Origin of the sequence: Mesorhizobium sp. L2C066B000 (assembly GCF_000502335.1) — a bacterium.
Classification (GTDB): Bacteria; Pseudomonadota; Alphaproteobacteria; order Rhizobiales; family Rhizobiaceae; genus Mesorhizobium.
The window spans coordinates 1,705,984-1,819,081 of the sequence record NZ_AYWZ01000001.1; the positions used below are offsets into that span (position 1 = coordinate 1,705,984).

Genomic DNA, 113,098 nt, shown 5'->3' on the forward strand with positions numbered 1-113,098 from the left:
CCGGATAAGCGCGTCGGCACCGACGAGGCCTGGGATCATGCCGAGGCGATCATGGGCAACGTGCTGGATACAATCAGGACGCGCTCGGGAAACGGCATCAAGACCTCGATCAATCCGGGCGAGGGCGCTTTCTACGGGCCGAAATTCGAATATGTGCTGAAGGACGCCATCGGCCGCGAATGGCAGTGCGGCACCACGCAGGTCGACTTCAATCTGCCGGAACGCTTTGGCGCCTTCTACATCGGTTCGGATTCGGAAAAGAAGCAGCCGGTGATGGTGCATCGCGCCATCTGCGGTTCGATGGAACGCTTTCTCGGCATCCTGATCGAGCATTATTCCGGCCATTTCCCGCTGTGGTTCGCGCCGCTGCAGGTGGTTGTGGCCACGATCACCTCGGATGCTGACGATTATGCGCGAAAGGTCGTCGCACAGTTGAAGGCGGCAGGACTTTTGGCCGAACCGGATCTGCGCAACGAGAAGATCAACTACAAGGTGCGTGAGCATTCGCTGGCCAAGGTTCCTGTGATCCTCGTATGCGGCAAGCGCGAGGCGGAAGAGGAGACGGTCAACATCCGCCGGCTCGGCTCGCGCGATCAGGAATCGCTCAAGCTGGCGGAGGCGCTGAAGCTGCTTTCCGACGAGGCTGTTTCGCCCGACCGCAGGCGAAGCGCGGCCTGAGCAAACAATGTTTCGTAGAAATGGCGGTGGAGCGATCCACCGCCATTTTCACATGCCTGTCACGCGAACCTTGTAACGAGCCCCCATGCTCAAGCTGAAGATACGGGAAAGACCGTTTCCCGAACTCTCCTACGCCAATGCGAGCCAGCCGGCGCTGACGCGCTGGTTCATCCATTCCATTGAAGGCCTCTCGGGGCGCGACCGGTATGCCGCGCTCTACGATTTCTGGCGCCGCCAGGTGGCGCCGACGGGCGAGCGGGTGTTCAGCCGCATGCTGGAGCTGATCGACGTCAAGGTGCGCAGCACCGATCGGTGGCCGCCGGCGGGGCTGCCGGACACGCCGCTGGTGATCGTCGCCAACCACCCGTTCGGCATTGGCGACGGCATTGCCGTGCTGTCGCTGGTCGAGCAGCTCGGGCGTCCGTTCCGCGTCATGATCCACAAGGATCTGCTGAAGGTCCGCGAAATGGAACCGTACTCGCTGCCGATCGACTTTTCCGAGACCAAGGACGCGGTGAAGAACAACATGGCGGTGCGCCACGAGGCAGTGCGGCTGTTGAAAGAGGGCGTCACCATCGTGGTATTTCCGGCCGGCGGCGTCGCCACCGCGCCGAGAGGCTTTGGCCGGGCGCGCGACCTGCCGTGGAAGATGTTTCCGGCGCGCCTCGTGCAGGACGCCAAGGCGTCGGTGGTGCCGATGCATTTTTCCGGGCAGAACGGCCGGCTGTTCCATCTGGTCAGCGGCCCGATGAACATGGGGGAGCGCGAAGGAAGGCTGGCGAAATTCGTCGGCAAGGCGTCGCTGACGTTGCGCCTTTCAATGCTCATCCGCGAATTCGCGCGGCTGTCCGGCAAAGCGATCGACGTTCGCGTCGGCAACGTACTGCGCTGGGATGAGCTGGAGCCGCTGCGCGACCGCAAGACCTTGCTTGATCGCCTTCATCGCGGCGTCTTCGATCTGGCGCCCGACGCACCGCGCAGCCGCGTCCACTTCCTGCCGCGCCGTATGCGCAAGGCAGCCTGAGAGACGCTAACTAGGGCGTGTACTCATAAACGACGTTCAGTCGGTCAACTTTTCGACAACCTCGGCCCTTTTGCTCAATAGCTCCTAGGGCAGTGGGAGCGGTTTGTCGCTGAGTGTACGCAAGTAGGCGATCAGGTTGACCCGTTCGGTCTCGTCCGGGACGCCAGGCACCTCCATGTAAACACCCGGCGTGGTGAGCATGGGCTCAAGCAGATATTTGTTCAGGTCCTCGTACGTCCATACACCCTCTAAGGCCAGCAAGGTGTCGGAGTAACGCATATTTGCCATGGATGCCTTGTCGCGGCCGACGACGCCCCATAAGTTCGGTCCCGTTTTGATCCCTCCCTGTGGCTCGGCATTGTGGCAACCGTGGCACACGTGTGTGAAGTAGGTTCGGCCTTTCTCGACATCGGCAGCAGCCAACTTCATCGAGATCGGAGCTGGCGTTGGCAACACGACGCCGTGCGACATGAGATAGTCAGCAACTTCGCGTTGCCCCTTGAATTTTGCCAGATGGAGCGGTGTCTTGCCGTCCTTTGTCTTCGCATTCACGTCCGCGCCGGCCTCAACCAGTGCTTTCACGCAATCGAGGCAACCGAGATTGACCGCGATGTGGATAGCGTTTTCGCGGCTGCGCTTCGAATTTGGATTTGCGCCCCCGTCCAGCAACAGATTGATCAAATCGGTCCTGCGTTTTGCCAAAGCCAGAATAAGGGCAGGACCCAAACGCGGGTCCGGGACGGCGTTGACGTCGGCACCGCGTTCAATGAGCAGTTTTGCCGCTGCAAAATGACCGCCTTTGACCGCAAGATAGAGTGGTGTCGTGCGCCCGTCGCTCTCATCGACGCCGGCACCAGCGTCGAGCGCTGCCGTGATCGCCGCGACATCGCCCTTCATGGCGGCGTCGTGAATGCCGGCGGCATGCGATACAATCGGTGCAAGCAGTAGTGGAATGAAAAGCAAGGACATGCGCATTTGGCATCTCCCAAGGCAAACTGCGGTACGGGTCATGCTTTCAAGGCCGCAAAAACATACCACGAATGCCGGATCGTAGCCACTCCAACCGGTGCCTAGAAACGAATCGCAAGGTCGATCCGTCCGGCTGTGGCTTCGGGCTTATGAGTCCACAACCTAGTCGGCGCCTTCCTCGGGATCGATGGCCGAGGCTTCGGTGGCCAGGACCTCGATCTCCTGGTTCTGTCCGGCAACGACGGTGAAATCCTTCTGGTAGATGCGGTCGCGGTTCTTGGCGATGATGGTGTATTGGCCTTCGGCCAGCACCATCGAGGCGAAGGCGCCGACGGCCTCCTTGATCGGATCGCCGGATTCGTTGAGCAGCGACCAGGATGTATCGGCGATGGCCTCGCCGCCGGTCTCGCGCACCAGCTTCATGGTCTCCTCCGCCGCGCGATGCTCGACGGTGGCTTCGGTCAGCTTGCCGGCTTCGACACGGATGTCGGAGCGAATAACGGCATTGACCGCGCCATAGGTGGAGACGACATGATAAACGCCGGCGTTGAGCCGCACGACGCTGTTCGGCTCGACATCGGGAATGATCAAAGCGCGGTCGCCATTGGCCTCGGCGGTGCCCTCATAAATGGAGAAGCGCAGTTTTTTCGGCGGAATACGCACGCCGCCCGACAGCACCGCGTCGAGCTTGAGGCCGCCGGCATCGAGCACCAGGCTTTCGCGCCTGGCGTCCTTGCCGACGGTGATGCGCTTGGTGGCGCCGGCGCGTCCGTATGAGGCGTGGACCAGATAGCTGCCGGGTTCGAGCTGGAACACGGCGCTGCCGCCATGCGCGGAAGCCACCATCGGCAGCTTGCCGTCGCCGGCGGCCTCGGGCTTGAAGACGCGCCAGACGATGCCGCGCGTGATGTCGGCGCCCTTGTCGGTCAACTGGGCCGACAGCGTTATGGCGCCGCCGCCACCTAGTGCCAGCGGCGTCTCGCCCTTGGGCGGTGCATAGCTCGAAATATCGGGGAGTTTCAGATTGCCGATGCCGTCGGCATTCTGCGCCATGGCCATCGAGGCCGGCGCAAACAGCGCTACGGCGAGCCAAATCAGGAAAAGGCGCGATGTCCCCTCAAACATGCCTTGCGTTGAAGCCCAAGGCGGTGGCAATTTCAAGGCTTAAGAGTCCGATCCGCCTTGGCAACGGCTCTTTCGTCCGGCGCGTCCGCGCCAATGCACGAGCCGCCCCACCCGCAATGGCGCGCTTCAGCTCAAAATCGAGTGCTTTAGGAGACCTGGCCCCATGGCGTCGCCGATCATCGACTTCCTGCTGACCCGAAACTCCGCACCGATTCCTGAATTGAAGGAACCGGCGCCCAGCGATNCGCCGATCATCGACTTCCTGCTGACCCGAAACTCCGCACCGATTCCTGAATTGAAGGAACCGGCGCCCAGCGATGGCGATATCGCGACCATGATCGCGGCTGCAAGCCGTGTGCCCGATCACGGCCGACTGGAGCCGTGGCGCTTCATCCTCTATCGCGGCGAGGCGCGACTCGAGATCGGCAGGAAGCTGGCGGCGCTCGCCGAACAGCGCGAAGGGCCGCTGCCGGAAAACCGCCGCAACCAGGAGCTGGCGCGGTTTTCCCGCGCGCCGCTGGTGATCGGCGTGGTGTCGGTTCCGAAGGACAATCCAAAAATCCCGCAATGGGAAATGTTCCTGTCCGGCGGCATGGCGGCGATGAACCTGATGATCGCAGCCAATGCGCTGGGCTATGGCACCAACATGATCAGCAACTGGTATTCCGACGTGGCGGAGGGCCGGGCGCTGCTGGGACTGGCGCCACAGGAACGTGTTGTCGGGTTTATCCATATTGGCTCCTATCAGGGACCGGCGCCGGAACGGCCGCGGCCCGATCCGGCAAAGCTCTATGCCGATTATGCGGGGCCGTGGAACGACTGACACCCGAAAGCGATTCCCCTTTATTTAAACACCGGCTAAGACAGCGGCTTCGGCGATGCGTTGGGGTCGGCGCATCGACCATGGGGAATATTGGGGGTTGCCGGCGACATGAAGAAACGAGACTCGCTGGGAACCCGGCTGCGCTACGGGTTTGACAAGAGCATGGCCGCCGGCCCGATCGCGCTGATCGGCTGGCTCGCAGTTGCTTCGCTGCTGATCATCATTGCCGCCGCGGCTTTCCTTGCGGTGACCCGCATTGCGCCGGAGGGCGGCGAGCTGTTGAACTTCTTCGAAGCATTCTGGGAATCGCTGATGCGCACGCTCGATTCCGGCACGATGGGCGGCGACACCGGCTGGGCCTTTCGTCTCGTCATGCTCTTTGTCACGCTCGCCGGCATCTTCGTCGTGTCGGCCCTCATCGGCGTGCTCAGCGCCGGCGTCGACAGCAAGCTCGATGAATTGCGCAAGGGCCGTTCGCGGGTGCTGGAGAGCGACCACACCATCATCCTCAACTGGTCGCCGTCGATCTTCGACGTCATCTCCGAACTCGTCATTGCCAATGCCAGCCGCCGCCATCCGCGCATTGTCGTCATGGCCAATATGGACAAGGTGGTGATGGAGGACGAGATCGCCGCCAAAGTCGGCAGACTGGGCAATACACGCATCATCTGCCGCAGCGGCGACCCGACCGACCTCTACGATCTGGCCATCGTCAACCCGCAGACCTCGCGCTCGATCATCGTGCTGTCGCCGGACGGCGACGACCCGGATTCGCAGGTGATCAAGACGGTGCTGGCGCTGGCCAACGACCCGAACCGGCGCACGGCGCCCTATAACATCGCCGCCGAGATCCGCGACGGAAAGAACGCCGAGGTCGCCCGCGTCGTCGGCGGGGCCGAGGTACAGCTTGTCCTGGCCGACCAGCTGATCTCGCGCATCGTCGTGCATTCGAGCCGGCAGTCGGGTCTCAGCGGCGTCTATTCGGAGCTGCTCGATTTCGACGGCTGCGAAATCTACACGACCGAGCAGCCTGATCTCACCGGCAAGACCTTCGGCGAGGCAGTGATGGCGTATGAGCATTGCGCGCTGATCGGGCTCTGCGACCAGCAGGGGCGCGTCAATCTCAACCCGCCGTCGGAGCTGGTAATCGGCAAGGACATGCGCGCCATCATCATTGCCGAGGACGATGCCGCCATCAAGCTGGGAAGCGCCGGAGCCAAGATCGATGCCGCGGCGATTCTTCGCCATCAGCCCATCGAGGCGAAGCCGGAGCGCACGCTGATCCTTGGCTGGAACCGGCGCGGTCCGATCATAACCTATGAACTGTCGCGCTACGTCGCACCTGGGTCAATCCTGACCATCGCCGCCGATACGCCTGGCCTCGAGCAGGAACTTGCCGGACTGCCGGTCGTCGGCGACAATCTGGCGGTTTCCTGCCGCATCACCGACACGTCGAGCAGAACAGCACTGGCAAGTCTGGACGTGCCTTCTTACGACCACGTGCTCGTCCTCGGCTACAGCGAGACCATGGCAGCGCAGCCCGCCGATACGCGCACGCTGGTGACGCTGCTGCATTTGCGCAAAATCGCAGACGATGCCGGCACGCATATCTCGATCGTCAGCGAAATGATCGACGTGCGCAACCGCGAGTTGGCGGCGGTGACCAAGGCCGATGACTTCGTCGTCAGCAACCGGCTGGTCAGCCTGATGCTGGCGCAGGCATCGGAGAACCAGCATCTCGCCGCGATCTTCGATGACCTGCTCGACGAGGAGGGCTCCGAAATCTACATGCGTCCGGTCGGCGACTATGTCGCCATCGACCAGCCGGTGACGTTCTGGACGATCGCGGAATCGGCGCGGTTGCGCGGAGAGATCGCCATCGGGCACCGGCGCGTTCGCGCCGCGCAGAATGATGAGCGGGCTCTGGGCGGCGTCACCGTCAACCCGTTGAAGTCGCAAGCGCTGGCCTACCTGCCGGAGGACCGGGTCATCGTGCTGGCGCGGGACTAAACCCCGGCTGCCTTGGCGCGAGCCAGAAGCCGCTCGGCGAGCCTGAGATGCGGCCGGTCATACATCTTGCCGTCAATGCCGACCACGCCAGGATTTCCGGCCGCCTCGAAGGCCGCGACGATGGCCTGCGAGCGTTGCACTGCCTCCGCCGACGGTGTGAAGGCGGCGTTGATGACCGGCACTTGCGCCGGATGGATCGCCATCTTGCCGGTAAAGCCGTCACGCTCGGCCTCCGTGCATTCGGCTTCGAAGACGGCCATGTCGCGAAAGGCGGGGAAGACCGTGTCGATCGCCGCGACTTCGGCCGCGCCGGCGGCGAGGATGGTCATGGTGCGGGCATGGCGGAAGACATCGGTGTAGCGGCCGTTGTCGTCGCGCGCAGCCCGCGCACCGATCGCCGCGGACAGATCTTCGGCACCCCAGGTGAGGCCGGCAAGCCGGGCGCTTGCCCCGGCGTAGGTCGCGGCGGCCAGCAAACTGGCAGCCGTCTCGGTGATGATCGGCAGGATCTTGATCGCGCCATCCGGCAATCCGTTTTCGGCCTCATGCACGCGGAGCTTTACGGACAGCTGCTGAACATCCTGGCCGCTGTTCGACTTCGGCAGCATGATGCCGTCGGGCTTTGCAGGAACCAGCGCGGCCAGATCATCGTCGGTCAATCTGGTCGAGAGATCGTTGACGCGGACATAGATGGCGGAGCTTGTCTGCTGCCTGTTGCCGGCGATAAAGCGTGCCGCGATGTCGCGTGCCGCCGCCTTGTTTTGTGGCGCCACGGAATCCTCGAGATCGACGATGACCACGTCGGCGCCGGCGCCAAAGCCTTTGTCCAGCTTCTTTTCGGAATCACCGGGAACAAACAGCAGCGAGCGCATCAGGCCGCCTTTTTCATCATCATCGCCTGGCGCGTGCATTTGGCAACGAGCACATCGTTCTGATTGTAGGCGTGATGCTCGAACTCGACGATGCCGCGGTCCGGCTTCGATTTCGAGTCCCTGACTGAGATCACCGTCGTTTCGACACGGATGGTGTCGCCGTGGAAGACCGGGTGCGGAAACACCGTCTCCTTCATGCCGAGATTGGCAATTGTGGTGCCGACGGTGATGTCATTGACGGAAATGCCGATCATCAGGCCGAGCGTGAACAGCGAATTGACCAGCGGTCTGCCCCATTCGCTCTTGGCGGCGAAGTCGAAGTCGATGTGCAGCGGCTGCGGGTTCAGCGTCATCACCGAGAACAGCATGTTATCGCTTTCGGTGACGGTCTTGCGCAGCGTGTGCCGAAAGACATGTCCGACGACGAACTCTTCGAGATAAAGCCCGGGCATCGTTTTTCTCCTCCGCTGCCTGACGGTTGATAGGCGCTGCCCATGCCACCCGCAAGCCAGTTAATAAACATGGTGAACCGTTCGTAAACCATTTCTGCCTAGGGTCATTCCTGGGGCCGGAAGCTTTCCGGCAAGGGGCGTAGCAGGCAGTATGGTTGTCTCGCATTTTCTCAAATGGATCTACACCGCGAGAGTTTCGGAGCGCGCCGCGGCGGCAAGCGCGCTGGCCCGCGCCTACGTCAATTCCGACCTGCCTTTCGAAGACCGTTGCGCGGCCGAAGCGGCGCTGACGCTGCTGCTCGACGACGCCTCGTCGAAGGTGCGGCTGGCTATGGCCGAAGCGCTGTCGATGAGCCATCACGCGCCGCTGCAGATCATCAGCGCGCTTGCCTCCGATCAGCCGGAAGTGGCAGCCCTGGTGCTGGCGCGCTCCCCGCTGCTGACGGACGCCGACCTGATCGACCGCGTCGCGGCCGGGCACAAGGCGACGCAAAAACTGATCGCCGACCGGCCGGTCGTTTCGATGGCGGTTGCCGCGGCGATCGCCGAGATCGGCGAACCGGAAGCGTGTGCGGCGCTGCTCGCCAATGACGGCGCCGACATAGCCTCGCTCTCCTTCCGCCGCATCGCCGAGCGGCATGGCCATATCGCTCATTTGCGCGAGGCAATGGTCACGGATGTGCGGCTGCCGGCCGACTGCCGGCACATGCTGCTGGTCAAGCTCGGCGAAACGCTGAAGGCTTCGCCGCTGGTGATGGCGCTGATGGGGGCGGCCAGAGCCGAGCGCGTCACGCGCGATGCTTGCGTCAAGGCTTCGGTGCGGCTGGTCGAAGGCACGCGCGCGGAGGAACATGCGGCACTCATCGAACATCTGCGCCTGCGCGGCGACCTGACCGCAAGTTTCATCATCCGCACCATTGCCCACGGCAAGGTCGACTTTTTCGGCTCGGCCCTGGTCGCGCTCAGCCAGCAGTCGGAGCAGCGGGTGCGGGCCTTGCTCGCCGGCGGCCAGGACCTTGCGTTGCAGGCGCTGTTCCGCAGCGCCGGCCTTGCCGCTTCCACCCATGCCATCATCCTGCGCGCGCTCAAGATCTGGCGCGAAGTCGCCAACGGCAAGCGCCTCGCCGGCGTGCAGGAAGTCAGCTGGCTGATGCTGAAGGAACTCGGAGGTCAATCCACTGAGGGCGATCTCGCCGGCCTGGTCAAGTCGATCCATCTCGACGCGCTGCGGGAAAACGCGCGCGGGCATGCGCTGGCGATAGCCGCGGCCTGACGCCCTAGCCACGGCCCCTGGTGAAGAAATCCGGGAAATCCTCGATCGCGGCGGCGATGATGCGCAGCGAGGCTGCGATCTGCAGCATATCCGCACCGCCGCTGCGCTCTGAAAGGCTGGCTGCATATTGCCGGGCCACAGTGACAGTTGCTGTCTGTGGATCGCCGGTTGCGCGAAAGAGCAGTTCACGCGCGAGGCCGCGCAGGAAATTGGCGATCGAGAGCGCGGTGTCGGTAGGAGTGGACGGGCTCTGCTGCGCCGCGCGCAGACGCAGGATTTCAAGGCCGACGGTAACGGCGGCGACCCCGCCGCCCAGAATCGCATCGCCTTTCCTGCCGGCATTTTGCAAGAGCGGCATCAGCTGGTTGATGCGGTCATAGGCCAGGCTCTCGAAGGCCGAACGCCGCGGCACCCGCTCATGCAGGCACAGCCGCGCCAGATCCTCGCGCATGGCCCGCACGATGCGGTTGGCCGCGCGCCATGGATCCACCGGCAGCACCACGATGAAGACGCCGATCGCCAGCAGGATGCCGACCAGCACCGACGCCGAGCCGGCGAAAAACGGGCCTGGGGCATAGGTCATCGCCTGATGCGGGCTGAGGAAGGCGAGGAAATTGATGGCAAAGGCCGTCGCCACGCCGACGGTGCGCGGATTGGCCATGCCCAGCGCCGTCGGTACCAGGATCGGCACGACAAACAGCGTGAACCAGCCGAAGCCGGGCAAAGCAGGCAGCGCGACCTGGCCGACAAGGAAGGCAAAGGGCAAAGCCAGCAGCGTTCCCTTGAAGAAGCCCCAGGACACCCGCACCGGGTCAGGCCGCGCGGCGAAAAGACTGGAGACGACGGCAACGAGGATGACGGTGCCGGCCGCGTCGGACCATTTCGTCGTCAGCCAGAAGGCGGCGACCGCCAACGTGGCAAGGCCGGCGCGTATGGCATTGCGCGAAGCCCCGGGATAATCGCGGTGCACCACCAGCGCAGGCGGCTGCCTGTTGCTCCGGCTGGGGCCCGTCACCGGTGCGCGCAGGGCGTCGAGGCCGCGCAGCACCTGCTTGAAGGCTTCGGCGAAATCGGCGGCGATGGTGAGGCGGGTTATGGTGCCGACCCTGTCGTCGCCCTGATCGGTCGAGGCGTCGGGCATTTGCCGGGCCTTGCCGGCAATCGCGTCGAGCCGCGTCACCCAGGGCGACGTGTCGTCCAGCGCCTCGGGCGTCGCTGCCAGCTCGCTGACCAACGACTGCAGTTCGGAGCGTACCGGAATGAGCGCTGCGTTTTTCGGCGCGGCATGCGAATGCAGCGCGCGCGCCGCCGACAGCGCCGAGAGAAGCTGACCGATGGTTAGGCGGACCGGATGGGCGCGGGTGGCGAAGCTCGGTGCTTCGAGCCGGGCATAGGCGCGCATCTCGGCCAGCATCTGGGCGTCGGTGATCAGCTTGCGGTGCAGGCCGGCCAGCGTCGCCGGGTCGCCACCGGAAAAAGCGCCGCCTGCATAGGTTGCAAGGTCGAGGATGCTGCGCTTCAGCCTGGAGATAATGGCGTCAGCGGCCAGCTTGGGCAGGATCAGCCGGCTGGTCAGGCCGGCGCAGACGATGCCGAGCACGATCTCGGCGCAGCGCGCGACAGCGAGATCGACGACCACGTGCGGCTGGCCGAAAGCCGGCAGCCCAATGATCATCGCGGTATAGCCGGCAAGTGCGGCGCCATAGGCTTCCGGATTGCGCAGCAGCGACGAAACCAGCGTGCACAGCCCAATCCAGACGGATAGCGCCGTGACCAGCAGCCAGGGATTGGTGCCGAAAACCGAGGTGATGCCGATCGCCGCAAGTCCACCGGCCAGCGTGCCGAGCAGCCGGTAAAAACCTTTCGCCAGCACCATGCCGGCGACCGGCTGGGCGACGATGAAGACCGTCATCATCGCCCATTGCGGGTGGTCGAGTTTCAACGCGTAAGCAGCGAGAAGCGCGATCAGACCGGCCGAAACCGTGCGCAGGGCGAAAATCCAATCCGAGCGCGTCGGCTGCGTCAGGCCCGCCAAACTGGTTTCGAAGTAGCTCTTCAGCCGCGCCCGGATCACAAGCTGGTCTCCGTATCGGAAGTGCAGGCTAGAGCAATTCCAGGAAAAGTTTGAAACGGTTTTCCGCCCGGAACTGCGTCAAAACGAAGAGTCGGCCGGCGCTCAGATATCCAGCACTTCCGTCGCGGCGAATTCGGCGCGTTCCTGGATGAAGCGGAAGCGGGCTTCCGGCTTGGTGCCCATCAGCGCGTCGACAGCATCCTTGGTCGCCGCCACGGCGTCGATGACATCGACCCGGAGCAGCGTGCGCTTCCTCGGGTCCATGGTGGTTTCCTTGAGCTGCGCGGCCATCATCTCGCCCAAGCCCTTGAAACGGCCGATCTCGACTTTGGCGCGGCCGGTGAATTCGGTGCGCAACAGCTCGTCCTTGTGCGCATCGTCCCTGGCATAGGCAACCTTGCCGCCTTGCCGGATCGAATAGAGCGGCGGCACCGCCAGATAGAGATGGCCGCCATTCACCAGGTTCGGCATTTCCTGGTAGAAGAAGGTGATCAGCAGCGAGGCTATGTGAGCGCCGTCGACGTCGGCGTCGGTCATGATGATCACGCGGTCGTAGCGCAAATCCTCGTCGCGGTATTTCGAGCGCGTGCCGCAACCGAGCGCCTGAATCAGGTCCGAAATCTGCTGGTTGGCGGCTAGCTTGTCGTTGCCGGCGCTGGCGACGTTGAGGATTTTTCCGCGCAGCGGCAGCACCGCCTGGCTGGCGCGGTCGCGCGCCTGCTTGGCCGAGCCGCCGGCCGAGTCGCCTTCGACGATGAACAGTTCGGCGCCCGCGGCGGCATTCTGCGTGCAGTCGGCGAGCTTGCCGGGAAGGCGCAGCTTGCGCACCGCGCTCTTGCGCGACACTTCCTTTTCCTGGCGCCGGCGCACCCGCTCGTCGGCGCGCGCAATCACCCATTCCAGCAGCTTGGAGGCTTCCTGCGGATTGTCGGCCAGCCAGTGGTCGAAGGGATCGCGGATGGCGGTCTCGACAATGCGAATGGCTTCGATCGTTGCCAGCCTGTCCTTGGTCTGGCCGACGAATTCCGGCTCGCGAATAAACACCGACAGCATGCCTGCCGCCGAGATCATCACGTCTTCGGAGGTGACGATCGAGGCGCGCTTGTTGCCGACCAGGTCGGCATAGGCGCGAAGCCCGCGCGTCAGCACATTGCGAAAGCCGGCCTCATGCGTGCCGCCCTCGCCAGTCGGGATGGTGTTGCAGTAGGAGTTGACGAAGCCGTCACCGCCGAACCAGGTCACCGCCCATTCCAGCGAGCCGTGGCCGCCCTGCTTCTCGCTCTTGCCGGCGAAGATTTCGCGGGTCACCTGGAAATCATCGCCGAGCGATGCCTTGAGATAGTCCTTCAAGCCGCCGGGGAAATGGAACTCCGCCTTGGCCGGCGTCTGGTCCTTTTCCTTGATCAGCGATGGGTCGCAGCTCCAGCGGATCTCGACGCCGCCGAACAGATAGGCTTTCGAGCGGGTCATGCGATAGAGCCGTGCCGGCTCGAAGGCGGCGCCCTTGCCGAAAATCTGCTCGTCGGGATGGAAGCGGATTTTGGTGCCGCGCCGGTTGTGCACTTCGCCGAGCTGCTCCAGCCCGCTCACCGGAACGCCGCGCGAGAACCTTTGGCGGTAAAGCTGGCGACCGCGCGCGACCTCGACTTCGAGATGGTCCGACAGCGCATTGACGACCGAGACGCCGACACCGTGCAGACCGCCGGAGGTCTCATAAACCTTGCTATCGAACTTGCCGCCCGAATGCAGCGTCGTCATAATGACTTCGAGCGCCGGCTTCTTGAATTTCGGATGCGGATCGACCGGAATGCCGCGGCCATTGTCGGTGACGGTCAGAAACCCGTCGGCCGACAGCTCGACATCGATGAAAGTGGCATGGCCGGCGACCGCCTCGTCCATCGAATTATCGATGACCTCGGCAAACAGATGGTGCATCGCCTTGTCGTCGGTGCCGCCAATATACATGCCGGGACGGCGCCGCACCGGCTCCAGCCCCTCCAGCACCTCGATGTCGGCGGCGCTATAGCCCTCGCTGCCGTCCTTGGTCGCGGCAGGACGCTTCGTGGCCTGCACCAGCGGGTCGGCCGGGCGCGAAGGTGTCCGAGCCGGTTGGGGCTGCTTTTCCAGATTGCCGAAAAGATCGTTGTTGTCGTCCATGCCTGCCATAGAATCCGGTGCCGCGAATCACCCGTCGATACTGCCACGCTTTTCGGCGCCAAGCGACGGAAGTTCCTGTTACGTTCGGGGATTTAACCCCTTCTTATCCTAAAACCTTTCGATAACCAAGCCGGCGGAAATAGGTCCGTGCGGAGCCGCTGGGATTCCTGAATCTTTAACAAAGCGGCCTAGCGTCGCCCCAACAAAACAAAAGACCACGAGAGTCAGGGGTTGGTTGTGAGGGGCAAGGCCATAACGATGATTGGCATCGCTGCCGTCTTCGGCGCGATTTCAATCTTTGCCGCGGATTTCTGGGTGAAAAGCCAGGCCAAGGCCGATGCCGAAGAGAAAACGGCGTCGATCCCGGCGCCCGCCGTCCCCAAGGTTGTCTTCAAGACCATCGTGGTGGCCAACGCGCCGCTGCGTTACGGCATGGAGCTTGACCGGGCGCAGCTCAGCGAAATCCCATGGTCCGAGGATTCGGTGCCGCAGGGCGCGTTCACCACAGTCAATGCATTGCTCGCCGAAGGCAGCCGCGTGGTATTGTCGCCGATCGAGATCAACGAGCCGGTGCTGATCAGCAAATTGTCGGGGCCGAACGGCCGCGCGACGCTGTCCAACATGATGACGCCCGGCATGCGGGCGGTGACAATCCGCACCGACGAGATCGCCGGTGTCGGCGGCTTCGTCATGCCGGGCGACCGGGTCGACGTGGTGCTGACACGCGATGCGGGCGAAATCCAGGAAGTGGCCAAGAACGCGCAGGGCGCTGCCGGATCGACCGTTACCTCCGAGATCGTCGTCTCCGACGCCAAGGTGCTGACCGTGGGGCAGGGCGCCGACGAGCGCCAGACCACACCGCAGATCGCCAATTCCGTGACCATCGAGGTGACGACCGAAGGCGCGCAGAAAGTGGCGCTTGCCCGCACCGTCGGCACCTTGTCGCTGTCGCTCCGCTCGGCCGCCGACGGTGGTGCCGCCAAGGACGGTGTCACCACCATCTCGTCCTTCGGCGGATCGGTCGCCTCCGGCGTCCAGGCCGCTGCCGGCGCGCTGTTCACTGCCGCGACCAAGGAGCCTGAGAAGCCGAAATTCAAGACGATCATCGTGACGCGCGGCACGCAGGTCGAAGAATACCAGGTTCCTGCGCGGGACCAGCAATAACTGCCGGTGGGAACCGGGCGAAGGACGGGACAGATGTCGGGACTTCATGCATTTCAGACGACGAAAGGGCTGCGCCCAATGCGGGCGCTTGCGGTGGGGGCTTGCCTTGCCGCGGCCGTAATGCTCGGCCTCAGCGCGCCAGCCAAGGCCGACAACGATATAGTCCATGTCTCGTCGACAACGAATGCGTCGATCAAGGTGGCCAAGGGCAAGCCGAAGACGGTCATGACCAATGCCGCCTTCTACCAGATCGTCATCGGCGATCCGGAGATCGCCAACGTCAATCCGCTGACCGACAAATCCTTCTATGTGCTGGGCAACAATCTCGGCACCACCGGCATCGCGCTGTTCGACGAGAACAAGCAGCTGGTCGGCACCGTAGACATCGAGGTGACGCTGGACACCGACCAGCTGGCCAGCACCATTCGCGCCAGCGTGCCGGACGCCAAGATCAAGGTCGGCTCGGCCAATGGCCGCGTCGTGCTGTCGGGCGAGGCCGATGACGCGGTCGCCGCCGAGAAGGCAAGCAAGATCGCCAGCCGCTTCTCCGGCAATGAGGAAGTGATCAATTCGGTCAACATCTCGTCCTCGCAGCAGGTTCAGCTCAACGTCCGCTTCGTCGAGATCAATCGCCAGGCCGGACAGGATCTCGGCGCCAAATACAGCGCCAATTTTGCTTACGGCATTGGCGGGCGCGACGTCACCATCGAGCCGGGCTCGGTGCCGGGAGCCGGCAATGGCGAGATCATCGGCCGGCTGCTGTCCAACGGCCTGTCGATCGACGTCGCCATCAAGGCGCTGGAAGAACGTGGCCTTGCCCGGCGGCTGGCAGAGCCGAACCTGATCGCCCGCTCGGGCCAGACGGCAAGCTTCCTCGCCGGCGGCGAGTTCCCGATCCCGGTCTCCGAGGACAATGGCAAGATTTCCGTCAGCTACAAGAAATACGGCGTCAGCCTCGACTTCACGCCGACGGTTCTCAAGGACGGGCTGGTCAGCCTTGACATCGCGCCGGAAGTGTCCTCGATCGATGCTTCGGCCTCCTACAATATCGGCAATATCTCGGTGCCGGGCTTTATCGTGCGCCGCGCCAGGACATCGGTCGACCTGAAGAACGGCCAGAGCTTCATGATCGCCGGCCTGCTGCAGTCACAGAACGACATCACCACGTCGCGTCTTCCCGGCCTCGGCAAGCTGCCGGTGCTCGGCTCGCTGTTCTCCTCCAAATCATATCAGCGGCGCGAGACCGATCTGGTGATCATCGTCACCCCCTATCTGGTCAAGCCGGTCGATCCGTCGAAGAAGCTGCTCGAGCCGACCGACGGCACGCAGCCGGCCAGCAATGTCGACTATTTCCTAAACAACACCGAGGAAGTGAAATCGTCCGACGCCAATCGTGCAGTGGCAATGGCCAGCGGCAGTACGGCACAGCCGGCCGCGGTCACCACCGTCGGGCATTTCCTCGACCTGCCGAAGGATTGAAGCCATGCGCGTGGAACCATGCATCGCCCTGCTGCTCGCCGGCCTCGCCAGCGGCTGCACCAGCGACGACTATATCCGCTCCGAGGGACCGACGATGGCGGCCGGCAACGCACAGGCCGCCAATACGGCCATGCAGATGGTCGATCCCTGGAAATACGGCGTCCAGAACACCAGGCTGCTGGTGCCGGCGCAGCGCAGTGAGGCGGCGGTCAACGCCGCCGACCAGGCTGCTGCCGCCAAGGCAGTGCAACCGACAGCGACAACCGATTGATTTGCCCGGTGATTTGACCGGGAATGACCTGACAGGCTGACAAAATGGCAAGCGGCATAAAGACCAAGAAAATCCTGCTGGTGTCCAGCGACCGGACCTTTGTGCAGGATACGCGCACCGCGTTCGCGGCTTCGGAGGTGATCCAGCTTTCTACCGTTGAGAAGAACATTACCGAACTGCGCGGCGAGGTCCAGGAAGCCGATTTCGGCGCGCTCATCGTCGACATGGATGCGGCAAAGCTGGAAGAGATCGAGTCGCTGCAGCGCATCATGCGCCGGCTTGAAGGCCGCGTTCCGGTGGTCGTCGTCACCCAGGAATTCAACGCAGCCGCGGTGCGTATCCTGGTGCAGCTCCAGGTCGCCGATTTCCTGGTCAAGCCGATCACCACCGCCGATCTGGTGCGGTCGGTCGTGCGCGCGCTGCAAGGGCCGGGGCGCGAGGAAAACACCGAGTCGCAGATCTATACCTTCATGCCGGCCGCCGGCGGCGTCGGCACCACGACGCTGGCGCTGCAGACCGCCTTCCAGCTGCATCATTCGGTGACGCGCGGCGCGTCGACCTGCGTGGTCGACCTCAACTTCCAGCAAGGCGCCTGCGCCGAATATCTCGACCTTGAGCCGCGCTTCGACATCACCGAAATCGAGAACCAGCCCGAGCGCCTCGACCGTCAGCTGCTGGACGTGATGCTGTCCAAGCATGCGAGCGGGCTCTGCGTGCTGGCGGCGCCAACGCATCCGTCGGAAATGCGCTCGTTCAAGACCGATGTCGTGGTGCGAATGCTCGATCTCGTCTCGGCCTATTTCGACAACGTCGTCATCGACATGCCGCGCACCTGGTTTCCGTGGACGGAGACGGTGCTGCTCGGCTCCAACAAGCTCTACATCGTCGCTGAAATGACGGTGCCATGCCTGCGCCATACGCAGCGGCTGATCCAGGCGGTCTACGAGACGGCAGGCAAGGAAGTGAAGCCGAACGTGATCGTCAACCGTTTCGAGCAGAAGATGTTCGACAACGGCATCAAGCAGGCGGATGTCCAGGAAATCCTGGGCGAGCATTTCGTCGGCGGCATCTCCAACAATTACCGGCTTGTGCGTGAAGCGGTCGACCGCGGCGTGCCGCTGCATGAGATCGACCCGAACGCCAATGTCGTCAACGATCTGAAGAGGATCATCCTGCCGGAAGAAGCCGTGGTGACGCCGGAGAAATCGCGCTCGCTGTTCGGCATCGGCAGGGGCCTCCTGAAGAGGAAAGCCGGATGACCAGCCGCTTCTCGACCCTGCAGAACCGTGACGTCCGCGCGCTGAAACCGGCCGAGGCGGCGCCGGTCGCGCATCACGCCGTGGTCATCCCGACGAACCGCAAGGCCTTGCCGCCGAAGCCGGAGACAACACCGGGAAAAAGCGCCAACAAGGTGCTCGATGCCCGCGTGCGCATCCACCGGCTGCTGCTCGAGGAAATCAACCTGGTCGCGCTGGAGCGCCTGCCCAAGGATGAGATGCGCCGGCAGGTGCAGGAGTTCGTGTCGGAAAAGACCCGCCAGGAGCGTATGGCGATCAACACCGTCGAACTTGAAGCGCTGGTCGATGACATCGTCGATGAGATGGTCGGCCTCGGCCCGCTGGAACCGCTGCTCAAGGACCCCGACATCAACGACATCCTGATCAACGGCCACCAGAACTGCTTCGTCGAAAAACGGGGCAAGCTGCAGCAGGTCCATATCCCGTTCAAGGACGAGGCGCATCTGTTGCGCATCGTCAACAAGATCGTCGCCGCCGTCGGCCGCCGGGTCGACGAATCGCAACCGATGGTCGATGCCCGCATGCTCGACGGCTCGCGCTTCAACGCCGCCATTCGCCCGGTCGCCGTCGACGGGCCGCTGGTGTCGATCCGCAAGTTTTCAAAGAACAAGCTCGGCCTGCACAAGCTGGTCGAGTTCGGCGCCATCACCCAGAATATGGCCGAGGTGCTGGCGGCGGCAGTCCACGCCCGCAAGACGACCATCATCTCGGGCGGCACCGGCACCGGCAAGACGACGATGCTCAACGCATTGTCAGCCTTCATTCCGGAAGACGAACGGTTGATCACCATCGAGGACGCGGCCGAACTGCAGCTGCAGCAGCCGCATGTCGCGCGCATGGAAACGCGCCCCGCCAACATCGAAGGTCATGGCGAGCTGAAGCAGCGCGACCTGGTCAAGAACGCGCTGCGCATGCGCCCTGACCGCGTCATCCTCGGCGAGTGCCGCGGCGAGGAGGCCTTCGACATGCTGCAGGCGATGAACACCGGCCATGAAGGCTCGATGGCGACCATCCACGCCAACACGCCGCGCGACGCCATTTCGCGCCTCGAGCAGATGCTGGGCATGACCGGCATGCCGATGACGGTGCAGTCGATCCGCAGCCAGATCGCCAGCGCGCTCGACCTTATCGTCCAGCTGACGCGACTGTCGGACGGCAAGCGCAAGGTGACCAGCGTCGCCGAGGTGACCGGCATGGAAGGGGACGTCATCCAGATGCAGGAGATATTCCGCTTCGTGCGCACTGGCATGGAGGCCGACGGCAAGATCCTCGGTCACTACGAGGCGACCGGCATTCGCCCGCGTTTCCTCGAGGACCTGCGCAATATGGGCATTGAATTCCCCGGCAAATATTTCGAACCCGGCCGGCCGCAGGAGTAGCCGGGTGTTCGAGAATTTCAGCCCGATCTATGTCGTTTATGCCGCGGCAGCGCTGACCGGCATCATGATCGCCGAAGGCTGCTATCTGCTCTATGCCGGCCGCAGCGACAAGCGCCTGGCCATCAACCGGCGCATGAAGCTGCAGGAAAACAAGATCAGCCAGGAACAGGTGCTGATTCAGCTGCGCAAGGAACGCGGCCTCGATTCCGGCACGTCATTCTTCTCGCCCGACCGTTTTCGCGCGCTGCGCACGCAGTCTGGCATGGTGATGCCGTTGCCGAAATTCCTGACGATGACGACGGGCGTCGCGCTCGCGATGATGCTCGTCGCGCTCTGGTACGGGCTGCCGCTGTTGCTCGCCATTTTGCTGTTTGTGGTGCTGACAGCGCTGCTGCCGGTGATTGTGCTGCGTTCCAAGCGTGCCCGGCGGGTGAAGCGTTTCGGCGTGCAGTTGCCGGAGGCGCTGGAATTGATCACGCGCGGCTTGAAGGCCGGGCATCCGGTTCCGGTGGCGATCTCGATGGTGTCGCGCGAGATGTCCGATCCGATCGGCACCGAATTCGGCGTTATCTCCGACGAGGTGACTTATGGTTCCGACCTGGTTTCTGCGCTGAATTCACTGTTCGACCGCGTCGGCCAAGAGGATCTGCCGCTGTTCGTCACCGCGGTTTCCATCCAGACGAGTTCGGGCGGCAATCTGCGCGAGATCCTCGACGGGCTGTCGACGACGATCCGCGAACGCGGCAAGCTGCGCCGCAAGGTGCGCGCCATTTCGACTGAGGGTCGTATGTCGGCCTATATCCTGACGGCGGTGCCGGCACTGCTGTTCGCCACCATCATGGTGATGATGCCGCAATTCTATCAGAGCGTCTGGGATGTACCGAAGACGTGGTATCTGCTGGGCGGTTCCGTGACATGGCTGATGCTGGGCAACATCATCATGTTCAAGATGTCGAACTTCCGGTTCTGAGATGGAGCAGATGATCCAGTTTCTTGCATCGCTGGCGCCGACGTCGCTGATGCCGGTAGCCGCGCTGCTGCTGGTGTTGGGTGGCAGCGCGGTGGCATGGCCGCTCGTGGTAGCCAAAGGCGACCGCAACGATCTCAAGCGCCGGCTCAAGATCGACGACAGCAAGACTCCCCAACAGGCCGAGGCGGCGCCGAAGAAGAACCAGAGCGTCGTGCGCGAGAAGGCGGTGAAGCGGGCGCAGGAATTCTACGCCAAGAGCGATCCGGAAAATGTCGCCCGGTTGCGTATGAAGCTGATCCAGGCGGGCTATATGGAGCCGCGCGCGATCGGCACATTCTTCCTGATCCGCTTCGCCTGCCTGGTGGGCGCAACGATCGGCGCGTTCCTGGTCAACCATTGGATGGGCAGCGCCGATTCCACCGCGACCAGCCGCTGGACCTTCATCATCCTGTCGGGAGCCGCCGGCTATTTCGTGCCCGGCCTGGTGCTCAGCCAGAAGGTGCGGGAAAAGATGCGCGAATACCGCAACGGCTTTCCCGACTTCATGGATTTGATGATCGTCTGCTCCGATGCGGGCATGAGCATGGAGGCAGGCATCGAGCGGGTCTCGAAGGAACTGGCCAAGACCTATCCGTCGCTGAGCCAAAACCTGCAGCTGGTGTCGCTGGAACTCAGGGCCGGCCGCAGCCTCGACGATGCCTTGAAGGCGCTCGCCGACCGCCTCAGCTTGGACGAGGTGCGCTCCTTCGCCACGCTTTTGCAGCAGTCGAAGGAACTCGGCACCAGCCTTGCCGGGGCGCTGCGCGTGTTCTCCGACGAAATGCGCCACAAGCGCATGTCGCTGGCCGAGGAGAAGGCACATGCCTTGCCGGCCAAGATGTCGGTGCCGGTGGTGGTGTGCATCCTGCCGGTGGTGCTGATGATCGCCGTCATCCCGATCATCGTCAAAATGACGGCGGTTCAGTAGATACCTAGGGGATTGCCCGGCGGCTTCTTGCGGTTACTCACTCCAACTACGCTTCATCTGGATGTCGAAACCCGGCCGGTTCGGTCGCTCTCCTTCGGCAAAATCCGCAAAGCAAAATGAGTGAGCCGTCCATGCGAATAGTCTTGTGCACCGCTTTCCTCGGCCTGGCCGCCACCAGTCTGTCGCCGGCCTCGGCCGCGGCCGACGATTGCGGCGATGCTGCCGCCCTGGTGCAACAGGCCTATCCCAGGGCCCAAAAGAGCGCAGACGGCGCCTCGTTCACGCTCGAACCCCATACCAGCATCGCCGTGACGCTCCCGGATACGCCGTTTGGCCTCGTCTGCAAGATATGGCCTGCCCATGACGATCTGTTGCTGGTCGCGGTGCCGCTCATCGACAGCAGCCAATCCAGCGACGACGGGCATGTCGGCGATGTCGACCTTCTGGTCGTCGACAGGAAGACCAGGCAGGTGCGCCAGCGCCTGCTCCAGCCCGGGCTGATGACCGATGATGCCATCGCCATCAACAAGGTCGAATTCGATACCGGCCGCTATGGCCTGGCGCCCGGTGTCACCGGCTTTGGCCTGCGCATCCAAATGGCGAGCCATTCGCGGCCCAATCCCTTCAGCGAAACCGACCTGCGGCTCTATGCCCTTGACGGCGGTGATCTGCGCCTGGTGCTCGACGGCATCATCGTGGCCGGTTTTGGCGGCGAAGGCGACACCAATTGCGCAGGATCCTTTCAATCCAGCCGGGTCAGCCTGGCGATGAGCCCGGCGAGACATCACGGCTATCACGACATCACAGTGTTCGAGCGGTTGGACACCGACAATCCGTCTGTCGACAAGAACGGCGAGTGCCAGTCCCATCCCGGAAGGTCCATGAAACGAACCTACCGGCTGCGCTATGACGGCAGCCGCTATCAGTTTCCGGCGGGGCTCAAGTCCATGGAGCCGGACTAGCCCTCGGCTGGTTAATGGCTGGTGTGCCCGAAACCAAATTTTAGGGGCGTTTCAGCACTGAAGTTTAATTGCCCTGTTGTAGTCTGCCTCCTGAAGAACGACCCGGTAAATCGGGCGATTGGGGCCAGGGGCATGCGTCACAGAATTTTCACGGCAATGGCCGCGCTAGCGGCCGTCTTGATGGTCAGCGGCTGTACGACTGAGAACGTCGATAAGACCAAGACCACGTCGATCCAACCGGTGGCAAAAGACGTCAGCACCTCCGACCTTGCGCAAGGCAAGGCGCAGTTCCGCGAGGCCAATTACGGCCTTGCCGAACAGCATTTCCGCAAGGCCGTGGAACTGAAGGCCGACAGTGCCGAGGGATGGATGGGGCTTGCCGCCTCCTATGACGAACTCGGCCGCTTCGACTTCGCCGACCGCGCCTACGACCAGCTTTTGAAGGTTGCCGGGCGCAAGCCGCAGATTGTCAACAATATGGGCTATTCGCAGCTGCTGCGCGGCAACAAGAAGAAGGCGAGGGCGCTGCTCATGGAAGCAAGGGCCGGAATGGCCGACCCGAGCGTGATCAACGCCAATCTGGCGCTGCTCAACAAGGGCTGAGACTCTTCGCGGGGACGGCAGTCGACGCTTTGTAAACCCTGTCGGCAGGTTGCTTTGAAAACCGGCCGAAAACGGTATCTCCGGCCGGTTGCATGCCTATGATGCGCCACAAATCGAGGATCCCAAAGGTTGCCGCTCATCCATGCTGGATTTCAGTTCGCTATTGCTGGCGGCTGCGCTGTCGGGCACATGCCTGAGCGTCACCATGTTTGTGATCTGGTTCACGGCGCCGCGTGCACGCTTCGTGCTGACGGTGGCGTGCGGCATTCTCGTCCTTGTCGCCCACGTCATCGTCTTCTGGCGCTACACGAGGGAGCCCACTCCGTTGCTTTGTCAGGCAGCGTTGGCGCTGCTCAGCCTCGGTTTCCTGGCGCTTTCACTTTCGGCCATGCAATATCTCGGTGTGCGCAACTACAGTCGCGCTGTCCTGCCGGCCCTGCTTGCGATGGCTGTCTGCGCCGGCGTGACCTATCTCGGTTTCGATGGTGTCGGCTTCATCCTCACCTATACGACGGTAACAGTGCTGCTCGCCTCGATCGGGGTGATGTTCTGGATCAAGGGCGGTCAGGATCGCGGCATTCTGCTGGTCGTTTCGGCGCTAAGCGGCGTCTGCGGCGTATCCTTCGGGCTCTGCGGCGCCGTGCTTCTGGTTAAGGGCCAGTGGGTGCTCGGCGTCGCACCCGACAATTGGGCCGAGCGGTTGAATTCGGTCGTGGCGGTCGCCTGCATGACGGCTCTCGGCGCGCTGACGCTGTCGCTGCATCATCTTCAGGCACAGATCGAACTGAAGGCCGAGACTCTGACCGACCCGTTGACCGGGCTGATGAACCGGCGTGCCTTGAACTCGCTCTATGGCGAGCGCGTCTTCGGTCCGTTCATGTCGATCGCCATGTTCGACCTCGATCATTTCAAACGGACCAACGATGTCTACGGCCATCCGGTCGGCGACCGGGTCCTGTGCCGCTTCGCGGCAATCATCAAGAAATATGATCGGGTTGGCGTCGACGCCTTTCGGCTGGGCGGCGAGGAGTTCGCGCTGGTCATGTCGCGGATGCCGCAAGACAAGGCCCATGACCTCGCCAGCAAGATCGGCGTCGCTTTCGGCACGGAAGTGGTGCCGACGCCGCGCGGGCCGTTGCGCAGCAGCGTCAGCGGCGGCATCGGCTTTGGCAAGGAAGACGGCAGCAGCCTCGAGGACGTCCTGGCCGAGGCCGACAAAGCGCTTTACGCGGCCAAGCACGCGGGGCGGAACCGCGTGCTTGTGCTGAACCGGGTAAGCAAGGCCGATGGGCCGGCCTTGCGTTCAGCCTGACAGGCCAGAGTGTCATTCGGCGGCGCCGAGATATTCCGACAGCGGCGGGCAGGAGCAGACGAGGTTGCGGTCGCCGGCGACATTGTCGATGCGCGAGACCGGCGGCCAGTATTTGGCCGCTTTGTCGACATCGCCGGCGGGGTAGGCCGCTTCCAGCCGCGAATAGGGGTGAGTCCACTGGCCGGCAAGGGTTTCGGCCGCCGTGTGCGGGGCATTGACCAGCGGGTTGTCCTCGAGCGGCCATTCGCCCTTCGCCACTTTCGCTGCCTCGCCGGCGATAGCGATCATCGCCTCGCAGAACCGGTCGAGTTCGCGCTTGGGCTCGGATTCGGTCGGCTCGACCATCAGCGTGCCGGCGACAGGGAACGACATGGTCGGCGCGTGAAAACCGTAGTCGATCAGCCGCTTGGCGATATCGTCGACGCTGATGCCGGCGCTCTCCTTGAGCACGCGCGTGTCGAGGATGCATTCATGCGCGATGCGATCGTGCCTGCCCTTGTAGAGAAGCGGGAAGTGCGGCGCGAGCCGCGTCGCCACATAATTGGCCGAGATGATCGCCGTCTCCGTCGCCTGCTTCAGGCCGGCGGCGCCCATCATGCGGATGTACATCCAGGTGATCGGCAGGATGGAAGCGCTGCCGAACGGTGCGGCCGACACGGCATGCGCCGAACCTTCGGTGACATGACCCGGCAGATAGGGTTTCAGATGCGCCCTGACGCCGATCGGACCGACGCCCGGACCGCCGCCGCCATGCGGGATGCAGAAGGTCTTGTGCAGGTTCATGTGGCAGACATCGGCGCCGATATCGGCGGGCCGCGCCAGCGCGACCAGCGCGTTAAGGTTGGCGCCGTCGAAATAGACCTGGCCGCCATGCTCGTGGATGAGAGCGCACAGGTGGCGCGCGCCTTCCTCGTAGACGCCGTGCGTCGAGGGATAGGTGAACATCAGAGCTGCGAGATTCTTGGAATGCTCGTTGGCCTTGGCTCGCATATCGTCCATGTCGATATTGCCGTCCTCCAGACAGCGCACGACGACGACGCTCATGCCGGCCATCGCCGCACTCGCGGGATTGGTGCCATGCGCGGACTGGGGGATCAGGCAGATGGTGCGATGGCCTTCGCCACGCGAACGGTGATAGGCGCGGATGGCGAGCAGGCCGGCATATTCGCCTTGGCTGCCGGCATTGGGCTGCAGGCTGACGGCGTCGAAGCCGGTGATCTGCGCCAGCCAGCCTTCCAGCTCGCCGACCATGGCGCGATAGCCGGCCGAATGGCTGGCCGGCGCGAAGGGATGGAGGTTGGCGACAACAGGCCAGCTGACCGGCATCATTTCGGCCGCCGCGTTCAGCTTCATGGTGCAGGAGCCCAGCGGGATCATGGTGCGGTCGAGCGCCAAATCCTTGTCGGCTAGCCTGCGCAGCAGGCGCATCATGTCGGTCTCGGAGTGGTTTTCGCGGAAAACCGGCTGGGTCAGAAACTCCTTGCCGCGCGGCTTGCCGGGCATCGCGCCGGCCTCAGTAGCGCCGGACTTGGCGCCGAACAGGGCGGCGATAGCCTCGAGATCCGCCTCGGTCGAGGTTTCGTCGAAGGCGATGCTGATGCGGTCGGCATCGATGACGCGCAGCAGCCGGCCACCTTTTTCAGCGGCAGCGGCGATCGAAGCTGCCTTGCCCTTCACTTCGGCCGTCACCGTGTCGAAACGGCTTGAGCCGAGCACGGAAACACCAGCGGTTTTCAGGCCTGCTGCGAGGCCGTTGGCGAGCTCATGAATTCGGGCTGCGATCGCCTGCAAACCAGTAGGCCCGTGCCAGATCGCGTATGCGGTCGCCATGTTGGCAAGCAGCGCCTGCGCGGTGCAGATGTTGGAGGTCGCCTTGTCGCGGCGGATATGCTGTTCGCGCGTCTGCAGGGCGAGGCGATAGCCGGGACGGCCCTTGCTGTCGATCGACTGGCCGACGAGGCGGCCGGGCATCAGCCGGGTCAGCTTGTCGGAGACGGCGCAATAGGCGGCGTGCGGGCCGCCAAAGCCCATCGGCACGCCAAAGCGCTGCATCGGGCCGACGGCGATGTCGGCGCCAAGCCTGGCCGGCGCTTCGGTCAGCGTGAGCGCAAGCGGATCGGCGATGAAGACGACCACGGCGCCGGTGGCGCGAGCCTTCTCGATCGCCGCCTTGTGATCGCCGTAGACGCCAAACGTGTCCGGCCAGGAGACCAGCAGGGCGGCGGTGTTGTCGTCGATGGTCTCGCCATCGATCTCGATGCCGAGCGGCTCGGCGCGGGTGCGCACGACGTCCAGCGTCTGCGGATGCGGCGTGCCGGCCAGCGCCACCTTGGTGCGCTTGTCGCGGTGATGGCGCAGCGCGATGCCGACCGCTTCGGCCACCGCCGTCGCTTCGTCGAGCAGGGAGGCCGAAGCCACCGGCAGGCCGGTCAATTCGGTGACCAAGGTCTGGAAGTTGAACAGCATTTCCAGGCGGCCCTGGCTGATCTCGGCCTGGTAGGGCGTATAGGCGGTGTACCAGGCCGGGTTCTCGAACAGGTTGCGCTGGATGACCGGCGGCACATGGACGCCGTGATAGCCGGCGCCGATGAAGCTCTTCAGCACCCTGTTTTTTGCCATGGTCGCAGCCAATTCGGCCAGCGCTTCGGCTTCGCTCGCCGGCGCGGGAAGGGCTAGCGGCAGATCGAGGCGGATCGACTGCGGCACGGCCTGGCTGATCAGCGTCTCGACGGAGGGAACGCCGATCACGGCAAGCATGGCTCTGACGTCGTTTACATCAGGACCGATGTGGCGGGCCGAGAAGGGGGTAAGTGCTGCGCTCATGGCAATAGGTCCTGATGTCAACCGATATGGGCTTTGTAGGCGGCCTCATTCATGAGGCCTGCGAGTTGGCCTTCGTCGGCGAGCTTCATCTTCCACAGCCAGCCGTCGCCGGTCGCAGCGGAGTTGACCAGCGACGGGTCCGAGGACAGCGCGCCGTTGGCGTCGGTGATCTCGCCATCAACCGGCGCATAAACATCGGATGCCGCCTTGACGGATTCGACGACCACGGCGGTGTCGCCCTTACTGAGTTTGGTGCCGATTTGAGGCAGTTCGACGAAGACGAGATCGCCAAGCTGTTCCTGCGCATAGTCGGTTATCCCGACGGTGGCGATGCCTCCCTCGACGCTCAGCCATTCGTGATCTTGTGTGAAATAGGTTTTTGCCATCGGAATTATCCTTTGCGGTAGCGATGAGGAGTGAAGGGCAAGGAACTGATATCGACCGGGATTTTCGTCCCGCGAACGTCGGCGAACAGTTTCGTGCCCGGCTTGGCCAAGGCCGTTGACACATAGCCCATGGCGACGGGATGGCCGGCCGACGGGCCGAAGCCGCCTGATGTCACGTAGCCGGCCGGATCGCCGTCGGCATCGAACAAAGCAGCGCCGGCGCGCACCGGCTGGCGGCCGTCCGGCTTCAGGCCGACGCGCTTTTGCGACGGCCCGCGCTCCAGGATGGACCGCAGCGCATCGGCGCCGATGAAGGACCCGCCGGCGCGGAGATCTTTGGGGATCGCCCACATCAGGCCGGCACTCGCCGGATCGATCTCCGGCGTGATGTCCTGGCCGTGCAGGCACAGGCCGGCCTCCAACCGCAGCGAGTCGCGGGCAGCAAGGCCGATCCACAACACACGCTCGTCCTCGAGCAGTTTCGTGACCAGAGCGCGCGCATCCGCCTCCGGCAGGCCGATCTCGAAGCCGTCCTCGCCGGTGTAGCCGGAGCGGCTCATGAACCAGTTTTGCTTCGGCTCGATGCCATGCATGAACAAGAGCGAGCCGGTCTCGATGCCGGCGCGGGACAAGGCAGCCCAGGCTTCCGGCCCCTGGATCGCCAGGAAGACGCGGTCGAGCGCATCGACTTTGACGTCGAAGTCCGCGGCCAGCGCACGCAAATGCTTCTCGTCCTCGACCGCATTCCCGGCGTTGGCGACCACCATGAAGCGCTCGGCGCCGAGCCGGGTGACGATCAGATCGTCGATGATCCCGGCGGCCTCGTTGAGGAAGAAACTATATTTGGACTGTGAAATCTCAAGCGCGCCGGCATCGAGCGGACTGGCGCGGTTGAGCAGTGCCGCAGCGCCCGGTCCGCTGACAGCGAACAGCTTCATATGCGAAATGTCGAACAGGCCGGCATGTTCGCGGGTGTGAAGGTGCTCCTTCATCACGCCGGCCGGATAGGTCAGCGGCATCGACCAGCCCGCAAAGGCGCCAAAGCGTGCGCCGGCGTGCAGATCTTCGAGAGGAAGGTGTTTGGTGTCGTCGCCCGTCATGTCATCTCCAGAGTCGCACGCAATCGGCCGCTGCTGGCGACCAGTCCGTGCCCCTCTGTCTGAAGCCTGAGAGACTCGCGCAACCGGAACTCTGTCGGCGACGCTTACACCTTCGGCGCGGGGGCAAGCCCCGACTTTCCAGAGTGTCTTTCCCGTCTACGGTTCTTTTGCCTGAGAGATTTCGGGCGATTTCCCCTTCGGCGGCAGCTCGCGCTGCTCTCTCCCGCAAACAGGTAGGACTCAAAACTTAAGCCCTCGACGCGCCATCCATAGCTTGTCGGCGACACCTTGTCACCTGCCAGCGACACGTAAAGCGCGTCGTCTTTACAGTCTTCGCTAACCACGCCGTTTGCCGGTTTTTCAAGACAATGGCGATATTCTGGGCTGACGGTTTGGCCGGCAATTGCGTTGGGCACGGCGGATGGGGATTGACAGATGGGGGAACGGATCGGGAGCGCGCCGGTGGTGGGGCTGGCCTCGAAGGACCGCATCACGGCGGAAGATGTGGTCATGCTGCGTCGCGAAGTGTTCGCTGACGGCGTGGTGACGCGCGGCGAGGCTGAAGCACTGTTCGCGCTCGATGCGACAGCGACGGACAAATGCCCGCAATGGCCTGAATTCTTCGTCGAGGCCGTTACCGACTACATCGTCTACCAGGAAAAGCCGGCAGGCTATATCTCTGAAGACAATGCCGGTTGGCTGATCCAGACCATCTCGCGCAACGGAATGGTCGACAGTGTGACCGAACTGGAGCTGCTGGTGCATGTGCTGGAAAGGGCGAAATCATCGCCCGGCCGGCTCTCCGCCTATGCGCTCGAGCAGGTCGCCAACGCGGTGGTCGACGGCAAGGGACCACTGATGCTCGGCGGCGCGCTGGTCCCCGGGCTGGTCGCCAAGGCAGAGGTCGATCTGTTGCGCCGCATTCTCCATGCCTATGGCGGCGACGGTAACATTGCCATCACACGGGTTGAGGCCGAGGTGCTGTTCCAGATCAACGAGCAGACCGCAGCGGCCCACAACGACCCGTCCTGGAACGACCTGTTCGTCAAGGCGCTCGCCAATTTCGTCATGTGTTCGGCCGGCTACGAAGCGCCGACGCGCGATGTGGCGCTGCGTCGTGACAGTTTCTTGGACCAGGCCGAGCCCGAAATTGGTGGCTTCTTCAGCCGCATGGTGTCGGGCGGACTGGCCGGCATCATGGAAGCCTATCGTTCGCCCGGCGATATCGAGGCCGAATGGGAGTCGAAGAACCGTGCCGCCGAGGCACTCGCGCGCCGCGCCGAGACGATCGACGCCAGCGAGGCGAAATGGCTGGCCGATCGCATCGGCACCGACCGCCCGCTGCGTGACAATGAACGCGCGCTGCTGACGCTGATCAAACTCGCCTCGCCCGAGATACATCCGGCGCTCAAGCCGCTGCTCGACAAGGTTGCTTAAGCCGCGCCGTTTTCTGCGACCGTTTTGCAGAGGACGATATTGGAGTGTCTTCAGGCCAATCGCCAAGTTCGGCCACGCGCTCGAAACCGGCTTCCTCAGGCAAGCTCGGTTCGGTCGGAGTCAGATCGTGCTCGGTCAGAATGCGAGGCCTATCAAATCCCGCCATACCAGTCATAGCCATTGTCTTCCCAATAGCCGCCGCGGCCGCCGCCGGTATTGCCAAAACTGTCGACGAGCTCGATCTTGTAGAGATACTTCGGCATCTTGTAGCCGAGCTGTCGTTCGACGCGCACGCGCAGCGGCGCGCCGTTTTCGACCGGCAGCGGCTTGCCGTTGAGGCCGTAGGCGAGGATCGTCTGCGGGTGGCGGGCATCGATCAGGTCGATGGTGCCATAATATTTGATTTCCCCGGAGAGGCCACGATCGATCGTGTCGAGGCAGTGGAACATGACATAGCGGGCCTGCGGCTTGACCACAGCCTGGTCGAGCACCAGCGACAGCGGGGTGCCGGTCCATTTGGCGATGCAGCTCCAGCCTTCGACACAGTCGTGGCGGGTGATCTGCGTGCGGCTCGGCATGTTCTCCAACTGCTCGCGGCTGAGCGACAGCGGCTTTTCGACCAGGCCCGTTACCTCCAGCCGCCAGTCGGCGAAATTGTTGGCGAGCAGGCCCTTGTAGGTGTCATCCTCGGGCGCGGTGACGCCGTTCGGCCGCTGCGGCTGGCGGATGTCGGCCTCGGTGAATTCCGGCGCCAGAGCATCGCGGCCGGCAAGCCAGCGTTGCGCGCGGTAGGTCAGGCCATTGGCGTTTTCGAGGAAACTGCGCAGGCCATCGCCCATGCCGAGCTGGCTGTCGAAGGCATCGCAGCCCGACAACATGATGCCGGAAACGCCGAGGCCGGCGCCCGTCAGGAACTTTCGGCGGCTGATCTGGAATTTGGCCATCTCACGCACTCCTCTCGGTGTCGCCATGCCTTGGCGGATCGGTGCGGTACCAGCCGGTGATGATCGAGCGCAGTTCGTTGATCGGGCCGGCGGCGAGGATCATCATTATATGGACGATGAAAAAGCCGACCAGCAGCACCATCACCGTGAAATGGATGGTGCGCGCCGTCTGCCTTCCGCCGAGCAGTTCGTTGAGCCAGGGCAGCACCGAGTTCATGCTCGGCGACATGGCAAGGCCGGTGATGATCATGAGTGGCAACAGCACGAACAGTACGCCGCCATAGGCCATTTTCTGCAGCGTGTTGTATTCGCGTGTGTGGTGGAACCTGAGCTTGGCGTGCTCGATGATGTCCTGCGGCAGCCGCTTGAGATCGTCAAGGCGCGGCGCCAGATCGCGGCGCAGATGGCCGTTGACCAGGCTGGCGACCAGCCAGACGACCAAGGTGGTTGTCAGTATCCAGGCGAAGAAGAAATGCACGACGCGGGCGGTGCCGAGATCGTAATAGGACGGGATTGTCGCCCAGGACGGGAAGGCACGCGACGTTTGCTGCCCGGCCGGGCCCGACCAGCCGAGCACGCCTGTGGTGTCGAAGCGATGGCCGAAGATTTCGGTATAGCCGCGCGGGCCGGTGGCGGTGTTTTCGGCGCCGATGGCAAAGACGGTGTTGTTGTACTCGAAGCCGGATTGCTTGCCGATGTAGAGCTGCGGCCGGGCATTGAAGATCTGCAGGCCGGACAAAAGCATGAAGAACAGCGAGATCGCCCACAGCCAGTGCGTCAGGCGGGTCCAGCGCGATTGCCGGTAGATCAGCGTCGCATCCTTCGTTGAGGCGGCATCGACGCCTGCGCCGGGCTGACTCACGGTAATGGTTTCCATCTTTTCCTCGCCTCCGGCTGCGCGATCCTGGGATGGCCGCGCTCGTCCTTGTCCTCCCAATACGTCGCTATCGAAAGCGATGTTTCATGCGGTCACGTTTTTATTACGGGCACGGGTTTATCGCGGGCACGGATACTCAATTGCCGAGGCTCACCGCGAGATTGACGACGGCGGCGACGATGACGGCGTTGAAGAAGAACGACAGGATCGAATGGACAAGCACCACGCGGCGCATATGCGAGGTCGTGATCGCGGTGTCGGCGGTCTGCGCGGTCATGCCGATCACCGTCGCGAAATAGAGAAAGTCCCAACCGTCCGGCCGTTTGCTGCCGGGAAAATCGAGGCCGCCGACCGGTATCTTCTTCTTGGTTTCGGCATCGATCGCGTCGCCGTCCATCCAGTAGACATGCGCATAGTGGAGGGCGGCCATGGCATGGATGGTGAACCAGCCAAGCGGGATCGACAGCATGGCGAAGCCGAGTTCGATGGGGTCGCGATCCTTGTGATTGATCAAAAGGAACAGCAGGACAATGGCCATGGCGACGATGCCGAGCGTGATGGCAAAGATGCCCAGCACTGGGAGGTCCAGTTCGCGCGCGTTCTTGCTGAGATAGCGGCCGGACAGCAGCGGCATCTTGGCGATGACGAGCGCGATGAAGACGACGAAGAAGGAATCGGCGGCAATCGAGATCGAATAGGCAAGCCGCGTGGAGACGGGGAGCGATCCAATCAAAGGCAATACCGCGGCAAATACGACCAGACCGACGGCTAGCGACACAAAGAACTGCTTGTGCCGCTGCAAGGGGTTATTCGGCGATGTGTCGGCCATAGCCCGACCTCGGATGATGCTTCACGTCTGGTCGGGTGTGACGGATTTCAGAGCCCGCCGCAAGATACGGTCGAGCTCACCCAGGAAACGCGAGCGATCCTGTGGCGCAAAGCTGGCATTGTAGCCCTTGCTCTCGCCGGTTTCGCGCAGATGCTGCTTCAAATCGCGCATTGCAACCGCCATGCCGATGGTCTCCGGCGTGAACGGCCGGCCGGTTGGCCCAAGCACATGCGCGCCGAGCGCCACGGTGCGAGCGGCAAGCGGGATGTCGGCGGTGATCACGATGTCGTTGGGTTTTGCGTTCCCGACGATCCAATCGTCAGCGGCATCGGCGCTTTTAGAGACGACGACGTTGCGGATCATAGGATCGCGCGACGGACGCAGCCCGCCATTGGAGACGTAGGTGACGACCACGCCATGGCGCTCCGCGACCTTCTCGACCTCGGCTTTCACCGGGCAGGCGTCGGCGTCGACGTAGATGGCGGGTGCGGGCATTATCTCTCCAAAACGGACATGGGGCCGGCATGTTACCCGGCCCCATGCCAGAAATCTCGTACTGTCAGGCCGGCAGCGCGCCCGACTTCTTCGCCGTCCAGGTGGCTATGTAATCCATCAGGCCGGGGTTGAGACAGTCATAGGGTTCGAGGCCGATCGATTTCAACTGGCCGCGAATGCCGCCCATGCGCTTGGGGTCGACACCGGATTCGATGATCGACGAGACGAAAGCGGTGAAGCCCGGCGGTGACCAGCCGTCTTCCTCGAAGCGCTCGGGATGGATGAAGGACAGACCCTTGAACGGATGATCGCGCTCGACCGGGCCGTGCATGTGGACGCCGCAACCGGTGCAGGCATGGCGCTGGATAAGTGCCGAGGGGTCGACCACTTTCAGCTTGTCGCCGTTTTCGGTGACTGTGACATCGCCGGTGCCGGCTACGGCCACGACCGAGAACACCGCGCCGTCTGGCTTCCAGCATTTGGTGCAGCCACAGGCATGGTTGTGGGCGATCTGGCCCTTGACCTTCACCTTCACCGGCTTGCTGGTGCAGGCACAGACCAGCGTGCCGCCGGCAAAGCTTGCGCTTTCCTTCGGCAGGCCATTGTCGATTTTCGGATGCAGTTTCTCAGGCATTATCTTCCTCCCTTGTTGAACCCATGCAACTACAGTCGCTGGCCCTTCGGTCGGCGGCTTCTTCTCCTCAATAAACGACGACGCTCCTGATCGACTTGCCCTCATGCATAAGGTCGAAGCCCTTGTTGATGTCTTCCAGCTTCAGCAAATGGGTGATCATCGGGTCGATCTGGATCTTGCCGTCCATGTACCAGTCGACGATTTTTGGCACGTCGGTGCGGCCGCGTGCGCCGCCGAAGGCGGTGCCCATCCAGGTGCGGCCGGTGACCAGCTGGAACGGCCGGGTCGAAATCTCCTGGCCGGCGCCGGCCACGCCGATGACGACCGACTTGCCCCAGCCGCGATGCGAGGCTTCCAGCGCCTGGCGCATCACCTTGGTGTTGCCGGTGCAGTCGAATGTGTAGTCGGCGCCGCCGATCTGGTCGGCGCCGCGCTTGGTCAAGTTGACGAGGTGAGGAACGATGTCGCCGTCGATCTCCTTCGGATTGACGAAATGCGTCATGCCGAAGCGCTCGCCCCATGCCTTCTTGTCGTTGTTGAGGTCGACACCGATGATCATGTCAGCGCCGGCGAGCTTCAGGCCCTGGATGACGTTGAGGCCGATGCCACCGAGACCAAAGACGACAGCAGTCGCGCCTTGCTCGACCTTCGCGGTGTTGATGACCGCGCCGATGCCGGTGGTGACGCCGCAACCAATGTAGCAGATTTTGTCGAAGGGCGCGTCCGGGTTGACCTTGGCGACGGCGATCTCGGGCAAAACGGTGAAATTGGAGAAGGTCGAGCAGCCCATATAGTGGAAGATCTTGTCCTTGCCGATCGAGAAGCGCGAGGAGCCATCGGGCATCAAGCCTTGGCCCTGCGTGGCGCGGATGGCGGTGCACAAATTGGTCTTGCGCGACAGGCAGGATGGGCACTGCCGGCATTCCGGCGTGTAGAGCGGGATGACGTGGTCGCCCTTCTTGACCGAGGTGACGCCCTTGCCGACATCGACGACAACGCCAGCGCCTTCATGGCCGAGGATTGCCGGAAACAGGCCTTCGGGATCGGCGCCCGACAGGGTGAACTCGTCGGTGTGGCAGATGCCGGTCGCCTTGATCTCGACCAGCACCTCGCCTTCGCGCGGTCCGTCGAGGTCGACCTCCATGATTTCCAACGGCTTTCCGGCGGCGACAGCGATAGCGGCGCGGGTTTTCATTAGGCAATTCCTCCCAAGGCGATTGGTCTTCAGGCTTTCAGGGTTTTTATACTGTTTCAACCCGATTTGGCGACCAAATATGGCGCAAATCTTGGCCCAGTCGTCGGCGAGCCCAACCTTCGCCCCTCGGCACGGCCCTGGCGGGCAGGGAGTGTCTTGATGGGTGCGCTGCCGGCGGTGCTTGAGCCAGGCTGCCGAAGCCCATAAGAAGGACGAAAGACCGAGGAAACGCCTTCGATGTTCACGAAAATCCTGATCGCCAATCGCGGCGAGATTGCTTGCCGCGTCATCAAGACGGCGCGCAGGATGGGGATTGCCACCGTAGCGGTCTATTCCGACGCCGATCGCGACGCCGTGCACGTCGAAATGGCCGACGAAGCCGTGCATATCGGGCCATCGCCTGCCGCGCAAAGCTATCTTCTGCCTGAAAAGATCATCGCTGCCTGCAAGGAGACGGGCGCGCAGGCCGTGCATCCCGGCTACGGTTTTCTGTCGGAGCGGGCCGCCTTCTGCGAAGCGCTTGAGGCTGAGGGCATTGTCTTCATCGGTCCGAAACCCAAGGCTATCAAGGCGATGGGCGACAAGATCGAATCGAAGAAGTTCGCCAAGGCCGCTGAGGTGTCGACGGTTCCCGGCTGGCTTGGTGTCATCGAAAATGCCGACCATGCCGAAAAGATCGCCGGCGAGATCGGTTATCCCGTGATGATCAAGGCCTCGGCCGGCGGCGGCGGTAAAGGCATGCGCATTGCCTGGAGCCAGTCGGAAGTGCGCGACGGCTTCGACCGGGCGCGCTCGGAGGCGAAAAGCTCGTTCGGCGACGACCGAGTCTTCATCGAAAAGTTCGTCGTCGATCCGCGTCATATCGAAATCCAGGTGCTGGCCGACGCGCATGGCACCGCCCTCTATCTCGGCGAGCGCGAATGCTCGATCCAGCGCCGGAACCAGAAGGTTGCGGAAGAGGCGCCGTCGCCATTCCTCGATGCCAGGACGCGCAAGGCCATGGGCGAGCAGGCCGTGGCGCTGGCCAAGGCGGTCGACTACCAGAGCGCCGGCACCGTCGAGTTCATCGTCGATGCTGAAAAGAACTTCTATTTCCTTGAAATGAATACACGATTGCAGGTCGAGCATCCGGTGACGGAGCTTGTTACCGGCATCGACCTGGTCGAGCAGATGATCCGTGTCGCCGCCGGCGAGAAGCTGGCGATCGAGCAGAGCGATGTCAAGCTGAACGGCTGGGCGGTGGAAAGCCGGCTCTATGCCGAGGATCCCTATCGCAATTTCCTGCCCTCGATCGGCCGGTTGACGCGCTACCGGCCGCCGGAGGAGGGCAAGTTCGGCGATGTCTTCATCCGCAACGACACCGGCGTCACCGAAGGCTCCGAGATTTCGATGTTCTATGATCCGATGGTGGCAAAACTCTGCACCTGGGCGCCCACGCGTATCGAGGCCATCGATGCCATGTCGGAAGCGCTGGACAGTTTCGTCGTCGACGGCATCGAGCACAACATCCCGTTCCTGGCGGCGCTGATGCAGCATCCGCGCTGGCGCGAGGGGCGGATATCGACGGGCTTCATCGCCGAGGAATATCCTGACGGCTTCGCGCCGATCGTGCCCAATGGCGATGAAAAGGCAGTGCTGGCGGCGATCGCCACCGCGGTCGAGCTTCTGCGCCGCGATCGGCTTGACCGGCTGGGCGGGCGGCTGGCGCCGCATTCGGGCGCACTCAAGCGCGATTGGGTGGTGAAGCTCGGCGACGACTATCTCCAGGCTTCGATCATCGAGGGCATGATCTCCATTCCGATGGAAATCGATCTGTCGGTCGATGGCGGCAAAGCGCTGACCGTGGCGTCCGACTGGCGGTCGGGCGACCTCATCTGGCGCGGCACTGTCGGTGCCCGCAAGGTCACGGCGCAGATCAGGCCGGCGCCGAACGGCCTGCGCATTGCCTGGAAAGGCATGTCGGTGACGGCGCGCGCCATGCTGCCGCGCACGGCGGAGCTGGAAAGGCTGATGCCGGAGAAGGTGGCGCCGGACACGTCCAAGATGCTGCTTTGCCCGATGCCGGGCCTGGTCGTGTCGATCGCGGTTGCCGAGGGGCAGGAGGTCAAGGCCGGCGAGACGCTGGCCGTGGTCGAGGCGATGAAGATGGAAAACGTGCTGCGCGCCGACCGCGATCTTGTCGTGTCGAAGCTCAACGCCAAGCCGGGTGACAGCCTGGCTGTCGATGCGGTGATCATGGAGTTCGCCTAGAGATTGTTTGGAAATTCTACTCCGGCGGCCATCTGAAGGTGGTTTCTGCGCTTCCCGTGCTCACGGACCAATGGCCGCTGCGCTCCGGTTCTCGAAACCACCATCATATGACTCGCCAGAGCGAATTTCGAACAATCTCTGAGCCGTGCGGCTGGGTACGGAAGCCTGTGGTCGGTGGTCATTTGTGCTGGACTGGCATCGCCCGGTCCGGGACAATACATCTCCATCGACTCAAAGCCCTTCGAGCAATTTGAAACATCATGGCGGATGACAAACTTCCACGCGATCCCCTGAGGCGCGAAGCAGCGCTCGCTGCTGCGCGCCCGGAGGCGCCGGCGCGGCCGTTCATCCATCTGCGCGTGCATTCGGCGTATTCGCTGCTCGAGGGCGCCTTGCAGGTCGCCGCCGTTGTCGGTCATGCAGTCAAGGACGAGTGCCCGGCAATCGCAGTCACCGACACAAACAATCTGTTCGGCGCGCTGGAATTTGCCCAGAAGGCGGTGAAGGAAGGCATCCAGCCGATTATCGGTTGCCAGATCGATCTCGCCTTTTCCGGCGAGACCAGCGACGCGCAGCGCGACCGCCGCCGCCATGGTCCGGAGATGCACGCCGTGGTGCTGCTCGCCGCCACCGAGGCCGGCTACAGCAACCTCGTCAGGCTGGTCAGCCAGGTCTATCTGGAGACGCCGCCGGGCGAGCCCGTGCATCTGACGTCAGCAATGCTGGAAGGCCATAGCGATGGCCTGATCTGCCTCAGCGGCGGGCCGCGCGGCCCGATCGGCCGGGCGCTGAAGGAGGATCGCCGAGATCTTGCCGAGACGCGGCTTCTGGCACTCAAGGCGCTGTTCGGCGACCGGCTCTATGTCGAGCTGGACCGTGTTTCCGGTTATGACCGCGCTATCGAGAAATCATCGGTCGACCTTGCCTATATCCATGATCTGCCGCTGGTCGCCACGAATGAGGCGTTCTTCGCCGCCCGCGACGACTATGACGCGCATGATGCGCTGATCGCCATTGCCGAAGGGTCGGTCGTTGCCGCCGACAACCGCCGCCGCCTGACATCGGACAATTTCCTGCGCAGTCAGGCCGATATGGCAAGGCTGTTTGCCGACCTGCCTGAGGCGATCGACAACACCGTCGAGATCGCCCTACGCTGCTCCTATTATCCCAAGACCCGCAACCCGATCCTGCCGCGCTTTACCGGCGGCGATGTGGCCGACAATGAGGTGGCGCTGAAGGCCGAGGCCGATGAACTGCGCCGGCAGGCCCATGAAGGTCTCGACGCCCGGCTGGCGGCGCATGGACCCACCGCCGGCTACACGGTTGAACAATACCGCGAGCGGCTCGATTTCGAACTCTCCATCATCGAGAAGATGAAATTTCCCGGTTACTTCCTGATCGTGGCCGACTTCATCAAATGGGCGAAGGCGCAAGGCATTCCGGTCGGGCCGGGCCGTGGTTCGGGCGCCGGATCGCTGGTCGCTTATTCCACCACCATCACCGATATCGATCCGCTGCGCTTCTCGCTGCTGTTCGAGCGCTTCCTCAATCCGGACCGCGTGTCGATGCCCGACTTCGACATCGACTTCTGCCAGGATCGGCGCGAAGAGGTCATCCGCTACGTCCAGCAGAAATATGGCCGCGACCAGGTGGGACAAATCATCACCTTCGGTACGCTGCAGGCGCGCGCGGTGCTGCGCGACGTCGGCCGCGTGCTGCAAATGCCTTACGGCCAAGTCGACAAGCTCTCCAAGATGGTGCCGCAGAACCCGGCCAACCCGGTCAAGCTGGCGGATGCCATCGCCAACGAGCCGCGCTTTGCCGAGGAGGCCGAGAAGGAGCCGATCGTGCAGACGCTGCTCGATATGGCGCAAAAGCTGGAAGGGCTCTACCGCCACGCTTCGACGCACGCCGCCGGCATCGTCATCGGCGACCGGCCCTTGTCGGAACTGGTGCCGATGTACCGCGATCCGCGCTCCGACATGCCGGTCACCCAGTTCAACATGAAATATGTCGAGCAGGCCGGGCTGGTAAAATTCGACTTCCTCGGCCTGAAGACGCTGACGGTGCTGGAGACGGCGGTGAAGCTGATCCGCCGGCGCGGCATCGAGATCGACCTGGCGACGATCCCGCTCGACGATCCTGAAACCTACGCCATGCTGTCGCGCGGCGAAGTGGTCGGTGTGTTCCAGGTGGAAAGTGCCGGCATGCGCAAGGCGCTGATCGGCATGCGGCCCGACTGCATCGAGGACATCATCGCGCTGGTGGCGCTCTACCGTCCCGGCCCGATGGAGAACATCCCGACCTACAACGCCAGAAAGCATGGCGAAGAGGAGATGGCATCGATCCATCCCAAGATCGACCATCTGGTGAAGGAGACGCAAGGCGTCATCGTCTACCAGGAACAGGTGATGCAGATCGCGCAGGAACTGTCAGGCTATTCGCTCGGCGAAGCCGATCTGCTGCGTCGCGCGATGGGCAAGAAGATCCGCGCCGAAATGGACAAGCAGCGCGAGCGCTTCGTCACCGGTGCGGTCGAACGCGGCGTCGGCAAGCCGCAGGCCGACTTCATCTTCGACCTTCTGGCCAAGTTCGCCGACTACGGCTTCAACAAATCGCACGCGGCCGCCTACGCCGTCGTGTCCTACCAGACCGCCTATCTCAAGGCGCATTACCCCGTCGAGTTCCTGGCGGCGTCGATGACGCTCGACATGGGCAATACCGACAAACTCGCCGATTTCCGCCAGGATGCGCTGCGTCTCGGCATCGAGGTGGTGCCGCCGTCAGTGATGACCAGCTTCCGCAATTTCGAGGTCGGCGAGAACCGCATTTACTATTCGCTGGCGGCCCTCAAGGGCGTCGGCGACGCTGCGGTCGAGCACATCGTCGCCATGCGCGGCGAAAAGCCGTTCAAGAATCTCGCCGATTTCTGTGAAAGGGTCGATCCCAAGATCGTCGGCAAGCGCGTCTTCGAAAGCCTGATCATGGCCGGCGCGCTCGACTGCTTCGGCCACGACCGCGCCCAGATGATGGCCGGCGTCGAACGGATGATGGGGCTGGCTTCTCTGGCGCAGCAGAATGCCATTTCGGGCCAGCACGACATTTTCGGCGCGTCGCTCGGCGCGCAGCAGCAGGCGCTCAATTTGCCGCAGACCGATCCGTGGCTTGCCGCCGACCGGCTGCACCGCGAATTCCAGGTCGTCGGCTTCTATCTTTCGGCGCATCCGCTCGACGAGTACAAGGCGGCCCTGCAGAAGATGCGCGTGCAAAACTGGGGCGAGTTCTCGGCTGCGGTCAAACGCGGTGCCGCCGCGGGCCGGCTCGCCGGCACCGTCACCACCAAGCAGGAGCGCAAGACCCGAACCGGCAACAAGATGGGCGTCATCGCCTTTTCCGACACATCTGGCCAATATGAAGCCGTGCTGTTTTCGGAAGGGTTGGCGCAGTATCGCGATCTGCTCGAGCCCGGACGTTCGGTGGTGATCACCGTTTCGGCCGAGGATAGGCCCGAAGGGGTCAATCTGCGCATCCAGACGGTGCAGTCGCTGGAGGATGAGGCCAGCCGTATCCAGAAGGCGCTGCGCATCTTCGTGCGCGATGCGGCTCCGATCGGCATGCTGGCCGGCCAACTGGCGGTGAAGGGCGAGGGCCAGGTCAGCTTCGTGCTGATCAAGGAAGCCGGGCAAGGTGAGATCGAGATCGAATTGCCCAATCGCTACCGCATCTCGCCGCAGATCGCGTCGGCCATGCGCGCGGTGCCGGGTGTGGTCGAAGTCGAGCTCGTCTAGGCTGCGCTGATATACACGGCAATCGCATCGACGTTGGCCAGTGCATCACGGCCTAAAGATTCTCTGGGCCTGACATTGCAGCCGATAGGGCCAGCGTGCGGGGCGTGGTTGAACTGACCTTCCTTTGAACCACATGCGTTGAGCAGAAACTTCACAGGAACGCACAATCATGCCCAGCCGCGAACGCGTCGAAGCCTTCCTCAAGGCGGTGGTCGAAGGCAGCCATGTCAAGGCGATCGCCGACTTCTACCATGACGATGCCACCATGCAGGAAAATCTTGGCGTCCTGCGGCGCGGCAAGGAAACACTGATGGCGCATAAACAGGCAGCACTCGACCGGATCGAGAAGATGCACACCCATCCTGTCCAGACATTCCTGGTCGATGGCGACAATGTCGCCATCCGCTGGACCTTCGACCGTGTCGACAAGGTCGGCACCGTGCGCCGGCTGGAAGAGGTGGCCCTGCAGCGCTGGCGTGGTGACGGATTGCGGAGGAGCGGTTCGTCTACGACACCGCCTCGGCCTGGCGCCTCGTCGGGCCGGACGGCAAGGTGGTGGAGGGCTGACGATCACCGGGGCCACTAGATCATGATGAGATTAGGTTGAAATCTCATCATGATCTAACCCTTTGTTGGAGCATGATCTTTTTCGAAAACCGGCACCCACTTTTTGGGATCATGCTCTAGACGGCCCCGGCTGGGACAGTTAGGCACTTGGTGATGAAAGCAGCCGAGAAGGACGGATCGCAGCAAAGCTCAGCGATGGCGCGGCTGCGTGACAGGCTGCGCAAGCTCTATCACGGACGCACGCCGGCGGCGTTCCGGTTTCAACTGGTGGCGGTCATCATCGACCTCGCCATCATCGCCTTCTTCGTTGCCACGCCGGTGCTCCAGGACAAGCCGTCATTCCTGGGGCTCGACTATACCGTCGCGGCGCTGGTCGCCGCCGACCTGATTGCCCGACTGTTAGCCTCCAACGACATGTTGCGGCTGATGAAACAGCCGACATCCTGGGTCGATGTCTTCATCCTTTTGACGCTGCTGATGCCGACGGCGCTGGCAAATCTGGCGTTCCTGCGCATCCTGCGGCTGTGGTCGCTGTCGCGCAGCGGGTCGCTTTGGCGGCATTTCGAAATGCGTGGCTTGAGGCCCTGGCGCGAGGCGAGCCACGCGGTCATCAACCTGTTGACGTTCCTGTTCGTCATCACCGGCTTCGTCTACACCTTCTTCTTCCGCACCGGCGCCGGCCTCGAAAACTACATTGATGCGCTGTATTTCACCGTTGCCACGGTGACGACGACCGGTTTCGGCGACATCGTGCTGCCGGGGATCGCCGGCAAGCTGACCGCGATCGCCACCATGATCATCGGCATCTCGCTGTTCGTCAGACTGGCGACGGCGATTTTTCGACCCGCCAAGGTGTTCTTTCCCTGTCCGCAGTGCGGACTGCAACGGCATGAGCCGGACGCCGTGCACTGCAAGGCCTGCGGGCATCTTCTCAACATACCGGATGAGGGGAATTGACCGACCGCTACGAGGCCGCGACCTCGGCCGGCTTTGGCGCCTTGCGCTGCAGGTTGAGCAGGTTGCCCATCAGGATCAGCAGGGCGCCGCCGGCTGTAAAGATGTCGATCTGTTCGCTGTAGAGCAGCCAGCCGATCAGCGCCGACAGTGGCACGCGCAGGAAATCCATCGGTGAAATCACCGTAGCGTCGGCATAGGTGAGGGCACGCGCCATGCAGAAATGCGACGACATGCCGGTGAAGGCAATCAGCAGGATCCATGGCCAGAGTTCGAGCGGTGGGTTGCGCCATTCATAAAGCGCCGGGATCAGGCCGACCACTGACTGGATGATCAGCATCCAGAAGATGATGCGCACGACGCTGTCCGTGCGGGTCAGCGACTTGACCAACACCACCGATACGCCAAAGCACACGGCCGCGCCGAGAACGACGAGGTGACCCGGATCCATGGAGCCGACGCCGGGGCGAACGATGACCACCACGCCGATCAGGCCAAGCACGACCGCCGCAATTTTCGGGCGGGAGAGCCTTTCGCCAAGAAACGCCACCGCCAGGATCGCGGTCCAGATCGGCGTGGTGAATTCGACCGATATGAGGACCGCAAGCGGGATCAGCGTCAGCGCATAGAGCCATGCGGCCTGGCCCGTATAGTGGATGACATTGCGAGCGATATGGGCCAACGGGCGCTGCGTGCGCATTGCAGCGAATCCGCCGCTCATCATCACCAGCGGCAGCAGGATGAAAAAGCCGATCACCGAGCGCAGTTCCAGCACCTGGAACACGTTGAGCTCCGCGGTCGTGGCGCGGCCGGCGACCGACATCGCCAGGAACGAGGCGATCGACAGCGCCATCCAGAACGCGGCTTTGGGGATCGATGGGGAAGGTGCCATAGGCGCTATGTCGCAAGCCGGGGCTTCCATCGCAACCGCTAGGCGACGCATTCGACTGGGCCAGACCCGTTGCAAAACAGCCATGCTGGAAGTGGAACCTGACGCAACGGCAGGCGTTGGTTCCCGGTATTGGCCAATTGCTGGACGCATCGTTTCTTAAACATCAACGGGGGAGAGATTCCGATGAAATCATTCGCGCGGTTTCTGCTAGCCGGCTGCCTGCTAACTGCAAGCGCCGCGGCCCATGCCGACGAGGCGAATTTTCTCAGCTCCTTGCAAGGGAATTTCTCCGGCAAGGGGACAGTCAAGGTCACCACCGACGCACCGACGGTGAATGTGTCCTGCACCTTCAATTCCGACGCGACCTCGAGCTCATTGTCGCTTGACGGCAATTGCCGTGGTCTTGTCGTGGTGACGCGCGCCATCAGCGCCAATCTGAAGGCCCGCGGGGCGAAGTATACAGGCGTCTATGTCGGGTCGCGCACCGGGCCGGCACAGCTCGCCGGCAGCCGTTCCGGCAACGCGATCAGTCTCGGCATTCGCTGGGCGGCGGAGGTCAATGGCGATCGCAAGGCGCGGTTGACGGTCGAGAAAACCAGCGGCGACGGAATGCGGTTGACCGTTACCGACGTCGATCCGAAAACCGGCAAGAACGTGGTGACCAGCCGCATCGATCTCAAGCGTATCTAAGCCGTCTCACTCCTCGATCGGCTCTGGCGGATTGGCGTTGCGGCCTTTGCCGAAGGTGTAGCCGGTTTCCACCGCCTTCTTGCCGAACTTGTCGCGCAGCGTATCGATGGCGCTTTCGGCCATGGCGCGCTTGCGCGAGCCGACGTCGACGAGATCGGGCGGATCGGCCTTCTCGTCATCCGAGAGATCGCTGACACCGATGCCGAGCAGCCGGTACTTTGTCCCGTCCGCCTCCTTGCGCAACAGCTCGAGCCCGGTCTGGAAAATGCGGTCGGCCAGCCTTGTCGGGTCGCCGAGCTGGCGGTTGCGGGTACGCAGCTTGAAATCCTGCGTCTTCAGCTTCAGCACCACGGTGCGCCCGGCAATGCCTGACTTCTTCAGCCGCGCCGAGACCTTTTCCGACAATCCCCTCAGCACTGGAACCAGTTCGCCCATTTCAGCTATGTCGGTGTCGAAAGTGGTTTCGGCCGACACACTTTTCGCATCCTGGTCGGGATCGACACGGCGGTCGTCCTGGCCGCGTGAGAGATGGTAGAGCCGGGTGCCCATCACGCCATAGCGGCGCATAAGATCGGCGCGCTCCATGCGCTGCAACTGGGCGATGCTGCGGATGCCGTCGCGTTCGAGCGTTGCGGCAAAAGCCTTGCCTACGCCCCAGATCAGCGTCACTGGCTGTTCGGCCAGGAAACCCAGCGCCTCGGCTTCGCCGATCACCGAAAAGCCGCGCGGCTTGCGGAAATCGGAGGCAACCTTGGCCAGGAACTTGCAGTAGGAAAGGCCGGCCGAAACGGTGATGCCGATTTCCTTTTCGACGGTCTGCGCAAAGCGCGCCAGCACCACCGCCGGCGGCATGCCGTGCAGGCGCTCGGTGCCGGCAAGGTCGAGAAACGCCTCATCGATGGAGAGCGGTTCGACCAGCGGCGTGAGCGCCTGCATCAAGGCGCGGACATCGCGGCCGACGCGGACGTATTTCTCCATATTGGGCGGGATGACGACCGCTTCCGGACAGGCTTCGAGCGCCTTGAACATCGGCATTGCCGAGCGCACCCCCTTGATGCGGGCGATGTAGCAGGCGGTGGAGACGACGCCGCGCTTGCCGCCGCCGATGATCAGCGGCTTGTCCTTCAGCGCCGGATTGTCGCGCTTTTCGATCGCCGCATAGAAGGCGTCGCAATCGATATGCGCCAGATGCAGCTGGTAGAGCTCGGGATGGCGGGTGAGTCGAGGGCTGCCGCAACGCTCACAGCGCCTGGTATCGCTGCGCTGAAAGGTCAGGCAGTCGCGGCAAAAACCGTGCTCGGGATTGTTGACAGGGGCCGCCATCGCTGCGAACATAAAGAGAACAGATGCAATGGTACGTCAGGACGGAAGCCGCCACAAGCGGTTAGCCGGGAGAGAACTCATGAGCACCACCATAGCGCCGCTGGCGCCTGACCTGTGGGCGGATTTCGAGGATCTTTTCGGCAAGCAGGGCGCCTGTTACGGCTGCTGGTGCACGCATTTCCGGATGGCGCCGGCGGTCCGACGGGCCAGCGACAAGCAGCGCAACAAGGATCATATCAAGGCGCGTATCGAGGCCGGGCCGCCGCCGGGGCTTTTGGCCTTCGAGGACGGCCAGGCGGTCGGCTGGATGCAGATCGGTCCACGCGCCGACGTGCCCGAATGGAACAATCGGGGCCGGGGCTCGGCGCCGGTCGATCCAACCGACGCCGTAGATCCCGGCGTCTGGGCCATCTCCTGCTTCTTCATCCGCGCCAGCGCGCGCGGCCGGGGCGTCAGCCACCGCCTGGTCGAGGGCGGCATCGCTTTTGCCCGCCAGAACAAGGCGCGGCTGGTCGAGGCGTGTCCGATCGACGTGTCGCGCGATTCGCGTTCGATCGGGCTGTTCGTCGGCTCGTCGCGTGTGTTTGAAAAGGCCGGCTTCGAGCGGCTTGTCGAACGCAAGGCCGGACGGCCGCTGATGCGGCTGGTGTTGTAGGCGGCAGCAATCCATAGGTCTTGTCTTGCGGCTGTGATGGTATTTTCCTACCAGTGGTAGAAGCGGTTTTGACGACTGCAATAAAGTGGAGGATCGATATGAAGCGCGTTTTGCCATTCGCTTTGCTTCTAGCCTGCAGTGCGCCGGCGCTTGGGCAGACGGTCGACAGCGAGGGCGCCAAGCAGCTTACCGACAATCTGGCGCGCTATTTCAGCAAGAAGCCGTTCGAGATCGGATTTCTGAAGGTCTCGGTCGAAGGCGACGCCTACAAGCTCGCATTCGATTTCAAGCCCGTCGTGGAACTCTTGGCAAAACAGGATGGCCTGAAGCTCGATCTCACCCCTTATACGCTGTTGACCAAACCACGCAGCGATGGCGCGTGGGATGTCTCAGGCAATCTGGCGCCGGAAGGGTCGATGGAGTTCAACGGCCCTCAGGGGCCGCAAAGCATGAAGATGTCTATCAAGGGCGGGAAGTTCGTTGGTGTCTACCATCCCGAGTTGGCGGCTTTCAGCAGCGCCACGTCGTCACTTGAAGGCATGAATATGACGTCGCAGGACGCCAGGCAGCGCACGGAGATGAGTTCTGGTGCTGGAACCGCCACAATGAGCGCTACCAAGGGCGCAAATGGCGGTGTCGATTTTAGCATGGTTCAGACGATTGCCGATTTTGCAGAGGTCATCACGATCGACAACCCCAACAGCGGGCAGAAGATCCCGCTGACGGTCAAGTCGCCCGAATTTTCGGTCGACGCGAAAGGCAAGGGGCTGCGCACGAAGCCTATTCTGGACCTGTTGGCTTTCGCCGTGGCCAATGAGGACGAGGCGAAACTGAAAGCCAATCAGGCGGAGCTCAAGTCGCATCTTCTGACCGCGCTGCCGATATGGGAGCGGATTGATGGGGCTTACAGTCTCAAGGATTTCAGCGTCGGCAGCCCGATCGGCAGTTTCGGCGCAGCAACACTCGGCATCGCCTTCGGCATGGACGGTGTCTCGCGCAACGGAACGATCAGCTACGGGATCAAAGCGTCTGGGCTCTCGATACCGCAAAATCTTGTTCCAGCCTGGAGCGTCGCGCTGTTGCCCACCGACATCGACCTCAATTTCGGTGGGGCCAACATCGATCTCGACACAATGGCCAAGAAGGCTATTGAGGCCTTCGATCTCAACAACAACCCGCCGCTTTCGGCGGATTTCGGCGACGGCCTGAAGAAAGATTTTCTGGCGAACGGCCCCAAGATCCTCATCGGCCACAGCACGGTCCAGGGCGGCGGTGCCGAAATCGGGCTGGAGGGCGATATGACGTTTCCCGATGGCGAGAAGCCCGATGCCAACGTGACAATCGACGTGACCGGCTACGACAAGATCGTGGCAAGCCTGCAGGAGGCGGCGAAGACCGACCCGCAGGCCTCACAGGCTTTTACCGGCGCCTTGGCCATCAAGGGATTTGCCAAGACGCTGCCGGACGGCCGTATCGAATGGGTGATCAACGCCAGGCACGATGGGTCGGTGACGGTCAACGGCGCCATGCTGAAGGGGCCGGATCCGGTCGTGGAAGACAACACCGATCAGGATGCGATCCCTGGCGAGGGCAACAATGGCGGAGCAGGGGCGAAGCTGCAGCCTTGATCGCCAAGCTTGGAGGCGCTTGGGCTTAAAGCCCGAGCGCGCTCGCGATCTTCGGCGCGGCCTCGTGCCAGTCCTCGACGGAGATGATGTCGTCGGGCACCGGCGGCATGAAGGCGCGCAGCGAATTGTCGGCCATCAGGTGGAAGAGATGCGCGTCGGCGACGGAATTGCGCGCCGAGATAAGATTGGCGGGCTGGTCGTCGACAAAGGCCACCGGCCGTCCGTTCTTGCCGCGCAGTTTCGCCACCGCCGGTCCCTTGGCCATCTCGGTGGTCAACAGCGGATAGGGCAGCCCGAGCGCATCGAGATGGGCGCGGCGCGCAGCGCGATGCCGGTGCGGCATGGCGGTCAAAAGGACGATCTCGGCGCGGTCGCCAAGGCTGGCAAGCGCTTGTTCGGCACCATCGGTGACGCTCTGCCAGTCGGCCTGCGTATCGAAGAAATCTCCGAGAAGTGCCGTCACCTCCGGCTGTTCGATCAGCCGGCCGCTCGCCGTTTCGGCAATGTTGCCGGTGAGACGGAACGAGGCCAGCGTCAGGCCGAAGCCGCGCGATTTCAGGAAATGCGGAAACGGCCGGATGAATTCGAGCACGACATCGTCGACATCGAGGATCAGCAGAGGCCGGTCGTCGGCTGCAAGTTCGGCGATCTGGCGTGCCGTCTCGGGATCGTCGCTCATATCGAATGCTCATGGTCGTCGCCGCCAAGAGGCAGCGCGCGCAACGCCTTGCCGACTGAGGCCGGCGGAGTGTCGGTTTCCTCGGCAAAGCGCAGCAAGGTCGGCTCGTGGGCGAGGATGAACTGCAGCACGCCGGCAAGGAATCCCGGTTCGGCCGCGGCGCGGCGGATGGCGGACGCCTCGATGCCGGTGATGGCCAGGAAGCGCGGCAGGAGTTCGGGGTCGGCGGCGACGAAGCCCAGTGCCTTCACGGCAATGGTTTCCGCTTCCTCGCGCATTGACGCTGCGTTTGCCATCACTACTTTCTCGTTGCGGAAATGAGTCTCTTTTCCGCAGTAATCGCAAGCGTCGCCTGCGGCAAGCCACAGCCCCGATCCAATGTGGTTTTCGAGGTGGAATCCGAATGGCTTTTGCCGCTTCGGGTTTCCATTTCGTCAATCATATTGCCTTAAGAGTGGGCGAGGGTTTGGTGTGCTTCGACAAGGGCGCATAGCGGCAGGGCTTCGGGCAGAAGCCTGGCCGGGACGGGAAATCGATGCCTAAGAAGGTCATGATCGTCGAGGACAACGAGCTCAATATGAAGCTCTTTCGCGACCTCATCGAAGCCAGCGGTTATGAAACGGTGCGCACGCGCAACGGGCTCGAGGCGCTCGATCTGGCGCGCCAGCACAGGCCCGACCTGATCCTGATGGACATCCAGCTGCCCGAAGTGTCGGGGCTGGAAGTGACGAAATGGCTGAAGGAGGACGACGACCTCCATTCCATTCCGGTCATCGCCGTCACCGCCTTCGCCATGAAGGGCGACGAGGAACGCATTCGCCAGGGCGGTTGCGAGGCCTACATCTCCAAGCCGATCTCGGTGCCGCGTTTCATCGAGACCATCAAATCCTATCTCGGTGATGCCTGATGCCTTCAGCCGGAGCCTTGTGACATGACCGCGCGGATCCTCGTCGTCGACGACATCCCTGCCAATGTCAAACTTCTCGAGGTTCGGCTGCTGGCCGAATATTTCGAGGTGTTGACGGCCTCCAACGGGCCGGACGCGATCGAGACCTGCGAAAACGGCAAGGTCGATGTCGTGCTGCTCGACGTGATGATGCCCGGCATGGACGGGTTCGAGGTCTGCAAGCGGCTGAAAAGCGATCCGGCGACCGCGCATATACCGGTGGTCATGGTGACCGCGCTGGGCCATGTTGCCGACCGGGTGCGCGGCCTCGAGGCAGGCGCCGACGACTTTCTCACCAAGCCGGTCAACGATCTGCAACTGATGACGCGGGTGAAGAGCCTGGTCAGGCTGAAGGCGCTGACCGACGAGCTGCGGCTGCGCGCATCGACCACCCGCAACATCGGCATCGAGGCGCTGTTGAGCCGCAGCTTCGCGTCGGAGGACGCCACGCCGAAGGTGCTGTTGATCGACGAGCGCAAATCGTCGGTTGAGCGCATCCAGAACATGCTGCGCGGCAGCGCCAAGCTCGACATTGCCACCGATCCGCATGCCGGCTTCTTCCAGGCCGCCGAGGCGCCCTATGAGTGCGTGCTGATCTCGACCGGTTTTACCGATTTCGATCCGCTGCGGTTGTGTTCGCAATTGCGTTCGCTCGACCGCACCCGCTTCCTGTCGATCATCCTGATTGCCGACGAAGGCGAGGAGGGCCGCATCATCAGAGGCCTCGAACTCGGCATCAACGACTATCTGATGCGGCCGATCGACCAGCAGGAGCTGACGGCGCGGCTGCGCACGCAGGTGCGCCGCAAGCGCTACAATGACCAGCTGCGCGCCAGCGTCACCCAGACCATAGAGATGGCGGTGACCGACGCATTGACCGGGCTGCACAACCGCCGCTACCTCGACAGCCATTTGCAGACGCTGTTCGACCGCGCCGTGGCGCGGCGGCGGCCTCTGTCTGTGATGATCACCGATCTCGACCGCTTCAAGACCGTCAATGACTCGCATGGCCATGACGGCGGCGACGATGTGCTGCGCGAGTTCGCAAGGCGGCTGCGCAAGAACGTCAGGGGCATCGACCTTGCCTGCCGCTTCGGCGGCGAGGAATTCGTCGTTGTGATGCCGGACACGGACGGCGCGGTGGCGGAGAAGGTTGCCGAGCGCATTCGCGCCGAAATCGCCCAGCTGCCGTTTGCCATCGGCCCTGAAGGCAAGGCGATCGAAGTCACGGTCAGCGTCGGCGTGTCATCGGTTCTGAAGGGCGCGGACACGGTCGCGGCGTTGATGAAACGTGCCGACGTGGCGCTCTACGAAGCCAAAAGTGGCGGCCGCAACCGGGTCGTCGCCAAGGCAGCGTAGGCTAGACCACCGATTATGCAGTCAATCGGACAGGGTTAGGAATTTACCTTAATCCAAGCGATTCGGCAGGCTTGGTTAAGAAACTATTGATTTTCAAACATTGTTGCGCAAATGTGCGGTGCAAGAACAAGGGCGATGCGGGCACGAGGGTAGACAGCCGCATCGCTTCGCCGAATACCCCATGATGCTCAGGTCCGCCGCATCTCCTGGGTCCGTGGGGTCGGCCGGCCGGCGCTGGCACATAGTGGCCTCCTCGTACCGCTGCCATACGCCGACCGGCCCCCTTTTTTGCCAAAAAATGAGATGAGCACTTCGCGCCAAACAGCGGAGGGTTCTGGCTTTCGGGGCCTTGAATCAAAAACGCCGCCCGGAGGGCGGCGCTTTTGACAGAGCGTATGAAAACCAGATTACTTGATCTTGGTTTCCTTGAACTCGACATGCTTCTTGGCGACCGGGTCGTATTTGCGGAACGACAGCTTGTCGGTCTTGGTACGGCTGTTCTTGCTGGTCACGTAGAAGAAACCGGTGTCGGCGGTCGACAGAAGCTTGATCTTGATGTTTGCGGCTTTGGCCATTGTATCAGTCCGTTATGTTCGTGGGGTTTTGGCCGCTGGAGCGGGGGAAAACACCCGGACGCGGGAAACTTGGCGCGACACATAAAGAACGTGCCCGGAAAGTCAAGCCCGACGCCTTGCCTGTGTCGTAAGCACATGAGTTGTCCGGATTAGGTAGCACATGAGTTGTCCGGTTTTATCATCGGCCCGATGGAGGCTGAGGATGAGACGGACAGCATGGCTATAGGCCGGCGAATGCCGGGACGCTGCGAAGCGGCGGGGTTCGGCAGGGTGGATTGGTCACCCCGAACAACCCTTCGCAGGCTCAGGGCGTTCGAATCTCGAAAAAGCAAGCAATTGGCTTTTCGTCCGCTACGGACCGCTTCTCACCTCACAACGGGAGAAGGTAAGGTCGCTGCTTCCCCTCAGCGGGCCGGATTTCTAGGCTTCTTCCTTAACTGGAAGCGCTTTCTTCCAGTCCCCGGTGGTGTTCCACCAGCGATTCGGATTGGCGCGGTCGTCCAGGCCCTTGGAGCGGCTGGCGAGGATCGGCTGGATGCGGATCACCGGCTCCTGGTAGGAATGCGCCTGGAAAATCGCCTCGACGACGCGGGCGGCGAGCACCTGGTCGTCGGGCAACTCGAACGAGACCTCGACGGTGCCGGGGCGGCGGCGCAGTTCGGTTTCGACGCCGGCGGCTGCACCTTCCAGCGGTCGGTAGCGTTCGATGCCGTGCGCCGTTTGATAGGCGTTGCGGTCGTATTTGCCCATTGCCAGCGGCGCGATCGCGACCACGGCGTCCATGATGCGGTCGACATCGGCTGCCGGGGCCTGGAAGCTGACAAGCAGCAGAAGCGTCATGCGCAGAGATGTGGTTTCAAAGCCGCTGTCGATCATCGCCGTATCCTCAAACTCGGGTTTTTTGGGACACCCTTTTAGCTGAGGTCTCCTGACACGGTTCTGTCAGCAGCGGCGACATCCCGTCAGGATTGCGCAGGCTGGCGACGGACAGGCTACCAGATCTTGCGGACCAGCCTGGCGCTGACCAAGGCGATATAGGCGGCAAAGAACAGGCCGAGCGACCAGCCGAAGCCGGAGGGCCCGAAGGCATCCATGCCGATGCCGATCGCCTGCGGGCCAAGCACCATGCCGACGCCGTAGCAGAGCACGAAGGCGGCGTTGGCCGAGGCCAGTTCATGGCCGGAGAGCTGCGAGCCCAGATGGGCAAGGCCGATCGTGTACATGGCGGCCACCACGCCGCCCCAGACGAACAGAAGCGCCGCCATCAGGTGCCAATTGCCGGCGAAGAACGGCATGAAGATGGTGCCGGCAAGTCCGACCGTGGCGCAGGCCAAAAGCAGATAGCGGCGGTCTGAGACGCGGTCGCTGATCATACCGATAGGGATCTGCAACAGCACGTTGCCGAGGCCGATCATGGTGAGCAGGAGGGCTGCATCCGCCTCGGAATAGCCGATGCGGTTGCCATAGACGGGGAACAGCGCAAAGCCGCCGGTCTCGACAGCGCCGAACACCAGCACGGCGGCGGTAGCTGTCGGCACCAGCCAGATATAGCGCAGGAAGTTGCTGGTTTCGCCGTCAACCACGATTGTGGGACTTTCATTCCGTGCGGCCAGCACCGGGATTGCGGCCAGCGCGACCAGGACGATGATGACGCCGAACGGCAAGAAGCCGGTGCTGCCGATATGGGCGAAGATCCATGGCCCGGCGGCGAAGCCGAGCGACAGCACGGTGGCGTAGATGCCGAGCACCAGGCCGCGCCGGCGCGGCGGCGCCGAGGTGCTGATCCAGAATTCCGACAGGATGAACAGCACCGTCAGCGCGATGTGCAGCACGACGCGTAGTGGGAACCACATCCAGAAGTCCGGCGCGAAGTGGAAGCCGACAAAGGCGAGCGCGCCGGCGGCGATCATGGCGATCATCGTCCAGGCGACGCCGAAGCGCATCGCCAGCGGCGTGGCCAGCGGGGCGCCGGCGATCGAGGCGAGGCCGGCGACCGCGGTGTTGAGGCCGATCATCGATGCCGAGTGGCCGCGGCTCTCGAGAATAACGCTGAGCAGCGGCATGCCGAGGCCTATGGCGATGCCGACGACGCTGATCGACGAGATCGCGGCGATCATCGGTAGCCAATGTACGCGCTCGTCGCCCTCTTGCTGGGTATCGACCGTCATGTGATGCCTGAATACTCTGTCTGTTTGATATTGCGTAATTCCGGACGGAAAACCGCGTCACACTTTTCCTGGAATTGCTCTAAAGAATTTCGCGAACGAAGCGGTTGCGGACAAGCCGGTAGAACGGCACGGACCCACCGGGTCGCAGGCGCGGATCGCCGGCAAGCCGCGTCTCCAGCTCCTGCAAGATCGTTCGGGTGATGTCGGGGATATCGGCCTCTCTGGCCTTGGCGAGCGGCAGCCAGACCAGTTCTTCCAGCTCATTGGTCGGGCCGCCACCCGGCAGTTCCACGGCGACATCGCTGCGCCAGGCGCTGAAGAAGCGGGTGTCGAAACGACGCACGCGATTGGGCGGGGTGATGGCGCGGGCAATGAAGCGCAGCGGCGCCAGCGAAGGCTGGACGCCGTGCTCGACAAAGCCCTGCCAGTCGCGTTTGTCGGTTGCGAACGAGCCTTTGCGGCCGATGAGCAGGCCGGCTTCCTCATAAGTCTCGCGGATGGCCGAGAGCGCGATGGCACGGGCCCGCGACGGGCTGATGCGGCCGACGCCGGCGGTCAGCCTGGCTTCTTCCTCCGGAAGCAATGGGGTGGCAACGGCAATGCGGCTGTCGGCCGAATCGGTGCGGCCGCCGGGAAAGACGAACTTGCCGGGCATGAAGGCGTGGCCTGCATGGCGCCGGCCCATCAGCACCAGAATCTCGTCGCCCTCGCGGTCGAGCAGGATCAGGGTGGCGGCATCGCGCGGGCGTATGGGCAGGCCGCTATGGGCGGCTGCGCCACGGTCCATCCTGCTGACTTCCGCCTTGGTCATACCTTCCATGCGCAGGACCTAGCGGAAACTTCTGGCAAACGAAAGTGGCCTTTCACGGTCGGCATGTTGCGCCAGGCGACATTGCCCTGACGCAAACTAGGTTCCGGGATGCGGCTCGGTGCCGTCTTTTTCGCCGCCGAAGCCGTGCATATAGAGCGCCCATTGCAGTCCGATGACGGCGCCCTTGACCGGTTGCAGCAGAGCGACCGACAGCACGATGGTCAACGGCACCCAAATGGCGATGTGCTGCCACATGGAGAGCGTCGACGTCGCCTCGACGCCCATGAAGGCGCCGAGAACGATGTGGCCGACGATGACGATGACGAGATAAGCGGGCAGGTCGTCGGCGCGGTGGTGGTGGAACTCCTCACCGCACGCGGCGCATTTGTCGACGCTTTTGGTGAACCCGGCGAACAACCTGCCTTCGCCGCAATGCGGGCAGCGGCCAAGGGCGCCGCGCTTCATCGCCGTCCACAGCGGGCGGGCGACTCGGCCCGAATGATGTTCGCCGCCGAAAACCTGCTTCTGGATTCCCATTTCGCTTGCCATTATCGTCTCCTGCCGCGCGACCCCGGGCGCGATTGCGACGCGCGGGCGCGGCCTTTTGCCTTGTGAAACGACCGTTTGGAGCCGGGCAGGGGCTTCGGGTCGGTCAGCATCTCGAAACGCATCGCGCCGGCCATAGGCGCCACCTCGATCAGGCGAACCTCGACGCGGTCGGCAAGCTGATAGCCCTTGCCGGTGCGTTCTCCGAACAGCGATCGCGCGGTTTCGTCATATATATAGTAATCGCCATCCAGACTTGACACCGGGATGAAGCCATCTGCGCCAAACTGCGGCAATTGGACAAATAGTCCCGATTTGGTGACGCCCGAAATGCGGGCGTCGAAGCGGTCGTCGATGCGCTCGGCGAGGTAGGCGGCGATCAGCCGGTCGACGGTGTCGCGCTCGGCCGCCATGGCGCGGCGCTCGGTGCCCGAGATCAGCACCGCGACGTCTTCCAGCCGCGTCGCTTCGTCCTGCGTCAGCCCGCCGGGGCCGAGNAGATCAGCACCGCGACGTCTTCCAGCCGCGTCGCTTCGTCCTGCGTCAGCCCGCCGGGGCCGAGCTCAAGTGCGGCAATCAGCCCGCGATGCACGATCAGATCGGCATAGCGACGGATCGGGGAGGTGAAATGCGCGTAGCGCTTCAGGTTGAGGCCGAAATGGCCGATGTTCTTGGGCGAATATTCGGCCTGACTCTGCGAGCGCAGCACCACTTCGTTGACTAGCCCCTCATTGTCGGCGCCACGCACGCGCTCGAGAATGCCGTTGAACTGGGCGGGCCGCATCTGCGCGCCACGCGCCAGCGACAGGCCGAGCGTCTGCAGGAACTCGCGCAGCGATTCCTGCTTGGCCAGCGACGGCGCATCGTGGACGCGGTAGACCAGCGCCTGCTTCTTCGCTTCCAGCGTTTCGGCGGCGGCGACATTGGCCTGGATCATGAATTCTTCGATCAGCTTGTGGGCGTCGAGCCGCTCCGGGACGACGACGCGGTCGACGGTGCCGTCCGGCTTGAGCAGGATCTTGCGCTCGGGCAGATCAAGCTCGAGCGGCTGGCGGCCATCGCGGCCGCGCTTGAGGATGGCGTAGGCGTCCCACAGCGGCTTCAGCACCGTATCGAGGATCGGGCCGGTCTTGTCGTCAGGAAGGCCGTCTATCGCGGCCTGGGCCTGCGGATAGGCGAGCTTTGCCGCCGATTTCATCATGACGCGGTGGAAGGTGTGACGCAGCTTGCGGCCATCGGCGGCAAAAATCATGCGCACGGCAAGCGCGGGACGGTCCTGGCCTTCGCGCAGCGAGCACAAGTCGTTGGAGATGCGCTCTGGCAGCATCGGCACGACGCGGTCGGGGAAATAGACAGAATTGCCGCGTTTCAGCGCCTCGCGATCGAGTGCGGTGCCATAGCGGACATAGGCTGCAACATCGGCGATCGCCACCGTGGCGATCACGCCGCCGGGGTTCTTCTCGTCGAGGTCGGGCGTGGCGAAGACGGCGTCGTCATGGTCCTTGGCGTCGGCCGGGTCGATGGTCACCAGCGGCAGGTCGCGCCAGTCCTCGCGGTGAGCAAGCGTCGCCGGTTTTACCGCCTCGGATTCGGCGATGACGTCGGCCGGGAAGATATGCGGAATGTCGTGCGCGTGGATGGCGATCATCGAGACCGCCTTTTCGCTGGTCAGCGAGCCCAGCACCGCCAGCACTTTTGCGCGCGGCAAACCATACCGGGAGGCCCGCGCGGGCTCGACCTCGACAAGGTCGCCGTTCCTGGCGCCGTTCTGGAATTCCTTGTCGACGATCAGTTCGGGCTGGCGACGTTCGACCGGCTCGATGCGGAAGGTGCCGTCCCTCAGGATCCGGAAGACGCCCAGCACGGCATCTGTCCGCTTCTCGAAAATCTTCATTACGCGGCCCGTATAGGCAGGCCCGGTCGCCTCGTCGGTCGGGAAGGTCTTGGCCAGCACACGGTCGCCAATGCCAGGCTGCGGGCCATTGCCGCCGCGGGAGACGCGGATCGAGATCACCGGCGGTTCGCCGGTGCCGACGGCCTCCGCCGGATGCGCCAGCAGAATACCGTCGCCGTCGCGGCCGAAAATGTCGAGCACGGCGACATGGGGCAGGGCGCCGACACGGGCCAGCCGCTTGCGCTCCTTGGTCAGGATGCCTTCGTCCTGCAGGTCGCGCAGAATGTCCTTCAGCCAGATGCGGTCGTCGCCGCGCAAGGCAAACGCCTTTGCGATGTCGCGTTTTCCCGCGCGGTCGGGGTTCTCGGCGATGTAGCGCAGGATTTCGTCACGCGAGGGCCTGTAGTCGTCCTTGACTTTGGCCCTCGTGTCGGCGGTGCGCGGATCGCCGTGGCTTCTACCGGTGATCCTGCGCGCCACGCTGCTATCCCTTTTTCTTCGCCGCCGGCTTCTTGGTCGCCGACTTCTTGGCTGTGGTTTTCTTGCCAGTGGTTGTTTTGGCAGTGGTTTTCTTGGCTGTGGGGGCCCTGGCGGCTGCCGCCTTGCGGAACGGCTTCTTGCCGCCGCCTTTGGCTTCCTTCTCGGCAATCAGCGCCACCGCGTCCTCGACGGTCACCGACTGCGGATCCTTGCCCTTGGGCAGTGTCGCGTTGACCTTGCCGTAGTTGACATAGGGCCCGTATTTGCCATCGCGCACGACGATCTTGCCGCCGCCATCGGGATGGTCGCCGAGTTCCTTCAGCGCCGCCGCAGTGCCGCCATTGCGGCCGCCCTTGCCCTTCAGCTGCTTCTCGGCGATCACGGTGACAGCGCGGTTGAGGCCGATCGAGAACACATCCTCTATGCTGTCGACATTGGCATAGGTGCCATCATGCAAAACGAATGGACCATAGCGGCCAAGCCCGGCGGAGATCATCTTGCCGGATTCAGGATGCTTGCCGATATCGCGCGGCAGCGACAGCAGCGCCAAGGCCTTTTCATGGTCGATCGAGTCGGGCGTCCAGCCCTTGGGCAGGCTGGACCGCTTGGCTTCCTTGCCGTCGCCGCGCTGGATATAAGGACCGAAGCGGCCTGAGCGCAGCGTGATTTCCTCTGCCGTGTAGGGATCGTTGCCGAGCACCTTGGTGCCGTCCTCGCCGCCGCCATTCTCGCCATTCGGGTTGGCGGCATCGCCGAGCTGGCGGGTAAAGGAACATTCCGGATAATTGGAGCAGCCGACGAAGGCGCCGAACTTGCCGAGTTTCAGCGACAGATTGCCGGAGCCGCATTTTGGGCAAATGCGGGGATTCGAGCCATCCTCCCGCGCGGGGAACACCAGCGGCGCCAGTTCCTCGTTCAGCGCATCGAGCACGTCGGTGACGCGCAGTTCCTTGATGTCGGCGACGGCGCCGGAAAAATCTTTCCAGAAGTCGCGCAGCACGTCCTTCCAGGCGAGCTTGCCGTCGGAAATCTCGTCAAGTTTTTCCTCCAGTGAGGCCGTGAAGTCATATTCGACATAGCGCTCGAAGAAGCTTTCGAGGAAAGCCGACAGCAGCCGGCCCTTGGCCTGCGGCACCAGCCGGCGCTTGTCGATGGTGACGTAGTCACGGTCTTCCAACGTCTTCAGGATCGCGGTGTAGGTCGACGGACGGCCGATGCCGAGCTCTTCCAGCTTCTTGATCAGCGACGCCTCGGAGTAGCGCGGCGGCGGCTCGGTGGTGTGCTGGGTGGCATTGATCGCCTGACGGGCCAGCTGCTCGCCGGCACGGATCTCGGGCAGACGACGGTTTTCCTCGTCTTCGGCGTCGTCGTCCTTCTGGTCGGTGTAGGCGGCGATGAAGCCGTCGAAGCGAACGACGGAACCGACGGCGCGAAGCTCCGCGGTGCGAGCGCCATTGACCGCCTCGATTTCGACCGTGGTACGCTCGATCTCGGCCGACTGCATCTGGCTGGCGATGGCGCGCTTCCAGATCAATTCGTAAAGCCGCAGCTGGTCGGAATCGAGATACTGCCTGACCGAAGCCGGCGTGCGCATGAAATCGGTCGGGCGGACCGCCTCGTGCGCTTCCTGGGCATTCTTGGCCTTGGCTGTGTACTGGCGCGGCTTTTCCGGGAGGTATCTTGGGCCGAATTCCTTGGCGATGGTGTCGCGGGCGGCGTCGATCGCCTCCGGCGCCATCTGCACGCCGTCGGTTCGCATATAGGTGATCAGGCCGGTGGTCTCGCCGCCGATCTCCATGCCTTCATAGAGGCGCTGCGCCACTTGCATGGTGCGCGTCGCCGAAAAGCCGAGGCCCGACGATGCCGCCTGCTGCAGCGTCGAAGTGGTGAAGGGCGGGCCAGGATTGCGCCGCGTCGGCTTGGCTTCCACCGACAGAGCCTTGAAGGTCGCGCCTTCGAGCATGCCCTTGATATCGTCGGCCTGCGCCTTGCTGGCGATGTCGAGCTTCTGCAGCTTCTTGCGCTCGAACGCGGTCAGCCGCGCCTCGAAGCTGTCGTTACGTGGCGTGCCGAGGAGGGCAGCGATCTGCCAGTATTCCTCGCGGACGAAACGTTCGATTTCGGATTCGCGGTCGCAGACCAGGCGCAGCGCCACCGACTGGACGCGGCCGGCGGAACGGGCGCCCGGCAATTTGCGCCACAGCACCGGCGACAGCGTGAAGCCGACGAGATAATCGAGTGCGCGGCGAGCCAGATAGGCATCGACCAATGGCGCATCGATCTGGCGCGGATTGGCCATCGCTTCCAGCACCGACGACTTGGTGATGGCATTGAAGACGACGCGGCTGACCGGCTTGTCCTTCAACACGCGCTTCTGCTTGAGCACCTCCAGCACGTGCCAGGAAATGGCTTCGCCCTCGCGATCCGGATCGGTGGCGAGGATCAGGCCATCGGCATCCTTGACCGCGTTGGCTATGTCGGTGAGACGCTTTCCGGACGCGGTGTCGACCGCCCAGGACATGGCGAAATCCTCGTCGGGACGCACCGAACCATCCTTGGCCGGCAGATCGCGGACATGGCCGAACGAGGCCAGAACCTTGAAGTTCTTGCCGAGATACTTGTTGATTGTCTTTGCCTTGGCCGGCGATTCGACGACGACGACGTCCATGAGGTCTCATATCAGCTGTGGGGCGGCAGAAGAATTCCGCTGCGTGACGCATTCAATTGGTCGCTCACATGGCCGCGCTTTTGCGATCGGTCAAGGGCAAGCGGCCAAAATGCGGAGGCGTGTGCCGCAATACACTCTTAGAGTGTATGGAGAAGATCACAAAATTTTTGTCTGGGACGGTTCGTGTTTCGAGCCACCGGGAAAGGCGCCGCGACCAGTTCGTGCTGCGCGTAAATGCCGAACTGGTCGCCGGGTCGCTTGGAGCCGGCGGCCAGCCGAGTCCCGCCGATGGGGTGCGGGATAGAGGTTCGGACGATCAGTCGGCCTTGACGATGTGCCAGACTTCGCCGACGCCGTCGCCCGTGATGTCACCGGCCTTCTTGTCCTTGATGAAGGTGTAGACCGGCTTGCCGTCATAGGCCCACATCTTGGTGCCGTCGGTGCGGTCGACGATGGTCCATTCGTCGTCCGCCTTAGCGCCGTCCTCGGCCTTCAGCGGCGGCCAGTTGGTGGCGCATTTGTCGTAGCAGTTGGTCTTGCCCTTCTCGTCCTTGTCATAGGTATAGAGCGTCATGCCATTGGCATCGGTGTAGATCTTGGTGCCACCGACTTCGGCTTCCTTCCACGCTTCGGCGGCGAAGGATGCGGCGGTGCTGAGCAGAAGGGCGGCCAGGCCGACGGTGATCGTTTTCATGGAAATCTCCCTGGTGATCCGACGAAGCGCGCAGAAATCGCGGCTTCGCTCTGTGAACGCTCGGCGAGGGACATTTCTTCCCCGGCTTGGTCAACTTGGGATTGGCCGCCAACAATTCGTCCGCCGGACCGTATCTGTAGCCAAATGCCACACGATGGTGATTGGCGAACACGGGTTTGCACCGCTATATCGGCGCCAGGGAATCTGGAGTTCTGGAATGCCATTGGACGTCGGCTATGTCAGCGCGGTCGGAGCGGGGGCGATCTCGTTCCTGTCGCCTTGCGTGCTGCCGCTGGTGCCTCCCTATCTCTGCTACATGGCCGGCGTGTCGGTCGACGATTTTCGCGGTGACGATGCCGGCGTCACGGCCAAGGCCGGCGCCCGCGGCGCGCTCATCTATTCCTCGCTCGCCTTCGTACTCGGTTTCTCCACCGTGTTCGTGGCGCTTGGCGCCGGCGCCTCGACCATCGGCCACTGGCTGCGCGTCTGGCAGGAGCCGCTGGCGATGGCTGCCGGGGTGCTGATCATCCTGATGGGGCTGAATTTCCTCGGCATCCTGCGCATCCCGCTTTTGTCGCGCGAGGCGCGCTTCCAGTCGCAGGGCAAGCCCGCCAGCATGGTCGCCGCCTATGTCATGGGGCTGGCCTTCGCCTTTGGCTGGACGCCGTGCATCGGCCCGGTGCTGGGGCCGATCCTGACCTTGGCCGGCGGCCGCGAGACGGTGGGCGAGGGCGCTCTTCTGCTTGCCGCCTATTCGCTTGGCCTCGGCATTCCGTTCCTGATTGCTGCCCTGTTCTCCGGCGCCTTCATGCGCTTCCTCGGCAAATTCCGCGTCCATCTCGGCCGCGTCGAAAAGGCGATCGGCGCGCTGCTGGTCGTCGCCGGCGTGTTCTTCCTCACCGGCGGCGTGCAGACGGTGTCCTACTGGCTGCTGGAGAATTTTCCGGTGCTGGGCCGGCTGGGGTAGGTGCTGGGCTTGACCCTAGGAATATCCGCTTCTGTGCACTTCAAATCGCCGTCCGATCTTCTCCGGAATGACTACCTCCTGGCCATCCGAGTCGATCCACGCACCATTTACAACTAAGCATTCTCCCATTGGGGCGGACGATCCATGTCCGTCCCACCCTGGGATGTTAAGATCGTGTTTGGGTGCGGTAGAGACCAACTCGTATCGCCATATCCTTGCCGATGTTGCGTCGATGGAGTTGTCGATTGACCAATTTTTATGCGCAATCGGTAGCGATTCCTTCTTATAGGCATCAAGCAACTGCAATCTGAGAGCCGCGATCAACACGCAGTTTGCCGCCTGTCCAAGATCAGGATGAACTAGATACTGAGCTCGCAAACCCATGGGGCTATTAAAGAAAATGTCAAAGGTCGTTGGCTTAACCCGCAAACAAAACCCAGCGCGATGACACCCGAATAATTCGGCTCGGTTCCCGGGCCTTACAGACGCATCTATCTTTCTTGAAGCGGCTTCCTTGCATATTCGCTCTACAATCTCGTCAAAAGCAGGCGAATTCTCCAACTCAAATCGCCGCCGTTTGTCGAAATCGGACCGAAAGGCCCAACTGACAGCTCGCGGGAACGAAATCTGGGTATTCATCCCCAAAGCACTTTCTGTCTCCTGCGGATGACCATACTTACCTGACGACCGCCAAGGGTCTTTGTTAGGTTTCTACCGAAATTCAGCCGCATTGGACCGCGATGCCTCCGGTGCTAAGACTGCAACGAATCTCGGTCCTCGGAAACTCCCAACATGCAAACCAGATCCTGCCTGTCCGTTATCCTCGCCGCCGGTGAAGGCACGCGCATGAAGAGCGCGACGCCGAAGGTGCTGCACCAGATCGCCGGACTGCCGATGGTCGCCCATGTGGTGAGGGCGGCAGAGGCCGCCGGCGCCCGCAGCCAGGCGCTGGTGATCGGCCATGGCGCCGAGGATATGCGCAAGGCAGCGGCGAAGTTCGCGCCCAAGGCCGAGACGTTCGTGCAGGAGAAGCGGCTCGGCACCGCGCATGCGGTGCTGGCCGCACGCGGTGCAATATCAACGGGTTATGACGACATTCTCGTGATGTTCGGCGACACGCCGCTGATCGATGCTGAAGCCCTGGTGACCGCGCGGCAAAAGCTTGCCGATGGCGCGGCCGTCGTGGTGATCGGTTTCCGTCCGCCCAGCCCGGCCGGCTATGGCCGGCTGATCGAAAAAGGTGGCAAGCTCACCGCCATCCGCGAGGAGAAGGACTGCTCCGCCGAGGAAAAGAAGATCGGCTTCTGCAATGCCGGCATGATGGCGGTGGCCGGCGCTCATGCGCTCGAACTGCTCGACAAGGTCGGCAACAAGAACGCCAAGGGCGAGTACTATCTCACCGACATCGTCGAGATCGCCAGTGCGAAAGGGCTCGATGTCGTCGCCACCGAAACGAGCTTCGAGAGCGCGCTCGGCATCAACAACAGGGCCGAGCTGGCGCAGGCGGAAGGCATCTGGCAACAGCGTCGTCGGGACGAGGCGATGCTGTCGGGCGTAACGCTGATTGCGCCGGACACCGTGTATTTCTCGCACGATACCGAAATCGGCGCCGACACCATCGTCGAGCCCAATGTCTGGTTCGGCCCGGGCGTGAAAATCGCCGGCGGCGCCAAGATCCACGCCTTCAGCCACATCGAAGGCGCGACCGTCGCTGCCAATTGCGACGTCGGTCCGTTCGCACGGCTCAGGCCAGGCGCCGATCTCCGCGAGAAAGCCAAGGTCGGCAATTTCTGCGAGGTCAAGCAGGCGGTCATCGAGGAGGGCGCCAAGGTCAATCATCTGACTTATATCGGCGATGCCCGTGTGGGCGCGGGGGCCAATATCGGCGCCGGCACCATTACCTGCAACTATGACGGCTACTCGAAGTTTTTCACCGACATCGGCGAGGGCGCCTTCATCGGTTCGAACTCGTCGCTGGTGGCGCCGGTTACGATCGGCAAGGGCGGCTACATCGCATCGGGTAGCGTCATAACCGAAAGCGTGCCGGACGATGCGCTGGCCTTCGGCCGCGCCCGCCAGAAGACCATTCCCGGCAAGGGCAAGGAATTGCGCGAGCGCTTCGCGTCTGCCGCAGCGGCGAAGAAAAAGGCCGGCACCGCCATTAACCGCCGAAGCAATTGAACAACCGAGGAATTGCGGTAACCGGATTGCAAGAGCGGTGTGTCATGGTGCATCGGGTTGAGAAGCGTTCCGTTACAGCAGACGAAACGCAAAGTGACTTTCGCGGCGGGCCGGCAATCCCTAGATAGCGCTGGTTTTCCATCGGGACTGGTTTTCCAGGTGAATCGGGGGCAGGCGCATGTGCGGTATCGTCGGAATTGTCGGCCAGAGCCAAGTCGCGCCGCTCATTGTCGATGCTTTGAAGCGGCTTGAATATCGTGGCTATGACTCGGCCGGCGTCGCTACAGTCGAGAAGGGCGCGCTCGGCCGCCGCCGCGCCGAAGGCAAGCTGATCAACCTCGAACGCCTGCTGAAAAACGAGCCGCTCGATGGCACGATCGGCATCGGCCATACGCGCTGGGCCACCCATGGCGTGCCCAACGAGACCAATGCGCATCCGCATTTCTCCGACGGCGTCGCCATCGTCCACAACGGCATCATCGAGAATTTCGCCGAATTGCGCGACGAGCTGATCCGCGACGGCTATGTCTTCTCGTCGCAGACCGACACCGAAGTTGTCGCACATCTGGTGGCGCGGGAACTCGCCAAAGGACTGAAGCCGATCGAGGCAGCGCACCAGGCGCTGAAGCGGCTGGAAGGCGCCTTTGCGCTGGCCATCATGTTCACTGGCGATGAGGATCTCATCGTTGGCGCCCGCAACGGCCCGCCGCTGGCCGTCGGCCATGGCGATGGCGAAATGTTCCTGGGCTCCGACGCCATTGCGCTCGCCCCGTTCACCAACTCGATCACCTATCTCGAAGACGGTGACTGGGCGGTGGTACGCCGCGACGGCGTCACCATCTTCGACATCGACGGCAAGAAGGTCGAGCGCAAGCGCCAGCAATCGCTGTCGACCAGCTTCATGGTCGACAAGGGCAACCGCCGCCACTTCATGGAAAAGGAAATCCATGAGCAGCCGGAAGTGATCTCGCACACGCTGGCGCACTATGTCGATTTCGTCTCCGGCGTGTCGAAGCCGCTGGACCTGCCTTTCGATTTCGCCAAGATCAGCCGGCTGGCGATCTCGGCCTGCGGCACTGCCTATCTCGCCGGGCTGATCAGCAAATACTGGTTCGAGCGCTATGCGCGGCTGCCGGTCGACATCGATGTCGCCTCGGAATTCCGCTACCGCGAAATGCCGCTATCGGCGGATGATGCCGCCTTCTTCATCTCGCAGTCGGGCGAAACTGCCGACACGCTGGCCTCGCTGCGCTATTGCCGCAAGGCCGGCATGAAGATCGGCGCCATCGTCAACGTGCGCGAATCGACCATGGCGCGCGAATCCGACGTCGTGCTGCCGACACTGGCCGGGCCGGAGATCGGCGTCGCCTCGACCAAGGCTTTCACCTGCCAGCTCTCGGTGCTGGCGTCGCTTGCGGTACGCGCCGGCGTGGCGCGCGGTACGATCTCGAAGGACGAGGAAAAGACGCTGGTGCGCGCGCTTTCGGAGGCGCCGCGCTACGCTAACCAGGTGCTGAAGCTTGAAGAGCAGATCGAGCGCATCGCGCGCGAAATCTCGCGCTACAAGGACGTGCTCTATCTCGGCCGCGACACCAATTTCCCGCTGGCCATGGAAGGCGCACTGAAACTCAAGGAAATCTCCTACATCCACGCCGAGGGCTACGCCGCGGGCGAGCTGAAGCATGGGCCTATCGCGCTGATCGACGAGAACATGCCGGTCATCGTCATCGCGCCGCATGACCGTATCTTCGAAAAGACCGTGTCGAACATGCAGGAAGTGGCGGCGCGCGGCGGCAAGATCATCCTGATCACCGACGCCAAGGGCGCGGCGCAGGTCAGCGTCAAGACGATGGAGACGATCATCCTGCCCGACGTGCCGGAAATCATCTCGCCGATCATCTATGCGCTGCCGATCCAGATGCTGGCCTACTACGCCGCCGTGTTTATGGGGACAGACGTCGACCAGCCGCGCAATCTGGCGAAATCGGTGACGGTGGAGTAGTCGGCGCTCATCGGCGGTCTTAAAAACTTCGCGGTTCCAAAGCGCCGTCCGCTTCACTAGTGTGGCGCTGCAACCCGCGTCCCCGGTGAACCATGTCCGATGCTCCCAGAACTTCCGGCATGACCCGGCTGAGGAACTATTTCCTCACAGGCTTTATCGTCTGCGCGCCGCTGGCGATCACCGCCTATATCGCCTGGTCGTTCGTCGGCTGGGTCGATTCCTGGGTGAAGCCGTACATTCCGGCGCGCTACAGCCCCGACACCTATTTGCCGTTTCCGGTGCCCGGCTTCGGCCTGATCGTGGCGCTCGTGCTGATCACGCTGATCGGCTTCATGACCGCCAACATCGTCGGTCGCGCCATCGTCAATTTCGGCGAACGGCTGCTGGGCCGTATGCCGCTGGTGCGCGGCATCTACGGTTCGCTGAAGCAGATTTTCCAGACGGTGCTGTCGAACAAGGGCGATATGTTCCGCCAGGTCGGGCTGGTCGAATATCCGCGAAAAGGCGTCTGGTCGCTGGTCTTCGTCGCCAGCGAGAAGGAAACCGAGATCAACCAGAAGCTCGACCATGCAGGCGACCCGATGATCGCCGTGTTCATGCCGTGCACGCCGAACCCTACCACCGGTTTCCTGATGTACGTGCCGAAATCCGACATCGTGCTGCTCGACATGACGATCGAGGACGGCGCCAGGCTGATCGTCTCGGCCGGGCTGGTGGCGCCCGAAGTCAAGCCGAAAATGGTGACGATGAACGGCCAGCCGATCGACGGAGATCTCGCCAACCCGCCGCTTGGCGGGCTGATCGCCGAGGGTGCTCAGCCGGCACGCAAGAGCCGCACGGCCTCGTCGCGGCCGAACAAATAGAGCAGCAGCCGCAGCGCCTCGCCGCGCTCAGACTGTAGTTCCGGGTCGCGCGACAGGACCAGCCTTGCATCGTCGCGGGCTGCTTCGAGCAAGTCGGCGTGCATCTCGATGCGCGCCACCTGGAAGCCCGGCGTGCCGGACTGGCGGGTGCCGAGCAATTCGCCTTCGCCGCGCAGCTTCAGATCCTCTTCGGCGATCAGGAAACCGTCCTCGGTCTCGCGCATCACCGACAGCCGGCGCTTTGCCGTCTCGCCGAGCGGGTCCTTGTAGAGCAGCACGCAGGAAGAAGGCTTGTCGCCGCGCCCGACGCGGCCGCGCAGCTGGTGCAGTTGCGCCAGGCCAAAACGTTCGGCATGCTCGATGACCATGATGGTGGCGTCCGGCACGTCGACGCCGACCTCGATGACGGTGGTGGCGATCAAGATGCGGGTTTCGCCGGCCTTGAACGCGCGCATCGCCTCGTCCTTTTCGGCGCCCTTCATGCGGCCGTGGACGAGGCCGATGCGATCGCCGAACAAGGGCTGCAGCGAGGCAAAACGGTCCTCGGCCGACATCAACTTGATCTCTTCGGATTCCTCGACCAGCGGGCAGATCCAGTAGATCTTCTGGCTGTCGGCAACCGCGTCCAGCATGCGACCGACCAGTTCGTCCAGCCGTTCCAGTGGCAGCGTGACGGTGCGGATCGGCTGGCGGCCAACCGGCTTTTCCGTCAGCTTGGAGACGTCCATGTCGCCGAAGGCGGTCAGCACCAGAGTGCGCGGGATCGGCGTCGCCGTCATCACCAGCATGTCCGGGGCGTCGCCTTTGGCGGTGATGGCAAGCCGCTGGTGGACGCCGAAGCGGTGTTGCTCGTCGACCACGGCAAGCAAGAGGTCGTGATAGGTCACCGCTTCCTGGAACAGCGCATGGGTGCCGACGACGATGTCGATGTCGCCGCTGGCCAGGCCCGCCAGCGTATCGGCGCGCTCGCGGCCCTTTTCGCGACCGGTGAGGATGGCGACGCGCAGGCCAGCCTGTTCGGCCAGCGGCGTGATTGTCGCCAGATGCTGGCGCGCCAGGATTTCGGTCGGCGCCATCAACGCCGCCTGGCCACCGGCCTCCACCGCGCGCGCCATGGCGAGCAGCGCCACCACCGTCTTGCCGGAGCCGACATCGCCTTGCAGCAGGCGCAGCATGCGCTCAGGGTCGGCCAGATCGGCATTGATTTCGGCAAGCGCGAATTCCTGGCTGCCGGTCAATGAATAGGGCAGGGCCGCACGCAGTTTCTCGACGATGCGGCCGTCGCCGATCAGCGGCCGGCCCGACAGCCGGCGCACCTTTGCCCGCACCAGCGCCAGCGAGACCTGGCCGGCGAGAAGCTCGTCATAGGCAAGGCGGCGCCATGCCACCCCCTCGATGGCGACATCGAGGGGGTCCGCGGGATAGTGGATGCGGGCGAGCGCGTCGGCAAAGGCCGGAAAGGTCTGCTTGCGCATGAAGGCGTCGTCTTGCCACTNCACTCCGGCAATTCCGCCAGCCGGCCGAGCGCCTGGCCGATGGCGCGGCGCAGCACTTTTCCGGACAGGCCCGCAGTGAGCGGATAGACCGGTTCGACCAGCGGCAGGTTCTCAGTGTCACCTGCCAAAGCGATATGGTCGGGATGGACCATGGTCGGGCGGCCGTTGAACCATTCCATACGGCCGGAGACGACGACATGCTCGCCCACCGGCATCGCTTTTTCGAGATAGGCGGCATGGGCGTGGAAGAAGGTCAACCCGATCTCGCCGGTGTCGTCATGGGCATAGACGCGGTAAGGCACCGACCGGTTGCCGCGCGGCGGCGGCTGGTGGCGGTCGATGCGCACGTCGAGCGTGACGATGGCGCCTGCAGGCGCAAGCGCGATGCTGGGACGATTGCGACGGTCGATGACGGTGTGCGGCAGCACGAACAACAGGTCGCCCGCGCGCGCCGGCCGTTCGCCGAGATCGGCCGCCACCACCTTCTCGATCAGAGCGCCAACCTTGGGGCCGACGCCGGCAAGCGAAGTGATGGGGACGAAGAGAGGGTCGAGGAGGGAGGGGCGCATGCCTTTACCCTCCCCCCTGTGGGGAGGGTCGATCCGCGAAGCGGAGCGGGGTGGGGGTAGGTGCGCGTCTAACTTCAGAAGAAGGCGGCGCACCAGCGCCGCACCCCGTCTCACTCGCTTCGCTTTGCGAAGCGTGCTCGCCGACCCTCCCCACAAGGGGGAGGGTGAAGTGCGGGCGGTGTCCGGCACCAGCGTTGTCAGGAGTGTTCTTCACACCCGGGATGTTTAGCCGCCCACCCGTGCGTTGCAAGGCTGACACCGCCCTCTATCCACGCTATATGCGCCGCACCAAGCAAGGATGCGGCACGATGACCGGGACGAAACGATCAAGCGAGGGGCTGGATATCAGGCGCCGCAAGCTGTTGTTCCGCTCCTGGCATCGCGGGATGCGCGAGATGGACCTTATCCTCGGTACGTTCGCCGACAACGAGATCGGCGCCTTGACCGGCGATGAAATCGACCAATATGAAAGGCTGCTCGACATTCCCGACACCGAATTCCTGCCCATGGTCACCGGCGAACGCCCGGTTCCCAGGAATATCGACTGTGCCGTCCTGCAAAAGATCCTGGCATCGCGCCGGACCATGACATTTTAAACGTGCAACCATGAGCCTCATTCCCAAAATCGGTCTGCCGAAAGGCCGCGCCGGCCAGTTCATCGTCGACGGCGTTGCCGATGGCTACGAAGCCTTTGCGCTGGTGCAGGCGATCCATGAGATTGCGCCTGACAAACCGGTGCTGTTCGTGGCGCGCGACGGCCAGCGCCTGCCGTCGATCATCGAGGCGCTGACCTTTGCCGCCCCCGGCCTGCCGGTGCTGGAGTTGCCGGCCTGGGATTGCCTGCCCTATGACCGCGTTTCGCCAGGCTCCGATGCCGCCGCCAAGCGGCTCGATGCGCTGACGGCGATGATCGCGCTGGCAAAAAAGCCGCATCGCGCCGTCATCCTGACCACTGCCAATGCGCTGCTGCAGCGCATTCCGCCGGCCGATCTGGTCGAAGCGCAGACTTTCCACGCAAAGCCCGGCAACCAGATCGACATGAACGCGCTGGTGTCGCGGCTGGAGATTTCCGGCTTCGAGCGGGTGCCGACGGTGCGCGGTATCGGCGAATTCGCCGTGCGCGGCGGCATCCTCGACCTCTACGCACCCGGCTGGACGGAAGCACTGCGGCTCGATTTCTTCGGCGACACGCTGGAATCGATCCGCGTCTTCGACGCCGCCACGCAGCGCACCACCGGCCAGCGCAAGTCGATGGCGCTGCAGGCGATGAGTGAAGTGGCGCTGACCCCCGAAACCATCAGCCGCTTCCGCCGCTCCTATATCGAAGCCTTTGGCGCGCCGCAGCGCGACGACGCCCTTTATGCGGCGGTGAGCGAAGGGCGGCGCTTTGCCGGCATGGAGCACTGGCTGCCGCTGTTCTACGAGCGGCTGGAGACAGTGTTTGATTATCTGCCGGATGCGCCTGTCATCTTCGACCATCTGGCGCACGAAGCGCTGGCTGAGCGTCACACGCTGATCCTCGACCACTACGAAGCGCGCCGCAAACAGGCCGACGCCGCGTTGAAGGACGCCGTGCCCTACAAGCCGGTGGCGCCGGACCTGCTCTATCTCTCACCGGAAAACCTCGTGGCGTCCCTCGGACCCCGCGAAGCCATCGACTTCACCGCCTTCGACGCGCCCGATGTCGGGGCCAAGAAGGTCTTCCATGGCGGCTCGCGCCATGGCCGCAGCTTTGCCGAGGAACGGGCTGACCCAAACATCAACGTCTTCGATGTCGTCGTAAAACACATCGCTGACGAGCGCGCGGCGCGCCGCCGGGTCATCGTCGCCGGCTGGACCGAAGGCTCGCTCGACCGGTTGGGCCAGATCCTGGCCGAGCACCATCTCGGCAATCTCGTGCCGGTGGCGACGCTGGCCGAGGCGGAAAAGCTCGAGCCGGGGCAGGCGGCACTCGCCGTGCTGCCGCTGGAATCCGGCTTCGAGACCGAACAGCTGGTCGTCGTCGCCGAGCAGGACATTCTGGGCGACCGGCTGATCCGCCGCTCGAAGCGCAAGAAGCGCCCGTCGGATTTCATCGCCGAGGCCTCGTCGCTGTCGGCCGGCGACATCGTCGTCCACGCCGATCACGGCATTGGCCGCTTCATCGGCCTGCGCACCATCGAGGCGGTCGGCGCGCCGCATGACTGCCTGGAAATCCACTATGCCGGCGACGACCGGCTGTTCCTGCCGGTGGAAAACATCGAGCTTCTGTCGCGCTACGGCTCTGACACAGCCGAGGCGACGCTGGACAAGCTCGGCGGCGGCGCCTGGCAGTCGCGCAAGGCGCGGCTGAAGAAGCGCCTGCTCGACATGGCCGGACAGTTGATCCGCATTGCCGCCGAGCGCCAGATGCGTACCGCGCCGCCCATGGTGCCGGCGGAAGGGCTTTACGGCGAATTCTCGGCGCGCTTTCCCTATGAGGAGACCGACGACCAGCAGGGCGCGATCGATGCCGTCGTGGACGATCTCGGCGCCGGCAAGCCGATGGACCGGCTGATCTGCGGCGATGTCGGCTTCGGCAAGACCGAAGTGGCGTTGCGCGCCGCCTTCATCGCGGCGATGGAAGGGTTCCAGGTCGCGGTCGTGGTGCCGACGACGCTGTTGTCGCGCCAGCATTTCAAGACTTTTTCGCAGCGCTTCTCCGGCCTGCCGGTCCGCGTCGGCCAGGCCTCGCGGCTGGTCGGCGCCAAGGAACTGGCGGAAACCAAGAAAGCCATCGCCGAGGGGCAGGTCGACATCGTCATCGGCACCCATGCACTGCTCGGGTCGGCGATCTCGTTCAAGAATCTCGGCCTGCTGATCATCGACGAGGAGCAGCATTTTGGCGTCAAGCACAAGGAACGGCTGAAGGACCTCAAGACCGACGTCCATGTGCTGACGCTGTCGGCGACGCCGATCCCGCGCACGCTGCAGCTTGCCTTGACCGGCGTTCGCGAACTGTCGCTGATCGCCACGCCGCCGGTCGACCGCATGGCGGTGCGCACCTTCATCTCGCCTTTCGACCCGCTGGTCATCCGCGAGACGCTGCTGCGCGAACGCTACCGCGGCGGCCATTCCTTCTATGTCGTTCCGCGCATCAGCGATCTCGCCGAAATCCATGATTTCCTGCGCGAATCCGTCCCCGAGCTGAAGGTGGCGGTGGCCCATGGCCAGATGCCGCCGGGCGAACTCGACGACATCATGAACGCCTTCTATGACGGCCAGTACGACGTGCTGTTGTCGACCACCATCGTCGAATCCGGGCTCGACATTCCGACCGCCAACACGCTGATCATCCATCGCGCCGATATGTTCGGCCTGTCGCAGCTCTACCAGCTGCGCGGCCGCGTCGGCCGTTCCAAGGTGCGGGCATATGCGTTGTTCACGCTGCCGGCCAATCGCAAGCTCACCGACACCGCCGAGCGCCGGCTGAAGGTGCTGCAGTCGCTGGATACGCTCGGCGCCGGCTTCCAACTGGCCAGCCACGACCTCGATATCAGGGGCGCCGGCAATCTTCTCGGCGAAGAGCAATCCGGCCATATTAAGGAGGTCGGCTTCGAACTCTACCAGCAGATGCTGGAGGAGGCGGTGGCCGAGGTGAAGGATTCCGGCGAGGTTCAGGATGGCGGCTGGTCGCCGCAGATCGCCGTCGGCACGGCTGTCATGATCCCGGAGAGCTATGTGCCGGACCTGCAGCTCAGGCTGGCGCTCTACCGCCGCCTCGGCGACCTCGAAAACACCGAGGAAATCGACGCTTTCGGCGCCGAACTGATCGACCGCTTCGGCCCGCTGCCGGAAGAGGTGAAGCATCTCTTGAAGATTGTCTTCATCAAGGCGCTATGCCGCAGGGCCAATGTCGAAAAGCTGGATGCCGGCCCCAAGGGCGTCGTCATCCACTTCCGCAAGCGCGAGTTCTCCAACCCGGTCGGGCTGGTCAAATACATCGGCGAGCAGGGTTCGCTGGCCAAGATCAGGACCGACCACAGCGTGGTCTTCATCCGCGACTGGCCAACGGCGGAGAAGCGCCTGGCGGGCTCGGCCGTCGTCATGACGCAACTGGCGCGGCTGGTGGAGAAGGCCGCCTAGTTGTGGGACTTCGCTTAGCAAAGATCGCTTCTGGGTCTGCGACGATTGGAGCCATTGAAGTATTTTGGCCTAAGGGATCAGTTTGACCCAAGGGATCAGATGGATCCTGCAACTCATCGCTGAACGGGGAAATCCATGAACCCGCAGACCTTCCGATGAATACTGGCTCGGTTATCTTGCCGGCCATTCAAAACCTTCGACCCGGTTTATCCACTATATCGGCCTGTTTTTCGCGCCGCTCGCCGGGATTGCGGCATCTTTCATGGTCGTCTGGTGGGCTTTCCTGGTCATCATTCCGTTCTTCTATATCGCGGCTTTTCTCACTCACCCTTTCCTCGAGCATAACAGCAACAAGCCGTTCGCGGATCGGCCGTTATGGAGCGCCATCGCCTTGCTGCGCATGCTTGCTCTCGATCTGACGGGTGGGCTCGGTCGCCAGCTCCGGCGATTGAACGAAGTCGCCCGATAGGCATGACGATAGCGGTCGTCGCTCTCTGTTCGACCATTCTGCTGCTCGGGGCCGGCTTTCATCTCTATTGGGGTCTCGGTCGGGGTGTTGGCGCCGGCGTCGCGCTGCCACAGCGCGAGGATGGCACTCCCGCCATCAAGGAGACGGCCTTTGGGGCGATGGCGGTTGGGTTGATCCTGGTGCTGGTGCTGCTGCTGGTTCTCGGCTTCATCGGCGCGGTCCGCCTGCCGCTGGCGCAACCTTTGCTGAAGGCCGGCATCATCTTGTGGGCGATCGTCTTCAGCGCGCGGGCGTTGAGCTGGTCCCGGTATTTCGGGCTGTTCAAGCGGGTCAGGACCACGCGTTTTGCCAGCTACGATAGCTGGTTCTACAGCCCGTCATGTCTGCTGCTGGGGCTGGGCCTTTTCTATCTCGCTTTGTCACAGACGGCAGAGTGAACTGCCAGCCACCCATTCGCCAGCGCTTGAATTCCGGTCTAGAATAGGAAATCGGCTTCGTGTATGGAGCCGCCATCCCCATATGGGGCGGGAATGGCGGGCAAAAGCCTGCTGGAAAGAGCGTTTGGGTGCAGCGATGACGAAATGGTCGCCGAATTCTTGGAGAGCGAAGCCGATCAAGCAGGTTCCTGCCTATCCGGACCTTGCCGCCCTGAAGAGCACGGAAGCCCAGCTCGCCACCTTTCCGCCGCTGGTTTTTGCCGGTGAGGCGCGCAAGCTGAAGAAGCAGCTTGCGGCTGTGGCTGCCGGTGATGCATTCCTTCTCCAGGGTGGCGATTGCGCCGAGAGTTTCGCCGAACATGGCGCGGACAACATCCGCGACTTCTTCCGCGTCTTCCTGCAGATGTCGGTGGTGCTGACCTTCGCCGGCGCGCAGCCGGTGGTGAAGGTCGGCCGTGTCGCCGGCCAGTTCGCCAAGCCGCGCTCCTCCGACAATGAGACCAAGGGCGAGGTGACGCTGCCGAGCTATCGCGGCGACATCATCAACGGCATCGAGTTCGACCCCAAGTCGCGTATTCCCGACCCGGCCCGCCAGGAAATGGCCTACCGCCAGTCGGCGGCGACGCTCAACCTGTTGCGCGCCTTCGCCCAAGGCGGCTACGCCAGCCTGGAGAATGTGCATCGCTGGATGCTGGGCTTCGTCTCCGACAGCCCGCAGGGCGAGAAGTATGGCAAGCTCGCCAACCGCATCACCGAGACGATGGACTTCATGAAGGCCGTCGGCATCACCTCCGAGACCAATTACGCGCTGCGCGAGACCGACTTCTACACCAGCCACGAAGCGCTGCTGCTTGGCTATGAAGAAGCACTGACCCGCGTCGATTCGACGTCGGGCGACTGGTATGCAACCTCCGGCCACATGATCTGGATCGGCGACCGAACCCGCCAGCCCGACCATGCCCATGTCGAATATTGCCGCGGCATCAAGAACCCGCTCGGCCTCAAATGCGGCCCGTCGCTGACGCCGGATGGCTTGCTGGAACTGATCGACCTGCTCAATCCGGAGAACGAGCCGGGCCGGCTGACGCTGATCGCACGCTTCGGCTCCGACAAGGTCGCCGACCATCTGCCGAAGCTGGTGCGCGCGGTGCAGAAGGAAGGCCGTAGCGTGGTATGGTCGTCCGATCCGATGCACGGCAACACCATCGAGGCAGCCGGCTACAAGACGCGGCCGTTCGACCGCATCCTCAAGGAAGTGCAGACCTTCTTCGAGGTGCATCGCGCTGAGGGCACGCACCCCGGCGGCATCCATGTCGAGATGACCGGCAAGAACGTCACCGAATGCACCGGCGGCGCCCGCGCCATCACCGCCGAGGAGCTGCAGGACCGCTACCACACCCATTGCGATCCGCGCCTCAATGCCGATCAGGCCATCGAACTGGCATTCCTGGTGTCCGACCTCTTGAAGAAGAGCCATCCGGTGCAGCACAAGCAGGCGGTGAACGGCTGAACCCGTTTTCAGATTGAAGTGGAAAGCGCCGGAGAAATCCGGCGCTTTTTCGTTTAGATCAACGCCCGCGTTCCCAGCGCAGGCCGTTAAGCCGGGGATCGTTGGCAAAGGCGGCTCTGGAAAACTCGAGGCGCCTTTCCGGAAACTCGCAGATCGCCTGGACACCGAACGAGCCCAGCCGGATGCGCCATGTGTGCGGCTCCAGCGGCTTGGCCTTGGTAAAGCCGCGACATGCCAGCAGCGCTATGTTGGCGCCCTTCGGGTCGCGCGCCGAACGGTAGCGGATCGCCTCCAACCCAGCCTCACGCGCGACATCGGCAATCGCCTGGCTGGCGGCGTAGTCGGTCGGATGCGTCCACTCAGCCTGATCGCGGTCGAGTGGCGGCCGCGTCAGGTCGATGGCTTTGTCGGTGCGGATCGCGGCGGCGAAGGCGGTGTATTCGGCGGCGTCGTGCGGCCATGGCGTGTCGGGCGAATCGGCGAAGAACAACAGGCGGTAGAAGGCCATTTCGGCGACCGCCGTCATGATCGTCTCCGCGGCATAGTAGACACCCAGGGTGCGGCCAGCGCGGCGGAAGCGCGAGCCGTAGGGATAGATCGAGCCGTAGCGGAAGGGCGTCGCCAGGAGATAGTGGAGATGCCGGCATTCCATGGGGATTTGCGGCTTGGTCTCCTCGATCAGATCCTCGAGCAGCGCCTGTTCGTCCAGCGTGTCGACGATCTTCAGCGTCGAGACGCGGTGCTGCGCCTCGACCATGCGCCAGTATTTGCCGTCGAGCCGGACGGCTTCAGACGAGAGCGCGTCGGGAGTCCAGATAGGCAATGACATCGACAAGCCCGGTAATGGTGAGGATCTTTTCAAGCGGGCTGCCATCGAACGCGGTATTGGCGTTCTTCAGCCATGCCCGGGCTATCGTCTCGTCACCGCCGACAATGGCGTCGAGCGAACGGAACAGCCGCACGAACAGCACCGCGAGTTCGAACGGCTTGGTGCCGCGCTCCAGCAGGAATTCCTGCCTGCGCATGCGTGAAACCGTGGCTTCCGAGACGCCGATGATCGACGCAAGCACCTTGGCGGTTATATCCAAGAGTTCGGCGGCGCGCAGCGTGGCCTTGGTCAGAACCGCGTTTTCGGCCGCCTTCGCGGTCAGATCAGGGGCGGCAGCATTGGGTTGTGTAACAGACATGGCCTCTCTCTTTCCATGGAAAATATAGTCCACGAAAATTCATATGGAAAGAGGCGGGATCCGATAAATTTGCCCGTGCCCGGGAATTGGCTGCACGCCGAAGCGTCAGTCTTTCTTGTATAGCAGCCAGTTCTTGCCGGTGCGGCCGGCCATTGTCGAGTGCCGGGTGACGCGGTTGCGCCCGCCAACCTTGGAGCGGTAGAGCGCCCGGTCCGCCTTGGTGTAGAGATCCTCCGGGCTTTCCGCTTCGGAAGCCATGCAGATGCCCATGGAAACGGTCACCGTGCCGTAATTGGCGCCGGTCTGGCTGCTGGTGAACGGCGTCTGTTCGATCAGCACGCGGATGCGTTCGGCGATCTCGTAAGTGGTATCCTCGCTGGCGCCCTCGACGATCAGCGCGAATTCCTCCCCGCCGGTGCGGGCAACGAACATGTCTTCACGGATGCTGGTCTGGAAGATTTCAGCGACGATCTGGATGATCTTGTCGCCGACCGGGTGGCCGTAGCGATCGTTGACACCCTTGAAATGGTCGATGTCGGCAAGGATCAGGGCGTTGAACAGGATCCCCTTGTTGGAGGTGTAAATCGCCGTGATTTGCTTGTCGAAGGCGCGGCGGTTCCAGATATGGGTCAAGGGGTCGGTGTCGGCGAGCCGCTTGTACTCCTCAAGCTTCGACTTGACGCTCTCCAGTTCCGCCGTCTTGTCGCTCAGCGTGGTTGCAACCTGCTTGCCGTGGTCGAGGGTCGAGTTGGTGGCCGCCGCCATGGCGCTGGCGACCTTCTGCAGCAGATCCTGCGAAAGCAGGCTGCGGTTGGCGAGGCCACTCGATGTCTCATCGAGGATCTTGCCGTATTTCTCGATATGGCTACGTTCGCTGCGCAGCAGCAAGGCGATGTCCTCGAGTTCCCTGGCCAGCACGTCGCGCGCCTGCTCGACAATGCCGGGACCGTGATGCTGGGCAAAGAAAGCGCGGCCGATGCGGTCGAGATCGTCCTGCGTCGGCTGGTTGCCGAGCGCGACGACGGCCAGGCCGAGTTCGCGATTGGTGCCTTTCAGTGCTTCGTAGAAGATTTCGTAATTGCGCGGCAGGCCAAGCACGCCGAGCTGACGCATGGTCGCCACAACGGCTGTTGCAATGTCGCTGTTTCGGTCGGTCTGGACGGCTGCCGGCTGCATGTTCTGTTCACTCTGCCTCTGGGAACCATCGCAGACCGTGCGAGATGCCGCCGACCGGAGAGTGCCAGCCGTATTTCGGATCATCCTGCGAAAGACACGTCCCCAATCGCGACATTCGCTTGGCAACGACCATAGATGCGCCGGCGCTAAAGTTTCCTTAATGTGCCGCCAGGTAACGCGTCCGTTCTACCGCAGGCTGCAGAAATGGTTTGCAAAGATCCTGAGGTCAGGTCCGAACACGCCCACCCCATGTCGCATTTGCCGGTGCCCGGCTGCGGCAAAACTGAAATCCTCTCGGCCAGCGGCGAAGCCGTGGACGATGGCTGGTGGAGGTAGGGATGAGCAACAACCACAGCGGATCTTGCCTGTGTGGAGCCGTGCGTTTCCAGACGCGAGGGCCGTTGCGCGGCGTCATTTATTGCCACTGTTCGCAGTGCCGCAAGCAGAGCGGGCATTTTTACGCCGCGACCAACGTCGCCGACGGCGACATCACGATAACCGGCGCCGACAACATCAGCTGGTACGAATCGTCTTCCTTTGCCAAGCGCGGCTTTTGCAAGATCTGCGGCTCGGTGCTGTTCTGGAAGCCGGGTCAGGATGCCTATGTCTCAGTTCTGGCCGGATCGTTCGACAACCCGACCGGGCTCGAAGGCCAATGCCACATCTTTGTCGGCGACAAGGGCGACTACTATACGATCGACGATGGACTGCCGCAGTTCGAGAAGTCGACGCCGACGATCAAGGTTGCGGAGGAGTGATTTTGCGGCGGCTGCCTTATTCCCTTGATCCAGCCATTGCGATATCCCCTGCCGGTGATTCGAAGGGGATGCGGCATGCAGCGGCTGATCGGTGCTTACTTCAATTCTGTGCGAGCCTTTCGCAAGCTCGCCGCCAGCGAAAGGGCATTTCAGCAGGAACTGATGCTGCTGGTGCTGGCGCTGCCGCTCGGCTGGTTCGTCTCGGTCTCGTGGCGCGGCTACGCGCTGTTGATCGGCGCGGTGCTGCTGCTCATCATGGTCGAAGTGCTCAACACCGGCATCGAGGCAGCCTGCGATGCCTTCAGTCGCGAGTTCAACATCGACATCCAGCTCGCCAAGGACTGCGGCTCGCTGGCGGTGCTGATTTCGGTTATTATCGTCGCCGGCGTCTGGGGAATCGCCCTCATCGAGCGCATCACGGGACTACCGATCTGATCTGAACGCTCCCATATGTTAGTCACCAAAGGAGACTGACGTCGTGGAAGCCAATTTTCTGCTGCTTGAAAGAGCCGGCCTGCCGGAAGACCTGCGCTGGCTGGCGGAAAAATATCCGCGCGAGACATGGCGGGGCCACGCCAACATCCACGGCATGGCAAACATGTGGCTGCAGCGGCACGACATGTTCCGAGAGCTGGGCGGCATGCTCACCAACGGCATTGGCGACTATCGCGAAGGCAGGCTGACGGCGCCGGATTTCGCGCGCTGGTTCGCGCCGCGGCTGAACCACTTTCTCGGCAATCTCGACGGCCACCACAATGTCGAGGACTACCAATATTTCCCGGCTTTCGCCAAGGCGGAGCCGCGCCTGAAGCGCGGCTTCGAAATCCTCGATGCCGACCATCACACCATTCATGAGGGGCTGGAGCGCAACGCCGAGACGGCGAACGCCTTCATCCGCACGCTCGAGGAGAGCGAGGACAGGCAGCGCTTCGCCGCCGACGCCTATGCGGACGAGAACAGCCGGCTGATTGCCATGCTGAAGCGGCATCTGGCCGACGAGGAAGATCTCATCATCCCGCTGATCCTCGATCGCGGCGACCGGGCTCTGGTCGAGGACGACGACTGAACCTTACGATGTGGTTTCGCTGTCGCGGGCGTCCTTGGCGCGCTCCTTGCCGGCGACGGTGCGGGCGATGAGCCAGGCAAGGATGGCGACACCCAGACCTATGGCAAGCGCGATCAGCAGCCGTTCGTGATGGAGCAGTGCCTTGCCTATCATCTGCTCGGCGCCGAGGCCGAAGACGTAGCCGATGCCGCAGAACAAAGCCGCCCAGACCAGCGACGACACCGCGTTGAGGATAACGAAACGCGCTACCGAAATGCTGGCGAAACCGGCCGCGATGCCGCCGACCAGGCGCAGGCCATAGATGTAGCGGTTGGACAGGACGAATATGTTGGGATGGGACGAGACGAGACGGTAGGCGTGGTTGAAGCCGGGCCTCGCCTTCAGTTTCAGCACCCTGGGATGGTCGGCAAAGCTGCGGCCGAGAACGAAGAAAAACGTGTCGCCGACGAAGGCGCCAATGGCGGCCGTGAGGAAAGCCTTCCAGAGGATGAAGACATGCTGATGGGCGAAGAAGCCGCCGAGGATGGCCGCACTTTCGCCTTCGGCGACACAGCCCATGAAAACCGCGATCAACCCATATTGCTCGATGAGGTGATGGACGATCCCGGTCATTGAGAGGTTTGCCGGCCCGACAGTTTTTCGTCTATGCGGTTCACCTGTTCGGCCAGGCGCGCGATGTCCTCGCGCACGCCGATGATCTGGCTGTGGCGCAGTTCGTCCAGCTTTTCATGCAGAGCCATGATCTCGATCTCGGCCTTGAGGTTGACCTCATAGTCATGCGCGGCGTCGATGCGGTCGCGCGCGGCCTGTCGGTTCTGCGACATCATGATCACCGGCGCCTGCAAGGCGGCGATCATCGACAGCACCAGGTTGAGGAAGATGAAGGGGTAGGGGTCGAACGAGTCTCGCCCGAGCAGCCACCAATTGGCGCCGATCCACAGCACCAGGAAAGCAATGAATGACAGGATGAACGTCCACGAGCCGCCGATGCGGGCAATGGCATCGGCGATCCGGTCGCCGGCGCCCTGAAGGCCGGTGAGGCTGTCGTTGATATCCTGCGAGATGGGCTTGCGGTCGACAGTGCTCTGCAACACCCGCCGCTCGAGCTCGCTGAGGGTTTCAGGCGTTCGCCTCAACCAGCGGTTGGCAAGTTCTGGCACGGTCTTGTGCATGGATGTCTCCATAGGAAAAGCGTCGGCTTGGCAGCCTTGTTTGCATATAGGAAGATGGCGTTTCGTCAAAAGCGCGGCGCGAGGATGCAGGATGCCCGATTTCGCGAAGATTCGCGCCCGTGCTGCAAAACGCAAAGGCGGCGACGCGGTGCTGACCTCGCTGCTCGGGCCGGCGCCTGACAATGCTGCGATTGCCGAAATTACGGACGATCGTATCCTGTCGACGATGGCCGAGCGGGTGTTTGCCGCCGGCTTCGTCTGGCGCGTCATCGAACAGAAATGGCCGGGCTTCGAGGAAGCCTTTCTCCATTTCGAGCCGAAACGGCTGTTGTTTCAACCTGATGACTTCTGGCACGACCTGACGGCTGATCAACGCATTGTGCGCAACCCGCAGAAGATCAAATCCGTCCGCGACAACGCCGCCTTCGTTGAGCGTGTGTCGAAGGAACATGGCGGTTTCGGCAAATTCCTCGCGGAGTGGCCTGACGACGACCAGGTCGGGCTGATGGCGTATCTCGGCAAGCATGGCAGCCGGCTTGGCGGCAACACCGGCCAGTATTTCCTGCGCTGGCTGCAATGGGACGCCTTCGTCATCTCGGCCGATATGGTCGCGGCTTTGCGTGACGCCGGCCTCGACATCGCCGAAAGTCCGACGTCGAAGAGGGATCTCGACAGGATTCAGGCGCAGATCAACAAATGGGCGCAGGAAACCGGCCTGCCGCGCCGGCACATTTCGCGCATTCTGGCGATGTCGATCGGAGAGAACCATTCGCCGCAATCGCTGCGCGAATATATGGGCGACGACTGATCACCGAATTGGTCCAAACGAACGCCATTGCTCGGGCAAATTTGCCGCGCTAAACCGCACAGATGACCCAGAAGACCGCACCCGATATTCTGCGCATCGCCGTTGCCCAGCTCAACCCGACGGTCGGCGATGTCGCCGGCAATCTTGCCAAGGCGCGCGAGGCGAGGGCGGATGCCGCCCGCCAGGGCGCCGACATCGTGCTCTACACCGAGCTTTTCCTTGCCGGTTATCCGCCGGAGGATCTGGTGCTGAAGCCGGCCTTCCTCAAGGTTTGCGAGAAGGCCGCTCAGGATTTCGCCGCGGATACCTCCGATGGCGGGCCGGGCGTCATCATCGGCACGCCGCTGAAGCGCAAGAGCGGCACCCACAATTCGATCATCGTCGCCGATGGCGGCAAGATCCTCGCCGAGCGCTACAAGCTCGATTTGCCAAACTATGGCGAGTTCGACGAGAAGCGCGTCTTCCAGGCCGGGCCCGAGGCTCAGGGACCCGTCAATTTCCGCGGTGTGCGCATCGGAATTCCGATCTGCGAGGACATCTGGGGCGACGTTGGCATCTGTGAAACCCTGGCCGAGAGCGGCGCGGAAATCCTGCTGGTGCCGAACGGCTCGCCCTACTACCGCGCCAAGATGGACGTGCGCCATCAGGTCGTTATCCGCCAGGTCATCGAGACCGGTTTGCCGATGATCTATGCCAATCAGATTGGCGGCCAGGATGAGCTGATCTTCGACGGCGCCTCTTTTGCCATCGGCGCCGACAAGACGCTCGCCTTCCAGATGAGCCAGTTCGAGGAAACTGTCGATGTCACCACCTGGAAGCGCAACCGCGTCGCCGCAGGCGCGCAAGATGCAGAAAACTCTGACGGCTGGGTCTGCTCGGAAGGGCCGATGTCGAAAATCCCCGAGCGCGAGGAGGCGGACTACCGCGCCTGCATGCTCGGCCTGCGCGACTACGTCAACAAGAACGGCTTCAAGAACGTCGTGCTGGGTCTCTCCGGCGGCATCGATTCGGCGATCTGCGCCGCATTGGCCGTCGATGCGCTCGGCGAGGAGCGGCTGCGGGCGGTGATGATGCCCTACCGCTATACCTCGGAGGATTCGCTGAAGGATGCCGAGGATTGCGCCCGTGCGCTTGGCTGCCGCTATGACATCGTGCCGATCTTCGAACCGGTCGAGGGTTTTCTGCATACGCTGACGCAGCTTTTCGAGGGCACCAAGGAAGGCATTACCGAGGAAAATTTGCAGAGCCGCGCGCGCGGCACGATCCTGATGGCGATCTCCAACAAGTTCGGCTCGATGGTCGTCACCACGGGCAACAAGAGCGAGATGTCGGTGGGCTACGCCACGCTTTATGGCGACATGAATGGCGGCTTCAACCCGATAAAAGACCTCTACAAGATGCAGGTCTATGCGCTGTCGCGCTGGCGCAACAGCCATGTGCCGCCGGGCGCGCTCGGTCCCTCAGGCGAGGTGATCCCCAGGAATATCATCGACAAGGCGCCGTCGGCGGAATTGCGCGAGAACCAGACCGACCAGGATTCGCTGCCGCCCTATCCGGTGCTGGACGACATTCTGGAATGCCTGGTCGAGAACGAAATGGGCGTCGACGACATCGTCGCGCGCGGCCACGACCGGGCGACGGTGACGCGCGTCGAACATTTGCTCTACATTGCCGAGTACAAACGCCGACAAGCGGCGCCGGGTGTGAAGATCACCCGGAAGAATTTTGGCCGCGACCGCCGCTATCCCATCACCAACCGTTTCAGGGATCGCGGCTAAACATCTGATTGAATTGGTAAACCTTGGGGGCGCATGTTTATCAGCTATTTCAAGGGAACGCCTGAGTATCACATCCTGCGCTTCAAGAACGGCAAGATCAGGGAGCAGGGGCGCGGCATCTCCTTCTGGTACGGCACGTTCGGCACCACGATAGCGATGGTGCCGGTGACGTCGCTCGATAACCCCTTCATCTTCACCGAGACGACGGCGAATTTTCAGGATCTGGCAATCCAGGGGTCGGTCAGCTACCGCATCATCGATCCACTCAAGGCAGCCGAAGGTTTTGATTTCAGCGCCAAGCTCAGCCGTGCCGACGTCGTCGGCGACGGCCGGGAGAAGATCGCCGAGCGCCTGGTGCTTGCGATACAGAGCCGCGCCCGCGCGGTGGTTTCGAGCATGACGCTGGAACAGGCGCTGGCCGAGGTGACCAAGCTCGGTGGCAATCTCGCCGAACTCCTGCGCAACGATCCGATTGCCGCGACCGCCGGCCTGTCGATCGAGGAGGTTCACATCACCTCGGTCCAGCCGACGCCGGAGATCCGCAAGGCGCTCCAGACCGAATATCGCGAGGCGCTGCAGCGCCAGGCCGATGCCGCGATCTATGGGCGCCGTGCCTGGGGCGTGGAGAAGGAGCGCGAGATCAAGCAGAGCGAGCTGGCGACCGAAATCGAGCTTGCCGAACGCAACAAGCTGCTGGTCGATACGGAGGCGCGCAACAAGCTGACGCTTGCCGAGGCGCAAGCCAAGGCCCAACAGCTGGAACTGACCGTCTATTCGTCGGCGCCGGCGCACGTGCTGACGGCGATGGCTTTCAAGGCCTGGGCGGAAAAGGGCGGTTCGGTCGGCAATCTGTCGATCACGCCTGATATGCTCACCAGCGCGCTCAGCCAGCTTTCCACTCCGAAAGCCGGGTCCTGAAAGGCAAGCTCGGGTGGCAAGCGACCAGAGCGGCAGGCCGATCGACCGGGTGATCGTCGTCACCCGCAAGACCGAGCTGGAGGAGCTGACGACGCGCTTCAACACGCAGGGACAGGCGCGCTTTTATCTCCGGCAGGCCGGCATGAATTTCGACCCGGTCAAGGCGGCGCATGACGTCTATCACCAGGCGCTCGACCGGGTGATGGGTTCGCTTCCCCAAGGCCTCAAACAGTTGCGGCTCGACCGAGAACTGGTACCGCAGTTCGAATTCGGGTCCGACGTGGTGATCGCGCTCGGTCAGGACGGGCTGGTGTCCAACACCGCGAAGTACCTCCCGTACCAGCCGCTGATCGGCATCAACCCGAACCCGGCGCTTTTCGACGGCGTGCTGCTGCCGTGGAATGCCGACGATACCGAAAAGGTCCTCCGCCTGACGATAGCCGGCAAGGCGAAGCGCCAGGCGGTGGTGATGGCCGAAGCGCGCTCCAATGACGGACGCCGGCTGATCGCCTTCAACGATCTGTTCGTCGGCGCCTCGACGCATGTCTCGGCGCGCTACGAATTGACCTATGGCGGCAGGACCGAGCGCCAGTCGTCGAGCGGCATTATCATCTCCACGGGCGCCGGCTCCACCGGCTGGCTGCGCTCCGTGATGGCGGGCGCCGCGGGACTGGCCGCGGCCTATGGTGACAACTCCGTGCCGACCGTGCCGCCGCAAGGCTACGATCGCGAAGGCGAACAGCTGTTCTTTTCGGTGCGCGAACCGTTTCCGAGCAACACGACCGGCGTGTCGCTTGTGCATGGCGTCATCACCCGCGACCGGCCGCTGGTGGTTTCTTCGCGGCAGAGCAGGGGCGGCGTCATCTTCAGCGACGGGATGGAGCTCGATTTCGTCGAGTTCAATTCCGGCACCGACGTGACCATCGCGATCGCCGACCAGAAGGCCTATCTCGTGGTGCCATAAGCGCGCCACGTGGGCAGCCAAATCACCGGCCGGACTGAATTCGGCCGCCCTCCATTCTTTGCGAGGCACCATGCCCGACTGTGAAATCAGCTTCGACATGTCACGGATCGATTTCCGGGCGACCTCCGATCTGTTGATGGCGAGTTATTGGGGCGCCGGCCGCAGCGATGACTTTCATCGCCGCGCCTTTGCCAACTCGTTCTGCACCGCGGCCTATATCGATGGGAACCAAGTCGGTTTTGGCCGGGCCATCACCGACCGTACGGTGTTTGCCTATCTCGCCGACATCATCATCTGGCCGCAGCATCGCGGCCAAGGCATTGGCACGCAACTGGTGCGGGCGCTCATCGACCACCCTGAACTCAGCACGGTCTCGCACTGGAGCCTGTCGACCAGTGACGCGCATGGCCTTTATGAGAAGCTGGGCTTCAAGGCATCGACCGACGGCCGCTACATGCGCCTCGATCGCAACCCGGAATGAGGCATAGCGAGGGGTTGACCCGCTGTTGTTGCAAAATAACCTCACTGGTTGGACCAGTTACGCTTTGCCACGTGCCCGGCCTTGGCGATCCTTCATGGCGTCTCTATAAGGACCGCTCCGCAAGTGTCTTGCGGGAGGTCTGAATGGCAGTATTTCACATGGTAATGCGAGGCCGCGAAGCCTAGGTCTCACCTGGCGTCCGGCGAAGGTTTGCCCTTCGCACCGATGCCGGGTCGAGTACAGGCTTCTGCCGATGCCGGTCGCCACCCGACAACCCGGGGCGCGCCGCCACCCATGCCGAACCTCCGCAGCCCCGGGCGAATTGCCCAGCGCGGTTTTCAATTTTCAGACCTTACCGGGACCGGGCAGATTTGCGCCCGGATGACATCATGGCTCGTTTTCGAATCGATCTGCGTGCAAGCGCCTTTCGCAGCGTTCTTGGCTTCACGCTCAGCCACTGGCGGCGCCAGCCGTGGCGGCTTTCGCTGATCATGGGCAGCTTCCTGCTGTCGACCATAGCGGACGTGTTGACGCCGCTCTATTCCGGCCGGCTGGTCGACGCCGTCGCCAGCAGTGCGTTGGCTGACGATGTCGCGTGGAATGCGGCAATGGCGGCGTTCTTCGCGCTCATCGCTTTGGCGATGACCGGCGTGGTGCTGCGCAACCTGGCTTTCATGGGCATTGTCGAGCTGACGCTGAAGATGATGGCCGACATCGCCGCCGACGCGTTCCATCGCGTGCAACGCTTCTCAACCGACTGGCACGCCAATAGCTTTGCCGGATCGACGGTGCGCAAGGTCACGCGCGGCATGTGGGCTCTCGACCTGCTCAATGACACCATCCTGATTGCGTTGTTGCCGTCGGTCGCCATGCTGGTCGGCTCGACGTTGCTGCTCGGCTGGTTCTGGCCACTGATGGGGCTGGTCGTGGCAGTCGGCTCGCTGCTGTTCATCACTGTGACGGCGCTGCTGTCGCTCGGCTATGTCGCGCCCGCGGCACGGCTCGCCAACAGCTGGGATACGCGGCTTGGCGGCTCGCTTGCCGATGCGGTGAGCTGCAATGCCGTGGTCAAGGGTTTCGGTGCCGAGACGCGCGAGGAGACGCGTCTTGCCAAGGTCGTCGCCAAATGGCGCGCGCGGACCAGCCGCACCTGGGTGCGCGGCACCATCAACGGCACGACGCAAGGCGCCATGTTGCTGGTGCTGCGGACGGCAGTAATCGGCCTGTCGCTGATGCTGTGGGCCTGGGGCCAGGCAAGTGCGGGCGATGTCGCCTTCGTGCTGACCTCGTTCTTCGTGCTGCAGGGCTACCTCAGGGACATCGGCACGCATATCCGCAATTTGCAGCGTTCGGTCAACGACATGGAGGAACTGGTCGATTTCCAGTCGCAACCGCTCGGCATCGAGGACCGGCCCGGCGCCAAGCCGATCCGGATCACGCATGGCCACATCGCCTTCGATAACGTCACCTTCCACTATGGCAGCCATCGCCTGCCGCTCTACCGCGACTTTTCGGTGGAGATAGCGGCGGGCGAGCGGGTCGGACTGGTCGGTCATTCCGGCTCGGGCAAGACGACCTTCGTGAAGCTGATCCAGCGTCTCTATGATGTCAGCGGCGGCAGGATCCTTATCGATGGCCAAGACATCTCGCAGGTTGCACAGGCGTCGCTGCGCGCGCAGATTGCCATCGTCCAGCAGGAGCCCATCCTGTTCCACCGCTCGCTGGCGGAAAACATCGCCTATGCCCGACCGGACGCCACGCAGGCCGAGATCGAGCATGCCGCCAAGCTCGCCAGCGCGCACGACTTCATCACCGGCCTGCCGAAGGGCTACGGCACGCTGGTCGGTGAACGGGGCGTGAAACTGTCGGGCGGCGAGCGCCAGCGGGTGGCGATCGCGCGCGCCTTCCTGGCGGATGCGCGCATCCTGATCCTGGACGAGGCGACATCGAGCCTCGATTCGGAATCGGAAGTACTGATCCAGCAGGCGATGGAGCGGCTGATGGTTGGCCGCACGACGCTGGTCATCGCGCACCGTCTGTCGACGGTGCGGGCGCTGGACAGGCTGCTCGTGTTCGACCGTGGCAAGATCGTCGAGGAAGGCTCGCATGACGAGCTGATCCGGCTGAAGGGCGGCATCTACCGCCGCCTGTTCGAGCGGCAGGCGCTGGAACTGACCAAGGGCCTGGTGATCTGAGCTGAACGCAGAGCCCTATCCGAGGGATAGGGCTCTGCCTGGTTCATCCAGGCATTCGCTCGAATGGCTGAAGCGCTGGGTCGATCGTGTCCCAGGCGTGGCCGCGCACGGTGTAGGTGACCGCCTGCGGGTCGAACTGGCCGGGATCATCGAGGCTCGTGGCCTGGATAGCCGTCACCTCCGGCATGGCGACGAACGTTACGTAGACCGGCGTGCCGCAGGTCGGGCAAAAGGCCTGGGCTTTTTCATTGCCGCTGTCGGCGATCATCCGCCACGTGCTCGGCTCGCCGGTGATCTTTACGTCAGCGCGCCGGCCGAAGGTCACATAGGAACAATGGCCAGTACCGCTGCGCTTTTGGCAATCGAGGCATTGGCAGTGATTCTGAAAGATCGGCTCGCCGCTGGCCTCATAGCGGATCGCGCCGCAGGCGCAGCCGCCGGTAAAGTGCTTGGTCATCATCGTTCTCCGCGGTTGCTTCAGGCCGATTTCGGCTTGGCGAACAGGTCGATGCCTGTGCCGGTTTCGAGGAAGGATTTCATGCTGGACAGCACGGCCGGCCAACCCTGGCTGATGCCCTTGGCCATGCCGCTGCCGGCTTCGAGCTCGTCATGGCTGACGGTCAGCTTGACCATGGTGTCGTATTCCTCGATGGCGAACGTCACCTGGCTGTGCTTGGTCGGATCGTCGGCCTGCGAGGCGTTGGCCCAGCTCATGACCAGGCGGGTCGGCGGCGAGATTTCGACGACCTTGCCAACGAGTTCGACGGTCCGTTCGTCATTGGCGCGGATGTGTTCCCATTTCGAGCCGGGCTTCCAGTCGGAGACGTTTTCGTGGCCCCAGTAGCGCTTGGCGATATCGGGCCTGGTGATGGCTTCGAACACCTTTTGTGGCGTCGATCTGATGTAGGTCACGTAGACAAAACTGGTGGTTTCCCGGGTCATTGGTCGTCTCCTTCGAGTTCTTGTTTCAGGTCGTGCAGCAGGCTCAGCCGCTGCCGTTCGAATTTTCGCACCCACCGCTCGTAGACTTCGTGCAGCGGCACGGGGTTGATGAAATGCAGCTTCTCGCGGCCACGCTTGACCGTGCTGATCAGATTGGCCGCTTCCAGCAGATCGATGTGCTGCGTGGCGGATTGCCTCGCCATGTCGAGATTTTCGCAAAGCTCGCCGAGCGTCTGGCCGTTCTTCTCACACAGAAGATCGAGCAGCATTCTGCGGGTCGGGTCGCCCAGCGCTTTGAAAACCTTGTCGGCGTCCATCGGTCTCACTCATCTTGAAGACACAATATGCAGGTAAATGCCTGCATGTCAAGCTGTGGCTAAGCTTGGCCTGAAGGGGAGGGATTTATAGTGTCGGATTGCTGGCGCGCGGAGCGAAGCACCGAGCCCGGAATCGGGGCAAGAACCGGTGCGGGCGCGCAGGACTATGCAGCGGTGGCTGTGAGCTAGGCTCTAACGACGAACTTGTCGGGATCGGCGCAGAAATGGGCGATGATCTGGCAGAGGTCCGGCTCGTTGACCATGCGTACGGCCTCGGCCCCATTGACCCATTTGCGGGTGCGCGCGCGCTTTTCCTTCCAGCGGTCGGCAACGTGCTCGACCTGCAGCGGAAACACCAGCACTTCGCAAGGGACTTCCTCGCCGGACGCGAGGGCCTTGGCGTAGAAGTAACGACCGGCCTCGAAAAGCGAAATCTTGCCACGCAATCCGGCTTCCTCGCCCGCCTCGCGCGCCGCTGCCTCGCAGAGCGGCTCCCTGGCCTCGGGCCAGCCCTTCGGCAGCACCCAACGCCCGGTGTCTCGGCTGGTGATCAGCATGATCTCGACGCCGTCTTCGTTATTGCGCCATGGCAAAGCGGCAACCTGCAGGCGACAAGGCGAAGTGCCGAAGAGCTTGCGGACCCTTTCAGCCAGATGGTCGTGTGTCGCCGGTGTCGTCAGCATCAGTGAAAGCTACCCCAGCCCTCAGAATCGTTAGCCGCCGTATGAATCTTACCGACAAGTGTAAGTCTTAAAAGTAAAAAACCTCACACCGACCCGTCAAACTCCGCCAACAGCTGTCGATTCGACAGAATATTGTCCCTTCCAGTGCCTGTTTTCATAGCAAACGGGGCGGGTTTGGCCGTCTGGGCAGAAATGGGGCTGGCGCGAATCAGCCTGCGTGATCGTCGGCGATCGGCTTCTGGTAGGTAAAACCCATGTCCCAGGGAAAGTAGATCCAGGTGTCCTGACTGACTTCGGTGATAAAGGTGTCGACCAGCGGCCTGCCTTTCGGCTTGGCGTAGACGGTGGCGAAATGCGCCTTGGGCATCATGGCGCGCACGATGCCTGCCGTCTTGCCGGTGTCGGTGAGGTCGTCGATGATCAGCACGCCCGCGCCATCATCGGCGAGCAGCGCCGGGGTGATCTCCTTCAGCACCTGCAACTGCCCCTGGCTGGTGTAGTCGTGATAAGAGGCGACGCAGACCGTCTCGATGACGCGTATTCCGAGTTCGCGCGAGATGATGGCGGCGGGAACCAGGCCGCCACGGGTGATGCAGACGATGGCCTTCCACTGTCCCTTGTTGGCGCCGGCAAGCCGCCAGGCGAGCGCCCGGGCATCGCGGTGGAACTGGTCCCAGGAGACCGGAAAGGCTTTTTCGGGAAGGGACATTCTGCACTCCGCGCGCACCATTGTGGAATGCGCGCGGAATTAACTGGAAAGTCAGGGCATTGGCAAGGGCGGGGCCAGTCTGTGGAGTTACCGCGACAAAAAGGCCGCAACCGGCACGCTGCGCAACACGGTGCGCGTGACGCCGCCGAACAAAAGCTGACGCAGCCAGGAATGGCTGTAGGCGCCGAGCACCAGAAGGTCGGCTCCGGTCTCGGCGATCCGGGTCTGGATGACGTCATCGACCGAAGCATTACCCGATTTTTGCACCGACACGCTGACCGTTGCGCCATGCCTGGAGAGTGCCGCGGCGATCTCGGCGCCGGCGGCTTCCGGGTTGTCATCCAGCGTATCCGGCGGATCGATGACCAGAATGTCGGTTTTCTCGGCCTCGATGATGAAGGGCAGCGCGTCGAAGGCGGCACGCGCCGCCTCCTTGCTGCCGTTCCAGGCCAGCAGCACATGTTTGAATGTGGTGACCAACGGCCCCTCATGCGGCACCACCAGCACCGGCCGGCCGGCATCGTAAACCAGCGTGTCGACATCGGCGCTCTGGTCGCCTCCGGTCTCGCGCTGCGCGGCAATAATCAGATCGGCGGCGCGCACGCTGGAAATACCCGTCAGCGCGCTGTCGCCGGAAAAGCTCTCGAGGCTGCGCCATTCGAAGGAAAGGCCGGAATTCTCGATCTGCCGAACGAAAAGCGCCTGCAATTTCTCGGCGCGCTCGCGGTTCATGTCGGCGGAGACCTGCAGGAACTCGGTGTCGGGGAAGCCGGTTGCCGAGGTGTAGGGAACGGGCAGCGCTTCGGCATGGATGCCGATGAGATGGCTCTCGAACCGGTCGGCAAGCGGGATGGCGCAGTCGAGCACGCGTTCGGCGTCCTGTTCGTTCTGCAATATGGCGACGATGGTCTTGAAGCGCATGCGAAATCCCTCAAATCTGCCGGCGCGTGCTGCGCCCGAGGGAAAACGTGGGAGTGCGGTGCTTGGTTCCGGCCCGGCGATGGGCCGCGAACCCAGGGTCAATTGGCGGCGGTGAAGCCGGCCACCATCGCCTCGACGTCCTTGCGTGCCGAATCCAGCGCCTCCTGGCTGCGGGCGCGGACGACCAGCTCCGTCCAGAACTTGCCGTCGCCATATTTCGGATACGAGCCGATGATGGTGTCGGGATGCGCCTTCTGGATATCGCCCAGGGGACCACCGATCAGGCCTTCGCCGAACGGGCAATGGACGGTGGCCGACAGCATCTTGGTGCCGGCCTTCAGCGTCGGCACGACATTGTCGAGCATGGCCTGGAAAATCGCCGGTACGCCGGCCATGACATGGACGTTGCCGATGCGAAAGCCGGGCGCGACGGAGACCGGATTGTCGATATGGTCGGCGCCGCGCGGCATGCGCGACATGCGCTTGCGGGCCTCGGTGTATTCGATGCCGCGCGCGGCATAGCTCTCGCCCAGCATGGCATAGGCCTTGGCGTCGTATTCGCACGGCACCCCAAAAGCCTTGGAAATCGAATCGGCGGTGATGTCGTCATGCGTTGGGCCAATGCCGCCGGTGGTGAAGACATAGGTGTAGCGGGCGCGCACGGCATTCACCGCAGCGACAATCTCGTCCTCCTCGTCGGGAACGATCCGCACTTCCTTCAGGTCGATGCCGATGGCCGTCATGATGTCGGCGAGGTGGCCGATATTTTTATCCTTGGTGCGGCCGGACAGAATCTCGTCGCCGATGACAAGCATGGCGGCAGTGACGATTTCAGGCATGGAAGGCTCCGGCAAACAGGCCCATTGGCAGACAAGGTCGCCTGAGGCAGAAAGAAGGTCGCCTGAGATAGCGCGCCATCGAACTGGCGGCAATGCCGACACAAGCCGCCATCTGCCTTGCCGAGCGTTCGTCAGTGGGTGATGGTGCGCGCCGGTCCGCTTCCCGGGTGAAACATGCTGGTATCGATTCTGCTTTGGCTTGTCGCCGGCCTGTCCGTGCTGGCTCTCGTCATCGTGGCCTGCCTGGTGGCCGCTACGCTCTGGATTGCCGCCAAGGCCGAAAGGCTGGTGCCGGCCAGCGGAAACTTCGTCGAGATCGACGGCAGCCGCATCCATTATGTCGAAACGGGCGAGGGACGGCCGATCCTGTTCGTGCACGGACTTGGCGCGCAGCTCCACCAGTTTCGCCACACGCTGTTTGAGCGCTTTGGCCCCGGTTGCCGGCTGATCGCGCTCGACCGGCCGGGATCGGGCTATTCGGTGCGGGCCAAAGGAGCCACCGGCCGCTTGCCTGAGCAGGCCGAGATCATAAGGCGCTTCATCGAAACGCTCGCGCTGGAAAGGCCGCTTGTGGTCGGGCACTCCCTGGGCGGCGCCGTCGCGCTGACCCTGGCCGTGGAGCATCCCGGCGCGATTTCCGGCATCGCTTTGCTGGCGCCGCTGACGCATCTGGAAGCCGGCGCCCGCGAGAAAGCGGGCCTGCTCTATATCCGTTCGCGGCTTTGGCGCTGGATCATGTCCTACACCGTCGCGATACCGACAAGCCTCAGATATGCGCGGCAGACACTGGAGTTCATCTTCGCGCCGCAGGCCGTTCCCGCCGACTACATGATCGATGGCGGCGGATGGCTCGGGCTGAGGCCAAGCCATTTCCATGCAACCTCCACCGATTTCGTAGCGGTCGAACAGGATCTTGGCCGCATCGAAGAGCGCTATGAAGAGATCGCCATGCCGGCCGGCATTTTCTTCGGGACAGCCGATCGCGTCATCGCCATGCGCATACATGGGGAGCCGATGAAGGACAGGATCGAAGGGCTCGATTTCGAGACGGTCGAAGGCCTCGGCCACATGCCGCAATTCGTCGAGCCGGACCGCGTCATCGCCTTCATCAAGCGCATTGCCGAGCGGACATTCGCCGGCCAAGACCTCACCACAGCCTCACAACAATTTCACTGAACCATTCGGCTGATATCCGGTTTTACCCCGTGTCGCACCCAAGGCGGCGGATACGGAGTAATTCAATGTACAGGAAAGTTTTTGCAGCATCCGTGCTGACGATCGGTCTTGCCACATCGGCGATGGCGCAGTCATCGGACAGCACGTATTCCAACCATCACAGCTGGTGGCCGTTCGGGAACGAGCAGTCATCGACCGTCGACCAGAGCACCACCGGCAGCATCAATGCCGACGGCAGCCAAGGCTATGGCGGCGCTACGGGGCCGTGCGCCTCCGACCCGTCAGGACCCTATGGAAATGTGAGGCCCAACGTGAACGATCAATATTGCGGCAAGTGATCAAGCCGCGGCTTCGACTGACCGGCAGGATGTCCCGCCTGTTTGTTTTGACACGCAATTCCCAAGGGAATTGCTTAGGCGAGCATCCATGGCCGGCAGCGAAAGCTGAGGGGCAAGGATCAGTCGGAAACTTCGGTCTGCGGCCGGTCGCGGCCGTCGGCCAGTTCGTCGTGCCACTTGCCTTCGGCATCCTCATACTGGATGCCGTCCGTGGCGCCGGCGATCTGCTGTTCGGCCGAGGCGATCTCGGCGGCGCGCAGCGCATCCTGGTGGGTCGGGAATGTCTCCGAGAATGTCGAACCGACCTTGTAGGCCCAGCCCCCGTCATGCTCGACGATCTTGTAAGTCAGCTTCGCCATGAAATCCTCCGGTTCGTCCGTCCGCTCAATGCGGCCCGTTATTCAATGCTATCTGGGCTTCAATGCAACTTGGCGTCTGGCAGCCGGTCTTCGGGAACCAGCACTTCCGATTCCTTGGCCGCTTCGATCAAAGCCCTGCGTGCATCGGCCGTCGAACGATAACCTTCCAGCACTTTGAGGCAAGTGTCGAGAGCATCACGATGGCGCGGGCCGCGATTGAGCGGCCACACCGTCATCAGACACTCCGCCGCTTCCTGGGTGCTGCGGATCTGGCGATATTTGCCGACATGGCCGAGTTCGACCACGACCGGGGTTTCAAAAGGTTTGTTATCCATGATGGCCGCAACGCAAAGCAGCCAATATGGTTGCAAAAGTGGCCGTCAGCCTGCGCCCAAACGTCTCACCAACCGCAATCGTTGGTCTCAGTAACCGCAGTCGTTGCGCAGCCAGTGGGCGTTGGCCCGGCCGGTCCGTCCGCCGATTTCGACCTGGTACCAGTTGCCGCGGCGGTCGAAAATCTCCGTGTGGTCGCCGTTGAACAATTGCCCGATCATGCGCGACGACGAGTTCGGCCGTACGCGCACGGCGAGAAACCCGCTGCCGGTATCCAGATCGTAGTGCCTGGACAGGCCGTGCACCGTGCCTTCGCAATATTGCGCGCCGACCGGAGACGACGCGGCGAACGACAGTGCGACCACCAGAGCGGCTGCCGCCGGATAGATTGCCCTTGATGCCATGGACTTTGCTCCCAATCCGGCCGCCAAGGCGGCCTGCCCCCAGGGACTATAGCGGGCGGATTAACGCGAAGCTGCGGCAATCTGTCCAGCAGATGCGTTTGGCGCATCCGTCGGCGCTGCCTGTTCAGCCCTTCGTCCAATGCTGCATCGTCGTCACCGAGCGGGCGAGCTGTGGCGCGGGATGGATTTTCTCGCTGAAGGTGGCGGCGGCGCGCCAGCCCCAGCGCGGATCGGCGAGGAAGGCGCGGGCCAGCGCGACTATGTCGGCGCGGCCGTCGGCGACGATCGCCTCTGCCTGCGAGGGATCGTCGATCAGGCCGACAGCCCGTGTCGGGATGCCGGCGCCCTTGCGCACCGCTTCGGCCAGATGCACCTGATAGCCGGCGCCGGTCGGCAGCTTCTGCAACGGCGAATTGCCGCCGCTCGAACAGCAGATATAGGCAACATCAAGCGCCTTCAAGGCTTTGGCCACCTCGATCGCCTCTTCGACCTCGAAGCCGCCATCGACCCAGTCCTTCACCGACAGGCGGGCGCCAAGCATCAGGTTTGGAACTGCCTTCCTCACCGATTTGGCGATCTCGATGAGGAAGCGCATGCGGTTTTCCAGCGAGCCGCCCCAGCGGTCGGTGCGCTGGTTGGAAAGCGGCGACAGGAACTGGAAGATCAGATAGCCGTGCGCGGCGTGCAACTCGAGGAAGTCGAAGCCGGCGCGCTCGGCCCGCTTCGCGGCTTGAGTGAAGCGCTCGATAAGCTGCAGGATTTCATCCTCCTCCAGCGCATGCGGCACATTCCAGCCGGTGTCATAGGCGATGGCCGAGGCCGAGACGGTCTGCCAGGGATCCTCGCCCGGCTGCAATGGGCCGCCGCCTTCCCAGGGCTTTCGGTTGGAGGCCTTGCGGCCGGCATGGGCAAGCTGAATGCCGAATTTCGTTTCCGGCGCGGCGACGCGCCTTGCTGCATCCAGCGTGCGCCGGGCGGCCGCCTCGTTGTCGTCGGAATAGAGGCCGAGGCAGCCATGGGTGATGCGGCCGCGCCGTTCGACGTCGGTCATCTCGACGGTGACCATGCCGGCGCCCGACATCGCCAGGTTCATCCAGTGATAGAGATGCCAGTCGCTGGCCGAGCCATCTTCGGCGGAATACTGGCACATCGGCGCCACCGCGATACGGTTCGGAAAGGTCAGGCCGTCGAGAGCGATCGGCTGGAAAAGCGCTGCGGTCATCAAAAAACTCCGGAGAGGGACTGCAGCTATTTAGGCGATGGCAGTTGCCGGCACCAGACACGAGGCGGTGAAAGCTTCGCCGTTTCGGTTGCGCGCAAAACCGTTCGCGGTTACGCCATGGCGCCGACAGCTTGGAGCTCATCATGGAAGATCGTATCCGCATCCGCTCGGAGGAAGTCCTGTCCGACGACTGGGCGGTCCTGAAGAAGACTGTTCTCGATTACCGTCGGCGCGACGGGCAGTGGGAGACGCAGATTCGCCAGACCTACGATCGTGGCGACGGCGCGGTGATCCTGCCTTTCGATCCCGAGCGTCAGACGGTGCTTCTGGTGCGGCAGTTCCGCTACCCCGCCTACGTCACCGGCCACCGCGAACCGCTGATCGAGGCCTGCGCCGGCCTGCTCGACAAAAACGATCCCGAAACCGCCATCCTCAAGGAGGCCGAGGAAGAGCTCGGCTATCGCCTACAGAACATCGAGCGGCTGTTTTCCCCCTATATGAGCCCGGGCAGCGTCACCGAACGGCTGTGGTTCTTCGTGGCGCGCTATTCACCCGCCGACCGCATCTCGGCCGGCGGCGGCGCGGCCGACGAGGGCGAGGACATCGAGGTTCTGGAAATGCGGCTTGATGAGGCGCTGGCCGGCATTTCAGACGGCCGCATCATCGATGCCAAGACGATCATCCTGATCCAGCATTTGAAACTGTACCCGATGAAGGGCTAGCTCGGCGAAGCTCGACGTGCCTCACTGCTGCGGGCAGGGTGGCCGTCCACTTCGCGGATGAAGTTGCGCAAGTTGCAAGGACACCGGAATGGCGCGTGGCGCAAAGGCATGGCTGAAGCGAAACAGCGCGCGGGCATCTCTCCTGTTGCTGAACGCCGCGCTGCTTGTCCGCTATCGCCGGTTGACCCAGCGTTTCCTTGAGCGAATGCGGCATCTGCCGAATTTTGCAGCCCCGGTGACGTTCACGGAAAAGGTCCACTGGCGCAAGATTTTCGATGACGATCCTCGCTTTATCGGCCTTCTCGACAAGCTCAAGTCCAAGGAAATCGTCAGGGAGCGGCTTCCCGGGCTCGCCATCCCGGAGGTGCTGTGGCAGGGCGACGATCCGCGCCAGATCCCCTTCGATGACCTGAAAATCCCATACGCCGTCAAATGCAACCACGGTTGCGCCATGAATGTCATCGTTCGCGATCCGGCCAACGCCGACCGGGAGGCGATCATTGCCGAGATGACGGAATACCTTGGCCAAACCTATGGCGCCCGCAAGCTGGAGCGCAGCTATGCGCACATAGAGCGGCGGGTTTTCGCCGAAGCGCTTGTCGGCAAGGACCAGGATTATGACCCGGTCGACTACAAATTCTGTGTGCTGGCTGGCCGCGTCGCCTACATCGTCGTCGTCGCCTTCCGTTCCACGGCCAAGAATACCGCCCACCTGGATCGCGATTGGCGCCCGCTGAACATTGCCCAGGGCGCGATCGACTCGAGCCTGGAAATTCCCCCTCCCAAGAGCCTGGCGCGGATGATCGAGGCAGCCGAGGCGCTCGGCAGCGAGTTCGACATGGTGCGTGTCGATTTCTACGAGGAGGAGGGGGAGCCGATCTTCGGAGAATTCACGGTCTACCCACGCAGCGGCTTGCTGCAATTCGACCCGGCTGTCTTCGACAGCGAACTGGGCGCGCATTGGGATATTGGCGCGTCAGGTTACCTCAGCCGTTTGCCCAGCCGATTTGCCCAACGGTACAAGGCAATGCTCGTCGCCGCCGGCTATCTCGACGTTTGAGATGGCTGCCTTGGTGGCGTGCTACCCGAAGCTCGAAGAGCGAAGGGTGGTGCGGAGAACCCATACGATTAGAGATCGAGGGAAACTGATAGCTCAGCAGGTCAATAGCCGTGATTTCGAAGTGCTGCCTCAACTGAGCCGTAGCGTTCATAGCGACGCCGCAGTCTTCGTCGAGCAAGTTTTCGGCGCGCTTCCTGCTGCGACTCGGCCGATTACCGCTAAGGTTACCGGCAAGCTCTCCCACGTCCCGACTGGGTCGAGATCATTTGAAGAACTCTTTCAGCTTGTTGAGTCGACTGTCGCCAGAGGCCTTCCGGCCTTCAGGACACGCCGCCTCGCCGATCGTATCCTGCTGGATAAAGCGAGGTTCTCAGCCACCATTTTCTCGCTGAGTACCAGCGCGAACTCGGTCTGTTTGATGCGCTGCTGAGCATCAGCGAGTTGCATCGTGAAAAGATCGGTTGCCATTGTTGATCCGGGATCCGCGAGATTCATGATTGCGTAACACATGGCGGCCGAAATCGTTCCTAGTTGTCGGGCGAAACCGGTGCCGCAAAGGGCGGCTGAGTTTGAACTTCCCACCCGACCAGACGTCCGCGAGCGCCAAGGCATCGAGCGCCCAGTGATCGGAGGGCCACTACGAGCGGGCGCAACCCGACCACTTAAGTGATCAGCCTCGCTACAGCCTTGACAGGTACAGTCGCGGCCTCATCAAGGGGAGGTATCAATGGTCTCGGCGATTGGAAACCAACATCGGCAGGCAGCTGAAACTCGACCGAAACCCGCAAAGACAGAACCGGGCGAAGGATTTGCGCCAGGCAAAAGCGCAGACAGCGTAGGACATCGCGCCAAGGCAATGGCGGCAGAAAGTGGCGACACGGATTCTGGCGCCCAGGGGCGCGCCGCATCGACAATCGCCAGGATGGATATCACCGTTTTGGCTCCACAGAGCGAAGAGCCGCCTTTGGAGTAGCCCGGGCGGCCGTGCCGCTGCCTCGGTCCTTGTGCAGCACAACGCGCGCTGGCTACGCTCGGTGGACATCGTCGTCTCGAAACACTTCGGGCGTTGCACTGCCGCGAGCCGCCTTCGCTGCTGGTCGAGGGGCTGTAACCCTTGGTGAGGCCGGCATCGCCTCGCCGGTCGTTGCGAGCCCACGATCGCGCGGCCAAGCGACCTTCCCTGTGTCGGTCTCTATTTGATACTAGGGGACGGCGGTTTCATCACGGGCAATTGCAGCTGGTCAATGGTTGCGACGATGCCGGCGGCAATGGCTTCCGCCTCATGGATTAGTTCCGGACCATAGAGCCCATTGACCATCTCTTCGCTCGGCAGCACGCCAGGCGGACAGTGCTCTTCCATTGTGCGCCGGATGAGCGTCAGCGCTGCCCGGCATTGGTCGGCTTCGATCTTCATAGCCCTTCAAACATCCAATTCGTCTAAAATGTTCCGGAACTAATTTAGCAATTGCTAATTGAAGTCGCAGTTCTGAGAGTCAGTGCATGCGTCTGAAATTCATCAAGCCCATGGAACCCGAACTGGTCGACACGCCGCCGATGGGCGATGATTGGATTCATGAGATCAAATTCGATGGCTACCGCACCCAGGTCATCAAGGATGATGAAGGGATTCGGCTGATCACCAAGAACGGTTATGATTGGACGGGCCGCTACATCCAACTTGCCGGTGAGGCGGAAGCGATCGAGGCGAAAGACTTCATCATCGACGGCGAGACCATTACGATCAATGAGGCTGGCCTATCCGACTTCCATGCGCATCAATTAGCCGCGACCAGCCGCAAGCCGTCGCGCGATCTGTATCTGCTAGCATTCGACCTCTTGCACCTGAACGGGCATGACTTGCGGAACACGCCGGTGGAAGACCGTCGCGAGATACTCCGGGCGTTGATCCCGGACGGCGGCCGAATTCAGTTCAGCGAAGCGATGCCGGGCACTGGCGACCCCGTCTTTTACCTGGTCGACCAGGCTGGGCTTGAAGGTATCGTTTCAAAGCGGAAGGGCAGCAAGTATCGGTCGGGTCCGACGACGAACTGGCGCAAGATCAAGTGCTATGCCGAAAAGGAGATGGACATCATCGGCGTGCAGCGCGAGCCCGGCAAGCCTGCCATGGTGCTGATGGCCGACAAAGGCCACTATGCCGGCGGCGCCTTCGTCACCTTCAAGGCGGACAAGCGCCAGCGCCTATGGGACCGCGTGCAAGGCAAGATTGGCGGGCCGGCGCCGAAAGGGCTCAAAAGTGACAAGGCCGAATGGCTAAAGCCGGGCCTGGTCGGCCGCGTGCGGTTCCTGAAGGGCGAGGAGAAGCTTCGCCATGCCAAGCTGCTGGATTTCCGGGAGGAGACTTAGCCCGGAGGCTTGTCCCGGGGCTGTGCCGGTCCTGTCCCGTTCCACTGGATGAACTTCGCCCTCTGGCCGGTGATGGTCTCGATCGACTTCAACAGGGGTCCATGGACCTTACGTAGAGCTTGGTAGTGCTCGCCGTGGTACGCCAGGAGCGGCCCGACGATGCTCTTGTGCAGCGCTTCGGCTGCCGCCAGGAAGCGCTCGATTTCAGCCCGGGAAAGTTGTNGGTAATGGTCTCAATCGACTTCAACAGCGGTCGATGGACCTCACGTAGAGCTTGGTAGTGCTCGCTGTGATACGCCAGGAGCGGCCCGACGATGCTCTTGTGCAGCGCTTCGGCTGCCGCCAGGAAGCGCTCGATTTCAGCCCGGGAAAGTTGTTCCGAAGGTTTGGTTCTGGCCATTGGCGCTCTCCATTGAGGGGTCGCCGCAACGAGGACTATAATCCTACATGCCGGACTGCCTGACAAGAGGGCTCGCCGGCCTTACCCCGCAGGTAGCAGTAGGGCGACGGCGCCAAGCGCAGCCATCAGGAGCAGCCACCAGCAAAGATGAGCAACGGCAGGCCCGGCGACCTCCTTTGGCACACGGGACAAACAAGAAGGTCGCCGAGCCTTACCGGCGCTGCTTTGTGAGGGAGACGACGCCGGATGAGATGAGAGTATGCGATCGTGCTAATCTCTGCGAACCATGCGAACGAAGGAAGCCTTGTGGCACCGACGTTGAGATCAAGGTCGGCGGGGCGCTGATCGCTGCGGCAGGATTCTTCCAAAGCGGTAGTGAGTCCAGAGCGGAACATTAGCGTCGGCTAACGGTTAATTCGGCAGTGTTCCGAACCGTGATTGGTAGAGCGATGGTGACGTTTCATCTTGTCTATTTTTCCGGCCTGACGGCAGACCAGCTGCTAGGCAGCGCCGTTTCTATCCTGGCGTGTTTGCTGCTTTATAACGCTCTGGCTACGGACGCCTAACTGATAGGTCGGCCAGCGGCCCGGCATCCTTGGCAGCCGGCGATTGCCATCCCGATGCCAACTTCAAGACTTATCACGAGGCCAAAGACAAGCTTGCCGACGAAATCAATGGCGAGGGCCGGACAGGACGCCACACGTCCAGGCAGGGCTCTCTGAGGGCATTGGCGATGCCCGTTGCCTCAAGGTGGCGAGCTTTTTTAGTTAATAGGCCTCCGCGCTGGGCAATCTGTTCCGAGAGCTTCTGTGATGCCTCTATGACGCGGCAAACCTTGGAAAAGGTTTTCGTGGCAGGACCGGGGTACGATTCTAACCAACTAGGGCTGTATAGGCCACTAGCGCCCGACGATCCGGCTAATCATGTCGTCGTCAGGTGCGCTGTCGGTGAATTCCCGTAGGAGCGCCTTCGCGTGGTCTACCCAATGCTCTTCAGCCAGGTTCAGCTCCCGAACGGATCTCCTGAAGGTCTCGCACACCACATCGAAATCGAAGGCGTCAATGCTGTAGCCTTCCTCGTCATGGTCCATCGGCCGCCTCCCCCAATGGGGAAAACTGTACGGAATCGTACGAAGCAAGTGCAAGCGCATTCAAAAGCAATTGGCTGATGCCGCCCGATCGTTCCACAATGTGTTGCTAATATGCAGCACCGACTGAATCTCCGATCAGCGGCACTTGTGGTTGGTTCCAACAGCTGCACGTTGACGGCAAGATGCCAAAGCCAACGACATGCGGGCGACGAAGATGGACAAGCGACAAAACACAAGAAATGTTGAGTTGGTCGGTCTTCTGGCCGTGCCGTTGTCAGTTCTAATCACGCTGCTGATAGCTGGAATGATCCTTTGCTGAAATTTTCAAGTGGCAAAAGGCTGGGGCGGCGGGTTTTTCCCCTTTGAAAGAACTCACCATGTCCCAATCCGTCGAACCCCCGATATTGCCAGAGGATAGCCCAGACCGTGGGGTGAACTGTGAAGTCGCATTAGAAGCCGCGTTTGCGGCCTTGGTGACTGCGTCAGAAGCGCAAGGTTGGACGCCACAGGAAACGGCTGCAACTCTTCTTAAAATCGCGACGGAGCATGCCCACCGGGTTGAGGCCGCTGCGGCCCCAGCCGGCTCCTAAGGGAGTGCCTTGACCTGGCCGCGCGGTCGGTTGCTACGGACAGGAGTGTTGCAGCAGGTATTCCAGCAAGAGTGTTAAAAACTCTTCAGTTGCTACCCGCGTCAGCCTTTTCTATGGTAGCCAGTGAGTTCTTACAGAACAAATCCTAAGCATTTCAAATGGTGCGGACGACGGGAATCGAACCCGTACGATCAGAGATCGAGGGATTTTAAGTCCCTTGGGCTTCTGAACGTTCGTTGCAAGGCAAGGGTTTGCGCATTCAACGTCTCCCACAAATTGCCAAAAATTGTGGGGATTTCCCACTGATTTCCCACATATGGGAACCGCCTTTTTCGCTTTCCAAACAGGGCGGGTCCAACTAAATCTGCGAGGACTGCGGGCGTGGTGAAATTGGTATACACACCGGACTTAAAATCCGGAGGCCCTAGGCCGTGCGGGTTCAAGTCCCGCCGCCCGCACCATACCAGAGCGTAATGGGAAGAAACGGCATGGCTGCAATGAATTGGGAGTGCTCGTATTGTGGAACCTTCACCACAATCAACGATGGCGACAGCACCGACGACCATGCGATGTTAAATCTTCGATCAAAACACGGGGCAGTCAAACTGCGCGTGTTCTCTGTTTCATGTCCGAACCCAAACTGTCGCGAGTTGTCGATTGATCTTGTAATTCGAAATTTTTCCCATCCCGCACAAAGACAGATGCAATGGGGCAGTATCGTCCACCAGCATCGGCTTTGGCCGGAAGGCAAGGTCATGCCCCTCCCGGTTTCAATTCCAGAAGCGATACAAAAAACGTATCGAGAGGCAGTCTTGGTGCTTCCTGTCAGTGGAGCCGCGTCCGCAGCTTTGTCGCGACGCTGTTTGCAGGGCATTGTGAGAGATTATTTCGAAATCCCGCAAAACAGGCGAGGCGACCTAGGTGCAGAATTGTCTTTCGTAAAAGACAAGATTAACAGCCAGGTCTGGGACGACATTCAAGCGGTTCGTGGGGTCGGGGACATAGGGGCTCACATGGACAAAAACGTTGATGTCATCATCGACGTCGATCCAAACGAGGCGGCGCTCTTGATTGGTCTGATCGAGGAGCTTTTCAAAGTCTGGTATATCGAGCGGGATCGTCGCAAAGAACATAGTTCGCAGCTAAAGGCGCTCTTGGACGGCAAGAGAACGCAACAAAAGAATGCCAAAATTGCCGCCAAAGTCGACCCGGATAGTGCTGCCGGTTAAGTTTTTGTCCCACAAAATTCCCCACATCATGCACTCGCGATTGCAACGGTCACTCCAATGGGATCATTGCACATGTGGCAGCGCAATCCACAAGGGAAACAGTCACTTAGTTTATTCAACTTAAACGGTTGAAACTCTTGAACACAATCGGAACGCATGTCGGCGTTTCCTGCGTACTGCTAAGCCTTTGAAAATGCTCGGGACGTGACAAATCCCTTTTTAAGTCCCTTGCGTCTACCAATTCCGCCACGTCCGCAGGCCAGCCCTTTTCAGACGCCAGCGAAAACCCGTCAAGCCATCTTTTGCCGAGTGTCGGACTCATGAAAGGTGGTTCGTGATGGCAAAACAGTTGGTTGTCGCGAAAATCTCAGTCGCCGAGAACGCTCAGAATTTGTAGCTGAGATTGATACCGACCGCGTTCAGTTTCACATCCTGATCCCGATCGTTGAAGGGTTCCGCCACGTCATAGTGCTCGGAGCCGAAATCGTAATAGCGATATTGCGCGCCGACGATGAATTTGTCGGTCAGCGCATAGTCAACGCCGGCGCCCAAGGTCCAGCCGACATTCGTGCGTGTGCCGGCGAACGACGCGCCCGCGACTTGCGAAGTTTCGATGCCGGCAAAGGCGACGCCGCCGACGCCATAGACCAGCACGCGGTCCATGGCGAAGCCCGCTTTGGCGTTTACAGATCCGAACCACTTGATGTCCGTGCGGAATGTGCTTCCAAGGCCTGATACCGCCGTACCGTCGACGGCGGAATAATTGAGCTCCGCCTCGGCGCCGAGCACCGCCTGATCGAACTGCCACAGGCCGGCGACATGGCCGCCGACGAAACCGCCGTCAATGTCGGGCGAGATGGAAAACGGCGCGCCTTCCGTCACTGATATGTCGGACTGGCCCCAGCCGTAGCCGGCCTGCAGGCCGGCATAGTAGCCGGTCCAGTCGAAGCCTGGTTCGGTCATCGGCACCGCCATCGGGTCGGCGGCGAATGCCGGCGCGGCCAGAGCGATCAGAAATCCGGCACTGGCAATCGTCAGACACCGCATCGAGTTCTCCGAAAAGGCGGTTCAGAAGGCGCCTTGCCGGAAGGTAATCCTATTCGCCGCAAAACGGAACCCATTGTTCAACAATCGGAAGCACCCGTTGCTGCGCTGGGTGCTCTATCTTGGGAGGCGCTATTTGGCGTCGATGAAGTCCAGCGCCGCCTTGCTATATTCGTCCGGCGCCTGCAGCATGGCGAAATGGCTGGCGTTGGGCAGGATGATGAGCTTGGCGCCCGGAATGACGGAGGCCATGTATTCGGTGTGTTCGCGCTTGATCGCCTCGTCATGGTCGCCGGCAACGATCGCGGTCGGCGTGGTTATCTTGCCGAGCTGTTCCTTGGTCCAGGCCGGCTCCGACTCCCACATGTGGCTGATCTGCGCCACGAAGGCATCGTACTGGTCGGGAGTCTTCGACAGTTTCTTGTAGTCGCGGCCCGAGCGGTCGATATAGGCGGCAAAGGTCTTGTTGGTCAGCACACCCGGATCGACGCCATCGGTGGTGACGTTGGCGGCCTGCGCAAAGAGCCGTGTCAGCCGCTCCGGATGATGCAGCGCGATGTCGATGCCGATAATGCCGCCGTCGCTCCAGCCGACAAGAGCGGTCTTGTCGATCTTGAGATAGTCGAGCAGCGCAAGATAGTCCGACGCCATGAGGTCATAGCCGTAAGCTTGCTCGGTGCGGGTAGAGCGGCCATGGCCGCGGCTGTCGGCGATGATAACCTTGTGCGTCTTGGACATCGTCGCCACCTGGCTTGCCCAGATGTCGCCATGGCCAAGGCCGCCATGAATCAGGAGAATCGGATCACCGGCGCCGAAAACGGCATAGTACATCTGAATGCCGTTGACCGGCGCATAGCCGCTCTGATCCGGTTTGGGCATCGCCGCCGGCTCCGGCAAGGTCTGCCAACGCTCCTCGGCGGATGCAAAGCCGGACGAGATCAGGAACAGGGTGACGAAGGCGAATGCTTTCAGGAACCGGATCATGACTTCACCTCAGGAGGTCTCGGCCTCATCATAACAAAAACCCGCCTCGCGGCGGGTCGTCGGCGCAAATCAGCACCATCGCCAGAATGGTAACATAAGTGCCGGCACAAGCCAAACTGAATGACCGCACCGTTGATGCCTGCCATCGGGGTGAGCAGGTGCGGCGCATCCGCCCGGGCGAATCTCATCGAGCGGATTTCGTCCGTGATCGCTGGCCAAAACCTTGCCGGCTTGGCACAGTCTGGCAAACAGGAGTCTTTCATGGCCAAGCAGCCGTCGGCGACGAAACCCAAACCCTGGACCGAGATGGCGACGCATCTGGTCGATGTCGCGACGGGGCGCAAGCCGGCCGACCTCGTCATCCGAAACGGCCGCTGGGTGAACGTGCATTCGGGCGAAATCATCGCCGGCACCGACATCGCCATATCAGGCGGCCGCTTCGCCTATTGCGGGCCGAATGCCAGCCATGCCATCGGCCAGGGCACCAAGGTGGTCGATGCCGGCGGCCGCTATCTCGTGCCCGGCCTGTGCGACGCGCACATGCATGTCGAGAGCGGCATGGTGACGGTGACCGAGTTCTGCCGCGCCGTCATCCCGCACGGCACCACCTCGATGTTCATCGATCCGCACGAGATCGCCAATGTGCTGGGTCTGCCCGGCGTGCGGCTGATGCATGACGAGGCCGTCGCCATGCCGATCAACGTGCACGTCCAGATGCCGTCATGCGTGCCGTCGGCGCCGGGTCTGGAGCATGCCGGGGCCGAACTGACGGTCGCCGATGTCACCGAGGCGATGACCTGGGAAAACATAATCGGGCTCGGCGAAGTGATGAATTTTCCCGGTGTCGTGGCCAACGATCCGGTGATGTCGGGCGAGATCGCCGCAACGATCAAGGCCGGCAAGACGGTCGGCGGCCACTATGCGTCGCGCGATCTCGGCCTGCCGTTCCATGGCTATGTCGCCGGCGGGCCGGAGGACGACCATGAAGGCACGCGCGCCGAGGACGCGATCGCCCGCGTGCGCCAGGGCATGAAGGCAATGCTGCGGCTGGGCTCGGCCTGGTACGATGTTGCCTCGCAGATCAAGGCGGTGACCGAGAGCGGGCTCGACCCGCGCAACTTCATCCTGTGCACCGACGACAGCCATTCCGGCACGCTGGTGCATGAAGGCCATATGGACCGGGTGGTGCGCCACGCCATCCAACAGGGATTGAAGCCGGTGACGGCGATCCAGATGGCGACGCTGAATACCGCCCAGCATTTCAAGCTGGAGCGCGAACTGGGCTCGATCGCGCCGGGACGGCTGGCCGATCTGCTGATCGTCTCCGATCTTGCCGCCATGACCATCGACGAGGTCTATGGCCGCGGTATCAGGCTGGCCAAGGGCGGCAAGCTCGAGATCGACATTCCGGCCTATGATTACCCCAAATCGGCGAAGAACACCGTCAAGCTCGGCAAGAAGCTGAAGCCAGGCGACTTCGACATTGCGGCGCCCAAGGGCGCCAACGAGGTGCGGGTGCGGGTCATCGGCGTGATCGAAAACCAGGCGCCGACGCGGGCGCTGGAGGCCGACCTGCCGGTCGAGGACGGGCTGGTCGCCATGGACCGCCGCAACGACATCTGCCAGATCGCGCTGGTCGAGCGCCACCGCGGCACCGGCGGCGTCACCAATGCCTTCGTCTCAGGCTTCGGCTATATGGGCGACTGCGCCATGGCGTCGAGCGTCGCACATGATGCCCACCACATCATCTGCGTCGGCACCAACAAGGAAGACATGGCGCTGGCCGTCAACCGGCTGGGCGAGGTCGGTGGCGGCGTGGTGCTGTTTTCAATGGGCAAGGAGCTTGCGCTGGTCGAAATGCCGATCGCCGGGCTGATGTCGGACGAGCGGGCGGAAATCGTGGCGGCCAAGGCCGAGAAACTCACCGAAGCGATGCGCAAGATGGGCTGCTCGCTCAACAACGCCTACATGCAGCACTCGCTGCTGGCGCTGGTCGTCATCCCGGAACTCAGGATTTCCGATGTCGGCCTGATCGACGTGACGACGTTCCAGAAGGTCGGTTTGTTTATCTGAGATCAGCCCCGGTGCTTTGGCTCTCATCCGCCGGTGGCGATGGTCAGCACCTTGAATGGCGTGGTGATGATGACCTCGGCGACGGATCCGACTGCCTTGCCGAGGCCTCGGCCGAGATTGTCGATCTGGCCCTGCGTGGGTTCGTCCGATGCCAGGCCGGCTGGAGCGCGCAGACGGTCGCCGAGCAATTGCACCAGGAACGGGTTGTCGGCGAATTTGGCGTGGTTCAGGCGGTCGCCGCCCTTGATCTGGCTGAGGTCGGCCACAACGACGCCGTAACTGGCAATGTCGGCGGCGTTGCCGTAGTCGCCGACGCGCGGCTTGTCGCCGGATAGCAGACTGGACAGTCTCAGAGCACGGTCGTCGGCGGAAAGCAGGATGACGAACGGCCTGTCGGGCTTGCCGTAGCGGATCATCTGCTTCTTGAAGACGTCGACATCGATATCGGGCGATGCCAGGACGACACGGCCGAGCTTGCCGTCGAGATCGCGGTCGCCGGTGATGGCGAGCTGGCGCAGCGCTTCCATCGTCACCCAGGTTCCCATCGAATGCGCGATGATGTCGATGCTCTTGACCTTTGTCTTGGCGAGCATCCTGAGCGTCGCCTCGAGGTCGTCGCGCGCGGCGTTGGCGCTGTCCTTGTCGTAGATATAGCCCGTGGTCTTGCCGCTCGAAGCCCACGAAAACAAGATCGGCGTACCCGGATATTCGGTGTCGTGGGCGATCTGTGTCAGCCGGTAGACCCCATCGTCGAAGCCGTTGTTGAAGCCGTGGACGAAGACCAGCGCGCGGTCGCCATTCATGGCGATGTTGGCGCCGACGGCCTTGGCGAATTGCGAGGCGTCGCCATAGTGGACGACGTCGGTGGCGGTGAATTGCTTGGCCGGGTTCGAATTGGCCGAGCCCTTGGCGCGCTCGATGGCGCCGACCTGGTGGACCTTCGGCACGGTGACGTCGACGCGGGCGTAGCTGGTGGTCAGCGAGCGATCGCCATCGAACACCTGGCGTGGGTCCTTGGTCGCCTGCTTGCGGGTGGTGGCGACGAAAATTTCGTGGGTGGCCGCGATGTCGGAGGCAGGCACCGAAACCGTCGTCTTGTTCAACAGGTCATGGGTGTTCGGGCCGGCGCAGCCGGCGGCAGCGAGCGCGAACGCAAGGACAAGGACAGTCTTCCAACGCTCGTTCACGCGGGCTCCCGCTGGCGCATTGGCGCCGATTTCAATGTCGTAGAGGCAGAGACCGGCCCGGTCCAGTTGAAAGTGATCGGGCCGAGCGGCATTCGCGACCTCACGCGGCGACGGTCGCCGCAAGGCGACAGCCTTATTGTCCGAGCGCGCTGATACGGTCGGTCACCGTCTGGTCGCTGGCAAAGCCGTCATCCTCGCGCAGCCGCTGGCCGATCATCTTCACCAGTTCGGGATTGTCGGCGAATTTGGTGTGGTTGAAGCTGTCGCCTCCCTTGACCTTTGAGAGGTCGACCACGGTGACGCCATAAGCGGCGAGGTCGGCGGCATCCTTGTAGTCGCCGACGCGTGGCCGCGAGCCGGCGATCAGGCCCGAGAGCCGCAGCGCCCGGTCGTCGTCGGAGAGCAGCAGGATGAACGGCTTGTCCGGCTTGCCGTAGCGGCGCATCTGGCTCTTGAAGACGTCGACGTCGATGTCGGGAGAAGCCAGCACGACATCGCCGAGCTTGCCGCCGAGATCGCGGTCGCCGGTGATGGCCATCTGGCGAAGCGTTTCCATGGTCACCCAGGTTCCGAGCGAGTGGGCGACGATGTCGATGCGCCGCGCGCCGGACTGCTGCAGCATGCGCAATGTCACCTCCAGCTGATCGCGGGCGGCGCTGGCGCTTTCCTTGTCATAGACATAGTCGGTGGTTCTGGCGCCCGATGCCCAGGAAAACAGCACCGGCGTGCCGGGATAGCCGGAATCGTGGACGATCTGGGTCAGGCGGTAGACCGCGTCGTCGAAGCCGGTGTTGTAGCCATGCACGAAGACCATGACGCGGCCGCCGCGCGCGGCGATGTCGGCGTTGAGCGCGCTTGAGAATTGAGGCTGCGCATCGTAGCCGACGACCTCGGAAGCCATGAAGTATTTCGCCGGGTCGTTCGACTTGCCGCGCGAGCGGCGCTCGATCTGGCCGGTCTGGTGGGTGCCGGGAACGGTGACGGTGACGCGGGCATAGTTCAGCGTCGCCGAGCGTTCGCCGTCGAAAACTTTGTTGGGATCGTCGGATTTCTTGCGTGTGGTGGCAATGAAGATCGAGTGATTGCCCGAGATTTCGGTCACCGGCGTGGACATGACGGCGCTGCCGAGCAGTTCCTCGGTTTTGCGGCCGCCGCAGCCGGCGATCAACAGGGCAAGTGCAAGAATGCAAATCGTCTTCAAACGCACGTCAAAAATTCCACTCCGGCCAAAAGGCCCATATACCCCCGCGGCACCTCCCGGACAGTGAGAGTGCGGCAGAAGTAAGTCGTGTCCAGCCGAAATGTGGTCAGCGTCGAGCCACGGTCATCGCACTGTTGCGCGAAAGCCAGAATGGCGGCAGGAACGCGGGGATGTTGGAGAAGGGCAATACCTCGGGCTTGAGCCTGATGCCGAGCACATCGCCCATGAAGGCGCGGCGCGCCTCGATGCGGCGCCATGCCTCGGGATAACGGGCCGCGATCTCCTCGCGCAACGCCTCATCGGCAAGCGCGATACCGTCCTCGATGTTGGTGGTGAAATAGCTGGTTCCGGTCGCCGGAATGATGTCGACCTGCAGCGCCATGCCGGACCCCAGCTTGATGTCCGAGCCCGAAAACACCGGCGAATGCATCCATTCGTCGATATGGACGAGATGGCCGGGATTGAGCGAGACGCCGAAGAACGGGTCGCCTATGCGGTCATGCACGGCTTTCCAAAGCGCTCCGCCGGCAACCCCGATGCCGATGGTCTCGTACCAGTCGACGACGGCGGCGAAATAGGGCGCGACCAGCTTGTCGATATAGTCGTCGATCTCGCGCGGCAGTTCCGCAGCGCTCTCGACCAGGAAGCCGGCGCGGGCGTTGAGCGAGCCCTGGATGCCGTACGCCATGGTGACGGGATCGCCGCGCTTGATGATGTCGAGGCGCGGGCTAGGCAAGCCGTAGGGCGCACGCCTGCCGGCGGACAGCATCGGGTGGCAGCAAAGGGGCAGGCCGTTGATCCCCATCAGCCGCGCGGCCTGCAATTCGCTCATGCCGGGCTCAATATTCCCAAGCACGTTGCGCAGGCCCTGCGAGGAAAAGGTCGCGGCGAATTCGAAGGACGCCAATTGGTCTGCCTCGTTGATGGCGCGTAGACCGTCGGATGGATTCATCAACAGGTTGGCGGCGTTGACCACCGCGCCTCTGTCGCCGGCCAGTGTGGGCAGCGTATCGGCGATGAAGGACGGCAGGTCGAGCGTCGTCTCGCCAAAGCCGCCATCGGCGGGGCCGAACGGCTTCCAGCCGATGGCGCCGATCTGCTGGCCGGCTTTCAGGCCGCAGGCGGCAAGTGTGTCGGCAAGCGAGGCGGAGCGGTCGCGTGGCTGCGCCGGCAGCGAGAAGGTCTGGTAAAGGACGCGCTCGTAAGGCCCGTCGCAGATTTCGGCATAGCCCCAACCCTCATTGCCGACGAGAAGCTTTGGCTGGCTGCCGGGAACGATGACCAGCAGCGTCTCCTCGAAACGCGGATCGTAACCACTGAGATAGGCGACATTGGCCGCGTGCTCGCGGTCGCCATAGACGGCAAAGGCGTCGAGCCCGGCCTCGGCGCCGCGCGCCAGCAGAGCCTCGATGCGCGCTTCGTAGGTCCGCCGCTGAACTAGCGGCATCACTGTTGGCTCGCCGAATTCAGGAAGGTCTACGGTCTTCAGGGCGACAGCCGAAACAGGCATGAAGATGGCTCCAATGGATTTCCTGCTGGCGCGCCAAAGCGGCCGCGCCGCATCGGTGGCTGCAAACGGCGAATTGTGCAATAGGCTTCGCCTTCGAACCATTCGATCCAGAGGTGACGGCGCCATGAACAGTTTCTCCTCCCGTGTCGCCACCGCCGCAGCCGCGATCCGCGAGATCTTTCCCGAAACGCCGCTGCAGGAAAACGACTATTTGTCGAAGAAGACGGGGGCTCGGGTGCTCTTGAAGCGCGAGGATCTTTCGCCGGTGCGCTCCTACAAGATCCGCGGCGCCTTCAACTTTTTCCGCAAGGCACTGGCCGCAGGCAACGAGGCCGAGCTGTTTGTCTGCGCCTCGGCCGGCAACCATGCGCAAGGCTTTGCCTTCGTCTGCCGCCATTTCGGCAGGAAGGGCGTGGTCTTCATGCCGGTGACGACGCCGCAGCAAAAGATCGACAAGACGCGGCTGTTCGGCGGCGATTTCGTCGAGATCAGGCTGGTCGGCGACTTCTTCGACGACTGCTACCGCGCCGCCTTCGAATTCACCGAAAGTTCCGGCGCGCATATGGTGCCGCCCTTCGACCACAAGGACATTATCGAGGGGCAGGCGACGGTCGCCTATGAGATCGCCGACCAGATGCCGGGCGCGCGCATGCCCGACATCATCATGCTGCCGGTCGGCGGCGGTGGCCTGGCCGCGGGGGTGACGCACTATTTCGCCGATCAGCAACGTGACGCGCGCTACGTCTTTTGCGAACCGGCCGGTGCGCCGAGCCTGCATCAGAGCCTCGCCAGCGGCAAGCGCGTCCGGCTCGCCAATGTCGACAATTTCGTCGACGGCGCGGCGGTGGCCGAGATCGGCCGCGAGCCGTTGCGCCACCTCAAGGAGTTCGCCGCTCAGGCGGTGCGGCTGATCCCTGAGAACCGGCTCTGCGCCACCATGATCGAGATGCTCAACATCGAAGGTGTGGTGCTGGAGCCGGCCGGTGCCTTGGCGATCGACGCGTTGAAGGATTTTTCGCGCAAGGAAATCCGCGGCAAGACCATCGTCGCGGTGGTGTCGGGCGGCAATTTCGATTTCGAGCGGCTGCCCGACGTGAAGGAGCGGGCGCTGCGCTTCGAGGGGCTGAAGAAATATTTTATCATCCGCTTTCCGCAGCGGCCGGGCGCGCTGCGCGACTTCCTCGAACTGCTCGGTCCCGACGACGACATCGCGCGCTTCGAATATCTGAAGAAATCGGCGCGCAATTTCGGCTCTGTGCTTATTGGCATCGAAACCAAAGACCGGCGAAACTTCGATTTGCTGAGGGCGAATTTCGAGGCCGAGGGCGTGCACTATCAGGACATCACCGACAACGAGACCCTGGCCGGGTTCATCATATGAGCGGCACTGTCTTCGTCGCACTGTTTTCCGGCATCAATGTCGGCGGCAACCGCATCGTCCAGATGGCGGAGTTGCGGGCGTTATTCGAGGCGCTAGGCTTCACCGATGTCGCCAGTTATGTGCAGAGCGGCAATGTCGTGTTCCGGACCAAGAAGGGCGACGCCGCCACGCTGGCGAAACAGATCGAAATGGCGTTCGAGAAAAAATGGGGCTTTCACTCGCGCATCATGGTGCGCGATCTCTCCTGGTTCGAACGGTTGGTGAAGGAGAATCCTTATCCGGAAGTCGCCGGCGATCCGACCAAGCTTCACGCCTACACGCTGGAGCGCCAGCCGACGGCGGACGAGATCGCCAGGCTTGCCGAAAAATGCACCGGCCCGGAAAGCTTCGAGGTCAGGGACGACGTGCTCTACCTCAAGGCGCCGGACGGGCTCGGCAAATCGGTGTTCGCCAATCTCATCCCGCGCGTGCTGAAAGTGCCCGGCACCGCGCGCAACTGGCGCTCGGTGCTGGCGCTGCTGCAGATGGCGCGTTCGCTTTGAATCGCTTAGATCTGCATTGCGGTCGCGATGCTAATTAAGTCTCGGCTAAACAACAAGGGCGGCGCGGCGGCGACTCACTACAAATTGAGTTATGGCGATACTTTCGATTTTGACGGGGTGCCCGACCCGGACAGCAGCGCATCGAGGAGCGGAGGCCGCTTCGGCTATACGATCGGTGGCGGTGTCGAATGGGCCTTCGCCGACAAATGGACCACGAAGCTGGAATAC

At 62.7% G+C, this 113,098-nt stretch carries 102 protein-coding genes, 1 tRNA gene, 3 pseudogenes and 1 riboswitch (2 of these 107 running past the window's edge); of the genes and pseudogenes, 54 read left to right on the plus strand and 52 right to left on the minus strand.

Annotated features, from left to right (window positions below; all coding sequences use genetic code 11):
- Together thrS and X733_RS158060 are read left to right on the plus strand one after the other, a co-directional pair.
- On the plus strand, positions 1 to 678 hold the end of the coding sequence (gene thrS, locus X733_RS158065) for a threonine--tRNA ligase (RefSeq protein WP_023818142.1). It extends 1,296 nt beyond the left edge of the window; 678 of the gene's 1,974 nt are visible here — the last part of the coding sequence; the start codon falls outside the window, past its left edge; it ends in the stop codon at positions 676 to 678.
- Between the two features lie 85 nt (positions 679 to 763).
- Complete coding sequence (locus tag X733_RS158060; RefSeq protein ID WP_023725700.1) at positions 764 to 1,702, plus strand: GNAT family N-acetyltransferase; 939 nt, start codon at positions 764 to 766, stop codon at positions 1,700 to 1,702.
- Positions 1,703 to 1,786: 84 nt separating this feature from the next.
- Here X733_RS158060 and X733_RS158055 read toward each other — a convergent pair whose 3' ends face one another.
- Both X733_RS158055 and X733_RS158050 read right to left on the minus strand, forming a co-directional pair.
- On the minus strand, positions 1,787 to 2,677 hold the full coding sequence (locus tag X733_RS158055; protein ID WP_023818143.1) for an ankyrin repeat domain-containing protein: 891 nt from the start codon (positions 2,675 to 2,677) through the stop codon (positions 1,787 to 1,789).
- Between the two features lie 156 nt (positions 2,678 to 2,833).
- Positions 2,834 to 3,796 (minus strand): hypothetical protein, encoded by a 963-nt coding sequence (locus X733_RS158050; RefSeq protein WP_023695450.1) that lies wholly within the window; start codon positions 3,794 to 3,796, stop codon positions 2,834 to 2,836.
- Between the two features lie 163 nt (positions 3,797 to 3,959).
- Between X733_RS158050 and X733_RS158045 the strand changes: the two genes are divergently transcribed.
- Positions 3,960 to 4,619 carry a nitroreductase gene (locus tag X733_RS158045; RefSeq protein WP_245274392.1) on the plus strand — a complete coding sequence of 220 codons (660 nt, stop codon included), beginning with the start codon at positions 3,960 to 3,962 and terminating at the stop codon, positions 4,617 to 4,619.
- 108 nt (positions 4,620 to 4,727) lie between these two features.
- The gene (locus X733_RS158040; protein ID WP_023818145.1) at positions 4,728 to 6,629 is read left to right on the plus strand and encodes a hypothetical protein; all 1,902 of its coding nucleotides are present in this window, start codon (positions 4,728 to 4,730) and stop codon (positions 6,627 to 6,629) included.
- Here X733_RS158040 and X733_RS158035 read toward each other — a convergent pair.
- Together X733_RS158035 and X733_RS158030 are read right to left on the minus strand one after the other, a co-directional pair.
- On the minus strand, positions 6,626 to 7,501 hold the full coding sequence (locus X733_RS158035) for a CoA ester lyase (RefSeq protein WP_023751531.1): 876 nt from the start codon (positions 7,499 to 7,501) through the stop codon (positions 6,626 to 6,628). The genes X733_RS158040 and X733_RS158035 overlap by 4 nt on opposite strands.
- The gene (locus tag X733_RS158030; RefSeq protein WP_023751530.1) at positions 7,501 to 7,953 is read right to left on the minus strand and encodes a MaoC family dehydratase; all 453 of its coding nucleotides are present in this window, start codon (positions 7,951 to 7,953) and stop codon (positions 7,501 to 7,503) included. Before X733_RS158030 ends, X733_RS158035 begins: the two co-directional genes overlap by 1 nt.
- A gap of 151 nt (positions 7,954 to 8,104) precedes the next feature.
- Between X733_RS158030 and X733_RS158025 the strand changes: the two genes are divergently transcribed.
- Entirely contained in the window at positions 8,105 to 9,226 is a 1,122-nt protein-coding gene (locus X733_RS158025; RefSeq protein WP_023751529.1) for a DUF2336 domain-containing protein, read from the plus strand.
- A gap of 4 nt (positions 9,227 to 9,230) precedes the next feature.
- On the opposite strand, the gene X733_RS158020 is transcribed toward X733_RS158025, so the two are convergent.
- Entirely contained in the window at positions 9,231 to 11,300 is a 2,070-nt protein-coding gene (locus X733_RS158020; RefSeq protein ID WP_023751528.1) for an FUSC family protein, read from the minus strand.
- A gap of 102 nt (positions 11,301 to 11,402) precedes the next feature.
- Positions 11,403 to 13,457: a DNA topoisomerase IV subunit B gene (gene parE, locus X733_RS158015; protein WP_023691142.1), complete on the minus strand. Its 2,055-nt coding sequence runs from the start codon at positions 13,455 to 13,457 to the stop codon at positions 11,403 to 11,405.
- A gap of 258 nt (positions 13,458 to 13,715) precedes the next feature.
- On the opposite strand from parE, the gene cpaB reads away from it, so the two are divergent.
- The 10 genes from cpaB (at position 13,716) to X733_RS157970 (ending at position 23,862) form a co-directional block, all read left to right on the plus strand.
- Positions 13,716 to 14,621: a Flp pilus assembly protein CpaB gene (gene cpaB / locus X733_RS158010; RefSeq protein ID WP_023681601.1), complete on the plus strand. Its 906-nt coding sequence runs from the start codon at positions 13,716 to 13,718 to the stop codon at positions 14,619 to 14,621.
- A gap of 78 nt (positions 14,622 to 14,699) precedes the next feature.
- A complete protein-coding gene (locus X733_RS158005; protein WP_031193121.1) occupies positions 14,700 to 16,100 on the plus strand; it encodes a type II and III secretion system protein family protein in 1,401 nt (466 codons plus the stop codon).
- Between the two features lie 4 nt (positions 16,101 to 16,104).
- On the plus strand, positions 16,105 to 16,371 hold the full coding sequence (locus X733_RS158000) for a hypothetical protein (protein WP_023681598.1): 267 nt from the start codon (positions 16,105 to 16,107) through the stop codon (positions 16,369 to 16,371).
- Between the two features lie 44 nt (positions 16,372 to 16,415).
- The gene (locus X733_RS157995) at positions 16,416 to 17,630 is read left to right on the plus strand and encodes a response regulator/pilus assembly protein (RefSeq protein WP_023681597.1); all 1,215 of its coding nucleotides are present in this window, start codon (positions 16,416 to 16,418) and stop codon (positions 17,628 to 17,630) included.
- Positions 17,627 to 19,048: a CpaF family protein gene (locus X733_RS157990; RefSeq protein WP_023667600.1), complete on the plus strand. Its 1,422-nt coding sequence runs from the start codon at positions 17,627 to 17,629 to the stop codon at positions 19,046 to 19,048. Before X733_RS157995 ends, X733_RS157990 begins: the two co-directional genes overlap by 4 nt.
- Before the next feature lie 4 nt (positions 19,049 to 19,052).
- Positions 19,053 to 20,018, plus strand: a complete 966-nt coding sequence (locus X733_RS157985) for a type II secretion system F family protein (RefSeq protein WP_023681596.1) — start codon at positions 19,053 to 19,055, stop codon at positions 20,016 to 20,018.
- Between the two features lies 1 nt (position 20,019).
- Positions 20,020 to 20,985 (plus strand): type II secretion system F family protein, encoded by a 966-nt coding sequence (locus tag X733_RS157980; protein ID WP_023681595.1) that lies wholly within the window; start codon positions 20,020 to 20,022, stop codon positions 20,983 to 20,985.
- Between the two features lie 131 nt (positions 20,986 to 21,116).
- Positions 21,117 to 21,947: a hypothetical protein gene (locus X733_RS0134220; protein WP_031193122.1), complete on the plus strand. Its 831-nt coding sequence runs from the start codon at positions 21,117 to 21,119 to the stop codon at positions 21,945 to 21,947.
- 132 nt (positions 21,948 to 22,079) lie between these two features.
- Positions 22,080 to 22,550, plus strand: coding sequence for a hypothetical protein (locus X733_RS157975; protein ID WP_023681594.1), 471 nt, complete (start codon positions 22,080 to 22,082; stop codon positions 22,548 to 22,550).
- A gap of 142 nt (positions 22,551 to 22,692) precedes the next feature.
- Positions 22,693 to 23,862: a GGDEF domain-containing protein gene (locus X733_RS157970; protein WP_023681593.1), complete on the plus strand. Its 1,170-nt coding sequence runs from the start codon at positions 22,693 to 22,695 to the stop codon at positions 23,860 to 23,862.
- 12 nt (positions 23,863 to 23,874) lie between these two features.
- On the opposite strand, the gene gcvP is transcribed toward X733_RS157970, so the two are convergent.
- From gcvP to gcvT, 3 genes are read right to left on the minus strand one after another with little or no spacing between them, the layout of a single operon-like run.
- On the minus strand, positions 23,875 to 26,685 hold the full coding sequence (gene gcvP, locus X733_RS157965; protein WP_023681592.1) for an aminomethyl-transferring glycine dehydrogenase: 2,811 nt from the start codon (positions 26,683 to 26,685) through the stop codon (positions 23,875 to 23,877).
- A 17-nt stretch (positions 26,686 to 26,702) separates the two neighbouring features.
- A complete protein-coding gene (gene gcvH / locus X733_RS157960) occupies positions 26,703 to 27,071 on the minus strand; it encodes a glycine cleavage system protein GcvH (protein WP_023681591.1) in 369 nt (122 codons plus the stop codon).
- Between the two features lie 5 nt (positions 27,072 to 27,076).
- Entirely contained in the window at positions 27,077 to 28,171 is a 1,095-nt protein-coding gene (gene gcvT, locus X733_RS157955; RefSeq protein WP_023681590.1) for a glycine cleavage system aminomethyltransferase GcvT, read from the minus strand.
- A 149-nt stretch (positions 28,172 to 28,320) separates the two neighbouring features.
- Positions 28,321 to 28,407, minus strand: a riboswitch (glycine riboswitch).
- Between the two features lie 199 nt (positions 28,408 to 28,606).
- On the opposite strand from gcvT, the gene X733_RS157950 reads away from it, so the two are divergent.
- Complete coding sequence (locus tag X733_RS157950) at positions 28,607 to 29,608, plus strand: hypothetical protein (RefSeq protein WP_023681589.1); 1,002 nt, start codon at positions 28,607 to 28,609, stop codon at positions 29,606 to 29,608.
- 152 nt (positions 29,609 to 29,760) lie between these two features.
- On the opposite strand, the gene X733_RS157945 is transcribed toward X733_RS157950, so the two are convergent.
- From X733_RS157945 to X733_RS157920, 6 genes are all read right to left on the minus strand, one after another.
- Complete coding sequence (locus tag X733_RS157945) at positions 29,761 to 30,552, minus strand: molybdopterin-binding protein (RefSeq protein WP_023714248.1); 792 nt, start codon at positions 30,550 to 30,552, stop codon at positions 29,761 to 29,763.
- A gap of 1 nt (position 30,553) precedes the next feature.
- Positions 30,554 to 31,429, minus strand: coding sequence for a cytochrome b/b6 domain-containing protein (locus X733_RS157940; protein WP_023714247.1), 876 nt, complete (start codon positions 31,427 to 31,429; stop codon positions 30,554 to 30,556).
- A gap of 136 nt (positions 31,430 to 31,565) precedes the next feature.
- Positions 31,566 to 32,258 (minus strand): DUF1345 domain-containing protein, encoded by a 693-nt coding sequence (locus tag X733_RS157935; protein WP_023688301.1) that lies wholly within the window; start codon positions 32,256 to 32,258, stop codon positions 31,566 to 31,568.
- Positions 32,259 to 32,279: 21 nt separating this feature from the next.
- A complete protein-coding gene (locus X733_RS157930) occupies positions 32,280 to 32,753 on the minus strand; it encodes a YaiI/YqxD family protein (protein ID WP_023667588.1) in 474 nt (157 codons plus the stop codon).
- A 64-nt stretch (positions 32,754 to 32,817) separates the two neighbouring features.
- A complete protein-coding gene (gene gfa, locus X733_RS157925; RefSeq protein WP_023818146.1) occupies positions 32,818 to 33,387 on the minus strand; it encodes an S-(hydroxymethyl)glutathione synthase in 570 nt (189 codons plus the stop codon).
- Between the two features lie 67 nt (positions 33,388 to 33,454).
- Complete coding sequence (locus tag X733_RS157920) at positions 33,455 to 34,582, minus strand: S-(hydroxymethyl)glutathione dehydrogenase/class III alcohol dehydrogenase (protein WP_023818147.1); 1,128 nt, start codon at positions 34,580 to 34,582, stop codon at positions 33,455 to 33,457.
- Positions 34,583 to 34,819: 237 nt separating this feature from the next.
- On the opposite strand from X733_RS157920, the gene X733_RS157915 reads away from it, so the two are divergent.
- The 4 genes from X733_RS157915 to X733_RS157905 all read left to right on the plus strand — a co-directional run bounded on the left by X733_RS157915 (position 34,820) and on the right by X733_RS157905 (position 42,144).
- Positions 34,820 to 36,832 carry an acetyl/propionyl/methylcrotonyl-CoA carboxylase subunit alpha gene (locus X733_RS157915; RefSeq protein WP_023818148.1) on the plus strand — a complete coding sequence of 671 codons (2,013 nt, stop codon included), beginning with the start codon at positions 34,820 to 34,822 and terminating at the stop codon, positions 36,830 to 36,832.
- Between the two features lie 260 nt (positions 36,833 to 37,092).
- Entirely contained in the window at positions 37,093 to 40,620 is a 3,528-nt protein-coding gene (dnaE, locus tag X733_RS157910) for a DNA polymerase III subunit alpha (protein WP_023818149.1), read from the plus strand.
- 169 nt (positions 40,621 to 40,789) lie between these two features.
- Positions 40,790 to 41,206 carry a nuclear transport factor 2 family protein gene (locus tag X733_RS01000000165955; protein ID WP_196813699.1) on the plus strand — a complete coding sequence of 139 codons (417 nt, stop codon included), beginning with the start codon at positions 40,790 to 40,792 and terminating at the stop codon, positions 41,204 to 41,206.
- Between the two features lie 134 nt (positions 41,207 to 41,340).
- Complete coding sequence (locus X733_RS157905; RefSeq protein WP_023818150.1) at positions 41,341 to 42,144, plus strand: potassium channel family protein; 804 nt, start codon at positions 41,341 to 41,343, stop codon at positions 42,142 to 42,144.
- Positions 42,145 to 42,151: 7 nt separating this feature from the next.
- Here the strand turns inward: X733_RS157905 and X733_RS157900 are convergent, their stop codons facing one another.
- On the minus strand, positions 42,152 to 43,033 hold the full coding sequence (locus tag X733_RS157900) for a DMT family transporter (RefSeq protein ID WP_023681579.1): 882 nt from the start codon (positions 43,031 to 43,033) through the stop codon (positions 42,152 to 42,154).
- 183 nt (positions 43,034 to 43,216) lie between these two features.
- On the opposite strand from X733_RS157900, the gene X733_RS157895 reads away from it, so the two are divergent.
- The gene (locus X733_RS157895) at positions 43,217 to 43,723 is read left to right on the plus strand and encodes a hypothetical protein (protein ID WP_023681578.1); all 507 of its coding nucleotides are present in this window, start codon (positions 43,217 to 43,219) and stop codon (positions 43,721 to 43,723) included.
- Between the two features lie 6 nt (positions 43,724 to 43,729).
- Here the strand turns inward: X733_RS157895 and X733_RS157890 are convergent, their stop codons facing one another.
- A complete protein-coding gene (locus X733_RS157890; RefSeq protein WP_023734461.1) occupies positions 43,730 to 45,058 on the minus strand; it encodes a DNA polymerase IV in 1,329 nt (442 codons plus the stop codon).
- A 67-nt stretch (positions 45,059 to 45,125) separates the two neighbouring features.
- On the opposite strand from X733_RS157890, the gene X733_RS157885 reads away from it, so the two are divergent.
- Both X733_RS157885 and X733_RS157880 read left to right on the plus strand, forming a co-directional pair.
- Positions 45,126 to 45,701: a GNAT family N-acetyltransferase gene (locus X733_RS157885; protein WP_023681576.1), complete on the plus strand. Its 576-nt coding sequence runs from the start codon at positions 45,126 to 45,128 to the stop codon at positions 45,699 to 45,701.
- 98 nt (positions 45,702 to 45,799) lie between these two features.
- On the plus strand, positions 45,800 to 47,329 hold the full coding sequence (locus tag X733_RS157880) for a DUF2125 domain-containing protein (protein WP_023818151.1): 1,530 nt from the start codon (positions 45,800 to 45,802) through the stop codon (positions 47,327 to 47,329).
- Positions 47,330 to 47,354: 25 nt separating this feature from the next.
- Here the strand turns inward: X733_RS157880 and X733_RS157875 are convergent, their stop codons facing one another.
- Both X733_RS157875 and X733_RS157870 read right to left on the minus strand, forming a co-directional pair.
- A complete protein-coding gene (locus X733_RS157875) occupies positions 47,355 to 48,008 on the minus strand; it encodes a hypothetical protein (RefSeq protein WP_023818152.1) in 654 nt (217 codons plus the stop codon).
- Positions 48,005 to 48,304: a DUF3572 domain-containing protein gene (locus X733_RS157870; RefSeq protein WP_023688310.1), complete on the minus strand. Its 300-nt coding sequence runs from the start codon at positions 48,302 to 48,304 to the stop codon at positions 48,005 to 48,007. The genes X733_RS157875 and X733_RS157870 overlap by 4 nt, the downstream gene beginning before the upstream one ends.
- Positions 48,305 to 48,543: 239 nt before the next feature.
- Between X733_RS157870 and X733_RS157865 the strand changes: the two genes are divergently transcribed.
- Positions 48,544 to 48,915 (plus strand): response regulator, encoded by a 372-nt coding sequence (locus X733_RS157865; RefSeq protein WP_023667574.1) that lies wholly within the window; start codon positions 48,544 to 48,546, stop codon positions 48,913 to 48,915.
- 24 nt (positions 48,916 to 48,939) lie between these two features.
- Positions 48,940 to 50,313, plus strand: a complete 1,374-nt coding sequence (locus X733_RS157860) for a PleD family two-component system response regulator (RefSeq protein ID WP_023818153.1) — start codon at positions 48,940 to 48,942, stop codon at positions 50,311 to 50,313.
- A gap of 407 nt (positions 50,314 to 50,720) precedes the next feature.
- Here X733_RS157860 and rpmG read toward each other — a convergent pair whose 3' ends face one another.
- From rpmG to X733_RS157825, 8 genes and pseudogenes are all read right to left on the minus strand, one after another.
- Positions 50,721 to 50,888 carry a 50S ribosomal protein L33 gene (gene rpmG, locus X733_RS157855; RefSeq protein WP_006201775.1) on the minus strand — a complete coding sequence of 56 codons (168 nt, stop codon included), beginning with the start codon at positions 50,886 to 50,888 and terminating at the stop codon, positions 50,721 to 50,723.
- A 420-nt stretch (positions 50,889 to 51,308) separates the two neighbouring features.
- Positions 51,309 to 51,764, minus strand: coding sequence for a hypothetical protein (locus X733_RS157850; protein WP_023688312.1), 456 nt, complete (start codon positions 51,762 to 51,764; stop codon positions 51,309 to 51,311).
- Between the two features lie 116 nt (positions 51,765 to 51,880).
- On the minus strand, positions 51,881 to 53,056 hold the full coding sequence (locus X733_RS157845; protein WP_023681570.1) for an MFS transporter: 1,176 nt from the start codon (positions 53,054 to 53,056) through the stop codon (positions 51,881 to 51,883).
- Between the two features lie 79 nt (positions 53,057 to 53,135).
- On the minus strand, positions 53,136 to 53,876 hold the full coding sequence (locus X733_RS157840; protein ID WP_023714243.1) for an NUDIX hydrolase: 741 nt from the start codon (positions 53,874 to 53,876) through the stop codon (positions 53,136 to 53,138).
- 87 nt (positions 53,877 to 53,963) lie between these two features.
- On the minus strand, positions 53,964 to 54,416 hold the full coding sequence (locus X733_RS157835) for a DUF983 domain-containing protein (RefSeq protein ID WP_027050375.1): 453 nt from the start codon (positions 54,414 to 54,416) through the stop codon (positions 53,964 to 53,966).
- Positions 54,416 to 56,787: pseudogene (rnr, locus tag X733_RS01000000165960) on the minus strand (ribonuclease R). Before rnr ends, X733_RS157835 begins: the two are co-directional and overlap by 1 nt.
- A 4-nt stretch (positions 56,788 to 56,791) precedes the next feature.
- The gene (gene topA / locus X733_RS157830; protein WP_023725728.1) at positions 56,792 to 59,455 is read right to left on the minus strand and encodes a type I DNA topoisomerase; all 2,664 of its coding nucleotides are present in this window, start codon (positions 59,453 to 59,455) and stop codon (positions 56,792 to 56,794) included.
- Between the two features lie 316 nt (positions 59,456 to 59,771).
- A complete protein-coding gene (locus tag X733_RS157825; RefSeq protein ID WP_023725729.1) occupies positions 59,772 to 60,149 on the minus strand; it encodes a hypothetical protein in 378 nt (125 codons plus the stop codon).
- A 217-nt stretch (positions 60,150 to 60,366) separates the two neighbouring features.
- On the opposite strand from X733_RS157825, the gene X733_RS157820 reads away from it, so the two are divergent.
- The 4 genes from X733_RS157820 to X733_RS157805 all read left to right on the plus strand — a co-directional run bounded on the left by X733_RS157820 (position 60,367) and on the right by X733_RS157805 (position 66,162).
- The gene (locus X733_RS157820) at positions 60,367 to 61,116 is read left to right on the plus strand and encodes a cytochrome c biogenesis CcdA family protein (protein ID WP_023818154.1); all 750 of its coding nucleotides are present in this window, start codon (positions 60,367 to 60,369) and stop codon (positions 61,114 to 61,116) included.
- A gap of 792 nt (positions 61,117 to 61,908) precedes the next feature.
- Positions 61,909 to 63,297: a bifunctional UDP-N-acetylglucosamine diphosphorylase/glucosamine-1-phosphate N-acetyltransferase GlmU gene (gene glmU, locus X733_RS157815; protein WP_023818155.1), complete on the plus strand. Its 1,389-nt coding sequence runs from the start codon at positions 61,909 to 61,911 to the stop codon at positions 63,295 to 63,297.
- 178 nt (positions 63,298 to 63,475) lie between these two features.
- Positions 63,476 to 65,299 (plus strand): glutamine--fructose-6-phosphate transaminase (isomerizing), encoded by a 1,824-nt coding sequence (glmS, locus tag X733_RS157810; protein WP_023818156.1) that lies wholly within the window; start codon positions 63,476 to 63,478, stop codon positions 65,297 to 65,299.
- A 92-nt stretch (positions 65,300 to 65,391) separates the two neighbouring features.
- Positions 65,392 to 66,162, plus strand: coding sequence for a DUF502 domain-containing protein (locus X733_RS157805; RefSeq protein ID WP_031193123.1), 771 nt, complete (start codon positions 65,392 to 65,394; stop codon positions 66,160 to 66,162).
- Here X733_RS157805 and recG read toward each other — a convergent pair.
- Positions 66,114 to 68,227 (minus strand): annotated as a pseudogene (recG, locus tag X733_RS01000000165965) (ATP-dependent DNA helicase RecG). The gene X733_RS157805 and the pseudogene recG sit on opposite strands and share 49 nt — an antisense overlap.
- A gap of 308 nt (positions 68,228 to 68,535) precedes the next feature.
- On the opposite strand from recG, the gene X733_RS157800 reads away from it, so the two are divergent.
- The 5 genes and pseudogenes from X733_RS157800 (at position 68,536) to X733_RS157780 (ending at position 74,747) form a co-directional block, all read left to right on the plus strand.
- Complete coding sequence (locus X733_RS157800; RefSeq protein WP_023681561.1) at positions 68,536 to 68,823, plus strand: succinate dehydrogenase assembly factor 2; 288 nt, start codon at positions 68,536 to 68,538, stop codon at positions 68,821 to 68,823.
- 10 nt (positions 68,824 to 68,833) lie between these two features.
- Positions 68,834 to 72,331, plus strand: coding sequence for a transcription-repair coupling factor (mfd, locus tag X733_RS157795; protein WP_023818157.1), 3,498 nt, complete (start codon positions 68,834 to 68,836; stop codon positions 72,329 to 72,331).
- A 166-nt stretch (positions 72,332 to 72,497) separates the two neighbouring features.
- Positions 72,498 to 72,800, plus strand: a pseudogene (locus X733_RS157790) (Mpo1-like protein); the annotation flags it as partial.
- Between the two features lie 2 nt (positions 72,801 to 72,802).
- On the plus strand, positions 72,803 to 73,237 hold the full coding sequence (locus X733_RS157785) for a DUF3995 domain-containing protein (protein WP_023818159.1): 435 nt from the start codon (positions 72,803 to 72,805) through the stop codon (positions 73,235 to 73,237).
- A gap of 136 nt (positions 73,238 to 73,373) precedes the next feature.
- Positions 73,374 to 74,747, plus strand: a complete 1,374-nt coding sequence (locus X733_RS157780) for a 3-deoxy-7-phosphoheptulonate synthase class II (RefSeq protein WP_023818160.1) — start codon at positions 73,374 to 73,376, stop codon at positions 74,745 to 74,747.
- Between the two features lie 58 nt (positions 74,748 to 74,805).
- Here X733_RS157780 and X733_RS157775 read toward each other — a convergent pair whose 3' ends face one another.
- From X733_RS157775 to X733_RS157765, 3 genes are all read right to left on the minus strand, one after another.
- A complete protein-coding gene (locus X733_RS157775; protein ID WP_023818161.1) occupies positions 74,806 to 75,576 on the minus strand; it encodes an RES family NAD+ phosphorylase in 771 nt (256 codons plus the stop codon).
- Positions 75,536 to 75,934 (minus strand): MbcA/ParS/Xre antitoxin family protein, encoded by a 399-nt coding sequence (locus X733_RS157770; RefSeq protein WP_023818162.1) that lies wholly within the window; start codon positions 75,932 to 75,934, stop codon positions 75,536 to 75,538. The genes X733_RS157775 and X733_RS157770 overlap by 41 nt, the downstream gene beginning before the upstream one ends.
- Positions 75,935 to 76,039: 105 nt before the next feature.
- Positions 76,040 to 77,110, minus strand: coding sequence for a GGDEF domain-containing protein (locus tag X733_RS157765; RefSeq protein ID WP_023681555.1), 1,071 nt, complete (start codon positions 77,108 to 77,110; stop codon positions 76,040 to 76,042).
- A gap of 338 nt (positions 77,111 to 77,448) precedes the next feature.
- Between X733_RS157765 and X733_RS157760 the strand changes: the two genes are divergently transcribed.
- The 3 genes from X733_RS157760 (at position 77,449) to X733_RS157750 (ending at position 78,934) form a co-directional block, all read left to right on the plus strand.
- On the plus strand, positions 77,449 to 77,868 hold the full coding sequence (locus X733_RS157760; RefSeq protein ID WP_023667555.1) for a GFA family protein: 420 nt from the start codon (positions 77,449 to 77,451) through the stop codon (positions 77,866 to 77,868).
- Positions 77,869 to 77,943: 75 nt separating this feature from the next.
- Positions 77,944 to 78,303, plus strand: a complete 360-nt coding sequence (locus X733_RS157755) for a diacylglycerol kinase (protein WP_023818163.1) — start codon at positions 77,944 to 77,946, stop codon at positions 78,301 to 78,303.
- Positions 78,304 to 78,346: 43 nt separating this feature from the next.
- The gene (locus X733_RS157750; RefSeq protein WP_023708466.1) at positions 78,347 to 78,934 is read left to right on the plus strand and encodes a hemerythrin domain-containing protein; all 588 of its coding nucleotides are present in this window, start codon (positions 78,347 to 78,349) and stop codon (positions 78,932 to 78,934) included.
- A 3-nt stretch (positions 78,935 to 78,937) separates the two neighbouring features.
- Here X733_RS157750 and X733_RS157745 read toward each other — a convergent pair whose 3' ends face one another.
- Together X733_RS157745 and X733_RS157740 are read right to left on the minus strand one after the other, a co-directional pair.
- Positions 78,938 to 79,546, minus strand: coding sequence for a DedA family protein (locus X733_RS157745; protein WP_023704560.1), 609 nt, complete (start codon positions 79,544 to 79,546; stop codon positions 78,938 to 78,940).
- Positions 79,543 to 80,106, minus strand: coding sequence for a DUF1003 domain-containing protein (locus tag X733_RS157740; RefSeq protein ID WP_023667551.1), 564 nt, complete (start codon positions 80,104 to 80,106; stop codon positions 79,543 to 79,545). Before X733_RS157740 ends, X733_RS157745 begins: the two co-directional genes overlap by 4 nt.
- 91 nt (positions 80,107 to 80,197) lie before the next feature.
- Between X733_RS157740 and X733_RS157735 the strand changes: the two genes are divergently transcribed.
- From X733_RS157735 to X733_RS157710, 6 genes are all read left to right on the plus strand, one after another.
- Positions 80,198 to 80,914, plus strand: a complete 717-nt coding sequence (locus X733_RS157735) for a DNA-3-methyladenine glycosylase I (protein ID WP_023818164.1) — start codon at positions 80,198 to 80,200, stop codon at positions 80,912 to 80,914.
- Between the two features lie 62 nt (positions 80,915 to 80,976).
- Positions 80,977 to 82,692 carry an NAD+ synthase gene (locus X733_RS157730; protein ID WP_023701172.1) on the plus strand — a complete coding sequence of 572 codons (1,716 nt, stop codon included), beginning with the start codon at positions 80,977 to 80,979 and terminating at the stop codon, positions 82,690 to 82,692.
- 33 nt (positions 82,693 to 82,725) lie between these two features.
- A complete protein-coding gene (locus X733_RS157725; RefSeq protein WP_023701171.1) occupies positions 82,726 to 83,610 on the plus strand; it encodes an SPFH domain-containing protein in 885 nt (294 codons plus the stop codon).
- A 13-nt stretch (positions 83,611 to 83,623) separates the two neighbouring features.
- Positions 83,624 to 84,574: an NAD(+)/NADH kinase gene (locus X733_RS157720; protein WP_196813700.1), complete on the plus strand. Its 951-nt coding sequence runs from the start codon at positions 83,624 to 83,626 to the stop codon at positions 84,572 to 84,574.
- A gap of 70 nt (positions 84,575 to 84,644) precedes the next feature.
- Positions 84,645 to 85,055 carry a GNAT family N-acetyltransferase gene (locus X733_RS157715; RefSeq protein WP_023818165.1) on the plus strand — a complete coding sequence of 137 codons (411 nt, stop codon included), beginning with the start codon at positions 84,645 to 84,647 and terminating at the stop codon, positions 85,053 to 85,055.
- Between the two features lie 389 nt (positions 85,056 to 85,444).
- Positions 85,445 to 87,250, plus strand: a complete 1,806-nt coding sequence (locus X733_RS157710) for an ABC transporter ATP-binding protein (protein ID WP_023681544.1) — start codon at positions 85,445 to 85,447, stop codon at positions 87,248 to 87,250.
- Between the two features lie 43 nt (positions 87,251 to 87,293).
- Here the strand turns inward: X733_RS157710 and X733_RS157705 are convergent, their stop codons facing one another.
- The 7 genes from X733_RS157705 to X733_RS157675 form a co-directional block, all read right to left on the minus strand.
- Positions 87,294 to 87,707 (minus strand): GFA family protein, encoded by a 414-nt coding sequence (locus X733_RS157705; protein WP_023725741.1) that lies wholly within the window; start codon positions 87,705 to 87,707, stop codon positions 87,294 to 87,296.
- Between the two features lie 20 nt (positions 87,708 to 87,727).
- Positions 87,728 to 88,192 (minus strand): SRPBCC family protein, encoded by a 465-nt coding sequence (locus X733_RS157700; RefSeq protein ID WP_023688339.1) that lies wholly within the window; start codon positions 88,190 to 88,192, stop codon positions 87,728 to 87,730.
- Positions 88,189 to 88,509: a helix-turn-helix domain-containing protein gene (locus X733_RS157695; protein WP_023681541.1), complete on the minus strand. Its 321-nt coding sequence runs from the start codon at positions 88,507 to 88,509 to the stop codon at positions 88,189 to 88,191. Before X733_RS157695 ends, X733_RS157700 begins: the two co-directional genes overlap by 4 nt.
- Before the next feature lie 185 nt (positions 88,510 to 88,694).
- The gene (locus X733_RS157690) at positions 88,695 to 89,192 is read right to left on the minus strand and encodes an NUDIX hydrolase (RefSeq protein WP_023667541.1); all 498 of its coding nucleotides are present in this window, start codon (positions 89,190 to 89,192) and stop codon (positions 88,695 to 88,697) included.
- Positions 89,193 to 89,400: 208 nt separating this feature from the next.
- Entirely contained in the window at positions 89,401 to 89,901 is a 501-nt protein-coding gene (gene gpt / locus X733_RS157685) for a xanthine phosphoribosyltransferase (RefSeq protein WP_023667540.1), read from the minus strand.
- Between the two features lie 87 nt (positions 89,902 to 89,988).
- On the minus strand, positions 89,989 to 90,822 hold the full coding sequence (locus X733_RS157680) for a universal stress protein (protein ID WP_023735339.1): 834 nt from the start codon (positions 90,820 to 90,822) through the stop codon (positions 89,989 to 89,991).
- A gap of 98 nt (positions 90,823 to 90,920) precedes the next feature.
- Complete coding sequence (locus tag X733_RS157675; protein WP_023667538.1) at positions 90,921 to 91,661, minus strand: competence/damage-inducible protein A; 741 nt, start codon at positions 91,659 to 91,661, stop codon at positions 90,921 to 90,923.
- 174 nt (positions 91,662 to 91,835) lie between these two features.
- On the opposite strand from X733_RS157675, the gene X733_RS21385 reads away from it, so the two are divergent.
- Both X733_RS21385 and X733_RS157670 read left to right on the plus strand, forming a co-directional pair.
- Positions 91,836 to 92,837 carry an alpha/beta hydrolase gene (locus X733_RS21385; protein WP_050588625.1) on the plus strand — a complete coding sequence of 334 codons (1,002 nt, stop codon included), beginning with the start codon at positions 91,836 to 91,838 and terminating at the stop codon, positions 92,835 to 92,837.
- 65 nt (positions 92,838 to 92,902) lie between these two features.
- On the plus strand, positions 92,903 to 93,175 hold the full coding sequence (locus X733_RS157670) for a hypothetical protein (RefSeq protein ID WP_023688343.1): 273 nt from the start codon (positions 92,903 to 92,905) through the stop codon (positions 93,173 to 93,175).
- 119 nt (positions 93,176 to 93,294) lie between these two features.
- On the opposite strand, the gene X733_RS157665 is transcribed toward X733_RS157670, so the two are convergent.
- The 4 genes from X733_RS157665 to X733_RS157650 form a co-directional block, all read right to left on the minus strand.
- Positions 93,295 to 93,534 (minus strand): DUF2188 domain-containing protein, encoded by a 240-nt coding sequence (locus X733_RS157665; RefSeq protein ID WP_023667535.1) that lies wholly within the window; start codon positions 93,532 to 93,534, stop codon positions 93,295 to 93,297.
- Between the two features lie 59 nt (positions 93,535 to 93,593).
- Positions 93,594 to 93,872 carry a DUF982 domain-containing protein gene (locus X733_RS157660; protein WP_032891817.1) on the minus strand — a complete coding sequence of 93 codons (279 nt, stop codon included), beginning with the start codon at positions 93,870 to 93,872 and terminating at the stop codon, positions 93,594 to 93,596.
- Between the two features lie 84 nt (positions 93,873 to 93,956).
- On the minus strand, positions 93,957 to 94,271 hold the full coding sequence (locus X733_RS157655) for an SH3 domain-containing protein (protein WP_023818167.1): 315 nt from the start codon (positions 94,269 to 94,271) through the stop codon (positions 93,957 to 93,959).
- A gap of 124 nt (positions 94,272 to 94,395) precedes the next feature.
- Positions 94,396 to 95,493: an NADH:flavin oxidoreductase/NADH oxidase gene (locus X733_RS157650; RefSeq protein ID WP_023701165.1), complete on the minus strand. Its 1,098-nt coding sequence runs from the start codon at positions 95,491 to 95,493 to the stop codon at positions 94,396 to 94,398.
- Between the two features lie 143 nt (positions 95,494 to 95,636).
- Here X733_RS157650 and X733_RS157645 point away from each other — a divergent pair, with 143 nt between their 5' ends.
- Both X733_RS157645 and X733_RS157640 read left to right on the plus strand, forming a co-directional pair.
- A complete protein-coding gene (locus X733_RS157645) occupies positions 95,637 to 96,215 on the plus strand; it encodes an NUDIX domain-containing protein (RefSeq protein ID WP_023688346.1) in 579 nt (192 codons plus the stop codon).
- An 88-nt stretch (positions 96,216 to 96,303) separates the two neighbouring features.
- The gene (locus tag X733_RS157640; RefSeq protein WP_023818168.1) at positions 96,304 to 97,275 is read left to right on the plus strand and encodes an ATP-grasp fold amidoligase family protein; all 972 of its coding nucleotides are present in this window, start codon (positions 96,304 to 96,306) and stop codon (positions 97,273 to 97,275) included.
- A gap of 279 nt (positions 97,276 to 97,554) precedes the next feature.
- Here the strand turns inward: X733_RS157640 and X733_RS1000000169435 are convergent, their stop codons facing one another.
- Entirely contained in the window at positions 97,555 to 97,743 is a 189-nt protein-coding gene (locus X733_RS1000000169435) for a hypothetical protein (protein ID WP_023688348.1), read from the minus strand.
- 724 nt (positions 97,744 to 98,467) lie between these two features.
- On the minus strand, positions 98,468 to 98,689 hold the full coding sequence (locus X733_RS157635) for a hypothetical protein (protein ID WP_023681532.1): 222 nt from the start codon (positions 98,687 to 98,689) through the stop codon (positions 98,468 to 98,470).
- 86 nt (positions 98,690 to 98,775) lie between these two features.
- Here X733_RS157635 and X733_RS157630 point away from each other — a divergent pair, with 86 nt between their 5' ends.
- Positions 98,776 to 99,639, plus strand: a complete 864-nt coding sequence (locus X733_RS157630; RefSeq protein WP_023818169.1) for an ATP-dependent DNA ligase — start codon at positions 98,776 to 98,778, stop codon at positions 99,637 to 99,639.
- A 1,298-nt stretch (positions 99,640 to 100,937) separates the two neighbouring features.
- Here the strand turns inward: X733_RS157630 and X733_RS157625 are convergent.
- Entirely contained in the window at positions 100,938 to 101,129 is a 192-nt protein-coding gene (locus X733_RS157625; RefSeq protein ID WP_023667524.1) for a hypothetical protein, read from the minus strand.
- Positions 101,130 to 102,094: 965 nt separating this feature from the next.
- On the opposite strand from X733_RS157625, the gene X733_RS157620 reads away from it, so the two are divergent.
- Both X733_RS157620 and X733_RS01000000165970 read left to right on the plus strand, forming a co-directional pair.
- Positions 102,095 to 102,180 (plus strand) — tRNA-Leu (locus X733_RS157620).
- Between the two features lie 27 nt (positions 102,181 to 102,207).
- The gene (locus tag X733_RS01000000165970; protein ID WP_196813701.1) at positions 102,208 to 102,948 is read left to right on the plus strand and encodes a DUF4145 domain-containing protein; all 741 of its coding nucleotides are present in this window, start codon (positions 102,208 to 102,210) and stop codon (positions 102,946 to 102,948) included.
- A gap of 384 nt (positions 102,949 to 103,332) precedes the next feature.
- Here the strand turns inward: X733_RS01000000165970 and X733_RS157615 are convergent, their stop codons facing one another.
- Positions 103,333 to 103,995, minus strand: coding sequence for an outer membrane protein (locus tag X733_RS157615; protein ID WP_023691195.1), 663 nt, complete (start codon positions 103,993 to 103,995; stop codon positions 103,333 to 103,335).
- A 129-nt stretch (positions 103,996 to 104,124) separates the two neighbouring features.
- Positions 104,125 to 104,976 (minus strand): alpha/beta hydrolase, encoded by an 852-nt coding sequence (locus X733_RS157610; RefSeq protein WP_023818170.1) that lies wholly within the window; start codon positions 104,974 to 104,976, stop codon positions 104,125 to 104,127.
- 261 nt (positions 104,977 to 105,237) lie between these two features.
- On the opposite strand from X733_RS157610, the gene ade reads away from it, so the two are divergent.
- Positions 105,238 to 107,049: an adenine deaminase gene (gene ade / locus X733_RS157605; RefSeq protein ID WP_023818171.1), complete on the plus strand. Its 1,812-nt coding sequence runs from the start codon at positions 105,238 to 105,240 to the stop codon at positions 107,047 to 107,049.
- A gap of 23 nt (positions 107,050 to 107,072) precedes the next feature.
- Here ade and X733_RS157600 read toward each other — a convergent pair whose 3' ends face one another.
- The 3 genes from X733_RS157600 to X733_RS157590 form a co-directional block, all read right to left on the minus strand.
- Entirely contained in the window at positions 107,073 to 108,236 is a 1,164-nt protein-coding gene (locus X733_RS157600; protein ID WP_023818172.1) for an alpha/beta hydrolase, read from the minus strand.
- Positions 108,237 to 108,369: 133 nt separating this feature from the next.
- Positions 108,370 to 109,443: an alpha/beta hydrolase gene (locus X733_RS157595; protein WP_023695396.1), complete on the minus strand. Its 1,074-nt coding sequence runs from the start codon at positions 109,441 to 109,443 to the stop codon at positions 108,370 to 108,372.
- Between the two features lie 100 nt (positions 109,444 to 109,543).
- Positions 109,544 to 110,947 (minus strand): aminopeptidase P family N-terminal domain-containing protein, encoded by a 1,404-nt coding sequence (locus tag X733_RS157590; RefSeq protein ID WP_031193129.1) that lies wholly within the window; start codon positions 110,945 to 110,947, stop codon positions 109,544 to 109,546.
- Positions 110,948 to 111,071: 124 nt separating this feature from the next.
- Here X733_RS157590 and ilvA point away from each other — a divergent pair, with 124 nt between their 5' ends.
- The 3 genes in view from ilvA to X733_RS157575 are tightly spaced (at most 27 nt apart) and all read left to right on the plus strand, a layout consistent with a single transcriptional unit that may run on beyond the window.
- Complete coding sequence (gene ilvA, locus X733_RS157585; RefSeq protein WP_023818174.1) at positions 111,072 to 112,328, plus strand: threonine ammonia-lyase IlvA; 1,257 nt, start codon at positions 111,072 to 111,074, stop codon at positions 112,326 to 112,328.
- Complete coding sequence (locus X733_RS157580) at positions 112,325 to 112,870, plus strand: DUF1697 domain-containing protein (RefSeq protein WP_023818175.1); 546 nt, start codon at positions 112,325 to 112,327, stop codon at positions 112,868 to 112,870. The genes ilvA and X733_RS157580 overlap by 4 nt, the downstream gene beginning before the upstream one ends.
- Positions 112,871 to 112,897: 27 nt before the next feature.
- Positions 112,898 to 113,098, plus strand: the 5' portion of a protein-coding gene (locus tag X733_RS157575) for an outer membrane beta-barrel protein (RefSeq protein ID WP_081731510.1). The gene runs 108 nt beyond the window's last position; the window shows 201 of its 309 coding nt (coding positions 1-201); its start codon is at positions 112,898 to 112,900; the stop codon falls past the right edge of the window.

What these genes read in the sequence shown, in the direction of transcription:
- X733_RS158060 (WP_023725700.1), top strand. Translation starts at nt 764, where the DNA reads ATGCTCAAGCTGAAGATACGGGAAAGACCGTTTCCCGAACTCTCCTAC.
- X733_RS158055 (WP_023818143.1), bottom strand. Translation starts at nt 2,677, where the DNA reads ATGCGCATGTCCTTGCTTTTCATTCCACTACTGCTTGCACCGATTGTA.
- X733_RS158050 (WP_023695450.1), bottom strand. Translation starts at nt 3,796, where the DNA reads ATGTTTGAGGGGACATCGCGCCTTTTCCTGATTTGGCTCGCCGTAGCG.
- X733_RS158040 (WP_023818145.1), top strand. Translation starts at nt 4,728, where the DNA reads ATGAAGAAACGAGACTCGCTGGGAACCCGGCTGCGCTACGGGTTTGAC.
- X733_RS158035 (WP_023751531.1), bottom strand. Translation starts at nt 7,501, where the DNA reads ATGCGCTCGCTGCTGTTTGTTCCCGGTGATTCCGAAAAGAAGCTGGAC.
- X733_RS158030 (WP_023751530.1), bottom strand. Translation starts at nt 7,953, where the DNA reads ATGCCCGGGCTTTATCTCGAAGAGTTCGTCGTCGGACATGTCTTTCGG.
- X733_RS158025 (WP_023751529.1), top strand. Translation starts at nt 8,105, where the DNA reads ATGGTTGTCTCGCATTTTCTCAAATGGATCTACACCGCGAGAGTTTCG.
- parE (WP_023691142.1), bottom strand. Translation starts at nt 13,457, where the DNA reads ATGGACGACAACAACGATCTTTTCGGCAATCTGGAAAAGCAGCCCCAA.
- cpaB (WP_023681601.1), top strand. Translation starts at nt 13,716, where the DNA reads ATGATTGGCATCGCTGCCGTCTTCGGCGCGATTTCAATCTTTGCCGCG.
- X733_RS158005 (WP_031193121.1), top strand. Translation starts at nt 14,700, where the DNA reads ATGCGGGCGCTTGCGGTGGGGGCTTGCCTTGCCGCGGCCGTAATGCTC.
- X733_RS158000 (WP_023681598.1), top strand. Translation starts at nt 16,105, where the DNA reads ATGCGCGTGGAACCATGCATCGCCCTGCTGCTCGCCGGCCTCGCCAGC.
- X733_RS157995 (WP_023681597.1), top strand. Translation starts at nt 16,416, where the DNA reads ATGGCAAGCGGCATAAAGACCAAGAAAATCCTGCTGGTGTCCAGCGAC.
- X733_RS157990 (WP_023667600.1), top strand. Translation starts at nt 17,627, where the DNA reads ATGACCAGCCGCTTCTCGACCCTGCAGAACCGTGACGTCCGCGCGCTG.
- X733_RS157980 (WP_023681595.1), top strand. Translation starts at nt 20,020, where the DNA reads ATGGAGCAGATGATCCAGTTTCTTGCATCGCTGGCGCCGACGTCGCTG.
- X733_RS0134220 (WP_031193122.1), top strand. Translation starts at nt 21,117, where the DNA reads ATGCGAATAGTCTTGTGCACCGCTTTCCTCGGCCTGGCCGCCACCAGT.
- X733_RS157975 (WP_023681594.1), top strand. Translation starts at nt 22,080, where the DNA reads ATGCGTCACAGAATTTTCACGGCAATGGCCGCGCTAGCGGCCGTCTTG.
- X733_RS157970 (WP_023681593.1), top strand. Translation starts at nt 22,693, where the DNA reads ATGCTGGATTTCAGTTCGCTATTGCTGGCGGCTGCGCTGTCGGGCACA.
- gcvP (WP_023681592.1), bottom strand. Translation starts at nt 26,685, where the DNA reads ATGAGCGCAGCACTTACCCCCTTCTCGGCCCGCCACATCGGTCCTGAT.
- gcvH (WP_023681591.1), bottom strand. Translation starts at nt 27,071, where the DNA reads ATGGCAAAAACCTATTTCACACAAGATCACGAATGGCTGAGCGTCGAG.
- gcvT (WP_023681590.1), bottom strand. Translation starts at nt 28,171, where the DNA reads ATGACGGGCGACGACACCAAACACCTTCCTCTCGAAGATCTGCACGCC.
- X733_RS157950 (WP_023681589.1), top strand. Translation starts at nt 28,607, where the DNA reads ATGGGGGAACGGATCGGGAGCGCGCCGGTGGTGGGGCTGGCCTCGAAG.
- X733_RS157945 (WP_023714248.1), bottom strand. Translation starts at nt 30,552, where the DNA reads ATGGCCAAATTCCAGATCAGCCGCCGAAAGTTCCTGACGGGCGCCGGC.
- X733_RS157940 (WP_023714247.1), bottom strand. Translation starts at nt 31,429, where the DNA reads ATGGAAACCATTACCGTGAGTCAGCCCGGCGCAGGCGTCGATGCCGCC.
- X733_RS157935 (WP_023688301.1), bottom strand. Translation starts at nt 32,258, where the DNA reads ATGGCCGACACATCGCCGAATAACCCCTTGCAGCGGCACAAGCAGTTC.
- X733_RS157930 (WP_023667588.1), bottom strand. Translation starts at nt 32,753, where the DNA reads ATGCCCGCACCCGCCATCTACGTCGACGCCGACGCCTGCCCGGTGAAA.
- gfa (WP_023818146.1), bottom strand. Translation starts at nt 33,387, where the DNA reads ATGCCTGAGAAACTGCATCCGAAAATCGACAATGGCCTGCCGAAGGAA.
- X733_RS157920 (WP_023818147.1), bottom strand. Translation starts at nt 34,582, where the DNA reads ATGAAAACCCGCGCCGCTATCGCTGTCGCCGCCGGAAAGCCGTTGGAA.
- X733_RS157915 (WP_023818148.1), top strand. Translation starts at nt 34,820, where the DNA reads ATGTTCACGAAAATCCTGATCGCCAATCGCGGCGAGATTGCTTGCCGC.
- dnaE (WP_023818149.1), top strand. Translation starts at nt 37,093, where the DNA reads ATGGCGGATGACAAACTTCCACGCGATCCCCTGAGGCGCGAAGCAGCG.
- X733_RS01000000165955 (WP_196813699.1), top strand. Translation starts at nt 40,790, where the DNA reads ATGCCCAGCCGCGAACGCGTCGAAGCCTTCCTCAAGGCGGTGGTCGAA.
- X733_RS157905 (WP_023818150.1), top strand. Translation starts at nt 41,341, where the DNA reads ATGAAAGCAGCCGAGAAGGACGGATCGCAGCAAAGCTCAGCGATGGCG.
- X733_RS157900 (WP_023681579.1), bottom strand. Translation starts at nt 43,033, where the DNA reads ATGGCACCTTCCCCATCGATCCCCAAAGCCGCGTTCTGGATGGCGCTG.
- X733_RS157895 (WP_023681578.1), top strand. Translation starts at nt 43,217, where the DNA reads ATGAAATCATTCGCGCGGTTTCTGCTAGCCGGCTGCCTGCTAACTGCA.
- X733_RS157890 (WP_023734461.1), bottom strand. Translation starts at nt 45,058, where the DNA reads ATGTTCGCAGCGATGGCGGCCCCTGTCAACAATCCCGAGCACGGTTTT.
- X733_RS157885 (WP_023681576.1), top strand. Translation starts at nt 45,126, where the DNA reads ATGAGCACCACCATAGCGCCGCTGGCGCCTGACCTGTGGGCGGATTTC.
- X733_RS157880 (WP_023818151.1), top strand. Translation starts at nt 45,800, where the DNA reads ATGAAGCGCGTTTTGCCATTCGCTTTGCTTCTAGCCTGCAGTGCGCCG.
- X733_RS157875 (WP_023818152.1), bottom strand. Translation starts at nt 48,008, where the DNA reads ATGAGCGACGATCCCGAGACGGCACGCCAGATCGCCGAACTTGCAGCC.
- X733_RS157870 (WP_023688310.1), bottom strand. Translation starts at nt 48,304, where the DNA reads ATGGCAAACGCAGCGTCAATGCGCGAGGAAGCGGAAACCATTGCCGTG.
- X733_RS157865 (WP_023667574.1), top strand. Translation starts at nt 48,544, where the DNA reads ATGCCTAAGAAGGTCATGATCGTCGAGGACAACGAGCTCAATATGAAG.
- X733_RS157860 (WP_023818153.1), top strand. Translation starts at nt 48,940, where the DNA reads ATGACCGCGCGGATCCTCGTCGTCGACGACATCCCTGCCAATGTCAAA.
- rpmG (WP_006201775.1), bottom strand. Translation starts at nt 50,888, where the DNA reads ATGGCCAAAGCCGCAAACATCAAGATCAAGCTTCTGTCGACCGCCGAC.
- X733_RS157850 (WP_023688312.1), bottom strand. Translation starts at nt 51,764, where the DNA reads ATGATCGACAGCGGCTTTGAAACCACATCTCTGCGCATGACGCTTCTG.
- X733_RS157845 (WP_023681570.1), bottom strand. Translation starts at nt 53,056, where the DNA reads ATGACGGTCGATACCCAGCAAGAGGGCGACGAGCGCGTACATTGGCTA.
- X733_RS157840 (WP_023714243.1), bottom strand. Translation starts at nt 53,876, where the DNA reads ATGGAAGGTATGACCAAGGCGGAAGTCAGCAGGATGGACCGTGGCGCA.
- X733_RS157835 (WP_027050375.1), bottom strand. Translation starts at nt 54,416, where the DNA reads ATGGCAAGCGAAATGGGAATCCAGAAGCAGGTTTTCGGCGGCGAACAT.
- topA (WP_023725728.1), bottom strand. Translation starts at nt 59,455, where the DNA reads ATGGACGTCGTCGTCGTCGAATCGCCGGCCAAGGCAAAGACAATCAAC.
- X733_RS157825 (WP_023725729.1), bottom strand. Translation starts at nt 60,149, where the DNA reads ATGAAAACGATCACCGTCGGCCTGGCCGCCCTTCTGCTCAGCACCGCC.
- X733_RS157820 (WP_023818154.1), top strand. Translation starts at nt 60,367, where the DNA reads ATGCCATTGGACGTCGGCTATGTCAGCGCGGTCGGAGCGGGGGCGATC.
- glmU (WP_023818155.1), top strand. Translation starts at nt 61,909, where the DNA reads ATGCAAACCAGATCCTGCCTGTCCGTTATCCTCGCCGCCGGTGAAGGC.
- glmS (WP_023818156.1), top strand. Translation starts at nt 63,476, where the DNA reads ATGTGCGGTATCGTCGGAATTGTCGGCCAGAGCCAAGTCGCGCCGCTC.
- X733_RS157805 (WP_031193123.1), top strand. Translation starts at nt 65,392, where the DNA reads ATGTCCGATGCTCCCAGAACTTCCGGCATGACCCGGCTGAGGAACTAT.
- X733_RS157800 (WP_023681561.1), top strand. Translation starts at nt 68,536, where the DNA reads ATGACCGGGACGAAACGATCAAGCGAGGGGCTGGATATCAGGCGCCGC.
- mfd (WP_023818157.1), top strand. Translation starts at nt 68,834, where the DNA reads ATGAGCCTCATTCCCAAAATCGGTCTGCCGAAAGGCCGCGCCGGCCAG.
- X733_RS157785 (WP_023818159.1), top strand. Translation starts at nt 72,803, where the DNA reads ATGACGATAGCGGTCGTCGCTCTCTGTTCGACCATTCTGCTGCTCGGG.
- X733_RS157780 (WP_023818160.1), top strand. Translation starts at nt 73,374, where the DNA reads ATGACGAAATGGTCGCCGAATTCTTGGAGAGCGAAGCCGATCAAGCAG.
- X733_RS157775 (WP_023818161.1), bottom strand. Translation starts at nt 75,576, where the DNA reads ATGTCATTGCCTATCTGGACTCCCGACGCGCTCTCGTCTGAAGCCGTC.
- X733_RS157770 (WP_023818162.1), bottom strand. Translation starts at nt 75,934, where the DNA reads ATGTCTGTTACACAACCCAATGCTGCCGCCCCTGATCTGACCGCGAAG.
- X733_RS157765 (WP_023681555.1), bottom strand. Translation starts at nt 77,110, where the DNA reads ATGCAGCCGGCAGCCGTCCAGACCGACCGAAACAGCGACATTGCAACA.
- X733_RS157760 (WP_023667555.1), top strand. Translation starts at nt 77,449, where the DNA reads ATGAGCAACAACCACAGCGGATCTTGCCTGTGTGGAGCCGTGCGTTTC.
- X733_RS157755 (WP_023818163.1), top strand. Translation starts at nt 77,944, where the DNA reads ATGCAGCGGCTGATCGGTGCTTACTTCAATTCTGTGCGAGCCTTTCGC.
- X733_RS157745 (WP_023704560.1), bottom strand. Translation starts at nt 79,546, where the DNA reads ATGACCGGGATCGTCCATCACCTCATCGAGCAATATGGGTTGATCGCG.
- X733_RS157740 (WP_023667551.1), bottom strand. Translation starts at nt 80,106, where the DNA reads ATGCACAAGACCGTGCCAGAACTTGCCAACCGCTGGTTGAGGCGAACG.
- X733_RS157735 (WP_023818164.1), top strand. Translation starts at nt 80,198, where the DNA reads ATGCCCGATTTCGCGAAGATTCGCGCCCGTGCTGCAAAACGCAAAGGC.
- X733_RS157730 (WP_023701172.1), top strand. Translation starts at nt 80,977, where the DNA reads ATGACCCAGAAGACCGCACCCGATATTCTGCGCATCGCCGTTGCCCAG.
- X733_RS157725 (WP_023701171.1), top strand. Translation starts at nt 82,726, where the DNA reads ATGTTTATCAGCTATTTCAAGGGAACGCCTGAGTATCACATCCTGCGC.
- X733_RS157715 (WP_023818165.1), top strand. Translation starts at nt 84,645, where the DNA reads ATGCCCGACTGTGAAATCAGCTTCGACATGTCACGGATCGATTTCCGG.
- X733_RS157710 (WP_023681544.1), top strand. Translation starts at nt 85,445, where the DNA reads ATGGCTCGTTTTCGAATCGATCTGCGTGCAAGCGCCTTTCGCAGCGTT.
- X733_RS157705 (WP_023725741.1), bottom strand. Translation starts at nt 87,707, where the DNA reads ATGACCAAGCACTTTACCGGCGGCTGCGCCTGCGGCGCGATCCGCTAT.
- X733_RS157700 (WP_023688339.1), bottom strand. Translation starts at nt 88,192, where the DNA reads ATGACCCGGGAAACCACCAGTTTTGTCTACGTGACCTACATCAGATCG.
- X733_RS157695 (WP_023681541.1), bottom strand. Translation starts at nt 88,509, where the DNA reads ATGGACGCCGACAAGGTTTTCAAAGCGCTGGGCGACCCGACCCGCAGA.
- X733_RS157690 (WP_023667541.1), bottom strand. Translation starts at nt 89,192, where the DNA reads ATGCTGACGACACCGGCGACACACGACCATCTGGCTGAAAGGGTCCGC.
- gpt (WP_023667540.1), bottom strand. Translation starts at nt 89,901, where the DNA reads ATGTCCCTTCCCGAAAAAGCCTTTCCGGTCTCCTGGGACCAGTTCCAC.
- X733_RS157680 (WP_023735339.1), bottom strand. Translation starts at nt 90,822, where the DNA reads ATGCGCTTCAAGACCATCGTCGCCATATTGCAGAACGAACAGGACGCC.
- X733_RS157675 (WP_023667538.1), bottom strand. Translation starts at nt 91,661, where the DNA reads ATGCCTGAAATCGTCACTGCCGCCATGCTTGTCATCGGCGACGAGATT.
- X733_RS21385 (WP_050588625.1), top strand. Translation starts at nt 91,836, where the DNA reads ATGCTGGTATCGATTCTGCTTTGGCTTGTCGCCGGCCTGTCCGTGCTG.
- X733_RS157670 (WP_023688343.1), top strand. Translation starts at nt 92,903, where the DNA reads ATGTACAGGAAAGTTTTTGCAGCATCCGTGCTGACGATCGGTCTTGCC.
- X733_RS157665 (WP_023667535.1), bottom strand. Translation starts at nt 93,534, where the DNA reads ATGGCGAAGCTGACTTACAAGATCGTCGAGCATGACGGGGGCTGGGCC.
- X733_RS157655 (WP_023818167.1), bottom strand. Translation starts at nt 94,271, where the DNA reads ATGGCATCAAGGGCAATCTATCCGGCGGCAGCCGCTCTGGTGGTCGCA.
- X733_RS157650 (WP_023701165.1), bottom strand. Translation starts at nt 95,493, where the DNA reads ATGACCGCAGCGCTTTTCCAGCCGATCGCTCTCGACGGCCTGACCTTT.
- X733_RS157645 (WP_023688346.1), top strand. Translation starts at nt 95,637, where the DNA reads ATGGAAGATCGTATCCGCATCCGCTCGGAGGAAGTCCTGTCCGACGAC.
- X733_RS157640 (WP_023818168.1), top strand. Translation starts at nt 96,304, where the DNA reads ATGGCGCGTGGCGCAAAGGCATGGCTGAAGCGAAACAGCGCGCGGGCA.
- X733_RS1000000169435 (WP_023688348.1), bottom strand. Translation starts at nt 97,743, where the DNA reads ATGGCAACCGATCTTTTCACGATGCAACTCGCTGATGCTCAGCAGCGC.
- X733_RS157635 (WP_023681532.1), bottom strand. Translation starts at nt 98,689, where the DNA reads ATGAAGATCGAAGCCGACCAATGCCGGGCAGCGCTGACGCTCATCCGG.
- X733_RS157630 (WP_023818169.1), top strand. Translation starts at nt 98,776, where the DNA reads ATGCGTCTGAAATTCATCAAGCCCATGGAACCCGAACTGGTCGACACG.
- X733_RS157625 (WP_023667524.1), bottom strand. Translation starts at nt 101,129, where the DNA reads ATGGACCATGACGAGGAAGGCTACAGCATTGACGCCTTCGATTTCGAT.
- X733_RS01000000165970 (WP_196813701.1), top strand. Translation starts at nt 102,208, where the DNA reads ATGGCTGCAATGAATTGGGAGTGCTCGTATTGTGGAACCTTCACCACA.
- X733_RS157615 (WP_023691195.1), bottom strand. Translation starts at nt 103,995, where the DNA reads ATGCGGTGTCTGACGATTGCCAGTGCCGGATTTCTGATCGCTCTGGCC.
- X733_RS157610 (WP_023818170.1), bottom strand. Translation starts at nt 104,976, where the DNA reads ATGATCCGGTTCCTGAAAGCATTCGCCTTCGTCACCCTGTTCCTGATC.
- ade (WP_023818171.1), top strand. Translation starts at nt 105,238, where the DNA reads ATGGCCAAGCAGCCGTCGGCGACGAAACCCAAACCCTGGACCGAGATG.
- X733_RS157590 (WP_031193129.1), bottom strand. Translation starts at nt 110,947, where the DNA reads ATGCCTGTTTCGGCTGTCGCCCTGAAGACCGTAGACCTTCCTGAATTC.
- ilvA (WP_023818174.1), top strand. Translation starts at nt 111,072, where the DNA reads ATGAACAGTTTCTCCTCCCGTGTCGCCACCGCCGCAGCCGCGATCCGC.
- X733_RS157580 (WP_023818175.1), top strand. Translation starts at nt 112,325, where the DNA reads ATGAGCGGCACTGTCTTCGTCGCACTGTTTTCCGGCATCAATGTCGGC.